This window comes from Providencia rettgeri (assembly GCF_001874625.1).
Taxonomy (GTDB): domain Bacteria; phylum Pseudomonadota; class Gammaproteobacteria; order Enterobacterales; family Enterobacteriaceae; genus Providencia; species Providencia huashanensis.
Genome location: NZ_CP017671.1, coordinates 634,386 through 749,728, shown reverse-complemented (window position 1 = coordinate 749,728; position 115,343 = coordinate 634,386). Strand labels below are relative to the sequence as shown.

Here is a 115,343-nt window from a genome sequence, read left to right as displayed (position 1 = left end):
CAAAATAAACTAAAAAACTAAAGTTCCCTTTATAAATCAAAAGGTAAATAAATTGGCTCAATACGTTTATAGTATGTATCGGGTTGGAAAAATTGTTCCACCGAAACGTCATATTTTAAAAAATATCTCTCTGAGCTTCTTTCCGGGGGCTAAGATCGGTGTTTTAGGTCTAAACGGGGCGGGTAAATCAACATTACTGCGTATCATGGCAGGTATTGATACCGATATCGAGGGTGAAGCGCGTCCTCAACCAGGTCTAAAAATTGGTTACCTACCACAAGAACCAAAACTCAACCTTGAACACACAGTGCGTGAAGCCGTTGAAGAGGCCGTTGGTGAGGTTAAACGTGCATTGACCCGCTTAGATGAAGTCTATGCGGCTTATGCAGAAGAAGGCGCGGATTTTGATAAACTGGCCAAAGAACAAGGCGAGTTAGAAGCCATTATTTCTGCGCAAGATGGCCACAACCTTGATAACCAACTAGAACGTGCTGCTGATGCATTACGTCTTCCCCCTTGGGATGCAAAAATAGAGAATCTATCTGGGGGGGAGCGCCGCCGAGTGGCGATTTGCCGCCTGCTGCTAGAAAAACCAGATATGCTGTTACTCGATGAGCCAACCAACCACTTAGACGCAGAGTCTGTGGCGTGGTTAGAGCGCTTCTTACACGACTATGAAGGTACCGTCGTAGCTATCACGCATGACCGTTACTTCCTTGATAACGTAGCAGGTTGGATCCTTGAGCTTGACCGTGGTGAGGGCATTCCTTGGGAAGGTAACTATTCTTCTTGGCTTGAACAAAAAGATGCTCGTTTAGCCCAAGAGGCCTCAACTGAAGCGGCTCGCCGTAAGTCTATCGAGAAAGAGCTTGAGTGGATACGTCAAAACCCTAAAGGCCGTCAATCGAAAGGGAAAGCGCGTCTGGCGCGTTTTGAAGAACTTAATAACGTTGAATATCAAAAACGTAACGAGACCAGTGAGCTATTTATTCCACCAGGTCCACGTTTAGGTGATAAGGTTATTGATGTTGAAAACCTAAGCAAATCATATGGCGACCGCGTTCTGATTGATAACCTGAGCTTCTCCATTCCTAAAGGGGCAATTGTTGGGATTATCGGGCCGAACGGTGCGGGTAAATCAACACTATTTCGGATGATTTCAGGGCAAGAACAGCCTGATTCTGGCTCCATCACTGTTGGTGAAACCGTGAAGATTGCCTCTGTTGATCAGTTCCGTGATTCCATGGATGACAGCAAAACTGTTTGGGAAGAGATTTCTAACGGTCAGGACATCATGCGTATCGGTAACTTTGAAATTCCTAGCCGTGCTTATGTTGGCCGCTTTAACTTTAAAGGCATTGACCAAGGTAAGCGCGTCGGTGAGTTATCTGGTGGTGAACGTGGTCGTTTACACTTAGCTAAACTACTGCAAGTGGGCGGTAACGTCTTGCTACTCGATGAACCAACCAACGACCTCGACGTAGAAACTTTACGTGCGTTGGAAAACGCCCTATTAGAGTTCCCGGGCTGTGCAATGGTTATTTCCCATGACCGTTGGTTCCTTGACCGTATTGCAACACATATCATTGATTATCAAGATGAAGGGAATATCAGCTTCTTCGAAGGTAACTTCTCTGAATATGAAGATTACAAGAAACGCACATTAGGTGCCGAAGCGCTGCAGCCACATCGTATGAAGTATAAGCGTATGACCAAATAATCCTTGTCATAATTTAGAATTATAGCGGTGTTGGCTGCTTTTGTGAGACCTAGTCACATACTGGTGTATGCTCCTAGGGACTCACTCTCTTGCCGCCTACCTATAATTCAAATTATTTAAGGGATCGATATCATATCGATAGAATCAAAACGGCATCATTCGATGCCGTTTTTTATTGGGTGACTTTATTTATAAGTCATCCAACATCAATAACTGCTGAACGAGGGTTACACATTCTAAGAAACGCGTATCGTAATCAGAGGACTCTACACGTACAAACTCAATATTATTTTTCTTAAGCATTTCAATGAGTAAGTTTTGGAAAGCTTTGCGGTCTTTATCGCTTCCTAAACTTCTTAAACCATCAGCCACCCACGGCGTGTTATTTTCCAGTACTATCACCAAATCAAATCGGTATTCATCGATCAGTGCCTGAACGAATGGATGCTCTTTGCCTTCATAGCGTAAACAGAAGGCTTGCGTTGTCACAAAGTCCGTATCAATAAACGCCACTTTATTGGCATATTTTACTGCAAAATCAATATATTGCGCATGACCCAAGGCGATTTTATCGTAATCTGAATATTGCAATGCCATTTCGTCACCACCTAAATGGCTAAAAACATAATCGCGCCCATACTCCCATGCACTACTGGTATTAAAAATGTTGGCTAATTTGTTAACTAAGGTAGATTTCCCACTTGATTCACCTCCTAAAATCGCCACCTTCCGGACAAAGAAAGGTTTAACTTCCGTTGGAATGTAATCCCAATAGCGAAACGGTGCCTGACGAATTTGGTTACCACTGATATTCATAAAGGTGCGCTCAGGGTCAACCAAAACAGTTTCAATACCTAAATATTTTTTGTAGCGAGGAGCATCGTTTGCCTCCCCTGAATAAATAAAACTAGGGTGGATATTGTGCTTTTTCAAAAAGCCTTTCATACCATCGCTCCACACTTCCCAGCCGTGTGGATAAGGCTCTATACCATTTTCATCAAATGAATGAATGTGAATGTTTTTTTGATATTTAAAGGTTTGCAGTAACCAACGCAGCCGGTCACTGACAGTTGGTTGTTGTGACATTGAACTATTAATAAACAGGTCTTTATCACGAGGTTCATCATGGCAAAGGATTACATGCAGTTCATCCACTTGGCTGCAAGCACGTTGGATCAAATAAATATGCCCTGTGTGTAATGGGTAAAATTTGCCAAACACCACGCCGATCGTTTTTTGCTTATTGGGATATTCAAGGCCTAAAAAACGATGAAGAGCCGCTATTTTTTGGGCACTTGGGCTCTTGATTTTATCGTTTATCAACTGGCTGAGGTAGCCTTTGGTCATATCTGTCGCATCAGCCACTTGCTGGAGAGTGTAACCCGCTCGTTTGATTGCGTTTTTAAGATAGTCAAATTCAGCCATTTATTTTCCTTTTTACTCTTAGTAATAAGCGTTATAGCTCATCTAAAATGCTGAGCGCATCCGCCAACTTTTTCACCCCGTAGACTTTCATGTCTGGCGGCGATTTTTTGGGCATATTAGCATGAGGCACAATCGCACGTTTAAAACCGTGTTTTGCCGCCTCAGAGATACGCTCTTGCCCGCTTGGAACCGGACGGATTTCCCCTGCTAGCCCAACTTCGCCAAACACCACAAGATCCCTAGGTAACGGCCGGTCTCGAAAACTTGAAACTAAAGAAAGCAATAACGCCAAATCAGCACTGGTCTCAGTCACTTTGACGCCACCCACCACATTCACAAAAACATCTTGGTCCGACATTTGTAAGCCACCATGACGGTGCAACACGGCCAGCAAAATTGCTAAGCGGTTTTGTTCAAGCCCGACAGCAACCCGACGTGGATTAGACATCATCGAATGGTCAACTAGGGCTTGGATCTCCACCAGCAATGGCCTCGTCCCTTCCCAGACCACCATAACGGAACTGCCAGAGGTCACTTCATCACCACGACTTAAGAAAATTGCCGATGGGTTATTGACCTCTTTAAGCCCTTGCTCCGTCATAGCAAATACCCCGAGTTCATTAACGGCACCAAAACGGTTTTTATGGCTACGTAACGTGCGAAAACGGTTATCGGCATCACCATCAAGCATGATAGAACAGTCAATACAGTGCTCAAGGACTTTTGGCCCCGCAAGTGAACCATCCTTTGTGACATGGCCTACCATAATAATCGCAACACCGCGGGTTTTCGCAAAGCGAGTCAGATACGCGGCTGTTTCACGAACTTGCGCCACACTGCCCGGTGATGATTGGATATCGGCCATATGCATCACTTGGATGGAGTCTATTACCATTAGTTTCGGCTGTTCTTGTTCCGCGGTTAAACAAATTTGTTCAATACTGGTTTCGGATAGCATATTGAGCGAATCTGTTGGTAAACCAAGTCGATGCGCACGCATCGCCACTTGTTGCAATGACTCTTCCCCAGTGACATAGAGGGTTTTCATTTCACGTGAAAGCAAGCACATGGTTTGTAGCAATAATGTACTTTTACCCGCCCCCGGGTTCCCGCCAATTAAAATGGCACTACCCGGCACAACGCCTCCGCCTAGCACCCTATCAAATTCTTTAAAACCTGTAGTAAAACGAGGAAGTTCTTCGAGGCTGATTTCAGATAATTTCTGAACCTTACTTACCCCAGCCGCATTCCCTGCATAGCCCGTTAAACGGTCATTACGTGATGAAGAGCTTGTTGAGGCCAGACGCACTTCTGTAATGGTATTCCATGCATGGCAAGCACTACACTGCCCTTGCCAACGTGGATAATCCGCCCCGCATTCATTACAGACAAACGCCCTTTTTACCCCTTTCGCCACAGCAAACTCCTCTTGATAATTAACTTAGTTTTAGATTATTGCTATCTCACAAACCATAAAATATCGATACCAATATTCAAAATAGTTCGGGTTGTGGCTAGGCGGCAAAAGAGGATGTCTTGGGGAGCATACAAAAGTATGTGACCCAAGCAGCCGAGTGCAGCCAACACCGCTACAGCACAAACCATAAAATATCGATACCAATATTCAAAATAGTTCGGGTTGTGGCTAGGCGGCAAAAGAGGATGTCTTGGGGAGCATACAAAAGTATGTGACCCAAGCAGCCGAGCGCAGCCAACACCGCCACAGCACGAAATATAACGAATATTTTTGATATTCAAAATGGGTTGTGTTGTAGCAAGGCGGCAAGTAAAGCTAAGCCCTAGGAGCATACATCAGTATGTGACTAGGGTTAGCGAGCGCGGCCAACACCGCTACAGCGCAAACCATAAAATATCGATATCAATATTCAAAATAGTTCGGGTTGTGGCTAGGCGGCAAAAGAGGATGTCTTGGGGAGCATACAAAAGTATGTGACCCAAGCAGCCGAGTGCAGCCAACACCGCCACAGCACGAAATATAACGAATATTTAGCGTTCCTCGTGCTTCAAGCCCCCGCTCAACACACACATCACCCCCATGAGATCCGCGTGACGAATAGCCACCTTCGCCCTTGCATACACCTTTGGTTTCGCATGATATGCAATACCCAGCCCTGCTTTACGGATCATCTTCAAGTCATTTGCCCCGTCGCCGATTGCCACTGTTTGTTCGATAGGTATTTCCAGTTTTTCAGCTAGTTTGACCAACGTTTGGGCTTTATATTTTGCATCGACTATTGGCCCTTTGACTTTACCAGTCAGTTTGCCATTTTTAACTTCGAGCTGGTTAGCAACTGCGGCTGCGAGTTTTAACCGCTGCTGCAAATCATTAGCAAAGAAAGTGAACCCACCAGAAGCTATCGCAATATGCCAATTCATGGCTTGAAGTTTACGCACCAAATTAGTCAACCCTGGCATCAAAGGCAATGTTTCCAATACTTGGTCAAGAATTGACGCATCTGCACCTTCTAGTAAGCTAACGCGTGCGCGCAAGCTTTCGGTAAAATCTAGCTCCCCTTGCATTGCACGCTCTGTCACCTCTGCGACTTGCTCACCAACACCGGCTAAACGAGCAATTTCATCAATACATTCAATTTGAATGGCAGTTGAGTCCATATCCATCAATAACAGACCTGGTGAACGCAAACGTGGAATTTGCCCTAGCGGCACCACATCTAATAAACATTCATCAGCGAGCTTTTTAATCCTAGGGGTAATACTCCCAGCGATTCTGACAACTTGGTAATCATCAATACGCCATGAGGACACAATCACAATCGCGATCCCTAATCGCTGTTGGAAATTACTGATCCTAGCTTTATCTAATCCACGGCCATATAGTAGCCACCCACTGTCACCTGCACGGTAATCCAGAGGCATCACTTCTTCACCACTCAAAGAAAGTGGCAAACCGGGCCATTTTTGGATCTCGTCGGGTAAATAACAATAGGTCAAACTCGTTGACATGAAAATTAGCTCCTGTAATCGATGTAATCTTTATTTTAATGATGAGTTGCGAGTAGCCGAACGAAGCCACTATACTTAACGCCAACGCCTTAGTTTTTGCGCCGATTAACTATGTATACTATTTAAATCTTATATACCGCTGCAATTTATACCTTAAATCACTCATTTTAGGTAGTGAAGTGCCGCTAACAATACGATAACCTGAAGTATGACGGATATACTGACAAAGAGCATCAACTAACCAAATGAAACAAACTTTTAGGCTACATAAAACAGTCATTATTGTTATCTGCATTGCGCTGGTAACCTTACTTATGCATGGTGTTTCATATTTGGGTAATAGCCAAAACCAAAACCGAATTGAACAGTTTAAACAATTGACCTACGTGCTCGCAGAACAAGTCGCTTTCAGCTTATCCGATTATATTGTTCCCGGCAGCAAAGATTTTAATTTAGACCGAATTAATGCCAATTTAAATAACATTGCAAAAGATAAGTATATTTTAGATGCCAGCATCTACACTGCCAATGGCGTTCTTGTGACACAAGTCGGCGAACCCGCCACCGTAAAAGAACGGCTAGCTATCGATGGCAATTCATCACTACAAAACTTTCAATATCAATTAGTTGTACCAATCCAAGGGGCAAAAGAGCCAAAGGGCTATTTGCGTTTAACTATCGATACCGAGTTACTTTCTGCTGAAATTCAGCAAGCAGATAACAGTACGAATGTATTAAGGATTTTTATTCTGTTCGCTTTATGTATCGGTTTTGTTTTAGCCAATACATTATTGCGTTTAAAGAAAAAGAAAGGCCACAAACAGCCGCCGCCATTAGTGGTAAATACTGAAGATAACCCTGAAGAAAACGAACCTGATGACCTTACTAGCAAAACAACAATAAAACCTAAACCAGCCCGTCTGAGACGAAAAAAAGAACCTAGGCCATACCGTCCAAAGCGGCCTGCCCCCAAAAGCAAGCCTCCTCAGGCCGATAAATAACTGTTAATTTTAAATCGAAGTAGTATCAAACACGATTGGTGCAACAAATTCGACTCGCCCATCCACCAACAGTGTTTCTGGTGGCATAGGGAAAGGTGCTGCACGTGAAATTGTGGCTAAGGCTTCTTTGTCCAATATTTTAGTTCCCGATGAATTAAATAAACTGGCAGTAATAACCTCACCTTTACTGTCCACAACCACTTTTACCTGAGAAACCCCAGTTGAACGGAAACGCAGGGCCGCACGTGGGTAACGTTTTGACTTTGCAATACGCTGATGGACTTCACTCTGCCAGCCTTGGTGACCGCTTAGTGCAGCAGAGGCATTACTGGAAAAATTTGCCCGACTACTCGCTTCACTCCCCGACGCGGGAGCAGAGGTTACTGTGGACTCTTGATCTGCAGTAGGAACCTCTTCAAGCACTTTTTTCTCTTGTACTGTTTTCTTTTTCGGTGGGCGCTTTTTCTCACTAACTTTGGTTAACGTCCCATTATCCACGATGGCAGTTTCTGGTAATTTTTCCGTTTTTTCAACTACCTCTGGCAAGACTTCTTCATGCGTTGTGACTTGCTGCTTTGGCGCATGGTTAACCTCAGGCTCAGCCTGCTGCTCTAGCTGGTATACCCCGAGTTGTAGTGAAATTGCAGGTGGCAATACCCCTGTTTTCGGGATTGAAGTAGTAAACCATCCGATGAAAATGACTGCCAGTGTTCCATGGAAAAGACAACTTAAAAACAAACCGCCCAGTGGACGGAAAATCGGGCGCTCGAACTTGCCCGTCATACTGCTCATATTCTGCCTCACGACTTTATTTTTTGTTAATTATAGGCATAATACAAACAAAAATGATATTCATTATTATTAGTAAAAACACAGACTGAAAAATAACCCATTGATTTAATTACAAAAGTAATCTGAGCAGATTATTAATCAGCACAATTCATCGGTCCCCACTCCTTGTTTGTGCATTTTATGATATTAACACCAGCAAAATGACTATTGATAAATCCCTTGCCCGCAAAATTAGCGGAGCATATCAGTCAACATATAGCCAGCTTGTGCGCTTTTTCCGCAATCGGCTAGATAACAGCAATGATGCTGATGATTTATCACAGGATGTGTTTACACTATGGCTTAATCGCAAAGAAAAAACACCAGTAAAAGAGAGCCGAGCTTACCTGTTTAAAATTGCTAATCATGTTTTAATTGATCACTGGCGACGCAACCAACGTCAAACGACATCAGAAACCCCCATTGATGAAGTCATACATGAATTCAATCTTGAACAAAGGCAAGCTGATCCCTGTGAAATTCTGGAACATCAGCAACGTATCCAGCTGTTAAGTGACGCTCTCGAAACATTACCCCCTCGCCGACGAGAAGCTTTTTTACTTTATCGTTTTGATGGGTTATCTCAAAGTGAGATTGCTGAGCGAATGGAAATTTCAATCAGTATGGTGGAAAAACATATTGCGGCAGCACTAGTTCATTGTAAAAAACACCTTGATAATCAGGGCAATAACCCGTAATGACACATAATTCTTTGCAAACATCAGATGATGCAAACCGTATTGATGAGGAAGCGGCGCTGTGGTTTACTCTCATGCACAGCCAACGCATCAGCGCACTTGAAACCGAGCAATTTAAGCAATGGCTCGCGGCTTCGTCTGAACATGCCAAAGCTTATGATGCGATTGCCGCTGTTTGGCGGGAGTTTGACATGCTCCCCCGCCCTGCCAGTGTCGAATTTACAGAGAAAAAACGCCCCTTTTTTCGCCTTTGGCGCCCTTTGGGGAATACCTTAGCGGCTTTTTTTATTGCTGCTGTTCTATTCTTACCCTACAGCCACCTGCCTTCAATGTTACTTAATAACATGACTTTAGTCGCTACAGACTCCCCTAAAGAAGTCACATTACCAGATGGCTCCCAGTTATTTCTTAACCGTAATACCCGTATTCATGTGGCCTACGAAACCCCAGTCCGTAATATTTTACTTGAAAAGGGAAACGTTTATTTTAAAGTAAAATCAAACCCTTACCGCCCATTCATTATCCAAGCGGATAAAAGACGCATTCAAGTCGTTGGCACTGAATTTGAAGTCAATAAAGTCGCACAGCAAGTTTCAGTGAATGTTAGCCAAGGCATTGTCAGCTTTGAAAATACTGACAATGGCCAGCCTATTTTTTTACTGGCGGGGGATAGCGCCGTTAGCCCTACGCCAAATAGCCAAATTACGCGCCAACATATTGACGCGTTAGAAGTTGCCCGCTGGCGTTTTGGTGAATTAGTATTTGTCGATAAACCGCTATCTGAGGTACTTGATGAATTAAGTGGCTATTCGTCAGCCCATGTCGAGCTTTCGCCAGCAAGTTTAGCCAAGAGTAAAATCTCTGGTCGTATTAATTTGCACCACCCTGAACAGTTCTTTCAAGCTCTCCCATCATTATTACCCGTACAAGTCGTGTATCAAGATAAAAATAACATATTGATTATTCAGAATAAAAAAAATAAATGAAAAATATTTTCATTTGCAGGTGAGGATAATTCTCATTTCACCCTCTTCTTAAGTAGTCATTCTTTTAATGACGCATTTTTCGCACGCTTTTTGTGCAGCTTAAGAATAAGGGATATCTATGTCAATTCAGTTTACTCAAAGCCGGTTAAGGCCGCTCGCTCTTGCTGTCGCGGTGAGTAGTGCCATTGTTTGTCAATCAGCTTCTGCGCAAGAACTTACCTTCTCTTTGCCAGAGCAACCCCTTGCTAAGTCTGTTGCTGAAATTAGCCGCCAAGGGCAAATCCAGTTGCTATATGATAAGAGCCAACTTAATGGCCTACGAGCACCTGCATTATCGGGCAACTACTCCGCACAAACCGCATTACAAAAAATACTTATCGGTAGCGGCTTAGAACTTGTCAATGAAAATGGTGTTTTTGTTATCCGCCAGCAGAATTTAAACCAAGGCACATTGGTTTTACCGGAAACCCAAGTGTCTGGTGTGATACAAAACCACCCTGCGACCGATGTTATGTCAGCACCGCAATATGTGACTTCTGAAGAAATTAGCCAAAAAAATACGGGCGATGGCAATATCACCGATTTAATGAAGACTAATCCAGCAGTGCAATTTGCCAACAATGACAGTAATTCAATGAACCAAGGGGAAATCAAACCTTCCCGTATCTCAATCCACGGCTCAAGCAGCTACCAAAACGCCTATCGCCTTGATGGAGTAAGCTTTAACAACGATTTTGACCCCGCGGACAATGGTCTTGGTGAAACCTCAACCCGTTTGAGCAGTAGCGACCAAGGGATCTACATCGATAGCCGTCTTATCGACAGTATGACGGTGTATGACAATAACATTCCTGTCGAATTTGGTGGATTTACGGGGGGAACGGTAGAAGTAAATAGCCGCCGCTGGCAAGGGGAAAATAGCGCTCACGCGTATTATCGCTTAACCCGCTCCGGTTGGAACAACCTTTTCCACGATTCCACTCAAGGTATTGATACATCAAAAAATGACACATCCAATCCTGCTCGTTTCCAAAATCGCTATGATAAAAGTGACTTTGGTGGCTGGTTTGAAGCGGGTGTAACCGATAATTCAGGTATCGTATTTTCTGCCTCTCGCCGTAGTTCTACTATTCCAATGACTGTCGTTGGTGGTGAAGCTTATGTGCTTGAAAATAACCAAATCGTACCTTTTGACGGTTTTTACGGTAAAAAAAACCAGCGCCGTATCTCTGATAACTACTTTTTAAAATATTCGATAGATTTATCAGAGAAGAGTTCATTAGATTTGTCTGCCAATTATGCTAATTACGATAGCCGCCTCTTTTCATCAACGATTGCCAATTCAGGATATGACTCAACCCATGATGGGCTTGGCTTCACAGCTGTGTACAAACAAAAATTTGACCTCGGCCAGCTTGAAGTTACCGCAAGTACACAAGACCTGAAAGATGATCGTAAAAATGATCAAAAATACTCTCTAACAATACGTGCATTCGATGACAACTGGAACATGGTTGAACAAAACAGTGGCGGTTTAGGAGACTTGGAATCAAAACAAAAAACTCACGGCTTAAAAACCGTGATGCGCTTTGATCCTAAAGAAGATGCTTTAGGTTTAATTCATACTTCCACTTTAGGGGCTGAGGCGAATTATACCAAAGGGACTTATGTCCGAGATCGTGATTATTTCCGTTATACCTATACCGGAGAGATTGGGCTAGACAACATGTACTCAGGGTACCTTAGCAACATAACGCGTTTCCGCCAAGGCTCATATTCTGCAGATTATACCAACTATGCCATTTTTCTTGATGACAGTATTCAATATGGCAAATTAACGCTACGTCCTGGAGTTCGTCTCGATCGTGATGATTTTGTAAACCGTACCAATATTGCTCCTCGTTTAAGTGGGATTTACGATGTCTTTGGGGATGGCAAAACCCAAATTATTGCGGGAGCTAACCGTTATTATGGCCGCTCAATGCTGACTTATGCGCTATATGGTGCACAGAATGACGGTATGCAAAACTGTATGGCATATAGCGAATCAATGGCTTGTTCTCTAAATCCAAACAAAAATGATTGGGATAACCAAAAAGATTATGAGGGGCTGGAATCATTAAAAACACCGTATAACGATGAACTTACTCTTGCATTACAACAAGATATTTTATCCACCACATGGCGTTTACAATATGTGCATCGTGAAGGTTATGATGAAGTCAGAAACCGTACCAAGTATGACAATCCCCGAGATCCAAATACACGCAGTATCCGTACTTTTGATAATGGCGGTCGCAGCCACCGTAACCCTTTCCGTTAATAATAGCCAACCTTGGGAATGGGCTGATGCGTCTCATGTTATGACAGCGTCTTTCACATGGCAGCAAACAGAAAGTAATACGCCAAAAGATGCGGGTTACAGCTCATATGACCCTAGCAATCGCGTTAACCTCGATAAAGTCTCTTACAACGGCAAAATTATCGATGCATCAAAATTACCGTCTACCAGTTTTAACTCACCAATTAAACTTAATCTAGAGATGACCAGTGTTTGGGATGACTACGACGTCACTTGGTACAACCGGCTGCAATGGTGGGGAGCTCGCTCTCAAGCCGTTCGCTATGACAATGCGTACGATTTTGACCCTGAATATGGTCAAGTTCGTAAATACACCAAACAACACTTCGCAAGTAAATACACATGGGATACTCGTCTAGGCTGGAAACCTGACTTCGCTTACGGTTTTGGCGTTTCAGTTGAAGTCAACAACGTATTGAATAATAGAAATATATCAGATCGCTTTACATACGATAACCGTGTCATTAAAGCCTATGATCCGGGTCGTCAATTCTGGTTACAAGTGAATTATGATTTTTAAGTCATAGCTGCAATGTGAGCAATTAACACAATATTAATCATTAAATTAAAACAACAAATGAATAAAACGTCATGAAGACACTGAAACAATTTTTCTATTTAGTTAAACCTTTTTGGGGGCAGCGTGCTGCCCTTTTGTGCTGGATACTCCTGTTTGCCTCACTTGGGCTCACACTGTCCTCAGTTTGGTTCAACGTCAAAATGAATATGTGGAATGGGGACTTTTATAACGCCCTACAAAAACTCGACGGCCAAGCGCTGTATGGTTTATTGCAATACTTCGTGATCTTAGTCAGTGGACTAATTTTTGTCGTCGTGATGGGTAACTACCTAAAGCAAATGTTAATTATCCGTTGGCGCAAAGGCATGACCGAGCAAGTACTTAGCCGTTGGTTGTCACCGAACAGTAAACACTACCTACTAAGACTAACATCCCAAGAGCCCGATAACCCAGACCAACGTATCGCCGAAGATATTCGTTTACTGATTGAATCAACATTAAATTTAGTGGTGACATTCCTCCACTCAATGTTAACGCTGATTTCATTTGCTGCGATTCTTTGGACATTGTCTGGCAGCCTATCGTTTAATTTTGCCGATAGCGACTGGACCCTACCCGGCTATATGTTCTGGGCATGTATTATTTATACCCTAATTGGTATCGCGCTTACTCAATGGATTGGTTTTCCACTACGCCGTTTACATATGGATAAACAACGCCGTGAAGCTGATTACCGTAGTGCATTAATTAATTGTCGCCAACATGGCGATGCCATCGCAGGGCAACGTGGTGAGACCCAAGATAGAAAAGAACTGATGGGGCGCTTTGGTGAAATTATTAGTAACTGGAACCGCCTGATCCGCTGCGAACGAAACTTATCTTTCTACACTGTTGGTTATCAACAAGTCACCGCTTTAGCACCTGTATTACTCGCTCTTCCTAAATTCCTTGCGGGTGAAATTATGTTGGGTGGCTTAATGCAGCTACGCCAAGCGTTTACCAGTGTTGCCACTTCACTCGGTTGGTTTATTTTTGCCTATAAAGAAATCGCAGCATGGCAGGCAACGGTCTCCCGTTTATATAATTTTGTTGTTTTATTGGAAAACGATAACAAGGCTATAGTGACTCTCGACGAAAAATCGCCACCACTGCAGGCTAAATTATCAGTTTCTACCGCAGACAACCGCTGCTTAATTAATTCTGTGAATATAACCGCCAAGCAAGGCGAATTAACCTTGATTAGTGGCCGTTCCGGTATTGGTAAATCGACTTTATTACGTACACTTAGCGGACATTGGCCATTTTTTAACGGTACCATTACCCGAACAGAGCAAGTTATGTGGGTTCCACAGCGCCTTTATCTGCCCATAAGTCGTTTGGATAACCTACTGGCTTACCCTAAAACGACATCTCAATTCAGTCAGCAAGATTTTCAATATGCGTTAACTTTAGTTGGCTTAGAAAAACTGCATCATCAACTAGCACTCGAAACCGATTGGAATAACCGTTTATCTGGTGGGGAACAACAGCGGATTATGTTTGCGCGTTTATTGCTCAACCGACCAAAACTACTTTTATTAGATGAAACAACCTCGGCCCTTGATGAGAACAGTGCTTTAGAGCTAATCGCCCTATTAAAAGCAGAGTTGCATGACAGTGCCATTGTCTTAGTAAGCCATCAAAGCTTTGTTGCTCAGTTTGCAGAACAACAACTGCATCTCACCGAACCTGTGAGTAAAGACCTTTTGAATACAGGAACACCTGAATATGCTTCATAAAATAGCCCTCACCATAATAGCCAGCCTAACGGTTATCGGTTGTGTATCCACCAACCCAACCTCAAACAACCGCTTACCAGTGCGCAATGACCTTCAGCACTATCAGCTTGAGAATGGACTGCAAGTTTACCTTCTACAACGTAATCAACCGGGCGTTGAGCTGCGTTTATTAGTCGGCAGTGGCTCATTACAAGAAAATGAACAGCAGCTTGGCCTTGCGCACTTTACTGAACATATGGCCTTTAAAGGCACCAAACACTTCCCGGGCACGACCGGTTTCAAGCAGCTTGAGCACCAAGGGTTAAAACTTGGTAGTCATGTTAATGCGATCACCAGTTTAAATTCCACGCTATATAAATTATCACTACCAGAAGCCTCGACAGCACAAGTTGCCATTGGCTTACAAGTAATGGCAGATTGGGCGTCAAATATGACATTTGACCAAGATGCTTTTGAAAAAGAACGTCCAGTGATTATCGAAGAATGGCGTTTACGCCAAGGAATGGGCTATCGCATCAACGATAGTTTAGAAAAATTACGTTACCACGGTAGCCGTTACGCTGAACGCAACCCCATAGGTTCATTAGATATCGTACGCAATGCCCCGATTGAGCAAGCGAAAAACTATTATCAAACATGGTATCAACCTCAACGAATGTCGCTATTAATTATTGGTGATTTTAATAGTTCATCAATACGCAATCAGGTTGATAATTTATTTGCACTCCCTAAACCCGAAAAAGTGGCAGAAGATAACCCACAATGGAAACAATTCGCCCATTCAACCAATATGTTAGTGCAAGGGGTGTTTGATAAAGAGCAAGGGGCGCGTTATGTGCAATTTGCGTTACAAAAGGATGTCAGCGCACCGCTAAATACGCGCTTAGGACAATCCGAAGATTTACTAGATAACCTCTGGTTAGCCATTTTAAATCAACGCTTTTCCGTCATAGTCGATAATGGCATCTTGCCCTCCATTAGTATCAATGAGCAAGGGTCGATGCTAGATAACCGACGCCTTCAACAGTTGATTATTATTCATCCAAAGGGTAACGATTACATCGGGGCAACCCAACTGTTATTCACTGAATTGCAGCGCTTAGCCACAGAGCCTGTAACTCCTGAAGAACTGGAAACGGCCAAACAAGCCATGCTGAAAAAATTCAGCCTGCAAGCGGCTTCAGAGCAACGTTATAGCAATGAATATATAGCAGGGCAACTGACAACGGCACTTGAATACGACATGCCAATGTGGAATAAACGCCAGCAGTTAGATAACAGCTACCAGTTGATAAAATCTGTCAAACCGCAGGACTTACAACAACATGTCGCTAAGTTCCTACAAACTGCCTCCCCGCGTTTAGCATTAATTGGCCCCGATACTGATGCCACGACAATGGACAAATCGGCATTTAATCAGCAATGGCTTAAAATACGCCAAAGCACACCAGGACCATTTACGTTGCGCTCCAAAGCGATTCAATTACAGCTACCTCAAGTTCCCAAAGGTGATATTGTTGAGCAATCTAAGCTGCCCGTTGAAAAAACAGAACATTGGACATTAAGCAATGGCATTCAGGTAATTGTTAAGGCAGATAAAAACCTGAAAGATGATATTCAGTTTAATTTGCAGCTTCCGGGAGGGCGTTCTTTAGAAACGGCTCAAACTTCGGGGTTAACTGATTGGGCGTTGAAGCTGCCAGAAAGCAGTGGCTACGGTAACTACAGTGCTCGTGATTTGGCTTTATTTGCTAAACAAAACCAAATTTCTCTGCGCCCTTATAGTGAATTACTGACTCACGGTTTTCGTGGTAAAGCGCCAGCTGATAACTTAGAAACCGCATTGCAATTGTTGCATTTAAAATTAACCGCACCGCAATTTAGCGGTGAGAAATTAGAACAACAAAAACAATCCTTAATATTGAACCTATCCAAAACCCCCGTAGAACGTACTTTCCTCGATAATATTAATCAAGAAAGCTATCACCACGGCGAACTATTAGTCATCAAACCACAAGGAAGCTGGCAACAATTTACGGCGCAACAGTTGCAAAAAACCAACCGCCAACTAGTGACCTCTACAGCAGATATGACGTTGGTTATCTCAGGGGCCATAAACAGTCGTGACCTCAAACCAATATTAGAAAAGTGGTTGGCATCTCTCCCTGCGAGCGACCAAAAACTAAAATCTCGTGACCAAGGCATCATGCCAAAAATGGCCAGTTTTAATAAAACTTATCCCATCAGTAGTAGTGATAAAAGCATGGTCAGCATTCAATTCGCCTCACCTGCGATGTGGTCACAGCAAGACCAACTTGCAATACAACTGATTGATACGATTGTTAGTCAGCGTTTACGTGGTGAGTTAAGAGAAAAAGCCAGTGGTATCTATGCGCTCGGTTTTTCACAAATGTTAGCGAAAAAACCACAGCCTTATTACCTTGCTCGCTTGAATTTCACCACCTCTCCAGAACGTGCTGAGGAAATGACGCAAATTGCCCAAAAAACGATTGGGCAAATTCGTCAAACCGGTGTGAGTGAAAAAGAATTAACCGAAGCGAAAAATATTTGGCTGACAGAAAATGCACAAGTCACTGATAGTTCAAGTTATTGGACCGAAGCTCTGGCACAGATTGCCGCTGATGATGGGCAATACCAGCGTTTAAACCAACAGCAAAGTATTATTCATCAACTCACGGTTAAGGATATTAATCGTTTATCTCGTCAATATTTAGGGCAGAATTCAAAAGTGTTTATGATGACGCCTTAATTTAGTCATTAAGGTTAGAAAGCCAACAATATATTGTTGGCTTTTTTATTCCGCACTATCATTATTGCTATTCAAAAACAAAAGATTTTTTTTACCTCTAAATAAGCTTTTTTTATTTTTTTATGAAAAAAAACAATTTACATTCAATAGTATTTAATAATCGCTCCCGTAAGCTTTTAGGTTTCATCTTGATATCATCGAATATACGGACAGGCTTGACTATTGCAGTCTCTATTTTTATATAATCACCAAGATTACTCTCAATTCTATTCAGCGTTGCCTGCGGTAAGATCTCAAATGCATATTCGTATAACTCATTTAGTTTCTTAATAAATACTTCTGGTTTCTCTTCTCTCTTCAAACTCAAAACATTCTCTCTAAAGTGAATAAATAGCTTATCGGGAACATCTTTTATTCTACTCATTTTAGAAATTATTTCAGTTAATTTATTATATAACTGATTAGCAACATCAATCGGTTCTGGTATTTTTATAGTTTCTTTTGGTAGCGGAGGAAGAGGTTTTAAATCAGTACATTCTGTATTTTTAGCTATCTCCATTGGTTCTTTTAAATAGCTAACAATGAATTCATTTGTAACATATTCTTTATCTATAAAAAGCTCATAAAAGTCATAAATTTTAATAACAACGTCATCCGAAGATTTCGTTTTTTTCATTTCTCTAATTGTTTCTTTAATGAGATCAATGCTTTTATTGTCTACTTTATTATTTTTCAATAAGCTATAGAAATTTTCTTCTATTTCATTTGGAATGGTAATCGCTTCCATCAATGGCGGCCATTTCGTCCTCTTAATGACTCTTATTCTATATTCATTTCTTTCAAGTCCAACTTGAGTTAGATTATTACCTTTCAATACACCGTGAAGAGGTGGCTCTGCATATTTAATATCATCAATATTATTTTTATTCTTTTCTCTTAGATTTATGGGCGATAATGTTGGAGTCTGTTTAATATTTTTAATTTGTTTAGTAACATATTTTTTAATTTTTTTCGGAGCACTCTTTATGTGAACTTTTTTCATTGTTAAACTAGTGAAAAAATTTTTTTTACTCATTGATTCAAGCATGATAATTCCTCTGAATAAATTACTGAACGCTATATAGCCAAAATCGTATATCTATTTATTATGTTGTGATATCAGATAGCGATTTTGTTTATTTTTAGTCACTCAATTTGTAATGCCTTTCATGACGTTGATGACTATCGATTGACAGATTATCGTTTTAATGTGATTAATATTCTTATAATAAATAACGATAAAGAGATTCTATATGAATAATGTAACCATCCGCAGAGCAACACTGGACGATGTCCCTGCAATCACCCAAATGCACGCTGACTATTCGGCATATGCCAACACATTGCAGCTTCCTTATCCAAGCGAAAAAATATGGGAAGCCCGGCTAGGCACGAGTGATCCGTTGGTAACACAATTTGTTGCCACTATTGATAAGGAAGTTGTAGGTTTGCTAGTCATTAGTCAGCCTAACCAAGTGCGCCGTCGCCATGTCGCCACTTTCGGTATTACCGTCAGTGAAGCTCACCAAGGCAAAGGTATTGGCTCACAACTGATGCAAGTGATGGTGGATTATTGCGATAACTGGTTGAATGTGCGCCGTATTGAGTTAGAAGTATTTGCGGCAAATGGCAGTGGTGTTGGGCTATATGAAAAGTTTGGCTTTGAACTCGAAGGCCGCATGAGAGACTATGCGTTTCGTGATGGGCAATATGTCGATGCCGTGATGATGAGTAGAATCAAAAAATAGCGATAAAAAATGCCACACAATAGGTGGCATTTTAGTGCATCATGAAAACATCTAACGACTATTTGTCGCCTAATAGCACTGAATCTAATGCAATTTCAATCATCTCATTGAACGTAGTTTGACGCTCTTCTGACGTGGTTTGTTCACCCGTTTTGATGTGGTCAGAAACGGTACAAATCGTTAATGCGCGCGCACCAAACTCAGCCGCCACACCATAGATACCCGCAGCTTCCATTTCAACCCCCAGAATGCCGTACTTTTCCATCACTTTAAACATATCAGGGTCTGGTGAATAGAACAGATCCGCAGAGAACAAATTACCAACGCGCACATTCACGTTTCTTGCTTTTGCTGCTTCAACCGCATTGTGGACTAAGTCATAGTCTGCAATCGCTGCAAAGTCATTTTCTTTAAAACGTTGGCGGTTAACACGCGAATCCGTACAAGCGCCCATACCTATTACAACATCACGCAGTTTTACATCATCCATCACTGCGCCACATGAGCCCACACGAATAATCACTTTTACACCGAAATCGGTGATCAGCTCTTTTGCATAGATAGAGCATGAAGGGATCCCCATGCCGTGACCCATAACAGAGATTTTGCGACCTTTATAAGTCCCTGTAAAACCTAACATGCCACGCACATTATTGACTTGGCGAACATCCTGAAGGAAAGTTTCAGCGATGTATTTTGCACGTAATGGGTCGCCTGGCATCAAAACGACATCAGCGAAATCACCCATTTCTGCATTAATATGTGGAGTTGCCATGATTATTTCCCTTTAAACGATTAAATATTGTTAAATTAATAAGGTGGTCTCCCACCTTATTATTAAAAAAGATGACAGCAAAGCCTTGCCCATTACCTTTAATTCCCCGCCATTACCCTAAATAATTTGAGTTGTAGCAAGGCGGCAAGTAAAACCATCCCTATGAGCATACACAAGTATGTGATTAGGGTGGTTTTGTGCAGCCAACAAACTACAGCTAAAAGTATGACGACAAAACTCGCCCATCGCCCTTTAATTGCTCGAAATTACCCTAAATAATTTGAGTTGTAGCAAGGCGGCAAACAAAATCATCCCTATGAGCATACACAAGTATGTGATTAGGGTGGTTTTGTGCAGCCAACAAACTACAGCTAAAAGTATGACGACAAAACTCGCCCATCGCCCTTTAATTGCTCGAAATTACCCTAAATAATTTGAGTTGTAGCAAGGCGGTAAGCTAAACCATCCCTATGAGCATACACAAGTATGTGATTAGGGTGGTTTTGTGCAGCCAACAAACTACAGCTAAAAGTATGACGACAAAACTCGCCCATCGCCCTTTAATTGCTCGAAATTACCCTAAATAATTTGAGTTGTAGCAAGGCGGTAAGCTAAACCATCCCTATGAGCATACACAAGTATGTGATTAGGGTGGTTTTGTGCAGCCAACAAACTACAGCTAAAAGCATGACGACAAAACTCGCCCATCGCCCTTTAATTGCTCGAAATTACCCTAAATAATTTGAGTTGTAGCAAGGCGGCAAACAAAACCATCCCTATGAGCATACACAAGTATGTGATTAGGGTGGTTTTGTACAGCCAACGAACTACAGCTAAAAGCATGACGACAAAACTCGCCCATCGCCCTTTAATTGCTCGAAATTACCCTAAATAATTTGAGTTGTAGCAAGGCGGCAAACAAAACCATCCCTATGAGCATACACAAGTATGTGATTAGGGTGTTTTTGTACAGCCAACGAACTACAGCTAAAAGCATGACGACAAAACTCGCCCATCGCCCTTTAATTGCTCGAAATTACCCTAAATAATTTGAGTTGTAGCAAGGCGGCAAGTAAAACCATCCCTATGAGCATACACAAGTATGTGATTAGGGTGGTTTTGTGCAGCCAACACCGCTACAGCTCAAAGTATGACGGGTAATGGGTATTAGAGCATTGGCTTACCATACTCCATCGGAGACAAATCAAAGTATTTTGCGACTGTTTGCCCTATGTCCGCGAACGTTTCACGGTGGCCTAATGAGCCTGGTTTAACTTTCGGGCCATAAATCAGCACTGGGATATGCTCACGTGTATGGTCAGTACCTGGCCAGGTTGGGTCACAACCATGGTCTGCGGTTAAAATCAGAATGTCGTCTTCTTTAACCAGTTTCATTAACTCAGGTAAACGACGGTCAAATAGTTCTAATGCAGCGGCGTAACCTGCTACATCACGGCGATGGCCATATGCGGAGTCAAAATCAACAAAGTTGGTGAATACAATAGTGTTATCACCCGCCAGCTTCATTTCTTCAACGGTCGCATCGAACAGTGCATCAATACCTGTTGCTTTGATTTTCTTAGTGATACCAACGTGCGCATAAATATCGGCAATTTTACCAATAGAAACGACTTCACCTTGTTTTTCATCAACTAATTTTTTTAATACTGTTGGAGCTGGTGGCTCAACTGCTAGGTCATGGCGGTTACCAGTACGTGTGAAGTTACCTGCTTTATCGCCAACGAATGGGCGAGCGATAACACGACCTATATTGTAACCACCTTTAGTTAGCTCTTCGCGAGCAATTTCGCACAGCTCATACAGTTTGTCTAAGCCATAGGTTTCTTCGTGACAAGCAATTTGGAATACAGAGTCTGCTGAAGTATAGAAAATCGGTTTCCCCGTTTTCATATGTTCTTCACCCAGTTGGTCAAGGATGACCGTACCTGATGAGTGGCAGTTACCCAAATAACCCGGTAAGTTGGCTTTTTTAACTAAGGTATCCAGCAATTCTTGTGGAAAACTATTTTCTTCATCAGAGAAATATCCCCAATCGAAAAGCACAGGCACACCTGCTATTTCCCAGTGACCTGATGGCGTATCTTTACCTGAAGAAATTTCGCTTGCATAACCGTATGCACCAATAATTTCTGCATTAGGATCTAACCCCGCAGGGAATGAACCGCTTGATTCTTCTCCTGCTTTACCTAAACCTAATTTAGTTAAGTTAGGTAAATGAAGAGGGCCTTTACGACCAATATCTGCTTCACCACGAGCACATGCATCTGCAATGTGGCCCAATGTGTTTGAACCTTCATCACCGAATTTATGCGCATCATGCGCTGCACCAATCCCAAAGGAATCTAAAACCATAATAAATGTGCGTTTCATATTTTTTCTCCCGCGGTACATTCAAGTCAACATACCACTAAAATCTCTGTTTATTACTCGCTGATTTGGCGATATACCATCGGTGTTTCTTGTGGAGCTTTATCTCCAATCACCATTGCATCCCGCACTTCTTTCGCAGCGTCTTCCCATGCTTTTTCACTGTTCGCATGGATAATAGCTAATGGCGTTTGTGTATCTACTTTAGAGCCTAACGCCGCGATATCACTCAAACCAACACTGTAGTCAATTGGGTCTGACGCTTTACGGCGTCCCCCACCTAACGTCACGACGGACATACCTAATGCACGGGTATCCATATGTGTGACAATACCGTCTTTTGGTGCATAGACCGCTTTGCTTAATACTGCGGTTGGTAGGTATTTATTGTAATTTTCAACAAAATCAACTGGCCCTTTTTGAGCCGCAACCATGCGCCCAAAGACTTCAGCAGCTTTGCCGTTATCCAATACCGCTTGTAACTTCTGGCGTGCTTCATCACGATTAGCCGCTAATGATCCAGACACTAACATTTCAACACACAGTGCCATAGTCACTTCATACAAACGTGGGTTACGGTATTCACCTGTTAAAAATTGTACGGCTTCACGCACTTCAACCGCATTACCTGCACTTGATGCCAATACTTCATTCATATCAGTCAATAACGCGGTTGTTTTGCAACCAGCGCCATTTGCGACCTTAACGATCGATTCTGCAAGTTGCTCGGATTTTTCATAAGTCGGCATAAATGCTCCGGAACCAACTTTGACGTCCATAACAAGAGCATCAAGGCCTTCCGCCAGCTTTTTACCTAAAATTGATGCGGTGATCAGCGGAATTGAATCAACTGTTGCCGTAATATCACGGGTGGCATAGAAGCGTTTATCTGCAGGTGCTAATGAGTTTGTTTGGCCAATAATGGCAACACCTACGTCTTTGATAATGTCACGAAAACGGGAATCATCAGGGAAAATATCGAAATTTGGAATTGCTTCGAGTTTATCTAATGTACCACCAGTATGACCTAAACCACGGCCTGAAATCATCGGAACATAACCACCACACGCTGCAACCATAGGGCCAAGCATCAGTGAAGTCACGTCGCCTACCCCACCAGTCGAATGTTTATCGACTAATGGGCCATTCAGGTTAAGTGATTTCCAATTAAGAACTGTCCCTGAGTCACGCATTGCCAATGTCAGAGCAACGCGTTCAGGCATCGTCATATCATTAAAATAGATAGTCATTGCTAATGCAGCAATTTGACCTTCTGATACTGAATTATCACGAACACCATTGATAAAGAAACGAATTTCTTCTTCACTTAGTGGTTTACCATCGCGTTTTTTACGAATAATTTCTTGTGCCAGAAACACGATATACTCCTTTAAAGTCGAATTTATCGGTTAACAATATTGCGAAAATTAATAATTGCTGCTTGATTTTTTAACGTCAAAACCTAGCGTATTTAATAAATTTGCTAATAAGCTTGATGCACCAAAACGGAAATGGCGGCTATCAGCCCAATCGTCACCTAAAATTCTTCCTGCTAATGCTAAGTAATCTGCTGCTTCTTCTGCAGTACGAACGCCACCAGCCGGTTTAAAACCAACCGTTTTGGCTACGCCCATATCGTGGATCACTTGCATCATGATTTCTGCACTTTCTAATGTCGCATTAACAGGCACTTTACCTGTTGATGTTTTAATAAAATCAGCGCCAGCTTTAATTGAAATTTCAGAAGCTTTGCGGATCAATGCTGCCTCTTTTAATTCACCGGTTTCAATAATCACTTTCAGCAACACATTTGCCGCAGCACAAGCCTCTTTACAGGCTTTCACTAAATCAAAACCAATTTTTTCATTCCCCGCGATCAGCGCTCGATATGGGAAAACCACGTCAACTTCATCTGCACCATAAGCAATCGCCGCTTTAGTTTCAGCTAATGCGATTTCGATGTCATCATTACCATGAGGGAAGTTCGTTACTGTCGCGATACGGACGTCTGGAGTACCTTGTTCACGTAATGTTTTACGTGCAATAGGGATAAAGCGAGGATAAATACAGATTGCAGCTGTATTACCTGCTGGGCTTTTCGCCTGATGGCATAATGCGATTACTTTTGCATCAGTATCGTCATCATTTAAAGTGGTTAAATCCATCAGGGTCAGCGCGCGTTGTGCGGCTGCTTTTAAATCAGTCATATAACTCTCCAACGTTGTTAATTCTTCAGAACGACACGTTCTTTGTTGGCGAGCGGGCTTGGTTCCTTAAAGATGCTAGTCGGATACTTTCCGAACTGAGCAGCTGAGATCCTTCTCACCGCATCATGCCCTAGAGTAACTTTACTCTGAGAACTAGCAGTTCCATAGCAGCTTACTAATGATAGTAGACCATGGAATAGCGTTATTTTATGTGCTACAAATCACATTAATCGACTGAATGTTACATTATTAAAATAATAAATGTGATAAAGATTGCAATTATACCTAATCTGACGGCCATTTTATTCTCTCAAATGGCTTTTCGATACATGCTTTATCATTAATTTACTACGTTAAGAGTAGTTGAAAATTTTCGATTGATATAAAAATTCACAAAAGAATATAACGCATCAAATTAAAAACGGAAGGACAAGAGCCCTTCCGTTATATTTGTTTAAGAGAGCCAGCTTTTGCCCCTCGAAACAACATCAAGCAACTGCCGCTGCACCTAAAGTCAGGAAGAAGCCTGCAATTGTTGCACTCATTAAGTTAGACAGTGTACCTGCCATAACCGCTTTCATGCCTAAGCGTGCGACATCACCGCGGCGACTTGGCGCCATTCCGCCCAACCCACCTAATAAGATAGCGACAGATGATAAGTTAGCAAACCCACACAGCGCAAAAGAAATAATCGCTTTTGTATGGTCAGATAACACTTGTTTACCCGCGGCTAAAACCTCAGCATCTGCCTTCATGTACTCACCAAAGTTCATGAATGCAACAAACTCATTCACAACAATTTTTTGGCCAATGAAAGACCCTGCGACTGTCGCTTCGCTCCATGGCACCCCAATGAGAAATGCAATCGGTGCGAACAACCAACCGAGTAATAGCTCCAGTGATAATTGAGGATAATCAAACCAGCCACCAATTCCACCTAAAATACCATTAATTAACGCGATCAACGCGATAAAAGCCAATAACATTGCACCCACGTTCAGCGCAAGTTGCATCCCTGATGAAGCCCCTGAAGCGGCTGCATCAATAATGTTGGCAGGGCGCTCGTCTTCAGCAACTAAATCCGTCGCATCAACTCTGTCTTTAACATCTTCTGTTTCTGGTACCATCAGCTTGGCAAATAATAGCCCACCCGGCGCTGCCATAAAGGATGCAGCTATCAGGTATTCCATTGGGACGCCCATTTGAGCATAACCCGCCAATACTGACCCTGCAACAGATGCCAAACCACCACACATGATGGCGAATAGCTCAGATGTTGTCATTGTTGCGATATATGGACGTACCACCAGTGGCGCTTCTGTTTGACCAACAAAGATATTCGCTGTGGCTGATAACGATTCTGTTCTGGAGGTTCCTAAGACTTTTTGCAGACCACCGCCTAATACCTTTATCACTAACTGCATGATGCCTAAGTAATATAGAACCGCAATCAGTGATGAGAAAAAGACGATGATAGGCAGCACGCGAAAAGCAAAAATAAAGCCGCCGCCACCAAATAATTCAAACATTTTATCGGAAACAAGGCCCCCAAAGATGAAACTCATCCCATCTTGACCATAACCAATAACTTTAGAAACAGCGTCAGACATTCCTTGGAGCACACTACGCCCCGCGGGAACATAAAGGACAAATGCGCCAATAACAAGTTGGATTAAAAATGCACCACCGACTGTGCGGAGTCGAATAGCCCGGCGATTGCTAGAAAATAGGACGGCTATCGCGATAAGCACCGCCATTCCTATAATACTCATAATGAGCTGCATGGAAGGATCCCTGTTCACTTGATTTTAAATTGATATATAAGGAAACGTGTACGTCACCTTGTCTCTTAGTTTGATGATTATACCTAGTCATCATGAATAACCCGCAATACTCATCACAAATACGTGGTGCAATAAACAATAAAAATTCAAATAATGTGACAAAAATCACAAACAAGACTCGGTTTAGTCTGGAAAGGCACTAAACATCTCATCAACCAAAGCAAAATATGAATGGAGCAAAATAGATAGGTAGCAAGCTTACATAAATATTATTTATCGTTTATTTGCGGTTTTACTCCGTTAGATTAAATAACGACAAACTATTGTTGTAAAGTTGTTGGGCAATTTCTGCGGGGGATTCGTGGCGAAGTTCACATAATGCACGAAAAACCCATTGAATACGTTCTGGCCGATTTGGCTCGCCTTGAAAACCTGACACTGGCATGTCCGGTGCATCCGTTTCTAGCAGTAACGAGGAAAGGGGTAAATTAGATATCACATTACGTGTTTTATTGGCTCTTTCATAAGTAATCGTCCCACCAACACCAATATAATAGCCAAGTTTAACAAAAGCTTGTGCTTGAGATAAGCTCCCTGCAAAGCCATGAATAACACCACAAGCAGGGACATCCATACGGCGCAATATCGCCGCTAGCTGATCGTGGCTTTTTCGTGAATGCAAAATAACAGGTAAATCGAATTGTTTTGCCAGCCTTAATTGTGCAGAAAGTATTTTTTGTTGATGCTCGAACTGTGGATTTTGCATGTAAAGGTCTAACCCTATCTCCCCTATCGCCACACAGTTTTTATCTTTTTTATTAAGGTAATCGACTAAAATATCAATGTGTTGATCTTGATACTGGCTTAAGTACAAAGGGTGAAAGCCCATCGCGGCATACAACGATGAGTGCTGCTGTGCTAGTTGCCACACGCGTGCAAAATTATCGACACTGACAGTTGGGATAATAATCTTACTCACCCCATTTTGCTTAGCAAGCGCTAAACTGTCAGTAAATGCATCACTGAAAGGTGGGAAATCAAAATGGCAATGGGTGTCAATAAACCGCAGATTATCCATCTAGCTTCTCACTAGCTTGCATCCCTTTTAGGGGCTGTGTAGCCATTGTAGGGACTAAATCTCGATGTTCTTCTGGCTCGATTTGTATATCAATCGGGTTTAATTCTATTTTTTGCTCTAAGGTACGGCTAAATCTACGCCTATTTTCAATAAACGCATCCCCAAGTGCCGCCATAAAATAGCGGCCGCATCGTCTACCCGTATGATAATCTTGGTTCAATGAAGAAACTTTACTTCCCAGCGCACTGCTCTTGAGTGGAACCGGTGGGTAAATTTCAAAGATCTGTACATCCTTAGGTGGATTTTCAATAAATTCCTGCGTCTTACGGTAGCTTTTAAGGTGAATTTTTAACATTGCAGCCATGCGCTGCAAGCCATTACTATCCCCCTCTAACCAGCGAGTCATTCTTTTCACCCATTCAGGCGTAAAATACATTTGTGATGGCACTGTACGGATCACAACAATCGTCTCAGCACCACGATGATAAGCCTCTTCAACTGGAACCGCCGCGCTGATCCCACCATCGAGGTACAAAGTCCCACCAAGCTCAACACCTGTTCGATAAAAACCAGGAATAGCGCTAGAAGCACGGATAATATCTAACCAAGAATCTGCTGTAGGTTGTAAGAACTCAGCCATAAAGTCATCGCTGCGGCTTGTCCCCATATAGAACTCGCGCCCTGATGCAAGTAATTCAAGCCCTGCTTGCATCCGCAATGGTAATTCTTTTGCCGTTGTTTCAACTAACCAGTCAAGGTCAATAAGGTGCCCCCCACGAATAAACCGTAGTGGGTTAAAGAAAGCAGAATTGGTGGTATAGCGAGTAATCACTCGTCGTGCATAACCTGCTTGGCCGCAGATATAAGCAGAAAGATTTTGTGCCCCAGCAGAGGTACCAATCATTAAGTCAAAAGGATTAAAATCGGAAATTAAAAACTCGTCCAGTACGCCCGCAGTAAAAATCCCTCGTTGCCCACCACCTTCACATATCAGTGCGGTTTTCCCCGAGTTAATGTTGTCTAAAAATGCGAGGGGCTCAATAGTGCCCAATGTCACTGCGACGTGTTTCCCCATACTACCCCTTAATCCGTTATTTCTTGTATTTTTGACTAAAGGCTCTCAAGCCACCTAAAAATAGAATGAGCCTTCTAACGAAAGCCCATTCTAACGGATCTGTATAATAAATATTCAGCAATTTGCGCTATTGATACATTTATTTACCAATCAGTTGGCAAGCACCAGACCATTTTGGACTGATTTCACCCCATTAACTTGTGATGCCACCAGTACAATTTTGTCAATTTGATCCGTCGAGGTGACAAAACCTGATAAATAAACCACTCCATTAACGGTTTTCACTGATACATTATTACTCGAAATACCTTTCGTACCGAGTAGTTTTCCTTTCACATCAGCGGTGATCGCAGAGTCATCAATATACTCACCCGTATTTTTTGCACCGCTCGAAATTGCATTTCCTGTATCTTTACCCGCCATTTCAACGGTTTTTGACGCGCTGTCCCACGTTTCTGAAGCTTGTTTTTTCAAAGCGCTATCTGATGATGAGCTACAAGCCGTGAGCGCCCAGCTCAACCCAATAACCCCCAAACAGCTTAATAGCGTTGCTTTTTTCATAAAAAACCTTCCTTTCACTGTGATGGACTAACTAATAATATAGCCTAAGTAAAAAAACGTTAAAAATAAAGAGAAAGAAGACAAAGACAGAATATTCTTGATGCAAATGCGATAAAAAACAGAAAAATAGGCTTTAAAAGAAGGTCGAAAGAAGATCCCCCGCTACAAAACTAGTAGCGGGAGAGAAAAAACGTATTAGTGTTCGCGTGTTTTACGGAACCTAACATCAGGGTAGCGTTCACTAGTGAGATTTAAGTTCACCATTGTTGGCGCAATATAAGATAGGTTATCACCGCCATCAAGTGCTAAATTTTGCTCATTTTTACGTTTAAATTCTTCGAATTTTTTCGCATCGTCACACTCAACCCAACGAGCTGTAGAAACGTTTACGGCTTCGTAAATAGCTTCTACGTTATACTCGCTTTTCAGGCGTGCCACTACCACATCAAACTGCAACACACCGACCGCGCCAACAATTAAGTCATTATTGGTTAACGGACGGAAAACTTGTACCGCACCTTCTTCCGAAAGTTGAACAAGGCCTTTTAACAGTTGCTTTTGTTTTAATGGGTCACGTAAACGAATACGGCGGAACAATTCAGGTGCAAAGTTAGGGATACCCGTAAACTTCAACTCTTCACCTTGTGTAAAGGTATCACCGATTTGGATAGTCCCATGATTATGTAAGCCGATAATATCCCCCGCATAAGCATTCTCAACTTGAGAGCGGTCACCAGCCATAAAGGTTAAGGCATCAGAAATTACCACATCCTTTTTAATACGCACTTGACGTAGTTTCATGCCTTTTTCATAAGTACCTGAAACAATACGCATAAATGCAACACGGTCACGGTGTTTCGGGTCCATATTAGCTTGGATTTTGAACACAAAGCCCGTAAATTTTTCTTCTGTTGCTTTCACTTCACGCAAATCTGTTTTACGCGCTTGTGGTTGTGGAGCCCATTCGACTAGCCCGTCTAACATATGGTCAACACCAAAGTTACCTAAAGCCGTACCAAAAAATACCGGGGTTAACTCACCTTGCAAAAATGCTTCATGGTCAAATTCATGGGATGCGCCTTGAACAAGCTCAAGTTCATCACGTAATTGGGCTGCCAGTTCGTCTCCCACAGCAGCATCCAATTCAGGGTTATTTAACCCTTTAATAATGCGAATTTCTTGAATTGTATGGCCTTGACCTGTTTGGTATAGGATGGTTTCATCACGCAGTAAGTGGTAAACACCTTTGAATAATTTACCGCAACCTATAGGCCATGTGATTGGGCAACAGGCAATTTTCAGCTCGTTTTCCACTTCATCCATTAATTCCATTGGGTCGCGAATATCACGGTCCAATTTATTCATGAATGTTAAGATTGGCGTATCACGTAAGCGAGTAACTTCCATCAGTTTACGTGTCCGGTCTTCAACCCCTTTACCTGAGTCAATAACCATCAAGCAGCAGTCAACCGCAGTCAACGTCCGGTAAGTGTCTTCCGAGAAATCTTCATGCCCTGGGGTATCAAGTAGGTTAACAAGGCAATCGTTATAAGGAAATTGCATGACAGAGGTAGTAATCGAAATACCACGCTGCTTTTCCATTTCCATCCAGTCGGATTTAGCGTGCTGGTTAGAACCCCGGCCTTTTACCGTACCAGCCCGTTGAATAGCATGCCCGAACAATAACACTTTTTCAGTGATTGTGGTTTTACCCGCATCGGGGTGGGATATGATAGCAAACGTTCTACGTGTGCTAACTTCATGGAGAAAGTTCTGATCTGTCATTTAACCGTTCTTTTCGTTTATATACAGATTTGTATAGGCATTCGAAGAGGCTTGATTTGGCTCTAAGCGCAGCAAATCCGTTTTGTTAATCAAAATTGGTGGATATTTTCGCAGATCTTGGGGGTATTAACAATCAAAGCATCGAGGTACACGTAAAACAGTACCTCGACCCTGTAGCAAATTAGCTAAATGATAACAATATAAACCACTGGTTAAAGCGCCACTAAGTGAGCAATTTCCTCTCCAAGTGCTTGTGTACTGGCATCCCCACCCATATCACGAGTTAAGTTCCGGCGCTGTTTAATCGCGGTTTCCACTGCGCTCATAATAGTATCGTGGATATCTTGGCAGCCTAAATGCTGCATCATCATGGCTGCGGCCCAAATAGTACCGATTGGGTTTGCAATATTTTGCCCTGCAATATCTGGCGCAGAGCCATGAACTGGCTCAAACATTGATGGAAATTCTTTTTCAGGGTTAATATTTGCAGATGGTGCAATCGCAATCGTGCCAGTACAAGCAGGCCCTAAATCAGACAAAATATCACCAAATAAGTTTGACCCAACAATCACATCATAAAACTCAGGCATTCGAACTAAGTTGGCAGCAAAAATATCGATATGGAATTGGTCGACTTTAATTTCTGGGTATTGTTTTGCCATTTCAGCTACCCGACTGTCCCAATAAGGCATTGAATGAAACAAACCATTCGATTTAGTCGCGGAACTTAAATGTTTTTTGTCGCGCGATTGTGCTAAGTCAAACGCATATTTTAAAATACGGTCGGTACCTTTACGGGTGAAGATACTTTGCTGCAACACCATTTCTTCATCAGTACCTTCATATTGAATACCACCAATAGCCGAATACTCACCCTCCACGTTTTCACGCACCACATAAAAATCAATATCTCCGGGGTTTTTATCCGCAAGTGGGCACTTGATGCCATCAAACAAACGTACGGGGCGAAGATTCACATACTGGTTAAATGCGCGACGAATTGGCAGTAATAACCCCCACAAAGAAATATGATCAGGCACCCCAGGGAAACCAACCGCCCCTAAAAAAATAGCATCAAATTTTTTCAATTGTTCTAAGCCATCTTCAGGCATCATACGCCCCGTACGATGGTAAGTTTCACATGACCAATCAAAATACGTAAAGTTAAGCTTTATATTATGTTTACTCGCTGCCGCTTCTAAAACTTTTATCCCCTCAGGGATCACTTCTGTACCGATGCCATCACCTGGGATTACTGCGATATTAAATTGTGACATAGTGAAAACCTCTGATAAATGAATTGGGTATGTTTGTTCTCCAGTTTATGGCTTGCTGTGATAAAGTATAGGCATGAAGTGTAATCCTTAGGTTTACAAACTATGAACAAGCTCCCAGCATTAGAGGATATCCGCGTTTTTGTGACTGTTGCGCGCCTAATGAGTTTTTCTCAAGCAGCTCAGCAACTGTTGGTTTCCCCTGCTTATATCTCTAAACGAATTAAATTGCTCGAAGAAAATTTAGGGCAAATATTATTTTTTAGGACTGCTCGTTCAATTAAACTCACCCATGAAGGGCAGATAATTTTACGCAGTAGTGAAGCGATGTTAGCAGAACTTGAACATATGCAAGAGCAGCTTAATGCATGTCGAGAAGAGATCCGTGGCTCGCTTCGCATTAGTTGTAGCACCGGGTTTGGTAGTACATACATTAACCCGTTCATCCTCACATTACGGGAAAGTTACCCTTTACTAGGGATTGACCTTACACTGACAGATAAATCCGTCGATATTATCAATGAAAATATTGATGTTGATATTTGTATCGGAGGCGCCATTTCCGAGCAATTCATTGCTAGACGTATCGCCCATAACCAGCGGGTTTTATGCGCATCACCAAGCTATTTGGCTAAATATGGCTACCCTAAATATCCGCAACAGCTTGAGCAAAAACACTTGTGCATTGCTATCAAGGAACGCAACCAAGCTCCAGCTGTTTGGAAACTTGAGCAGCAACAAGAAAGTATGACAGTCACACCGAACAGTAAGCTGACCGTCAATAATGGTGAAGTGGCCAAACAATGGTGTTTAAGTGGCGAAGGCATACTGCTGCGCTCCCTATGGAGCGTGCTTCCCGAATTGCAATCTGGTCAATTGATACGTGTTTTACCACAATGGCACCAAACAGCAGATGTTTATGCTGTTTATTCGAGAAGTATCCGAACTAGTGCTAATCTTAGAGTGTTTATTGAAAATTTAGAGCAATTCCTCACCAACAATTTACACCATGAACGCACTTAATTAAGTTTTATTAGCAAAAGGTGGATATGCATTGATGATAGAAGCAGAGACATTCAAAGAACGTTTATTAAAACTGCTAAAACAGAAAAAAATGAGCCAATTAAAAGCAGCTGAAGCCCTTGGTGTCTCAAGAACCGCGGTCAATAAATGGACAAAAGGTGGCATGATAGATGAAGATAACCTTGAAAAACTCGCCACACTATTGGATGTCGACAAAATTTGGTTGAAATACGGTGAATACACCAATAGCCTAATTACTGTCACCAATGCAGGGGTCATGCGTAATATAAATGAAGTCCACCTCCAAGAATCTGCGGATATCGTCACATGGGAATGGGACTTAATGAGCGGAGAGCTCAATTACTCTGATAACGTTGAAGCCGTTTATGGCATCAAAATCACCAGTAATGAAGATTTCTGGGCATTAATGGATCACCACTCTAAAGAAAAACTGGTTAATGGTTATTCCAAAATCATCCGCGAAGGTGGAGCCCATGAAATGGATTTCAAAATTAACTGGGAAGGTGAATACCGCTGGATAACATCTCGTGCCACAGGTGTTCGGGGTTCAAATGGAAAAGTAACTAAATTAGTCGGGATTAGCTTAGACAATACTGAACGTAAAAATAATGAATTACGCTTACGTAAAATCAAATGCTACTTTGATGTTTTACTTTCTCATTTCAATCATCTTGTTGTTTTCACAGACAAAGCGGGTGAAATTTTAGCCAGTAATTTAAACAGTCTCTCATCTGAAATAGACTACCTCGACCTACAACGCTTATTGTATCAATTAGTCATTAGTCATAAATCATGGCTAGATGAAGTACTCGATACTGGCCGAGGGCAGGTTGTTTTTCAAGATAAACAAATTACAGCTTATCAACATGTTAATGATGAACAGCAGATATTTTTAATGTTTGAGTTAAAAGATATCTGAGTGGTTAATCATTGCCCCATTGGGTAATCATGGGGCAACCCGGTTATAGGTCAAGCACTAGCCGCTTAGTTTTGGCGCGAGACACACACAGCATCATGGTTTTTTGCTGCGCTTTTTCATCATCATCAAGGTATAGGTCTCGGTGGTCTGCCTCCCCTTCTAATATTGCCGTTTCACAAGTACCACAGACTCCATTACGACATAAACATTCCACATTAATGCGCTTATCTGCTTCGATTGCCTGTAATATAGACATATCTTCACCAACAACTAAGCTAATCCCTGAACGCTGAAAATGCACTTCAAATGACTCACCTTCACTCGCGACTTCGCCAAAATTTTCAAAGTGAATCTGTGACTCGCCAAGATGTTTTTGACCTTCTTCAATCACATTATTAATTAATGATTCCGGACCACATACATAAACATGACTATGACTTGGTTGGCTTTTGATTAACTGCTCAACTGACATTCGCTGCCCTTGGCTGCTATCGTATACATGCAATCGGTCGCCAATACGCTCTTGTAAATGTTCGACAAAAGCCGCCGTTTTGCGGTCACGAAAACAGTAATGGAGTTCAAAATCCATATTGCCGTGCTCTAACTCATATAAATAAGAAAGAAATGGCGTAATACCGATCCCTCCAGCGATCAAAACATGCTTACACTTGTTGTTTTTCTCAAGCGAGAAAAAATTCTGGGCAGGGGATAAATATAAACTATCCCCTAAAGATAACTGCTCATGCATAAAAGCTGAGCCACCTTTTGAATTTTCATCACGCAGAACAGAAATGCAATAACTCCCACAGTGTTGCGGATCACTAATGAGTGAATACGCACGCTGTAAGCCAGCCTCTCCCCCCATATGAACGGTAACATGGCTTCCCGCACTAAAGGGCATAAAAGTACCGTCCTGTGCAACGAATTCGAACATTTTGATGTTTGGGCTAACCTGCTCTATTCGGCTAACATTTACCGCGATTTTTGCTTGGTTCATCACTGTTCTCCTTCCTTATTCAATATCGATACACAAGTACTTAATGCTTAAATAATCCTCAATGCCATAACGAGAGCCTTCTTTCCCTAAACCAGATTGTTTCACACCGCCGAATGGCGCAACCTCATTAGAAATCAAACCAGTATTGATGCCGACCATACCACTTTGCAGCTTTTCTGCGACACGATATACCCGATTCACATCCCGAGAGAAAAAGTACGCCGCTAGCCCATAAATAGTATTATTTGCCCGAGAAATTACTTCACTCTCATCATTAAAGCGGATCAATGTGGCAATAGGACCAAAAATTTCTTCATGAACAATGTCCATTGAATCATCAACATCTACCAATACTTTTGGATTAAAAAAGTTGGCTTGTTCTTTGATTTCATTACCTAATGTTAATAATTTAGCACCTTTCGCTAATGCATCTTGCAATAATGCATTCATTCCTTCTATTGCCTTAGATGTAATCATTGGCCCAATATCGGTACCCGCAGCAAGCCCATTTCCGACGGTTAATTTGGCCACTTCTGCGACAAACTTGGTTTTAAATTCGTCAAAAATAGCAGTATGAATATAGAAACGGTTAACACAAACACAGGTTTGCCCACCATTACGGAACTTGGCTTGAATAGCGGCAGTTACTGCTTTATCAATGTCTGCATCCTCAAAGACGATAAAAGGCGCATTACCACCGAGTTCTAACGACGTTTTCTTTATAGTCGATGCACACTGTTCTGATAATATTCGGCCTACTTGTGTCGAACCTGTAAACGAAAACTTACTGATAAGCTCATGTTTTGTCAGTCTTTCGCCTAAAATACGCGATTCCCCCGTCACAACATTAAAAACCCCTGCTGGAATACCCGCCTCATCGGCCAATTGAGCTAATGCAAGAGCCGTAAAAGGTGTTTCTGTCGCTGGTTTGATGATAATGCTACACCCTGCCGCAAGAGCCGGTGCCGCTTTACGGGTGATCATCGCAGCGGGGAAATTCCATGGTGTAATGGCACTACACACCCCGATAGGTTGCTTAATTGTCGAAATCCGGTTACTCCCAACAGTCTGAGGGATAGTCTCCCCATAAACACGTTTACCTTCCTCTGCAAACCATTCTATAAATGAAGCGGCGTAGCGAATTTCACCTTTAGCTTCATGTAATGGCTTACCCTGTTCTAAGGTCATTAAGCGACCGAGATCATCAACATTGGCTTCGATAAGCTCAAACCAACGTCGTAAAATGATAGAACGAGCCTTGGCGGTAAGCTGCTGCCAACCTTCCATCGCCATGTGAGCTTGCTCAATAGCCTCATCCACTTGTCTTGCCGACAAGCTGGGAATTTCTCCCAGCACAGATTGGTCAACAGGATTAGTCACAGGGATTTTCTGACCTGAATCAACCCATTGCCCATTGATATAACATGTCTGACGAAATAGCGCTGGGTTAGTTAACTTATGCATTTGTGACTTCTCCTCGTTCATTTATATTCAATAACGTAATTACTCGCTATGCGCACCAGCTAAAATCTTATGGAAATGAGCCACACCGTGTTCACTAATACCACTGCGTTGCCTATCTACCATAATTCTGCCTTGCCCACGGTAACCGCGAGATCTCAAGCCTTTTTGAACACTTTCAACGAGACGTAAATCTTCAGGACGAAAAACGGTACGATACCATTCGACTAAATTTTTCTGGTACTCCGTCAACTCTTCATTAAGGAAGTAAATATCATAATGCTGCAATGTTTCTCCGGCATTGACAGGGAACTCATAGATAACCGTCATAAAATCCCCTCCTGGCGGCATATTGAACATTGTGCTTGGCCAAATCCAAAAACCAAAGAAACGAGGATCTAATACAGATTCATCAAACTGATATGAAGACTCTGAAGGTTTAGCTTTACCGATTTGTACGGTCCAGTTATCCAATAATTGATGTTCATATACGCTAACATCCACTGAACTCGCGAAACTAACATGGTTAGTCGGGCAGTGATAACATTCAATATAATTATCAACGATAGTTTTCCAATTAGCTGGGGTACGGCTGACAAAACGTGCTGCCAATTTTAAATCACCAATCACAGCACAGGCTTCTTGCATTTTTTCTGCTAAACCAGGTAATTGCTGTTCAATTGGTTGAGGTTCTTCAGTTGTCATATTGACATAAATAAACCCTGCATGTTCAGTCACATGGAAAGAGCTTAATGACATGGCATCTGATTCAAAATTATTCACATTCTCACAATTGGTCGCATGTGCTAATTGACCATCCAGCTTGAATGCCCATGCATGATAAGGGCAAGTAATCACATTCTTAACTTTGCCACTTTCACCACTGATTAATTGGTGACCACGATGTGGACATACGTTATAAAAACCACGTAAAACATCATCACGACCACGAACGATCACGAGGCTTTCACCAATAAGTTCACGAGTGATATACGAGTTTTTTTCTTTTACTTCACTGATATGGGCAACACAAACCCATGAATTAGCAAATATTTTTTCTTTTTCATACTCAAAAATATCATCAGAAGTGTAATAACGTGCAGGGATCGTCCATGCGTTATCAATATCAAGGTGATCATTGATCGAAATGACTTTGGTTGCATTGCTCATAATTGCCCTCACTTTGTAAACTTATAGTTAACATATTTTTTATGAATGTTAATCCAGATCTCAATAATGATCAAACAAAATATTGACTAAAATTTATTCATTCATTATTTCATCAATAAAAACAATATAATATGCGATATATATTTACCGATTCTGTTAATGACAAGTTAATTATTTGTTGACTGCGCAATCTTTGCATGGCTATTCTCTGTAAACCAACAGTAGCTATTAACGAAAAACAACCTTACAAACACAATAGGAATTCCCTGCAAGCCAACTCTCATACAAAAAAAATAAGTGAGCAACCGGAGAAGAGGTATGATGAATCATAAGAAGTCTATATTTTACGTGTCGTTAGCCTTTAGTTTGGCGCTAATTAGTTTTGGCGCCTTTATCCCTGACAAACTGGAAGCATTTTCACACTCAGCTTTAAGTTTTATCTACAACAACCTAGGTTGGTTTATCTTAGGTTCCGTTTTTATCTTTTTTGCCTTTTGTATGTTCCTTGGTTTTTCTAAATTTGGGCACATTCGTCTAGGCGATGATGATGACAAGCCGGAATACAGCACCGTCACTTGGATTGCGATGCTATTTAGCGCATCAATTGGCATTAGCTTAATGTTTTGGGGGGTAGCGGAACCCGTCTCCTATTATATTAGTCCACCAATTGGCCAAGGCTCTACAGAGCAATCAGCCAAAGCGGCGATGCAATATGTCTACCTACACTGGGGGGTATCAGCTTGGGCTTGTTATGCACTCGTCGGCGTTGCATTAGGTTACTTTCAATTTAGAAAGAAACTCCCTGCATCAATGAGCTCAGTATTTTACCCATTACTTGGTGATCGTATTTACGGCTCGATTGGTAAATGGATCAACGTGTTAGTGATGCTTTCCATCGTTATCGGTATCGCAACATCACTCGGTTTTGGTACACTACAAGTTAACAGTGGAATGAACTATTTGTGGGGGTTACCAATTAGTATTTATGTACAAATTGGTTTAATTGCCATTATCACCGTCGTATATATCGCTTCCACTATTTCAGGGCTGCAGGGGGCAATTAAGCATCTATCCAACCTAAATATCGTACTTGCTATAGGGTTGATGGCATTTATCTTTATCTCTGGTCCAACACAAACGATTTTAAAAGTGTTATTCCAAGGCATTGGTGATTACGTACAAAACTTTGTCAGTATGTCTTTTCGCACCGAGCCGTACAACGATGGAACTTGGATTGCGAACTGGACACTCTTTTACTTCGGTTGGTGGATTGCATGGGCACCATTAGTCGGTAGCTTTGTAGCGCGTATCTCAAAAGGCAGAACGATTAAAGAATTTATGATTGGTGCCGTATTCATTCCTGTATTAAGTGCATTCGCTTGGTTCGCCGTGATGGGTGGGTCTGCAATCCATCTTATTCAAAACCTAGGACAAACAGCACTGGCTGACGCAGTAAAAACCGATGTTACTTCTGCGTTATTTAAATTTTTAGATTATTTTCCAGCCTCAACCTTTATTAGTATGATAGCTATTGTTCTGGTGTTGATTTTCTTTGTTACCTCAGCAAACTCAGCGGTTTTCGTACTCGGTATGGTAAGTGAAAATGGGAACCCAAACCCATCTCATGTGACGAAAACAATTTGGGGTGTGATCATTGCAGCGATTGCAATAGTACTCATCATGACTGGGGGGTTATCCGGCTTACAATCAGCCCTTGTTGCGATGGCCGTTCCATTATCTATCATGATGCTAATCATGTGTTATTCCACCTATAAAGGCCTGAACGAAGAAGTGAATGCACAAGCAGCAGCAAAAATACAACAGAAAGAAGATATTAAGCTGATGAATAAAACCATTCTTTCGGAAACAGAAAAATAAGAACCTAAATGACAAAACCCCAGCACGAGTCTCGTGCTGGGGTTTTTAATTCCACATTTAAAATGATAACCGTATTTATTCGTCATTCAATAATGTTAGAGCGAGGACAAGTGCATCCTCTCGGCCTTTTTTCGCCGGGTAATAATCTTTCCGTACTGTTACTTGATGAAAGCCAAGCTTATCATACAGATGTAATGCTGATGCATTCGATTCCCTAACCTCTAGCCACAAGGTTAAGATACCTTTTTTAACTAAATCACTGATCAGTTGCTCGAGTAATAAACGACCATACCCCTGCCCTTGATAGTCAGGATGGACAGCAATATTGAATAAAGTGGCTTCATCCAACACACACTGAGTTATTGCATACCCAACAACTTGATTATTAATAGAAATCTTAATGTTATGATACTTTTCCCCTTGATTCCCATAAAAAACACGCTCAGTCCATGGGAAGTCATGACTTAACTTCTCAATTAAGAAAGCAGTTGCGAGATCAGATTGCTTTAGTGTTGATATTTTCATCATATTGATAAATTTGTTTCCATAGTGCCTGTTTAGCGCTGTGACTTGACATCAGCTCAGACAAAACAGGTGAAATAAACGTGATTTTTGAACCTTCGGGGTGGGTTTCGCCACCTAATACCCAACAAGGCGTTATTATTGGTGTTGGGAGTAAACCTAACTGCTCTGAATTAACACAAACAACATCATCAGAGACAATATTCATTGATAGAAAAATATCTTTTAGCAGTTGGCTATTTAAATCGAGGTTCTCATCAGTAATAATAATAAGCTTAGTCGACGCTGGGATCCTTACACCACGTTCACCACGTAACACAGCTGGATTTCTCACCATCCATTGAGTGATCCCCATTTGTTCTAAAAGCCTGTCACGTCGTGTCATTTATTTTTCCAGTCGCAATTGTACAACCACATCTTATCAAAGGGGATTAATAGCGCCAACAGAGCAATGCTATTTCTCCCATTTCTGGTAATGTGTTATCGGTTATCTATTATTTTAGGAGATTGACAGAATATGTCATTACTGACACCTGCCAGCGAAGTTATACAGCGCCATCTCGAACACTTTACAGATCGTCATGTCATTTTGGCCGGTGACATTCAGGATGAACTTGCAGCAACCATAGAAGCAGCAAGCGTTCGTGTCATTACGAACCAGTATCACCACTGGCAACGTTTACAACCGTTAATGGGGGAAATGGCGTTATACTCTGCGACAACCCCAGCTGAATTTATTCAGCCCTGTAATACACTCATCTATTTTTGGCAAAAAAACAAGCAAGAAGCTTGTTTTCAGCTTGATGATCTTTGTACCCACCTCGCTACTGGTAGCCAAATATTTATCGTAGGGGAGAACCGTAGCGGGGTAAAAAGTGCCGAGTCTATAATGGAAGGCATCGCTAGCTTGCAAAAAATTGACTCTGCACGCCGCTGTGGTTTGTATTATGGCGAACTAGAGCAACCGACCCAGTTTGATATTTCTCGCTGGTGGCGTCATTATCAAATTGATAATGTTAGAATTAATGCATTACCAGGCGTATTTAGCCATATGGAACTCGATATCGGTAGTGATTTATTATTATCTACACTTACAGAGCCTATGAGCGGTGACCTATTAGACTTAGCTTGCGGTAATGGCGTATTGGCGGCCGTTATTGGTTCCCAAAACCCAGAAATAAAACTTACATTAAGTGATGTCAGTGCCTCTGCATTAGATTCCGCAGCTTCTACACTTGAAGCTAATCAGCTAACAGGCAAAGTGGTTGCAAGTGACGCTTATTCAGATATTCATGATAAGTTTGACTGGATTATTTCTAATCCACCTTTCCATGATGGGCTAAATACTAGCTACCGTGCAGTTGAAAATATGATTTACCAAGCACCTAAATTCCTGAAAAAGGGCGGGCGCTTGCGCATAGTCGCCAATGCTTTTTTACCTTACCCTGATTTACTGGATAAAGCATTCGGTAGCCATGAGGTGCTAGCTAAAACAGGGAAATTTAAAGTTTATCAAGCGATTAAGCGCTAACTGTATCAGTGAAATTAACACGCCGATAAATTCACCCAAACTAGAAGTGGTCAGTCATTATTGACTGGCTATTTTTTACCAAAAAACGGCGACCAAAAGCTACACCGAATTAGTGTAACCAGACAAGCTTAGTGAGTTGCGAGGGTGACGGAATTGCTAGACGCGCTAGCTTCAGGTGTTAGTATTCTATAGACGTATGGGGGGCAAATCCCCCCTTTCACACCACTGATGCAGTCAGTGTTTTTCACTTCAAATTGACTTGAAAGCACTTTCTACCGTGCGCTCACTTTCCCTCTATTATTTTTCCTAATGCATTCACTCATTATTTAACCAAATACTACCTTTGTAATACAAATGCAGCCAGAAAACACACGAGTGAAACAACGGCTGGGATAATCAATAAACGCCGAGAACCACGGTTAAACAACATACCTGCAGTCGCGATCATCATAATGATCATGGTGATTTTGAGGTTATCTAACCCCATATTGCTGAGTACATAGGTAATGCTCAGCAATATCACGGCGAAAACACCCCATAAACCAGCCCCTATGCGCCGTAAGCCAGTTGTTTTTGATATGCTAGTTGGCATAATGACCTCAACAATCTCAAATGATAATGATTATCAATCATATCTGATTTTGTGTGAATTTCAATATTTATTGTTCAATTTGACGACAAAATCAATAGCCAACAAACATATTCATTAACAAAACACTCTAATCAAACCAATATACAAAGTGAATATCTTCCGGCTCTAAAGCAAATAATTCTGGGTCAGGTTTTTCAATCAAAGTACAGCCAAGATATTGGTAGAAATGTACTGTATTTTCTGATGGTGTCGCCGATATATACAGCCCTTTAGCGTTTTTTTGAATGGCTAGGTCAACACACTGCTGAAATAGCAGCCCAGCCAAACCTTCACCACGATGTGGGTGACTAACATGTAAAAAAGACAACTGCAGCAAATTTTTTTGCTCACCACGCCATGTATTGTCTAAACTCGCAGCTGCAATCAGTTTCCCTTGTTCAAACACCCCTATAAAAATGGCCCCTTGGTCATAACTTTCCAACAAATGTGGAGTGTAAGCTTCAGGTTCACCTTCAGGCCAACCTTTCATATCAAAGCGCTGCTTTGATAGCACCAATTTCCCATCTTGATGTAAATATAGGTGCTCAATTAATTCGGTGCGATCAATAGACCAAACCGCTGGAATTTCATCTCGCTGTAGTTTCCGTACTTCTCTCATAAATTGGTTCTCATCATGCTGCGCTTATAAATAAGCTCTCGTTTTGATTATTAAAAAATAATAAATCAAGATAACCAATAAATAAATAAGTTCAAATATTTCATAAAGCTATTAAGGAATGGTTGAATAAAGGGGAGAGGAAAGAAGGCCGTTAAAAAAATTCTCCGCAACATCCTGTCGCGGAGAATTTATATTACAGGGTTGGTTTATTGCTTCAATCCCATTGCATCACGCATGGTAAAGAACAAATCGGTTTGGTCAGTCAGACCCATTACGTTTGCCGCATGTGGGCCATAGGCAGCTACACGTAACTGAGCGCCAGTGTGCTCCTGTGAGTCATCTTCTTCAGAGTTCCCGTAGTTAACCACCATCACAGAGCCATCTTTAGTAATCAACGCTTGAGTTAGCCCTGTTGATTTAGTGCCTTCCGGTATGATTTGGCTCGAATGTGAGTGATCCGCAGTCACGATAACCAAAGTATCACCATGTTGTTTAGCAAAATCTAAACCAACTTGAACGGCTTCATCGAGAGCCACGGTCTCACCAATTTGGCCACACGGATTTGCTTTGTGATCTTGTTTATCGATGGATGCGCTCTCAACTTGCAAGAAGAAACCATTCGGGTTGACTTCTAATAAATCAATCGCTTTTTTAGTCATTTGCGCTAACGTTGGCGCATTTGGATCTAATTTAGAATTAGGTTTGCATTCAAGTGGTGCATTATTGATGTTGCCATAATGAACGGCTTTAGGCCCTTCCCACGCGACTGCCATATTGCCATCATGGAATAAACCTAAAACAGGTTTATCTTGATTCGCAACAGTGACGTTGTTCAACGCATTTGCATCACGCACAATGTTGTAACCACGTTCAATAGCCTGTTGTTCTAACGTTTTACCTTTATAGTCCCCAGCTTTTGCTTCTTGTTTGAAGCTCTTCGCACCACCGCCAAGGGTCACATCTGCGCGAGTGATCAATAACTGCTCTGAAATCGAGCCACGCCCGCCATTTTCTAAGGCATTAGCCGCACATTTTTCTGATGTTTCTTCAGGTCCATAACATTTACGTGCACTGACATGGGCGAACTGCGCGGCTGGAGTTGCATCCTGAATTTCAGAGGTTGTCACGTTGCCCGTAGCTTTTCCATTACGTTTCGCAATTTCAATTAACGTTTCGTGGTCATTACCAAATACATCGATTCCCAATGCACCATTATATGTTTTCACACCCGATGACCATGCAGTTGCGGAAGCCGCCGAGTCAGTCACATAATCAGGTTTCTGCGTTTTTTTATCTAATGCATAGTGAGTATATTGCCCTGTGATAGGTAAGGCATCGATGCCTTTAAAAAAGCCAGCTGCACCTTCTGCATAGTTACGTGCGACGGTAATTTCAGAATCCCCCATACCATCACCGATAAATAAAATCACATTTTTGGCTTGACCATTGTGAAGCGCCGCTTTCATGATGTCAGTTTGTTCAGTCGCTAAACGACGTGCTCCGCCAAATTTAGTGATATCGCCTTGGGCCGCACGGTTTTCTGAAACCGCATCATTTTTATCTGCGGCATAAGCAGGGATTGTACTTCCTAAAATCAATGTACTTACTGTGACAGCTAAAAAAGACTTCATAAAATTACCAGTCATAACAGTTTCCTTGCCGATCAATAATGAAAAATGAATAAGTATGTTTTAAATAATGATAGGCATGCTAAAGGAGCTAGATGACAGTTGAATGACGCTTTTATGGCGAAATGAATACGGTTGTCATAAAAATGAAAAAGCAGCTCATTACAAGCTGCTTTAAGCACTAATCCGGTTATTGCTTACCACTGTGATGAGAGTTTCTTTGTGCCCTCATACAGTGTTTCACACCAAGAAATGTAATCATGGCCGCTGGGTAATTCTATTGCATCAACTTGGTAGCCTTTATGCTTTAATACGTCAAACAAGTGATAATGATTTTGAATAATTCCGCCCCAACTGCCTCTTTGTTCAAATAAACCCGCCTCAAGGAAAAATCGAATGGGTTGCTTCGGCATGGTTTCAATTTCCCGGATCAGCCATTCAGGGTCTTCCCCCTTTGGTGACCACCAATAAGACCCTGACATGCTTAACACATTGCCGAATACCTCCGGATGCTGTAAGGCATTCCAAGTTGCCCCAAGCCCTCCATAACTAGACCCCGCAATAATAGTGTGTTTAGCGTCCGCTTGGATTCCCTTTTTTACCAGTAACGGCATTAACTCATCCGCCAGCAATTGAGGGAAGTCATGATTAGGAGGCAGCTCTTCCCCACGACGTTCCGAACTTATGCTATCGACAAACACGATATCCATAGCTGGCAAATCACCGTTATTCATCCATTTATCAAAAAACTTCACCATTTGATAATTTTGTTGGTAAATCTGACCATCTAACAACACTAACAGCGCAGGGTGTTTCATCGGCATATTTGCGCGATATACCGTAATTTTTCGTTCATTATTCAAAACACGGCTAGAAAGTGTAAAAGTTTCCAAACTTCCTTGAACTTGCGAGTGCTTTATTAATGGGAAATTACATTGGCGTATTTGTGGCGCTAGTGACAATAAGGAGAAGCGGTTGTATTTATCTTCAGCTAAAGATGGAATAACGTTGGGGTTATACGGGTCAGCTTGTGCTGTCACTAATATTGCCTTACGCTGTGCGAAACCACCTTCAGGAACCATTGGGATATCAGGGGCAATTTTATATTGTGACAATGTCTTATCAGGGATAATAAAAGAGCGGTACCAAATATCAGTTCCCGCCAAATGCGCCATTCTTTCATGATTCCCCGATGGCGCTCCTAAAATATACGCATTGGATTTCGCCCCCCGCCATAAAAAAGTTGCTCGCTTTTGCGAACCAGCGAGATCCTCAATCAGTGGAGTTCCTTCTATCGCAACAGCTTGCCAGAAAGCGGCTGAGTCCCCATCGCTATAATACTCATCCAATAGGCTTTGCAACTTAGGGCTTACAGGCTCTCCCTCTTTTTTGATATCTAACGGCTGATAAGGTTTGACATCAAATTGCAGACGCCAAGGCTTCCCCGGCTCACCTTTCAAAGAAAGATAATAAACCCCATTTGTAGGGACTAAATAATCCGCAGAATGAGGCTCTTGCGCCGAACCATATTCTTGTAGAGTACGTATGGGCTGTTGCTTAGCGTCTAGTAATGTGACCTTGGAAACCCCCTCTCCACGTTGCTTGATAAAATTTTGCTGTGATGCTTCAAAAAATAAACAGCTATCCCCCTTACTGTTATGCACCCCTTCGGCAGTAGAAAGCTCCGCTAAACGAATACAGTCTGAAGAGGTTGCGATGGCTGCTGAAGAAAACAAAATACACCCTAAAAGTGGCAAAGATTTCACATCTCATTCCAATGAATCAATTGATAATAATAATTATTACTATCAAAGAACTTATTCAAACTCAACGGATAATCCGTTTTTTTTCCATCAGTTGGCTAATTAACTGTAATGCGCTCAATAAACGATGACGTTGCTTGCTCTCCAGCCTCAGATAACGTCGTGTTGCAGGAATACGACTGACCATCTCTGATGCAGTAAAAGGTTCAATCTCACAACGCCACTGACCATGATTAAGCTCTATTTGGCATCGGTTAAAATCCAACTCTTCTAATGTTTGCCGAATAATGGGATATTCATTCAACCAGCCAATAACCTTAGCCCCATCTATTTGTTTAGATACAAAATGGATATGTTTTTTCCTTACACTTCCTCGCGTTTTTACTTCAATTTTTGCATTAATATCCTGATGACAAATACCAGAAACGGCAAAACGGCTATATACAATAAAAGCAAGAAACAGCTTTCTTGGGCGTTCAGTGACTTCAATCGTTAATTCAGGTTGTAATTGAATAAGGAGCGCTCCCGGTGCCCGCCATTCACACGGATAAGGAAGCATATCTCGCTCAATACGATTAAGTGTTAGCCCAGTTTGATAGCCCACTGGTAAACGTTTTTTGGTTAATCTGCTGCCTAGCCGCTGCCATAGCGAATATTTAGGCGAGGTTGCGTAATGGCTCAAGTTGGCCTCCCTCAATTTCTTCATCTCGGAATGAGTTTGATAGGACTGACTCTACACTTAGCGGTTTGAATGGGTTAACTTTTTGCACAAAAACCGTCCAAATTAAGGCATAACCAGCAGTTAAACCTAACATTATTGCAAAAGGAATATATACATCAGACTTACTCATACCCGGTGGAGTGATATAAACAATGGCTAAAATAATGCCCACACTCGAAATAATCTGTGGCAGAGGGAAGAATGGTGAACGATAAGCGCGGTGTAAATCAGGGCGACGGATACGCAATAGCACCACGGAAATAGTTACCAATAAATAAGCAACTCCCCAAGAGCACACAGCGGCTAATACTAAAGGAATGATGCGGTCAAGATCGCCTTGGATAGCAAAGGCGTGTAAACAAGGGATCATCACAGCAACTAAAATACCAAATACTGGTGTTTTAAAGCGTGGGTGTAAGTAAGCAAAGATGCGAGGTAATGCACCATCAAGTGCCATCCCGTAAAGAATACGCGGTACTGCGGCCATTAAAGTATTGATTGTGGCTCCACCAGCAAGTAAAAGTGCCACACCAATCCAATATTTACCAAACTCACCCATCACTAATTCCGCAAATGCTGGAATAGCCATTGGTGTTTCCAATAAACGGGTTCCCGTTTGTGGGTCAACCACCACATTTTCCACTTGGTTCGCTAATGCGGCTCCAAATAGCACCATACACAGAGCGACACAGAACAACCCTGTTGTCATTGCCCGCGGAATAACTTTGGCTGAGTTTTTAATCTCAGGCGCCATTGGTGTCACTAACTCACACCCTACAAACATGAACATGGCCATTCCAATAAAACTCAGTACTAATGTTGGGTCTGTATTCAATGGCTGACCAAACCAACCATCCGTCTGTACATGAAATGGTAATAACAAGCCGCTTATGCTGAAGATCACTAATGTAGACCACATAGCAAACGTCAGCACAACTTCCACCTTACCAAAAGCTTCGATCCCAAAAGCGTTTAAAATACCAAAAGTAACAACAAGCCCAACACCAACCATCCACGAGGAATTACTGGTTTCTAAAACCGTATTTAAATGCTCAAAATTAACCAACGCCATAATTCCAGAAAGAATTGTTTCGGCCGTTCCAGCAAAGACATGCACTATTAAATAGGCAGAAAGCGCCCCAGTAATTGCCCAGAAGCGCCCCATTCCACAAGAAATATAATCATATACCGAACCTGATGTTGGTAGGATTGCAGCAGCTTCAGAAAATGTTGTTAGCTGAGCTTGCATCATAATAAAACTCAACAACACCGCTAAAGCAAAAGTATCACCGCCAATGCCGAATCCACTAATAACCGTTAAGATAACAGGACTAGCCATAATCAAACCGGCAGAACTTGCCAATGTTGTAGGAAAGCCAACTTTCCCATTCTCTAGATGTGACGACAATTTTGAGGATAAATTCATTTTTCTTCCCTCTCGCTCCATACACAGTCATGAATGTGAATTTTTTGTAAAAAAAATAGTGACTGAATTGCCACTATAAAAATAAGCACGAACGACTCGCTATCGTTCTAAAGGACGATACCCAGAGAGAGGGGGGAACCAAAAAACAGCGCAAAAAGTACCAACAACTGAATCAAAAAATAGATAATTAATTAGATATCAATGCATAACAAAAAAACGCTTTGTTAATATATTAATAATAAGTTCACTAAAGATACCCAAAAGCAATAGAGCATTATTGGATGGGTTTTAACGATTTTTAAATACTGCAAGCAACCTCACGTTATTAACATGTTTACTTTATGTTAATATCAATAAGGCGCATGATAATAATTCGATTGGCTACGGAAGGTAATATGATGAGCTCTTTATTGTTTAGCCCTCACCAACAAACATTGATTGATTGCTGCCTAAATACGATTGCTCATATTATTCCTATATCAGCATCCGTGTATTATCTGGTTAATGACCACTGGCAACCCGATAACTATATACTTTATGGGGTTCCCGCAAAAATGCACCAAGATTATCTTGCCTGTTTTTATCAGCTAGATCCTTTACACCCGAATAACTTTCGTAGCAGTGACTTACGCTTAGTGAGAATGGGGGCGGAGGCACGTCAGCAAAATCAGGCATTCTTCCATGACTTTATGCAACCAAATAATATGACGGATATGGCTGAAATCTTTATTCGGCGGAAAAATAAGATTATTGCTGGAATTTCAATCATGCGAGATAGCCCTTTTAGCCAACAAGAAATCATGCGGTTAAATGCAATTTTACCTGTTGCAGAGCTAATGACATTTGATGTGCTGCCTGATTCCTTAGTTTCTTATACTCCTAAAGAACAAGAAATTATCCACTTAGTACGAGAAGGTGCAAGCAACAAACGTATTGCATTATTATTAGGTGTATCTCTGTCTACGGTAAAAACGCATTTGCGGAATATTTTTACCAAAGCACAAGTCACCAACCGGACAGAACTTGTTTCATCAGGGTTCATTATTCGCCAAGAAAAGCATTTTTAGCCCTAACGGCCACCAGCCGCATCAATTATTGTCCCTGTGACATAGGATGAAGCATCACTCAGTAACCAAGTGATAATCTCCGCAATTTCCCTAGGCTCTCCACCTCTTTTCATCGGTAACTGTGCCGCAATGCGATCCACTCGACCTTCCTCACCACCATCCTTATGCATCTGTGTATAGATATAGCCAGGGCGTACTCCATTCACACGAATACCTAGCTCAGCCAGTTCTAATGACAACCCTTTCGTAATAGAGTCCACAGCACCTTTAGAAGCCGCATAATCAATATACTCCCCCGCAGCCCCTAACCGAGCCGCAGCTGAGGAAACATTAACAATGGCTTTATTTTGAAATTGATTAAAGAAACGGGCATGCTTAATGAATTCTCTGCAACAAATCAGTAGCCCAGTTACGTTAGTCGCCAGCACCTTATTAATACGTTCCGCTGACAACCCCTCAGTAGTCGATTGTTGAAATAAAACACCGGCATTATTGACTAAAAAATGAAGGTCACCGTACTGTTGCCTGATAGTGTCGAATAGCTTAACAACATCACTTTCATCACTAATATCACATTGAAATGCATCAGCCATACCACCCGAGGCTTGGATTTCCCTAACAAGATTTTCTGCGGACTGTTGGTCACTTTTATAATTGACCAACACATGCATGCCTAGGCTTGCTAACTGGATGGCGGTAGCACGGCCAATCCCCCTGCTCCCCCCTGTAATCAACACTTTTTGCATTAGGTTATCTACCAGTAATGATAATTAACCTATCTTAACCATAACTTGCACTCTATGCGCAATAAAAATACAAAAAACCCGGCTTAATCACCGGGAAATATTGATTAATTTCATGTTAGCTAAATACTAATAACGCACCATGACAGATTTTAACTCGGTGTAATACTCGATAAAGGCACTACCAAACTCACGCCCAACCCCTGATGACTTAATTCCACCAAAAGGCACTGCCGGGTCAAGGAAGGTATGCATATTCACCCAAACAGTCCCCGCTTCAATTTGTGAAATCATGCGCATCGCTTTACTTAGGTCATTAGTCCATAAGCTAGCCGCTAAACCAAATGGAGTACTATTCATTAACTCAATAAGTTCATCTTCATTGTCATAACTGAGGAATGTCCCTACAGGGCCAAATGTTTCTTCCTTCATCAACGCATCATCTGGGCTATTTGCACGAATAATGGTTGGTGACACAAAATAACCTGTACCAGCAATAGGCTGGCCGCCATAAATAATTTCATTACCCTCTTGGCGTGCTTTTTCAAATAAAGCGAGAATTTTTTCATAATGCGCTTTATTTGCGAGTGGCCCCATTTCTGTTGTTTCATCTAACGGCGCCCCCACTTTCATCACAGACAAGCGGGCTTTTAACTCAGTTAATACGGGTTCCATTAACTTAGATGGAATATAGAAACGCTCCGCGGCTGCACAAATTTGCCCCTGATTCAGATATCCAGCCTCAATGATGCCATTGACTATTTTTTCAACGGGTAAATCCGCTAAGAATGCAGCGCCATTTTTACCACCTAACTCAAGCGTAACACGGGTTAATTTTCCTTCCATTGCGGTACGCCCTACCGCTAGCCCCGTTGGTACAGAACCCGTAAATGTCACTTTGGAACATAGAGGATGATGGATCAGTGCAGGCCCAACTTCACGACCTCCACCATTAATGATGTTAATAACCCCGTCTGGGATACCTGCTTCTTTTGCTAGCTCAACTACCCTTAACATCGTTAAAGGGGTAAATTCACTCGGCTTTAACACAATGGTACAACCGCAAGTTAATGCAGCGGCTAATTTCCAAATAGAAATCATTATGGAAAAATTCCAAGGAATAATACCTGCTACTACCCCAACAGGCTCCCGCTGTGTAAATGCCGTGTATTTTTCACCATTAAATGAAGGCAATGAAACATTGAGAGTCTCACCACTGATTTTCGTTGCCCAACCAGCAAAATAACGTAAAAATTGTGCGGACGAACCCACTTCAAGAAAACGAGAAAGCTGAATTGTTTTCCCTGAACAAAGGGTTTCTAGCTGAGCCAGTTCTTCAAGATGTTTCTCAAATAAATCAGCAAGGCGGTTTAAGCAATTCCCTCTCTCCATCGGTGTTGTATTTGCCCAAGCCCCTTTGAATGCAGCATGAGCAGCTTCCATTGCTGCATCAACGTCTGCTAATGTGCCTTCTTTCACTTTCGCAATGACTTGCTCAGTGGCTGGATTAACGACATTAAAAAAAGTATCGCCCATGCCAGAAACCGGCAACCCGTTGATAAAATGGCCATGTTGACGTTTCAGAAATTCACTGACCTCTGGTAATAGGGTTAACTCACTCATCGTTATCACTCCACTTAATAGGAATTAATTAGGCATTGACACAAGCTAGGTAATGTTTGACAAAACGCGGGGCATCAATTTCCCACAAAACTTCTGTCCCTTTCGCTGCAAACCATGTATCACCCTTATGATATTCAACCGTTACACCCGTTTTCACATCGGTTAACTTGACTGAACCTTCGTGAACGGTCGCCATTTCATCAAATGGGTATACCATTTTGAACTTACCTTTTGTACAAGCGAAAATTCCACATGTCAGATTATCAGTGGGTTCGCCATGTATCATCGCAACACTCGCTTGAGGATCGCCCTCGACAACTACAGACCCTAAGTTTGTAACACTACCTACATTCAGTAATTCCGGCAGTGGTTTATTCAATAATAATGGACTAATCATGATTTTTACCTTTAATCAATTTTAATAAAATAGATGGACTGATAACGAACTAGCGCCGCCCCTGCCAATAACCCGATGTTTGATGCATAATTTTGGCAAGTGAAACAATGACATTACGCATGCTATCTTTACCAATAATGTTGGCATGAGGAATAGAGCTCATTAAGTCATAACGATGCGAACCTTCCACCATCCCCTCAGCAAGAACTTTACAGACAATTTGGCTAGGCGTGACACCGAAACCGGAATACCCTTGAGCATAAAACACATTTTTATGCTGTGGTAATGTACCAATTTGGGGAAATAAATTTGCACTACAGGCCATTGGCCCCCCCCAAGCAAGTTCGATTTTGACATCTTTGAGGTAAGGAAAGACTTTTAACATTAAATTCCGGTTCCATGCTTTAAGATCAGATGGAATGTACTCAAGGAAATGCGTCGAACTGCCAAATAATAAACGGTTTTCATTCGTCACACGGTAGTAATCAATTACAGGGCGAATGTCACTATATGCGCCTCGGATTGGGCTGATCTGTTCAATTAGCTCGTCCGGCAATTCTTCCGTCATTAATTGATATGCGTAAGTATTAATCGTTTTAGGGTAAATTGTTGGTTCAAGACCGTTTAAGAACGAATCGCAAGCCCATAACATTTTTTGGGCTTTAACCGTGCCCATCGCCGTTCTTACCGTGATGGTATTTCCATACTCAACATTTAATACTTGGCTATTTTCAAAAATTTTAGCGCCATAAATTTCACTTATTGCTTTTGCTTCACCCAATAGCAAATTCAATGAATGAACATGCCCACCCCCCATGTGTTTGATACCACAGGTATAAGCATCAGAACCGATAATCTGTTTCAGTTCTGTACCACTATAGAATTCAATTTCCTCATCGGGATCAACGGATTTAAAATCCTTTAGCCAACCACGTAAGGTTTTTTCTTGGCGCTTGTTGCTACCTAAATAAGCGTAACCGCGGCAGAAATCAGCATCGATATCATATTTAGCGATACGCTCACGCATGATCCCAGCCCCCATGTTACTGAGCTTAAAGATCGTTTCTAACCCTTCAGGGCCAACATATTTTTTAATTGCATCAATATCATGGCCAATACCTGCCATAACTTGGCCGCCATTACGCCCAGAACCACCATAGCCTAGGTGACGCCCCTCCAAGATAGCAATATTGGTAATACCTTTTTCACACAACTCGAGTGCCGTGTGGACCCCTGAAAAGCCACCACCAATAATGACAACATCCACATCAAGATCTTCTTTTAATGTAGGAAAGCGTAAGTCATATTTCTTAGTTGCAGCATAATAAGTTAGTGATTCTACTTGGTTATTCATAACGGATACCCTGTTTAGTATCTTTCGATAACCTGATTATCTTAACCTTGCATTAACAATTACATAGCCCTTTAGGGACATTCGAAACATAAAGTTAACATTTGTGACGTGAGTAGAATATTTATATAAAAATAAAATTTAGTAAAGTTTATTTTTTTAATTAAAATTCAATTAATTAGATAATTATTGCCATATTAATAATATAACAATTTATGAGTTGAAATACTTAAAAGTATTCTAATAAATATTAGATAAAACTAACACCATGATAAATAAACTAAATAATTCTAATATTTTGAGGTAAGGAAATTCACCCTACCTATTGAATTGGCCTATTCATAAATAAGTTAAATAATTCAGCTTGCGAATTAATATCTAATTTCTGGTAAATATTCTTACGATGATTTTTGACTGTCCCTAAACTGATAAAAAGTGACTGTGCAATCTGTGGGGAGCCTTTACCAGCAAGGATCAGTTCAACAACCTCACACTCTCTTGGGGTTAACCCAAACCGCGTTTGCATATCCGCATTTCGGTAATGATGAGAAACTGCATGAGGAGAGACTTCTTTATGAAGCCTAGCCATACTACGAATAATATCGCAAGCATCTTTAAGTGGGGCTTGTGTATGCTTTCCTGAGAAGAAAGGTCTATCTTCGTTACCAAAAAAGATCCCTAGTTGCCTACCTGTTGAGATTTCTAACAATAAACCTGCTTCATCACACCAACCCGTTTTACGATAGAAATTAAGATAATAATCAGTGTGATAAAAACCTTTAGGTGCCAATTCTTTTAGCGTGAGTACCGTCGAAGCGCCCCCTTTCTGGATTTCTTGATAGAATGGGTCCATTAAATAAGCACCTCGCTGATAGATCCTATTAACACTATCACTATTGCGACGTTCGACTTTAGATAGAAATCGAGGAGGCGCACCTTTCTCAAAAGAATATACAATCGCATTATCAAATGTGATGAATGAAGATAACCATGATAATAAATTAGGGTAAAACTGGTTAGTTGCAACAGAATCAATTACATCTGGCAATTTATTGAGATAATTATCCATGCTCCCTCCTAGTTTATTAACTTATTAATAAAGTGTATTTATACTCCAAGCTAAAGGATATAAGAAACACATAATCTTTATAAACTCAACATGATTGTTATTAATATGTTAATTATGTCACTATGATATTAGTAACATTAATGAATAGTTTCATTACATTAGTATTCATTAAAATGAAGCTTAAATCACAAAATAATAAATAAATCCTTATATTATGTTAATCAAAAGTAAATAACATAATAAAAGGAGCAAAAATGCAGAAATACAAAATTATTTTAGATTGTGATCCTGGACATGATGATGCTATGGCTATCTTTTTGGCGTTAGGTAACCCAAATATAGATTTACTCGCTGTCACGACTGTCGTTGGAAACCAAACTCTAGACAAAGTGACTCACAACGCACGCGCAATTATGGAATTCGTTGGTGCAAATAATATCCCTATAGCTGCTGGCTGCCCTCGTCCCTTAGTAAGGACAATACAAACTGCCCCTGAAGTTCATGGAAGCACAGGGCTTGATGGGACACACCTTCCAGAGCCAACACAGCCAATTGACCAACGCCATGCTGTCGATTTGATCATCGATACAATCAAATCTCATCCCCCTAAAACAATTACTCTCGTTCCTATTGGTGGATTAACAAATATTGCTTTAGCCGTCAGAAAAGCACCTGAAATTGTAGAGTTAGTAAAAGAAGTCGTTCTGATGGGGGGAGGCTACCATACCGGTAATCGCTCTGCTGTAGCTGAATTTAATATCATCATAGACCCTGAAGCCGCCCATATTGTATTTAATGAAAAATGGCCGATTACCATGGTTGGATTAGACCTCACCCACCAGGCTAGGCCAAATGATCTAATTATGGAACAAATTGCTCGTTTGAATACACCAATTAGCCAATTTGTTGTGGAATCCCTAAATTACTACACAACAGGTTATCGCCAACGTAATGGTTATAGCGACCATGCACCTGTCCATGACCTTTGTGCCGTCGCTTATGTTATTAACCCATCGATAATGGAAACAGTTAAAGCGCCAATTGATATCGAGTTACAAGGTACTTTAACTACAGGGATGACTGTCACTGATTTTCGTATGCCGGCCAAAGCCGAATGCCATACACAAGTTGCCACAAAGCTCGATAACCCAAAACTATGGGAAATGTTTATAAATTCCCTTAAGCAATTAGGTAAATAAATAATGAAAAGGTAGCCTCTGTCAGCTACCTTTTCAAAAGATTATGATTTAAGGATTTCTTTTAATTTGGTATAGCGCCTAATTAAACGCCACTTAAGTTTTACTGTCGTCGCATGTTCCCATACTACTTGCCAGTAACCTTTATCAAAAAACTGCTGCACCATCTCTTTTTGTGTTTCAGGTGACTTAATTGCCAGTAAGGCTTGGATCACCCCTAAGCCTTCCTTACCAACCTGCCATAAGCAAGCTGGTGCTTGTTTGACTTGCTCAGGATAGCGCCGATAAATATCTAGCAACATATCAATGATTTTCAAATAAGTGTTTATCTTACGAACTGAGCGTTCATCACCCGTCAATGAGTGAGAAACTGATTGGTTATGGATCAAATAACGATAATACTGTTCATTAATAAATTGCACACGTTTTGCTACTAACAAAACTTCAGTCGTCCAAGGAATATCTTGATGATGCAACTTAGGCTCAAAGAAAAAATTATGTTGGCGTAACATCTCTAAACGGTATAAGTTCAACCAAGTCACATGTAAAAACTTACGTGAGCTTAACCCTTTTTCAAGCCATTCAGGACCAGATATCACCCCCGTAGAGGGTACTTTGTTTGGTGGGAAAATAGCCTTCGGTGCGTCACCATTGGTATAAACATATGTCCCATTACAGGTTGCAACGTCTAGGTCTCCAGATAATGCGATTTCTAATAGACGTCCATACATTTTAGGGTTAATTTCATCGTCTATATCAGGAAATGTAATATATTTCCCCGTTGCTTCAGCCATTCCAGTATTACGAGCAACCGAAACACCTTGATTTTCCTGAGATAATACTTTGAAACAAGCAAACTTATCTGCATAAGCATTGATAACGCTTTCACTATCATCCTTAGAGCCATCATTAACAACAATAAGCTCCCAGTTCTCTAATTTTTGCGCTATTAAACTTTCAAAAAACTGAGGTAGAAATTTTTCACCATTATAAACGGCAACAACAATGCTCAAAACTGGCTGAGAAGACATGTATTAACCTTATACCAATCTACTTAAAATTATTTATAACCCAAAGTGGTTAAGTCAGACCGAAAGACCAACTATAAATGTGTTACTTCACTAAAATTAATTAGTTAGAAACACAAAAAACGCATTGGTTCCATTGTCATAAAAATTTAATAATTCAATGCGCGGCATTTTTAACTGTAATGGTATTATTAAATTTTATAGATTATGGTTAATACCAAGTGAACTAATTATCGCTAAACCAACCTAATAAACATTAACTACACCTTAAAAAAGAAAATAATGAGGATATTATTTTGGCTGGAAGCAGTTTACTCACATTACTTGATGATATTGCCGCAGTGTTAGACGATGTTTCCGTCATGACTAAAATGGCAGCTAAAAAAACATCTGGCGTTTTGGGTGATGACCTCGCTTTAAATGCTCAGCAAGTCACAGGAGTACGGGCTGATAGAGAACTTCCTGTTGTTTGGTCAGTTGCTAAAGGCTCGTTTATTAATAAATTGATACTTGTCCCTTTAGCACTACTAATTAGTGCCTTTTTACCTTGGGCTATTACACCATTACTTATGCTTGGTGGGGCTTACCTATGTTTTGAAGGTGCAGAGAAAATTGCACATAAGTTATTGCACCCCGAAACAAAAACAGCCGCTACTATGCAAAAACAATTATCTCCTGAAATGCTTAGCGAGTTTGAAAGTAAAAAAATCAAAGGTGCTATCCGTACTGACTTTGTACTATCTGCTGAAATCATTGCAATAACATTAGGGATTGTTTCTTCAACGACCTTTATGAATCAAGTTATTGTGCTTTCTATTATTGCGATTGTAATGACAATAGGTGTTTATGGGCTAGTCGCAGGTATTGTTAAATTAGATGACTTAGGGTTTTACTTGCAGAAGAAAGCATCTACAGCATTAAAAAAATGTGGCAATGCTTTAATTTATATCACACCATATCTAATGAAAACCTTATCTATTGTAGGCACAGCCGCAATGTTCATGGTTGGTGGTGGTATTTTGACACATGGTATTAGTTACATTTCAGAATGGATCGATGAAATTGCTTTTACCGCAATTTTGACCCCTATTATTGGCAGTACAATGCAGTTTGTCTTACCTACCATTATTAATTTATTTTTTGGTTTAATCGTAGGTTTACTTCTAGTTGCAATAATCAATTTATTCAAAAAACTTAAAAAAAGTTAACCTCAAAAATAAGATAGCACAGACGGTTGAGTGCTATCTTTCTCTCCATTGTTTACCATTGTTATTTTTTCGCTATAAATTTAATTACACATTGCGTTACAAACATAAGCAAACTGATCTAAATCAAAAGAAATTCATCTTTAATTTACGTTATAATACGTAGATGTGTATTTTAGAATATAACAAAAAAAATAGATTAACCATTAAATATCAATTAGTTGAAATTATCAGTATATATATTAAAGCTTAATTTTTTGCTTTAGCGCTCACACCACCGAAAAAATATACCACCAAAGTAGTATATTTAATATTATGCTCTTTATGAACAATACTAGGTGTTCAAGCTTTTTAATTTACTATGAGCTTTATTTTTGAGGAAGGAAAAATGCCGACTCTGTATCGTCGCTTTTCAATTATTAACCAAGTAATCGGCCTGATGCTACTTATTGCGATCTTGGGGATTATTGGAATGACGATTTCAAATCGTATGATTATTAGCGTCCAAGGCAATGCCCATGCAATAAATAAATCAGGCTCCTTAAGAATGCAAAGCTACAGGTTACTTTCCTTAGTACCATTAAATACTCAAAATCAACGTTATCTAGGCATATTAGAAAATGATTTAGTAAGCCCAGAACTAACACAAGTAGTAAAAGTCGAAAATTTAACCCCCCAATTTAATGAACTTCATAATTATTGGCTACATACACTGAAACCAGCGCTAATGGCTGCTGAGTCACCAAATGATGCAAGATACGAAGTAATATCATTCGTTAATAAGCTTGATGAACTAGTCCATAATATTGATGAAAAAACAGAAAGAAAAATTGCTTATGTCGCAATGACCCAGCTCGTTTTTATTAGCTTAGTTTTTTTGTTATTAATGGGAACAATGTGGCACCTAAGACGGAAAATTTATTACCCATGGGTAAAATTATTGTCAATGGTGACTGCTATTGGCCAAAAAGATTTTAGTCAGCGCTACCCTAAAAATCACCAACAAGATGAGTTAAACGCTTTGGGTGAAACACTTAACCAAATGTCCGATGAGTTGGCTCAAAGTTACCATCAATTAGAGGAAAGGGTTGCAGAAAAAACAGCGGACCTGATGACAAAAAATCGCGTTTTATCTTATTTATATCAATCAAACCAAATCTTACATTCTTCGGAGCCTCTGTATTCACGCTTACAAAAAGTGCTGATTGAGCTCAAAAATATTACCCTATTAAAAAATCTCAGCTTACGGTTATACGAAGAAAGTAATGATGCCTATTTTCATGAAATATGTTGTGATTCAATAGGGCTATCTGAATTAGATAATCATGTTACAAAACAACCCTCCCCGATAATAAAAAAAGCAATAACTATGCAGTGGGATTTGTCTGACAACATGCACCGATATGGTGTCATCATCGGTGAAATTGAAGATACAGAAGTCCTTTCAGATGAACAAAGCAATCTAGTTTCTGTATTGGCCAAGCAAATTTCAGGCATGTTAGCAATGGAGCATCAAATAGAGCAACAACAACAGCTATTGATAATGGATGAGCGCTCAGCCATTGCTCGTGAACTTCATGACTCTATAGCTCAATCATTATCCTGCTTAAAAATGCAAATTAGCTATTTGCAATTGCAACCTGAACCATTACCAGAAAGGCCTCAACAGTTGTTAACTGAAATGCGCAGTGAGATTAATACCGCGTATAGTCAGTTAAGAGAGTTATTAACCACCTTTAGGCTTAAATTAACTGAGCCTGGGCTCTTACCCTCTCTAGAGAGTACAATCAGCGAATTCAGTGAACGAATGGGCTATTCAATAGGATTGAATTATAACCTACCAGCGAAAAGTATTTCGCCACACCAATCAATCCATATTATACAAATAATCCGAGAAGCCCTTAGTAATATCCTAAAACATGCAAATGCTAAGCGGGCTGAAGTATCATTAAGTCAACATGCGGGTATCGCTAGCATTACTATTACTGATGATGGCACTGGAATCTCATCTAATGCTGATAAACTTAACCATTATGGGCTAATTATTATGAGGGAAAGGGCACTGAGTCTTAAGGGTGAGTGTTCTATTATTTCTAGAGAGCAAGGGGGAACTCAAGTTAAAGTGACTTTCCCTTTACCTGACGCTTAAAACACCGGAAAAATCATCTATGGAGAATACAAATATAATGAATGAAAAATCAACCATCCTACTTATTGATGATCATCCGATGCTAAGAAATGGGGTCAAACAACTGATTAGTTTAGAACCTTCATTACAAGTCATCGGAGAGGCAGGAGATGGGAAAACAGGTATCCAAATCGCAGCAGAACAAGACCCTGATTTAATTCTTCTCGATCTGAATATGCCGGGTATGAATGGCTTTGAAACTCTAGATGAGCTAAGAAAAAGGGAACTTTCTGGAAGAATTATCCTTTTTACCGTCTCTAACTATAGTGATGACCTAGTCAACGCGTTAAAAAGAGGGGCTGATGGTTATCTACTTAAAGATATGGAACCAGAAGAGCTTATTGTGGCTCTTAAAGAGGCTGCCAGTGGAAAATTAGTTGTCAGCCCAACGCTAGCTTCAGTACTTGCTGAATCATTAAGGGATAATACAACACAAGATGAAAACCATATTGCATCCTTAACACCAAGAGAAGCGGACATCTTAGAACTCATTTCACAAGGGTTGTCCAATAAAATGATAGCTCGCAAACTAGATATTGCAGAAAGTACAGTAAAAGTTCACGTTAAACATTTGCTTAAAAAATTAAACTTAAAATCTAGGGTTGAAGCTGCTGTTTGGGTATTACAACAAAAATAATCCTCACTACAGCCCTATCGCAGCTATATAAATAATAAAATAGCTGCGAGTTAAAAAAAATAAGACTAAGAATTAAACTAAAATAAGAGATAAATAGCTCTAATTTGCAAACTTTTATTTTTAGTTATAATAAACTATACGTATAGTTTTTAATGGAAATAATAAAAATGGAAGATCAGTTAATTTTAGTTAATGAAAATGATGAACCAATAGGTGTAATGCCTAAATTACTCGCACATCAACTCGGTCGCTTACATCGCGCCTTCTCTATTTTCATTTTTAATGACCAAAATGAATTGCTTATCCAGCAAAGAGCGCTTCATAAGTATCACTCTGCTGGCCAATGGGCTAATTCATGCTGTAGTCATCCAAAACCACATGAAGATACCCTACAAGCCGCACAACGACGACTTAATGAAGAATTAGGGTTCATCACGCCTTTAACTCATGTTGGTTCATTCACTTACCATGCTGAAGTGAGTGGAGGATTAATAGAACATGAATATGACCACCTATATGTTGGCCACTATAATAAAGTGATCTATCCCAATATTGAAGAAGTCGCATCCATCCGCTGGGTTAGTATTTCTAAACTTATTTATGAAATTAATCAACAACCGGAGATTTTTACTCCGTGGTTTAAAAAAATACTGACTAAATACCCATCATTAAATTTCAATTTAGCTTAATTAACTGCCCGATGATTATATTTCATAATTTAAGATATAATCATGTATCAGTGTTAATTCTTTTGAAAGTGATTTATCTTCACCATTTAAATCAATACATTCACTTATCATATGATAAATACTATCTGTTTTTGAAGATAATAAATAAGAGGGATCTTTCTCTTTTCTTAAATTAATTGCTTGTACCACACATAAAAACACAATCGAAATTAATTCATATCCATACATTAATTGATTTTTTAATTTTTCAGCAACAAACTGTGCATTCGTCGCAGTATCCTCAACACCACCTGCGACAGAGAAGTAATCTAATGAAGCTGGCATTGCTAGATATTTAATTCTCATTGCTAAAGTAACTGCGGGCTTTTCAATGGCACCAAGTGCATGAAATGCAGTTCTATTACCTAAAAACCGAGTTAGCTGTGTAAAATAAGGGTCATTAAGTTTTACTATCTGCTGTACACTTGCTAGTGCATTATGAGCAATCGCTAAACTTAATTTTTCGATAGATAAAACCCAAGGTAGTGTTTCAAAATTTCCACTTGGAAGCACTGCCTGATGACAATCATTTTCAGCCAAATTATTATTTACATGTTTAGTGAGCACGCATGGATTATCATTTGATCCATTTACTTGAATGAGGAGCTGTTCTTTAGCTTGTTCATAGCTTAAACGCAACTCTGCTAGCCGATATACCCCACAACGATAGCTTAGAGGGTCTTGTAAATGACGTTCATCGTCGTAACATTCCAACGAAGAACCAACTAATAGGCTTCTAAGTTTTTCTCCCATTGCAATAACTTCAGGGTATGCACAAGCATCCAAAACCTGCTGATTTAAAGGTGAGAGGTTACCATTTAAGGCTTGAAGATTTAAACAATACAATAACTCACTTATATTTATGTAATGTGCTGTTTTTAATAACGCAGCAGCTGCTATAGCAACAGAATAAGCGTTTGAACATAATAAAGAGAGTGAATCTTTTGCCCAAGGTTCTATGGGGGGAATGCCCGCAAGTTGAAGTGCCTTTGAAGAAGACATTGTTTTACCTTGGTAAATTACCTCTCCCTCACCTAATAATGTAAGCCCTATATGACTCAATATAGTAATATCCCCCTCACCAATAGAACCCATGCTTGGGATAAAAGGAATGATATCTCTGTTAAGTAATTCGACATAGCTATTAATTATTCTAGGTTGAATTCCACTATAACCATTAAGTAACATGTTAATGTGAATTCCCATGATCCCTCTAATTAAACAGCTATCTATTGGCTTACCTATACCCACAGAATGTGCACGTATTAGTTTTTTATTAAATATCGTTGATTTTTCAATTAGCTCTTCAGTAAACCTACCATTTAATTTTATATATTCCGTATCTTTATTTAAGCCAACACCTACTGTTAGACCATATATCCTTGCTCCTTTCTCGGCCTCTAATATTAATAGGTTATGGCTTTCTTCTAATTTTTCCACTACCATATAATCCACAGCAATATCTTCACCATTCATAATTAATTCTATATCATAAAGTTTTAAGTTTTTTCCATTCAGCAAAACCATATACCCTCTCTAAAAAAAGAAAAAATAAACAATTTACAACTGTCTTTTTACTTATTTATAGTAAAAACTAAAACTCATCATTTTTAAACTTTAACTATCAAACATTATTAATTAGGGAGGAATAATAATTATAATGGTATAGTTTTATTATGTTTAATAGCAAATTTTATTAAATATAGAGGACAATAAGTAATGCCAGACCATTCGTTTTAAATCAATCAATTTTATATTTTAATACATCGTAAAATATGATTCATGGGCATCTATATATTTGAATGATAAGGGATACAATAAAACTAGCGCAATAACAATTTAATAATAAAAGTTAATTTCTAAGTTGGTTATTATTTAGCTAAGCTTAAAAATTATCATAATTACAGTGATTAATTATTAAGCTAATTTTTGATTAGCTTACCGCTTTCTATTTTTTCTGTTTTCAATCATGAGAAGTAACGGGCTAAGTAAACAAAATGAGCACCTATTAGCCACTATCAATTTCGCCTAAGATACAAAAAAATTAATTACTGAGCTGACTACTAATTAGCCCATCATTTCGAACCATATCTGCCATTTATCTGTATTTTCTATATAGATGTCATTTTGACAAAGCCAGTAATAAGGGCTTATGCATGACCATAACCAATACGATGATAAGAAACCGAATAAAAAGCACGAGCACAATAAGCAAGGTGATCACACAAGTTAGTTGCTAAGTGAATTATTGACTATCAACAACAAGGTGTAGCATAAATACTGAGGGTGATTTTAGATGAGAAAAGGAACTACGATAAGGGTTAAAATGATAAAAAATGAAGTAGACGTACTCGTAAGTTACTGAGTGGATTATTGGTCCTCGATGACAATAAGTGCCATAAATACAAAGCACATTCACTAAGCTAATGATTAATCACGAGGAGTCACGAGCCGAGTCAACAAAGAGAACCTCCACTCGTGTCATCATCCCTTTCACCGAAGTGACTTAATTGCTGAAAACGAGATGGGCAGGAAAAGAATATCTCTGTACTAATGAGGGGTTAACCTAGTCCTCTGCTAATCAGACTGTTAATTTAGAAGCTAGACATTAGCAGTTAGCAGTTAGCAGTTAGCAGTTAGCAGTTAGCAGTTAGCAGTTAGCAGTTAGCAGTTAGAAGTTAGAAGTTAGAAGTTAGAAGTTAGAAGTTAGAAGTTAGAAGTTAGAAGTTAGAAGTTAGAAGTTAGCCTACAGGATAATAAAATATGCAGTGGTCTCAATGCCTCATTACCCTAGGCAGAGCCCTCACAATCAGAGTCGCCCTGAGACTGAACACCTCACTCTTCGCTCCACACTGCCACGCCTCATCACCTACCCCCCAAACGCAAAAAAGCCACCCAATGGGTGGCTTTCTCACTAATTTAATGTCTGGCAGTTCCCTACTCTCACATGGGGAGACCCCACACTACCATCGGCGCTACGGCGTTTCACTGCTGAGTTCGGCATGGGGTCAGGTGGGACCACCGCGCTATTGCCGCCAGACAAATTCGGTTTGTTCCCGTTTAGCGCATTTCGTCACTAAACCAGAACTGCAATCTTGAACAAGCTGCTGTGTCCCTCGCCTCTCGGCTTCTCACGCTCATTGAATCAACCTCATCTCTCAATCTCTAAAACACCTTCGGTGTTGTCAGGTTAAGCCTCACGGTTCATTAGTATTGGTTAGCTCAACATATCGCTATGCTTACACACCCAACCTATCAACGTCTTAGTCTTAAACGTTCCTTTAGGACCCTTAAAGGGTCAGGGAAGACTCATCTCAAGGCAAGTTTCCCGCTTAGATGCTTTCAGCGGTTATCTCTTCCGCACTTAGCTACCGGGCAATGCCATTGGCATGACAACCCGAACACCAGTGGTGCGTCCACTCCGGTCCTCTCGTACTAGGAGCAGCCCCTTTCAATCTTCCAACGCCCACGGCAGATAGGGACCGAACTGTCTCACGACGTTCTAAACCCAGCTCGCGTACCACTTTAAACGGCGAACAGCCGTACCCTTGGGACCTACTTCAGCCCCAGGATGTGATGAGCCGACATCGAGGTGCCAAACACCGCCGTCGATATGAACTCTTGGGCGGTATCAGCCTGTTATCCCCGGAGTACCTTTTATCCGTTGAGCGATGGCCCTTCCATTCAGAACCACCGGATCACTAAGACCTACTTTCGTACCTGCTCGAGCCGTCACTCTCGCAGTCAAGCTGGCTTATGCCTTTGCACTAACCGCATGATGTCCGACCATGCTTAGCCAACCTTCGTGCTCCTCCGTTACTCTTTGGGAGGAGACCGCCCCAGTCAAACTACCCACCAGACACTGTCCGCACCCCGGATAACGGGGCAACGTTAGAACATCAAACATTAAAGGGTGGTATTTCAAGGTTGGCTCCATGCAGACTGGCGTCCACACTTCAAAGCCTCCCACCTATCCTACACATCAAGGCTCAATGTTCAGTGTCAAGCTATAGTAAAGGTTCACGGGGTCTTTCCGTCTTGCCGCGGGTACACTGCATCTTCACAGCGAGTTCAATTTCACTGAGTCTCGGGTGGAGACAGCCTGGCCATCATTACGCCATTCGTGCAGGTCGGAACTTACCCGACAAGGAATTTCGCTACCTTAGGACCGTTATAGTTACGGCCGCCGTTTACTGGGGCTTCGATCAAGAGCTTCTCCTTACGGATAACCCCATCAATTAACCTTCCAGCACCGGGCAGGCGTCACACCGTATACGTCCACTTTCGTGTTTGCACAGTGCTGTGTTTTTAATAAACAGTTGCAGCCAGCTGGTATCTGCGACTGGCTTCAGCTCCATGGGTAAACCACTTCACCTAGCGCCAGCGTGCCTTCTCCCGAAGTTACGGCACCATTTTGCCTAGTTCCTTCACCCGAGTTCTCTCAAGCGCCTGAGTATTCTCTACCTGACCACCTGTGTCGGTTTGGGGTACGATTAGTGATAATCTAGAGCTTAGAGGCTTTTCCTGGAAGCGGGGCATGAGCTACTTCGCCACCGTAGTGACTCGTCATCAGACCTCAGCATATAGTGAACCGGATTTGCCTAATTCACCTGCCTACATCCTTAAACCGGGACAACCGTCGCCCGGCCAGCCTAGCCTTCTCCGTCCCCCCATCGCAATTATCACCAGTACGGGAATATTAACCCGTTTCCCATCGACTACGCATTTCTGCCTCGCCTTAGGGGTCGACTCACCCTGCCCCGATTAACGTTGGACAGGAACCCTTGGTCTTCCGGCGTGCGGGTTTTTCACCCGCATTATCGTTACTTATGTCAGCATTCGCACTTCTGATACCTCCAGCATACCTCACAGTACACCTTCACAGGCTTACAGAACGCTCCCCTACCCAACAATATTTACATATCGCTGCCGCAGCTTCGGTGCATAGTTTAGCCCCGTTACATCTTCCGCGCAGGCCGACTCGACCAGTGAGCTATTACGCTTTCTTTAAATGATGGCTGCTTCTAAGCCAACATCCTGGCTGTCTGAGCCTTCCCACTTCGTTTCCCACTTAACTATGACTTTGGGACCTTAGCTGGCGGTCTGGGTTGTTTCCCTCTTCACGACGAACGTTAGCACCCGCCGTGTGTCTCCCGTGATAACATTCTTCGGTATTCGTAGTTTGCATCGAGTTGGTAAGTCGGGATGACCCCCTAGTCGAAACAGTGCTCTACCCCCGAAGATGAGTTCACGAGGCGCTACCTAAATAGCTTTCGGGGAGAACCAGCTATCTCCCGGTTTGATTGGCCTTTCACCCCCAGCCACAAGTCATCCGCTAATTTTTCAACATTAGTCGGTTCGGTCCTCCAGTTAGTGTTACCCAACCTTCAACCTGCCCATGGCTAGATCACCGGGTTTCGGGTCTATACCCTGCAACTCATTCGCCCAGTTAAGACTCGGTTTCCCTACGGCTCCCCTATACGGTTAACCTTGCTACAGAATATAAGTCGCTGACCCATTATACAAAAGGTACGCAGTCACCCTGATAAATCAAGGCTCCCACTGCTTGTACGTACACGGTTTCAGGTTCTATTTCACTCCCCTCGCCGGGGTTCTTTTCGCCTTTCCCTCACGGTACTGGTTCACTATCGGTCAATCAGGAGTATTTAGCCTTGGAGGATGGTCCCCCCATATTCAGACAGGATAACACGTGTCCCGCCCTACTCGTCGAGTTCACAACACTAATATCTTCAGATACGGGGCTATCACCCTTTACTGCCGGACTTTCCAGACCGTTCTCCTGATACTAATGCTGATTAAGACTCTGGGCTGCTCCCCGTTCGCTCGCCGCTACTAGGGGAATCTCGGTTGATTTCTTTTCCTCGGGGTACTGAGATGTTTCAGTTCCCCCGGTTCGCTTCGTTTGACTATGTATTCATCAAACGATAGTGCAACGGATTGCACTGGGTTTCCCCATTCGGAAATCGTCGGGTATAACGGTTCATATCACCTTACCGACGCTTATCGCAGATTAGCACGTCCTTCATCGCCTCTGATTGCCTAGGCATCCACCGTGTACGCTTAGTCGCTTAACCTCACAACCCGAAGGTGTCTTCTTATCAGACGACACTTAACGTCATGGCTGTGCGTGGTGAACTTCTTCGTTGGGTAGTGCTCGCAATGCTCACGTACTATTGTACGCTGCGCTTGCTGCGCGCTAGCCGCCTTGAATTTCACACTGCTCGCTCATGCCACTCGTTTGTGTGTTTGAAAAACACTTCAAGTTGAGATTTTTGAGAGACTCTCACATTGTTTAAGCGATAAACAATGTGCGTTGTTTTCAATTTTCAGCTTGTTCCAGATTGTTAAAGAGCATAATTGTTAAACCAACTACAACGTAATTGGCTTAATCATTATTGGGGACATCGTCTTTCACTCGATATCGGCGCAATTGGCGTCCCCTAGGGGATTCGAACCCCTGTTACCGCCGTGAAAGGGCGGTGTCCTAGGCCTCTAGACGAAGGGGACACGAAAATTCAATTGCAAAACACCGTTTTGCTATTTTCGTGTAAGTCTTATCCTTTCGAATAAGTCTCCCACGTAAAGCCATTGCTCTACTTTCTATCAGACAATCTGTGTGAGCACTTCACAAAAACACTTCAATGGTAAGGAGGTGATCCAACCGCAGGTTCCCCTACGGTTACCTTGTTACGACTTCACCCCAGTCATGAATCACAAAGTGGTAAGCGCCCTCCCGAAGGTTAAGCTACCTACTTCTTTTGCAACCCACTCCCATGGTGTGACGGGCGGTGTGTACAAGGCCCGGGAACGTATTCACCGTAGCATTCTGATCTACGATTACTAGCGATTCCGACTTCATGGAGTCGAGTTGCAGACTCCAATCCGGACTACGACGTACTTTATGAGTTCCGCTTGCTCTCGCGAGGTCGCTTCTCTTTGTATACGCCATTGTAGCACGTGTGTAGCCCTACTCGTAAGGGCCATGATGACTTGACGTCATCCCCACCTTCCTCCGGTTTATCACCGGCAGTCTCCTTTGAGTTCCCGACCGAATCGCTGGCAACAAAGGATAAGGGTTGCGCTCGTTGCGGGACTTAACCCAACATTTCACAACACGAGCTGACGACAGCCATGCAGCACCTGTCTCAGAGTTCCCGAAGGCACCAAAGCATCTCTGCTAAGTTCTCTGGATGTCAAGAGTAGGTAAGGTTCTTCGCGTTGCATCGAATTAAACCACATGCTCCACCGCTTGTGCGGGCCCCCGTCAATTCATTTGAGTTTTAACCTTGCGGCCGTACTCCCCAGGCGGTCGATTTAACGCGTTAGCTCCGAAAGCCACTCCTCAAGGGAACAACCTTCAAATCGACATCGTTTACAGCGTGGACTACCAGGGTATCTAATCCTGTTTGCTCCCCACGCTTTCGCACCTGAGCGTCAGTCTTTGTCCAGGGGGCCGCCTTCGCCACCGGTATTCCTCCACATCTCTACGCATTTCACCGCTACACATGGAATTCTACCCCCCTCTACAAGACTCTAGCTGACCAGTCTTAGATGCCATTCCCAGGTTAAGCCCGGGGATTTCACATCTAACTTAATCAACCGCCTGCGTGCGCTTTACGCCCAGTAATTCCGATTAACGCTTGCACCCTCCGTATTACCGCGGCTGCTGGCACGGAGTTAGCCGGTGCTTCTTCTGTCGGTAACGTCAATCGTTGATGATATTAGCATCAACGCCTTCCTCCCGACTGAAAGTACTTTACAACCCTAGGGCCTTCTTCATACACGCGGCATGGCTGCATCAGGCTTGCGCCCATTGTGCAATATTCCCCACTGCTGCCTCCCGTAGGAGTCTGGGCCGTGTCTCAGTCCCAGTGTGGCTGATCATCCTCTCAGACCAGCTAGGGATCGTCGCCTAGGTGAGCCATTACCCCACCTACTAGCTAATCCCATATGGGTTCATCCGATAGCGCAAGGACCGAAGTTCCCCTGCTTTGCTCCTAAGAGATTATGCGGTATTAGCCACCGTTTCCAGTGGTTATCCCCCTCTATCGGGCAGATCCCCATACATTACTCACCCGTCCGCCGCTCGTCAGCGAGAAGCAACCTTCCCCTGTTACCGCTCGACTTGCATGTGTTAGGCCTGCCGCCAGCGTTCAATCTGAGCCATGATCAAACTCTTCAATTAAAAAGCTTGATGCTCAAAGAATGTTTACTGTCGCCTGATTTCCGAAGAAACCAGATTACCTATTAGTTCATATATATGAATTAACGTGTTAGTCACTCTTCAAGACTTAAAATCAAATATTTTTTTGATAGTGTCCTGTGAGTGCCCACACAGATTGTCTGATAAATTGTTAAAGAGCGTTGCGACATTTCTTTTGGAAATTCGACTCAGTTTTTATTAACTTAGGTCGTTGTCGCGAGGTGACGTATATTACGTTTTTTATTTAGAAAGTCAAGCGTTTATTTTCAACTTTTTCTTTCTCACCTCTGTTATCACAAGGCTTCGAGGTTTTCTTCGAGCCGGTTTATCGTGACAACGGATGCGCATTATAGGGAGCCCAGAAAATCTAGCAAGTGTTTTTTTAATATTTCTTTTCAAGCGCTGATTTATTAAACAAATCGTGCAAACCTGCTGCATTTTGTTGATAAAAAGACCTACAGTTTATCAAACTCACTAGCAAATTGGGTAACGTTCTCCCAATTAGTGTATTCAATTTCAGTATTTGGGTCAGTCGGACCATCTGTCATTTTCATTATTAGGCGGATCATAGTTCTATCGAACCATTTATAACGTGGATAAAAGAGGGCTCCAGCAAAAACAGACTTTAATGTTGGCTTCCAAGGGCAAGCTTCTAAAAACTTACGTGTGTATGCGTTTGTTTCTACTGTGTCTTTCCCTTCTTTTCTTGCTGTAAGATTTACAGCAAAGAAGGCTGTGTTCATTGAATTCAATTGGTTTTGGTGAGTAGTCGCAAAACGAAGTAGCTTTTTATTAAAATGACCATAACGAATCGATGCCCCCACCAATACTTTGTCATAAGCCGCCAAATTTAAGCTTTGCTCAGTGTTTAAATCACGAATATCACACTCTCGACCTAATGTCCGTAGCTGCTCAGCCATCTTTAAAATAATTTTTTTTGTTTGCCCATCCGTACTGGAATGTAAAAGTAAATAGCTCATCATCGTTCCTAGATTATTATCATTTCTATATTAGGTTGTACTCAATTACTCACGCCAGAAAGTCGGTGTCAGCAGTACCAATACAGTAAAGACCTCCAAACGCCCAAATAACATAGTCACAACTAATATCCATTTCCCAGTTGGATTCATAGAGGTAAAGTTGTCAGCAACTGTTCCTAGACCCGGGCCTAAGTTATTTAATGTGGTGGCTATAGCAGAGAAAGCAGAAAACTCATCAACGCCCGTTGCTATCAAAAGTAATAAGCTGACAATAAAAACCAAAGCATATGCGGAGAAAAACCCCCATACCGCTTCTATAATTCTTTCAGGGAGCGCTCTTTGGCCTAACTTGATCGTGTATACCGCATTTGGATGAACCAGACGTTTTAGTTCCCGAGAACCTTGCAAGAAGAGTAACAAAATGCGAATAACTTTTAGCCCGCCCCCAGTTGACCCTGCACACCCACCAACAAATGCCGCACATAATAAAAGCATCGGTAAAAAAAGTGGCCACCCCGAAAAGCTATCTGTTGTAAAACCAGCAGTTGTCGCCATTGATACAACTTGGAAAAATGCCTGATCGAGCGTTTGCCCAAAGCTACCATAAACTGAGTGATACATTAAAACTAAAGTACAGATCACGACTAGAACAAACTGGAAGCTAATAAACATTCTAAATTCAGGGTCACGCCAATAAATGCCAAGGCTACGCCCAGTTAATACAGCGAAGTGTAAACCAAAATTACAGCCAGAGATGAGCAGAAATACCCCAATGATGGTGTTAATCGCTGGGCTATTAAAATAACCTACACTTGCATCATGTGTAGAAAAACCACCAATAGCAATTGTTGAGAAACTATGGGATATAGCATCAAAAACATCCATACCAGCTACCCACAAAGCAACAGCACAAGCAATCGTTAGCAATACATAAATAAGCCATAACGTCTTTGCAGTTTCTGCAATACGTGGGCGCATTTTATTGTCTTTCAAAGGCCCCGGCATTTCCGCTCGATATAACTGCATCCCCCCAACACCCAGTAGAGGCAAGATTGCAACGGCGAGTACAATGATCCCCATACCGCCAAGCCATTGAAGCATTTGCCGATAGAATAATATTGCTTTAGGTAACGAGTCGAGCCCTGTTAGCGTTGTTGCGCCAGTAGTGGTTAACCCCGAAAATGATTCAAAAAAAGCATCAGTAACGGAAAGGTTTGGTCTCTCTGAAAAGATAAAAGGTAATGCCCCAACACTCCCCAGAACAGTCCAAAATAATACGACAATAAGAAAGCCTTCTTTTGCCTTAAGTTCATGACGGCTATTACGCGTAGGTAGCCATAAAAAAAGACCAATCAATAACGCAGTCACAAAAGTCTGGCTAAAGGCTCGCCCTGCGCCATCGCGATAAATTAGCGCCACAATACCTGGTATAACCATGGTAAATGAAAAAATGATGACTAGCAGCCCGACAATACGGGTTATTGCGCGAAAATGCATTCGGCAGATTCCTTGCTAAAGCTGTTTACTATTCCGATTCTGGCGTGAGCGACAAGGCACCACGACTTATATCGCGTAATTTATCATTGACTTCCTGCTGAAGGGTAGCAGGAATTGCAATTTGCAAAGAGACAGCTTCATTATAATCACTGTGTAAAACCACGCCATTCACCTGAATAAGTAGCTGCTCAATTGCATTAACCAATGAGTAATCACATACTAAATTAAACACTTTTTGTGGCACTTTAGTTTGTGTTGGTAAAATTTTCAGTGCTTGCTGTACACCATTACCATAAGCTTTAACTAACCCGCCAGTCCCCAGTTTTATCCCACCAAAATAACGCACAACGACACAAGTGACTTCCCCTAAGTTGCTTCCCAAAAGTTGTGCCATAATGGGTTTGCCAGCCGTTCCTGTTGGCTCGCCGTCATCAGAAAAACCTAATTGTTGCGAGTCATCAGGACGCCCAGCAACAAATGCCCAGCAATGATGCCGAGCATCTGGATATTGAGCTTTAACCGATTGGATATAATCTTTTGCCGCTTCAATACCCTCGGTATGTGCTAAGTACGTAATAAAACGACTTTTTTTAATTTCTTCAGTAAACGAAATCGTTTCTGCTGGTATTAAATAAGGTTTCATTAACGTAAATGTAAGTCTCGAGTCATATTTTCAATTCGGTTAGCGTGGATCACTATATTGTCTTCAATACGAATACCGCCATAAGGTTTAAAGAACTCTATTTTATCCCAATTAAAATGCTGACTATATTCACCATTTCGCCACTCAGCGAGTAAAGATTCAATGAAATACAGACCTGGTTCAATTGTTAATACCATTTTAGGTTCTAATACACGAGTACAGCGCAAGAAAGGATACATTTTCGGAGCAGCAAGGTGAGCCCCGCTGTCGTCTTGCATAAAGCCAGCAGCATCATGCACTTGCAGCCCTAAAGGGTGCCCTAAGCCATGAGGTAAAAATGGTGTTGTTAACCCATTTTCGACCATCGATTCTTCGCTAATACCTTTTATAATATCGTGTTTAGCGAGGATTTTTGCGATCCTATGATGCATATCCACGTGATAATCGGTATAACGAACCCCAGCTTTAATTGTATCAATTAATGAAAGCTGTTCGCTATTTACATCCGCCACTAATTCAGCAAATTCATCCTTGCCTTTTGCGGCATAAGTCCTAGTAATATCAGCTGCATAGCCATTGTACTCTGCACCAGCGTCTATCAGAAAACTACGTAATTCATTAGGAACTGTTTGCTGCAACTTGGTGTAATGCAGTACGGCTGCATTTTCATTTAGAGCAACAATATTACCATATGGCACATTGGTATCTCGATGGCCAGTAGACTGTAAATAACTGATATTAATATCAAATTCACTCATTCCTGCACGGAATGCTTCAAGTGCTGCAAGGTGCCCATTCACCGCCATTTTTTGTGCTTCACGCATACAGTAAAGCTCATAGTCTGTTTTATATGAACGATGGAAATGGTAATAGTCTAAAACCGGTTTTGGGTTGATATTATGCAAAGAGATGCCTAATGACTCCGCTCTTGCTGTTGCAGAGCCGATATAGGCAATATTGTCTTTTTGGATATTCGCCAGAAACCCTTTGATATCGTCCGCATTCTTTAGGTGGATTAAGTCAATGTCTTTAGTCCAGAAACCATCTGGTAATGGCTCAACGCTATGCCAATAATCAACTGGCGAATAAAACCATAATTTAGGCTTATTTACGCCATCAATGAGTAACCAAGAATGTGGGACATCAGTAACAGGTACCCAAGACTTAAAATGAGGATTAACTTTAAAAGGGTAATCACTATCATCAAGAAAGATGCGTAGGGGTTCACCTGAATGAATCAATATGGCATCTAATTTGCTGCGCTGTAAGACTTGCTGAGTTCTGTATTGTAACGTTTTAATATGTTCAGCGTAGAGTGCAGTCAATTTTTCCATTTCTTTCAACCTTTCAGCATTAATTAGAAAATTCAAGCTTACCACGTTCTGAAATTAACGGATATGCACTCTATTGCAAACCTAACTTAATATATTGATAAATAATGATAATATCATTTTAATTCATTATTATTTCGCTTAATTGCTGTGACCCGCATTCCATTTTTGTCATTAACCATTTGCAATTAATTAACATTCTGGTCACACTCATTTCATCTGGTCATACCAGATACCATTACCATGTAAAGGAGAGCAGAATGCTTTATCAAAGTGAAACAATCTATATTCAATGGTTGAAAAAAGGGATTGCAGAACTGGTTTTTAACTCACCAGGGCCGATTAATAAAATGGATACCCACACCGTTGCTTCACTTGATGAAGCCGTGACTGTTCTAGAGCAGCAAACCGATCTGCAAGGTGTTATTTTCCGTTCTGATAAACCAGCGTTTATTGTTGGAGCTGATATTAAAGAGTTTTTATCTCTATTTGAGGCATCAAAAGAAACGCTAAGTAATTGGTTACAATATGCCAATACCATTTTTAACCGCATTGAAGATTTGCCAGTTCCTACTATCTGCGCTATCAATGGCTATGCTTTAGGTGGTGGCTGTGAGTGCGTTTTATCCACTGATTTTCGTATCGCATCACCCGACGCTCGAATTGGGCTTCCTGAAACAAAACTTGGTATTATGCCTGGATTCGGTGGTTCCGTACGTCTGCCTCGTCTAATCGGTTTAGATAGTGCCTTAGAAATTATTACCGCAGGTAAAGATATCAATGCCGCTCAAGCATTAAAATTTGGTCTTATCGACGCTGTTGTTGATACCCAACTCTTACCTCAATCTGCACTGACTATCATTGAATCAGCTATTGCAGGTGCACTAAATTGGCAGAAAAAACGCCAACCAAAACTAGAGCCATTACAATTAAGCCCTATTGAACAAACAATGAGTTTCAATGTGGCAAAAGGAATGGTGTATCAGGCTGCTGGGAAACATTACCCTGCGCCAATGGCTGCTGTAAATACAATTGAAAAAGCAGCAAACTGTGCACGAGATGAAGCATTAAAACATGAAACCGCAGCTTTTGTACCTCTCGCCCATAGTGATGTTGCTCGCGCATTAGTCAGTATTTTTCTGAATGATCAACATGTTAAATCTAATAGCAAAAAACTCTCACAGCATGTTAGTACTCCAACGCATGCCGCAGTGCTTGGTGCTGGGATTATGGGTGGAGGCATTGCCTATCAGTCCGCCAGTAGGGGCGTGCCAGTTTTAATGAAGGATATCAATGAGAAATCATTAGAGTTAGGGATTGAGGAAGCACAAAAGCTGTTAAACAAGCAATTTGAAAGAGGGAAAATCACCGCTGCACAAATGGCAACCACATTAGCTGCTATACACCCTTCATTATCCTATTCAGGTATTGAAAGCAGCCAAATCGTCGTTGAAGCTGTTGTTGAAAACCCCAAAATTAAAGCCGCTGTGCTCACTGAGGTAGAATCCCTTATTGCCCCTGATACCTTATTAGCATCAAACACCTCTACCATTCCAATTTCGACACTTGCAAGCTCACTAAAACGCCCAGAAAATTTCTGTGGAATGCATTTCTTCAACCCAGTACACCGTATGCCATTAGTTGAAATTATCAGAGGGAAACAAACATCTGAAGATACTATCGCCAAAGTTGTTGCCTATGCGAATAAAATGGGGAAAACCCCTATTGTCGTTAATGATTGCCCTGGTTTCTTTGTTAACCGAGTCCTTTTCCCTTATTTCGCAGGTTTTAATTTACTTTTGCAAGATGGGGCTGATTTTAGAGAAATAGATAAAATCATGGAGAAAGAATTTGGTTGGCCTATGGGCCCTGCTTATCTTCTCGATGTTGTCGGTATTGATACTGCTTTCCATGCTGAACAAGTCATGGCCGAAGGTTTCCCTGAGCGTATGAGTAAAACAGGCAAAAATGCCATAAGTGTGATGTTTGAACAGCAGCGTTTTGGTCAAAAAAATGGCAAGGGCTTTTATCTATATGAAAAAGATAAAAAAGGTAAGCCGAAAAAAGTTAATGACCCTCATACAGATGAACTACTCGCTTCTATTTGCTCAACAAAACGTTCTTTTACCAAAGAAGAAATTATTGCTCGAATGATGATCCCAATGGTCAATGAAGTTGTCCGTTGTTTAGAAGAAGGCATTATTCAGAGCCCATCAGATGCAGATATTGCTCTCGTGTATGGTCTAGGGTTCCCACCATTTAGAGGTGGCGCATTCTGCTACTTAGATACTTTGGGTAGCCAGTCTTATTTCAAAACAGCAGAATCTTTAGAGCATTTAAGCCCTCTTTATCAGGCACCTAAAGGTTTAAAAGAAAAAGCAGTTACTAATGCTAGATATTACCCACAACCACCTGTTGTGGCCGTTGATGTCAAAAAAGTTGCGAGGGGTTAATTTTATGGAAAATGTCGTCATTATTGATGGAATACGTACACCAATGGGCCGTTCAAAAGGTGGGGTATTTCGCCATGTCAGGGCTGAAGACCTATCTGCGCACCTTATGAATGCTATTTTTGAACGCAATCCAAATGCAAGTAAAAAACAGTTAGATGACATCATATGGGGTTGTGTCCAACAAACCTTAGAACAAGGGTTTAATATTGCCAAGAATGCGGCATTGCTCACGGATATACCTCACACTGTTCCAGCTGTGACTGTTAATCGCCTTTGTGGTTCATCAATGCAAGCAATACATGATGCTAGCCGACTCATCATGACAGGCGATGCAAACTCAGTATTAATTGGTGGCGTCGAGCATATGGGGCATGTCCCCATGACTCATGGTATAGATTTCAACTCTAAACTGACGTTACGAGTTGCCAAAGCCGCAGGCGCAATGGGCCTTACCGCTGAAATGCTAGCAAAAATGTACAAAATTAGCCGTGAAGAACAAGATGCATTTGCCTTGAGATCTCACCAACTTGCTGCTTTAGCAACAGAAAATGGGAAATTTAGTAATGAAATTGTCCCTATTAGCGGGCATGACGCTAATGGTAATCTTATTTCTGTAAATTATGATGAGGTCATCCGCTTTGATGCTAGCCTTCAGGGCCTAGCTGCTCTAAGACCAGCATTTGACCCGGTCAGTGGTACAGTCACGGCAGGGAACTCATCAGCCCTATCTGATGGGGCATCCGCAATGCTGCTAACGAGTGAAAGCTATGCTAGCCAGCAAGGGATTAAGCCACGAGCTAGAGTACGAGCAATGGCAGTAGTTGGCTGTGATCCATCAATAATGGGTTATGGGCCAGTACCAGCAAGCGAACTTGCATTAAAACGCGCAGGGTTGTCTTTAAATGATATTGATATTATTGAACTAAATGAAGCTTTTGCAGCTCAATCAATAGCCTGCATGAAAGGTTTAAAATTATCAGAGAATCAATTAGACGAAAAAGTAAATCTTAGTGGAGGTGCTATCGCCCTCGGTCATCCATTAGGGTGCTCAGGTGCAAGGATCACCACCGCTTTACTTAATCAATTAGAGCTTAAAGATAAACAGTTTGGTTTAGCAACTATGTGTATCGGATTTGGTCAAGGTATCGCCACTATTATTGAACGTGTTTAGCCGTAATTTTCACAAACATTGCATTTTGTCGATGTTCCCGCCTAGTCAGGGGCGGGTTTTTTTTGCCTTTTTCTAACCAAATAGCCTCTCATAGTTTAGGTTATCAATAGGCGGCAAGTGAATAAGACCCTAGGGGCATACATAAGTATGTGACTAGGACGAATGAGCGAAGCTAGCCCCCCTACAATTTGAAACTAACCTGATTTCATGCAGATACCAGACGAGTTTAACCCTCATAGTTCAGATTGTAGGTAGGCGGCAAGTGATGAGACCCTAGGGGCATACATAAGTATGTGACTAGGACGAATGAGCAAAGCCAACACCCCTACAATTTGAAACTAACCTGATTTCATGCAGATACCAGACGAGTTTAACCCTCATAGTTCAGATTGTAGGTAGGCGGCAAGTGATGAGACCCTAGGGGCATACATAAGTATGTGACTAGGACGAATGAGCGAAGCTAGCCCCCCTACAATTTGAAACTAACCTGATTTCATGCAGATACCAGACGAGTTTAACCCTCATAGTTCAGATTGTAGGTAGGCGGCAAGTGATGAGACCCTAGGAGCATACATAGTATGTGACTAGGACGAATGAGCGAAGCTAGCCCCCCTACAATTTGAAACTAACCTGATTTCATGCAGATACCAGACGAGTTTAACCCTCATAGTTCAGATTGTAGGTAGGCGGCAAGTGATGAGACCCTAGGGGCATACATAAGTATGTGACTAGGACGAATGAGCAAAGCTAGCCCCCCTACAATTTGAAACTAACCTGATTTCATGCAGATACCAGACGAGTTTAACCCTCATAGTTCAGATTGTAGGTAGGCGGCAAGTGAATAAGACCCTAGGAGCATACATAAGTATGTGACTAGGGCGAATGAGCGAAGCCAGCCCCCCTACAATTTGAAACTAACCTGATTTCATGCAGATACCAGACGAGTTTAACCCTCATAGTTCAGATTGTAGGTAGGCGGCAAGTGATGAGACCCTAGGAGCATACATAAGTATGTGACTAGGGCGAATGAGCGAAGCCAACACCCCTACAATTTGAACTAGGACGGGTTAAATGAATTCGTAAGCGTCACCGAACAACTGCTCGGCCCTAGCATTGCGTTCATTACAGAAACGATCCCTAGCAATTTTCGCCATTTCAAAACGCCCTGCAATATAGATATCATGATTGGATAAATCACCGAAATCTTCTAACACTGCGCTGAGAACAGTGCCTGTTCTACCACGCCATAATTCATCAGGTTGCTCTACAACAGGGGTGATTTTCAAATTAGGGTAGCTTTCACTCAGTGCTTGTAATTCACCAAGGTCATACAGGTGCTCCAACTGACGCCCTCCCCAATAGAAAGTAATGTCACGATTAGGATTTTCAGCTAATGCAGCAAGCAGTACTGAGTGGGTATAAGAGAACCCTGTCCCCCTGCAATTAAAATCATGCCATTGCTGCTGTTTTCGCGAAACCAAGCTTTACCGTGAGGAATATCAATATCGATGCGTTTTTGTTCTAAAATCCTGTCCATAACAGCCATAGCATACAGGTTGATTTCAGAAGCTCCGATATGTAATTCAATCGTTTCTTTATTTTTTGGGGTAGAAGCCATTGAAAATGGTCGTTTGTCTCTTTCGTCCATTACGACCATTAAATATTGACCTGCTTTAAAATGAAAAGGACCATCTGGCAACAATATAACCCGATAAACCGTATCCGTAATCGATTCGACAGATGTAACTTTACAGCTTAGAGTTGCCATGGTTCCCCTCTTATTTTTCAAAAATATTTAATTGTTCCCAAATGTCATCAATACGGGATTTTACGTTATCTGTCATAACAATAGGACGTCCCCATTCGCGATCCGTTTCACCTGGCCACTTATTGGTTGCATCAAGCCCCATTTTTGAACCTAACCCTGATACAGGTGAAGCAAAATCTAAGTAGTCTATCGGCGTATTTTCCATCATAACGGTATCACGGGCAGGGTCCATTCGGGTTGTAATTGCCCAGATAACATCTTTCCAATCACGCGCATTAATATCATCATCACAAACAATAACAAATTTAGTGTACATGAATTGGCGCAGGTATGACCAGACTCCCATCATTACTCTTTTTGCATGCCCCGCATATTGTTTTTTCATTGTTACGACAGCAAGCCGGTATGAACAACCTTCAGGTGGAAGGTAAAAATCGACAATTTCTGGAAATTGCTTTTGTAGGATAGGTACTAAAACTTCATTTAAGGCTTCACCAAGTACCGCTGGTTCATCAGGTGGCCGCCCTGTATAAGTTGAATGATAAATTGCATCGCGGCGCTGAGTCACATGAGTAATAGTAAACACAGGGAAGTTATCTATCTCATTATAATAACCTGTGTGGTCACCATAAGGCCCTTCAGGTGCCATTTCACCCGGTTCAATATAGCCCTCAAGAATAATTTCGGCACCCGCCGGAACTTCGAGGTCATTAGATATACATTTTACGACCTCTGATTTATTACCACGTAATAAGCCTGCAAATGCATATTCTGATAACGTGTCAGGCACAGGGGTTACCGCCCCTAAAATTGTTGCCGGGTCAGCCCCCAATGCTACGGCTACCGGAAATTTTTCACCTGGATGAGCTTGGCACCATTCTTGAAAATCAAGAGCACCACCGCGATGAGACAACCAACGCATGATAACTTTGTTTTTACCAAGTACTTGCTGGCGATAAATACCTAAGTTTTGCCTTTCTTTATATGGCCCTTTGGTGACAGTTAGCCCCCATGTTATTAACGGTGCCGCATCTTCTGGCCAACAATGCATAACGGGTATTTTGGTGATGTCTACGTCATCACCGGCCCAAATTTGTTCCTGACAAGGCGCTGAACTTAAGCGCTTTGCTGGCATATTCAATACTTGTTTGAATTTTGGTAGCTTATCAAAAAGGTCACGAAAACCTTTCGGAGGATCAGGCTCTTTTAAAAATGCGAGCAATTTACCTACATCATGTAAGGCTTTGATATCTTCTTGCCCCATCCCCATAGCAACGCGTTTTGTCGTCCCAAACAAGTTGCATAGGACAGGCATGTTATAACCTTTGGGATTTTCAAATAATAGGGCCGGTCCCCCTGCTCTTAGTGTACGATCTGCAATTTCAGTCATTTCCAAGTAGGGATCGACTTCCATTGTAATACGTTTTAGTTCGCCCTGCTTTTCAAGCTGCGCGATGAAATCTCTAAGGTCACGATATTTCATTATCTTCTTTTACTGTTACAGAGGGAGTCCCATTATAAGACGTCCGGCCAAGGTTACAAGTTACTGCCTAAAACACTTAATAATCAATCTTTTTCTGGTCAAGTATACCATTTTACTGGCAATCAAAAGGGACTAATTTTTCTAATAATAATGTATCAAACTGCTCTGAGAATGTTTTGTTGTGCTGAAATAGTTTAAAACCTTGATCTTTTCCACTGAAATAATGAAGTTCATTACCTTTGATCTGCATCCCACTCCCTTCTCGCAGAGCAACAACAACCTCATGAGGATTAATTACACAAAATTCTTGCAACCTTTCATCACGCGTTTCGCCCATGTGCCCAGAAATATGAGCATCAATATAATGGGGGTTGATTTGTAAAGGGAATAACCCTAGAGAAGGCATAATTACAGCATTACTTACGGGCATATCATTAGTAGTACGAATACTTGGAGTCGCAACGTTACACCCCGCACTCCAACCTATGTAAGGGACTCCTCGTTCTTTAACAGCGCGCTGAATAGCAACAACCAAGCCATTTTCATGTAAACACTTGTTGAGCCACCAAGTGTTGCCACCACTCACTAAGATACACTCAGCTTGTTCAATCGCTTCTACTGGGCTCGCAAAATGCTCAATGGAAGTAACGTTTATCCCTAAAGCTTCCGATAGTTGCTCTGCTCTTTCATCATGTGAGCCACGAAGGATCGCATAAGGAACTAAAACAGCTGACTTTACATTTTTACGTGTAATCATTTCTTTGATACGAGGTAGAGCATAGCTTAGCCATACAGGGTTACCTGGCAGCTTACCATTACTCAACAAAAAGATATCCATCATGTCTCCTACTGATTTGCTTTTTATATTACAGTTACCTAAAGTCCATATTCGATTAATATAAGCTTCAGAATACCAATAATATTGTGCTACTACTCAATAGTCACACTGTTATGTCGTAATTTGTTATCATAAACATAATTTTGTCATGCGAGATTCGAAAAATGGAAAAGTGGTATCTGCTTTATTGCAAACGAGGGCAAATTGAGCGTGCTATTGAGCATCTAAATAGGCAGAGTGTTATCTGTATGACGCCCATGACAGAAATGGAAAAAGTGGTCAGAGGAAAAAGAACTAAGGTGCAAGAAGCTTTATTCCCTAATTACTTGTTCGTAAAGTTTGATCACAACGAAATTCATACTACGACTATCCAATCAACTCGTGGGGTCAGCCATTTTATTCGGTTTGGCCAATTACCCGCTGAAGTCCCTGATGAAATCATTAAGTTATTACAACAAAACCCTATTAGTCATTCCATAGCCCCTGATATGCCAAAACATGGAGATCAAGTCACAATTACCGAGGGGGTTTTTGCGGGGGTTCAAGCTATCTTTGATGAGCCAAATGGAGAATATCGTTCAATTCTTCTACTGAATATATTGAACAAAAGTGTCCCTAAAATTGTTGATAATACTCAATTTAAAAAATCAACTGACTAAAAATCGTGCCCATAAAAAACCCTTCAACAATGAAGGGTTCTCTATGGGCTGTCATTAAGCCTAATATGACCTAAAACCTACTTACGACTCTTCTTCCTCAGTACCTTCTTCTTGTCGACCTCGACCTTTGCCGACATAAAAGTTAGACAGTAATACCCCCAACTCGAATAGCAAATACATTGGGACTGCTAGTAAAGTCTGAGAAAGGACATCTGGTGGGGTTAAAAACATCCCTACAACAAATGCCCCAACCAAAATATATGGACGTTTACGTTTTAATGATTCAGGTGTAGTTACCCCAGTCCAACACAGTAAAATAATTGCAATTGGTACCTCAAATGCAGCACCAAAAGCCATAAATAATGTCATGACAAAACTAAGATATTTACTGATGTCCGGAATAAAGTTAACGCTGTCTGGTGTTGTTTTTACAAAAAAGCCAAAAGCTAATGGGAAAACAACAAAGTAAGCAAATGCCATCCCTAAATAAAACAAAAAGCTACTTGAAACAAGCAAAGGCAACATGAGTTTGCGTTCATGCTTGTATAAGGCCGGCGCTATAAATGCCCAAATTTGATAGAGAATAACTGGTATCGATACAAAAACCGAAACCATCATCGTCAGTTTAATAGGGGTAAAGAAGGTTGACGCCACATCCGTCGCACTCATTTGAGAGCCCACTGGCAACTTATCAATCAAAGGGGCTGCTACCAGCCGGTAAATATCATTTGAAAAATAAGCGAGCGCAGCAAAAACGATCAAAACTGTAATTAAACAGTTCATTAGCCGTTTACGGAGTTCAATGAGGTGGCTAATAAGTGGTTGTGTATCATTTACAGCCATGTGTTATTTTTCACTTTCAGTTTGATTAGAGTTCTTTACTTTAGCATCGAGCGGCTCAGCCGTTTTCACTGTTGTAGGAGCTTCAGGTGTTTTATCCTCAACAACCGCTGCCATCTTAGCTGCATGCTCAGGGTCAGGATCTGATTCTTGGGCCTCTGGGGCCTTGTTTTCAGCATCCTTAACAGCACTATCATAACTGTCAGTGATCTCTTTTGCTTTATTTAACTCTGTTTCGATATCGCTGGTTGTTGCTTGATAGCCGCTTTTCAATGACTGTGCTGCTGTACGCAGCTCTTCCATGGACTGCTTAAGTTCCGGGGAAAGCGCTTCTAAGTTAGCTTTCTCTTCTACTTTCTTCAGAGTGTCTTGCAGCTCTTGTAATTTCAGCTCTTGTGATAACTCATTTTGTACATTCGCTGCCATTGAACGCATAGCACGTATCCACCCAGCGACAGTTCTCACTGCCACTGGTAAGCGCTCAGGACCTAAGACTACAAGACCAATAACTGTAACAAGCAACAGCTCACTAAAACCTATGTCAAACACGGTTTAACCCTGCTCTTTGTTTTTGCTCTCAACTGGGCTTTCTTTTTTTTCAGAAGCCTGTTGTTCAGTAATGTTCTTAGTCGCAAAGTCGGCATCTTGCTTATCTTGCTCAACTTTTGCCTTTTCATCATCACTCATCGCTTTCTTGAAACCTTTAAGTGATTCACCTAAATCAGAACCTAATGAACGTAATTTTTTGGTGCCGAAAATTAAAATAATAAGCAAAGCAATGATGATTAGTTGCCAAGGACTACCGAAAGCAGCCATTGCAATAGTTGATTCCATTGTTAATACCTCTATAGTTTTGGGATCAATTGTTGTTATATCTATTATATACAACCAACACTAAATACGGAAATGTTCACAGCCTTATAAACTTGTCGCAAAACAAAGTTTACTTAATTATCGCCCGCTTTACACCAACCAATTACCCAAGATAGGGCACCCGCCGCCATAAATACGACCGCAAGCCGTGTAAAATCAGAAATAAAAAATAAGCTACCACACAAAATAAAAGTCGCCCCCACACCTAGAAGATAATGGGATTTACGCTGTTTATTGCGCTGACTTTTCAACTGTTGTGTTAACTGGTCTATATTCGATTGTAAAAACTTATGTTGTCGCAATGCGCCATATATTAAATCAGGAATTTCAGGCATCTTTTCTGCCCAGTAAGGCGCTTTTTCTTTCAATGCCTGAGTAATGGCGGGTAGCCCCACTTGGCTGTGAACCCAATCTTCTAAGAATGGTTTTGCCGTTTTCCACAAGTCAAGCTGAGGGTATAACTGACGCCCAAGCCCTTCCACATACAGTAATGTTTTCTGTAATAATACCAACTGTGGTTGTACTTCCATATTGAAACGACGTGCAGTATTAAACAAGTTTAATAAAACATGCCCAAATGAAATTTCGGCCAATGGTTTTTCAAAAATAGGTTCACAAACTGTACGAATAGCAAACTCAAAATCTTCCACATTTGTATCAAGAGGCACCCATCCTGAATCAACATGTAGTTCAGCAACCTTGCGGTAGTCACGGTTGAAAAAGGCAATAAAGTTTTCTGCAAGATACCGTTTGTCTTCTTTATTTAGTGAACCCACTATCCCGCAATCGATACCAATGTACAGGGGGTCTTCAGGGTGCTCATAGCTAACAAAGATATTTCCGGGATGCATATCTGCATGGAAGAAACTGTCTCGAAAAACTTGGGTGAAAAAAACCTTTACCCCCCGCTCTGCTAGCAGCTTCATATTTGTACCCTGAGCTTTTAGCGCTGTAATATCTGATACGGGGATGCCATAAATACGTTCCATGACCATAACGTTTTCACGGCAATAGTCTGGGTAAACTTCGGGAATGTAAAGCATGGAGCTATTTTCAAAATTACGGCGTAGCTGGATCGCATTGGCCGATTCACGTAGTAGGTTTAGCTCATCAATTAACGTTTTTTCATATTCACGCACTACTTCTTTGGGCCGTAAACGCCTACCATCAGGTAGTAAAGGAACCCAGTTAGCAATACGGTACATCAACTTAATATCGGCTTTAATGATAGGCAGAATATCAGGGCGAATTACCTTGATAACAACATCTTTGCCATTTTCTTTTAGCGTCGCAGTGTGAACCTGAGCAATTGAAGCTGAAGCTAAGGCTTGCTCATCAAAGTCATCAAACCACTGTTCTAGCGGCCCACCAAGAGAATCCTCAATGTAACCTCGGGCTAATTTCCCATCAAAACTAGCGACTTTATCTTGTAGCAATGAAAGTTGGTCTGCGATTGCTGGCGGGAAAAGGTCACGACGGGTTGATAACATTTGCCCAAACTTGATCCATACGGGCCCTAGCTCTTGTAATGCAAGACGAAGCCTTTCGCCTAATGGCCTATCTTTGTGCTGATTTCTAATCCAAAAAAAACCTAAACGCCCAATTCTTAGCGGTAACGTAAGCTTAATTTTGGGGATTAACTCATCTAGTCCATAAGAGAGAAAAACCCGAATAATGAAGTAAAGTCGTTTTATTTCACCGGGTGTCATTCTTCTCCTCCAACAGACTTAACCTTTGTTCGAGCGTATTAATTGAATGTTCTACTTCCTCAACTTTGTCATTAAAATGAGCAAGTTCGAGTTGGCTAGGTGCCATTTTCCATTCTTCAATTAATGCGTCTTTCACATACGTTTTTTGCCTTTTAACTAAGTGAGATGCGAAGCAAACGCCTTTATTCAAGAGTTTACTAAGCCCTTCAGCAGCGACATCACCAATATAAGGTGAAAGATAATGTGCCGGGTTCCAAATTGCTAAATCGAGCAATGAGGACCAATGCTGAACAATCTGCATATCCCCTTCAATCACGATGTCACCACGATTGATTAGCTGAGATAACTGCTGTTTATCTTTCAATTTAATTAAAGTAAATAATGATGTTTTAATTGTACAGTCTGCGGGTTCAACCCATTCGCTTAATACATCAACATGATTTTCAGCAAAAATAAGTGTTAGCGTTTTATTGAGTTCTTTAAGCTCAATAGCCATCACTTTACCTGCTAAACGTACCCTAGCAGGCTGTAATACTTTTTCTTTGAACAACATATGGTTAAGTGAGGTTTCCATCAATGCTGTTATCAAAGAGTACAAAACTGTATTTTGATTTTCGGTATGTGTTGATGGTGCTTCCATCTTAGAATTTAAACCCTTTATGCAATGCAACAATCCCACCAGTCATATTGGTATAAGAGACTTGCTCAAACCCGGCGTTTTCCATCATCCCTTTAAGTGTTTCTTGGTTAGGGTGCATACGAATGGATTCCGCTAAATAACGGTAGCTTTCTGGGTCGTTCACAATTGCCTGACCAATACGAGGCAATATGTGAAATGAATACGCATCATACGCTTTATTCAATGGCTCAATAATAGGCTTTGAAAATTCTAATACTAATAGACGCCCACCCGGTTTTAGAACACGAAACATCGAACGCAGTGCTTTGTCTTTATCCGTAACGTTACGCAAACCAAAAGAGATAGTAATGCAATCGAAGTGGTCATCTGGAAATGGAAGTTCTTCAGCATTAGCTTGAACATAATTTACATTACCAACAATGCCAAGATCACGTAATTTTTCGCGCCCCATCTTCAACATTGAGTCATTGATATCAGCAAGTATGACTTCACCTTTTTCGCCCACAAGACGCGAAAACTTAGCGGTTAAGTCACCTGTTCCACCAGCAAGGTCAAGTACACGCTGATTACGGCGGACACCACTTGCTTCAATAGTAAAACGTTTCCAGATACGATGAATACCAAATGACATTAAGTCATTCATTAAGTCATACTTTGATGCTACAGAGTGAAAAACATTCGCTACTAGACCGGCTTTATCTTCTTTGCCGACAGTACGGAAACCAAAATCAATGGTTTCTTTAGTTGGTTCAGTCATTTCTCTTATGCCTGCTGATAGTTCAAACTTTTGTTAGAAGTGTAACAGTCTTTGAGGTAAAACCCTATCAGAAGTCTAAGATTCCGCACAATTAGATGCCTCTGAGCGCTCAATAAGTTGAGGCGCGATAGGTTGTTTAATTTCTACCCCTAGCTCTTTAAAACTTTCCGCCTGACTAATTAAATTACCTCGCCCTTGTGCAAGACGTTTCATTGCCGACAGGTAAGTATTATTCGCTTTATCAAGACTGGAGCCTAAAACCTGCATATCATCCACAAACAAGCGTAGTTTGTCATACATTTTTGCAGCTCTTTCTGCAATTTCTTGGGCATTTTGCCCTTGTCGCTCATAGCGCCAAATATTATTGATAGTTCGCACAGCCACTAATAACGTGGACGGGCAAACCAACATGATATTCTGTTTTATTCCTTCATCAAGTAGCTCAGGAGCTTCCTTTAAAGCAAGCAAATACGCAGGTTCAATAGGAATAAACATTAGAACATAGTCTAAAGAGCGTATTCCGGGTAACTGATGGTAATCCTTTCGGCTCAACATACGCATATGGTTGCGTATGGATGCAACATGATTTTTTAGCGCTTGTTGTTGTTCGTGCGGGTCTTCGCTATTGAAATAATGTTCATAGGAAACCAATGACATTTTTGCATCAACAACCACATCTTTACCTTCAGGAAGATGAATAATAACATCGGGTTGATAGCGAGTATTATAACCTGTATTGACACTGACTTGGGTTTCAAACTCGCTTCCCTCCCGCAGACCGGAAACCTCAAGAATGCGAGTGAGGATAGTTTCCCCCCAATTACCTTGGATTTTATTATCCCCTTTAAGTGCCCGGGTTAAGTTAACAGCTTCTTTGGTCATCTGATTGTTAAGCTGCTGCAACTGCCTTATTTCATACGCTAAGGTATGCCTTTCTTTCGCTTCTTCACCAAAACTTTGTTGAACTTGTTGGCGAAAACCTTCTAGTTGTTCACGAAAAGGCGATAACATTGCCAATAAACTTTTTTGTTGCTGTTCCGACGCCCTACGTTCATTTTGTTCAAAAATACGGTTTGCTAAATTTTCAAACTGCGCAGTCAATCGTTGTTCACTGTTTTGTAAAATACGTTGTTTTTCTTCATTTGCGAGCTGATTTTGTTCAAAACGGGTAATGACTTCACGAAGTTCGGCTTCTTGTTCCCGATTGATATCCCGTTGTGTGCGCAATTCTTGGTCAAGCCTGTCGTACTCTGCTTTCCATTGAGCAAGATGAATACTTTTTTCGTCACTTGCCGCCAATTGCCGATTGATTTGTTGTAGCTCTTGATCTTTGTGAGCTATTTTTTGAGCAATAGAAAACCACGTTGCTAAGCCACCCACTAAAATGCCACTCAACACACCAATAACTGCATATAAAAGAGAGGTATCCACGATTACACCCTTACTTTACAAAACCCAGTGTAAGGTAATTGGATACTGTATAAGTGTCCAGAGGTAATTACATATACTGAGAAAATTTTGCGAAGCATTTCGCAAGCTTTGCTTAGCCTACCCAACTTGCAAACCACTTCAGACCGAGTGCACCCGGTGCCAAGATGCCAAATGCCCAGATCATCGCAGAAGCAATATTTGCCAGTTGAAAATGACGCTGTGGCATCGCGCAAATCCCTGCCACAAGGGGAACAACCGCACGTAGAGGGCCAAAAAATCGCCCAAAGAAAATCCCCCATACCCCCCAGCGGTCAAAAAAACGATGCCCTTTATCTATCATTTGCGGGTTACGGGAAATCGGCCACATTTTGCGAACATTCTCTTTATAATGAAAACCAAACCAATAAGAAAGCCAATCCCCAAAAAATGCCCCTAAAGCGGCAGCAAGCCATATTGGCCAAAATGTAATATTACTTTCACCGATTAAAGCGCCTAACCCTAATAAAATGACTGTTGCAGGTAAAAGTAGCGATAAAAATGCTAATGACTCACCAAACGCGAGAAAGAAAATAATAGGAAGAGCCCATATTTCATTTTCACGAGTAAAGTCGGTTACAAGGGTAACGATTTCATTAAGCGTCAAAGCAATCCCCTATCATCATTGATTTACTTTATTACAGTAACGAAAATGTGATAAATCAAGGTTAAACGAAGCAAAAAATCCTTATCAATTAACCGAGTTATGGAATTTATAAGGCGCAATTTCCACAACTCGTCGTCACTTAAGATAGATCAATCAAGAAAATGACTTTGCAGTGCTTCCCGCTGGCCAGCCCCCAATCCAAAATCTTTCTCTAGCCATTTATCAACATTACCATAGTGACTTTCAATACTCTTTAAGGCAGTCATTAGAAAGTCTTCGCGCACGGAATAAACATACTCAAACTTTTTAACGATGTTTTCATTCATCGTTTTTGCATGCTCTGCTAAAAGATGTTTGCGATAAGGTGCTAGTGTTTCGTTGGTCAATAAATAATCTTCCATAACGGTTTCCAAATCGGCCCCGAGCGCAAAGAGGACTAATGCTGAACCAACGCCGGTACGGTCTTTCCCGACAGCACAATGTTGGACTATTCCACCTTTCTCTGGTTGTTGCAGTAAGTTCACCAGTTGATGATAAGCTGGGTTATTCAACGGTAATAATTCATACAGACGGAACATAAAAGCTTGTGGGTCAAATTGTTCTAATATTTCTGGGGTCAGTTTATCTAAGTTAGCCGAAACCTCCTTAGCTAAAGGATTCGCTGGCGCATGAATATAATGAGCCCCTTCCCAGATCACATCAGGCTTATCTAAAATTTCAGCTTCATCACGGTAATCAATAATTTGAAAAATATTTTGTGAATGTAAAACGGATTCATCTTCTTGAGTTAAGCGGTCTAATGACCCCGAACGAAATAGCATACCAGGTTTAATTTTGCTGCCATTAGGAAGTTTTTTCCCGCCAAGATCGCGGAAGTTAATCCCCCCTTTAAGAGGGAGTACTGAAGGGTGAAGATAAGGTGTTGTCGACATAATAATTCCTTTTAGCCCCACAGCTTTTATTCAGATTACAAAAATAAATGCATCCTGAATAATTTGAGGGCACATAATATTGATAATTGTTTTTATGACAATAACAGATCTACGAAATAAGGGGGATCAGATTATTCACTGTAAATTGTTAGCAATTACTAAATTTATAGGAAAAATATAAATGAGGGAATACAGGAAGAAAGTGCGGAGACTAAGCTCGCCTACTTTACATCCACAACCGAGTGAAATTTCAGTAAGCGAGCCAGTAAATTATTGACTATAGCAGACGACGAGCAGCCTCAACGACAATGCTTAGTACGTTACCTTCCGTTTTTTTCAGTAACGCTTCGTTTGGAATTTCTTGCTGGGTCCGGTTAACAATAACGCCTGCAACCATACCTGCACGTAAGCCTTTGCTACTGGAACACATAGTGAGCAATGTCGCCGATTCCATTTCATAGTTCATTACCCCCATGTCCTGCCACTCTTTCATTGAACCTCTGAAATGGCGCATAACACGGCCGGTATAAGTATCGTAACGCTCTTGGCCTGGGTAGAAGGTATCTGAAGAAGCCGTCACCCCAACATGTACTGTCGCACCCGCATCTTTTGCCGCAGCGTAAAGAGCATTAGTACAATTAAAATCTGCAACTGCTGGATATTCTAATGGCGCAAAGTGTTGGCTAGCACCGTCTAAGCGTACTGCACCTGTTGTGACTAACACATCACCAACATTAATATCTTCTTGGATTGCGCCTGTTGTACCAATACGTAAGAAAGTACGAATGCCTAGCTGAGCGAGTTCTTCAACCGCAATAGATGTTGACGGGCCGCCAATACCTGTTGAGCACACAATAACCGCTTTTCCATCGAGCTCACCACGCCAAGAGGTATATTCACGCAATGATGCAAGGTGTACAGGGTTATCCATCAGACGTGCAATTTTTTCAACACGGTTAGGGTCCCCAGGAACAATCGCTACAGTTGCACCCTGTAAGTCACTTTTCTTTAAACCTAAGTGGAAAACGTCAGACATTTCAAACTCCTTTACACAATGGCATCATTAAATCAGTCATCACTGATTAATCGTAACTAGTAATATAGCGAGAAAACCATTAACTTTTAGTGATAAGTGTCACTTTTAATGAAAACAATAAAAACTTGATTTCATTATTTAGTGATATTCATCACAAATTAACATTTGCGCTATGTCTATTTAAAATCCGTTGATACCAGTATAGATGAAAGTTTGTCATAACCACAAAAAGCGCCCCTAATAGCTGGGCGCTTTGATTATTTGGCAGAACTAAAAATAATAACGCTATGTTAGAGAACTACATCAAGGATAAGGACACCAACTAAACCTATACCCCACGCAATAGTGGTAGGGATAGACCAAACAATAATTTGTTGTTTAACGTCCTTTATTCCCATCATTCTGTTCACAACCCAATATAGGCTGTCGTTGAAATAACCGAAGAACAGAGACCCCATTGTTGCCGCTTGCGCCGCAACTAATAAGTTAATATCGGGTATTTGGCTAATGATCGGCGCAGAAATAGATGCTGCTGTGATCATTGCAACTGTACCAGAGCCTTGGATCAAACGAACCAATGTCGCGATAATAAACGGAATTAATACAGGTGTAATAGGCAAGTTAGCAACATGCTCAGCAAGAATGTTCCCTGTTCCGCTATCACGTAACACCGCACCTAATGCACCACCAGCACCAGTAACTAATAGGATGATCCCCGCCGATTGCAAGCCTTCTTCCATACGGTCAATGACTTCTTCTTTAGTTGCTTTTGGCATTAATGTGTATACAGAGATCAATACACTTATTGATAAAGCAATAATCGGCGCACCTAAGAATTCAAAAGTCTGGAAATACCAATTGCCTTCCATACCTTGGAATGGTGCTGTTTTCAAAATCAAGCCATTAATTGCATTAATAAAGATCAGCAAAATTGGCGTGATAATCGGTAATAATGATAAAAATAAGCTTGGTAATGGTTTATTTGCTTTTTCTTCCATGTAACGGGCATGAACTTCTTTTAAATCTTCGCTGCCCGTTTCATCTGGCATAAACTCAGGATATTTAGTGCCTAACCATTTTGCGTAAAAAACAATACCAATAACACAGGGGAGAGCAAGGCTCATCCCAGCAAGGATCATCGCCCCGACATCAACACCGAAAATACCTGCAACGCCTAAAGGACCTGGTGTTGGCGGAACAGTATGGTGTGTAACAACGAGCCCACCAGCAAGTGCAACTCCTAATGTTAAGATGCTGCGCTTACCGTTTTTTGCCAGTGCTTTTGCCAATGGATATAAGATGACGAAAGCAGAATCAACAAAGATAGGGATACTGACAATATAACCAGTAATTGCCAATGCCCACTCTTCGCGTTTTTTACCTAACCATTTGATAAAGCTATAGGCTATCTGTTCAGCGGCACCGGAAACTTCCAATACCCTTCCCATCATTACCCCGAGTCCGATAACAATACCAATGCTACCGAGTGTTGACCCAAAGCCTTTCGTAATTACTGTCACTGTCTCTGCTGCTGTCAATCCACCAGAAATACCTGCGATTGCAGCAGCAATTAGCATCGCTAACAGCGCATGAACACGCGTTCGTAATACTAAAAATATCAGGACAAATATGGCCACCGCGAGGCCAATAACAGGAATATAGGACATAGTTTATCTCCTACTTGGATGCGCCATGGTGAGTGATAAACGAGCGTATCGCATCACTGAAAGAGCCATCTGCACGGAAGCCAAGTTCCAAAGCACGGCTGATATCAAATTTACCCGGCCAGCTAGCCACAATACGATTAATAGCTTCATCTGGTTCAAATCGGATAAGATCAACAGCGTCTTGCCCTGCAACTTCACGCAGTGCATCAATCATGCCTTGTACAGTAACGGTGATCCCCGGCAGATTGACTGTGCGCGATTTACCAAATTTTTCTGCTGGAATACTGACAGCATGGATAAAATTATTGATAACTGTTTCAGGGCTGGATAACCATAAAGCGAGATCAGGAGAGACAGGGCAAACACTTTCAATCCCATTTAATGGCTCACGAATAATGCCACTCGCGAATGAAGAAGCGGCTTTATTTGGCACACCTGGACGGATACTAATGGTTGGTAAACGCATAACACGCCCATCCACATAACCTTTACGTGAATAATCATTGACCATCAGCTCGCACATGGCTTTTTGGGCGCCATAAGAAGATTGAGGATTAACCACACATAAATCAGTGATCACCTCAGGTAATTCTCCACCGAACACTGCTAGCGAACTGGTGAACATAAATTTGATTGCTGGGTTTTTGGCACGTGCAACTTCCAATAATTGGCGAGTTGCTTCGAAGTTAACCTTCATACCCAAGTCAAAATCACTTTCAGCGTGGCTACTGACGATAGCTGCTAGGTGGAAAACCACATCAGTTTGCGCATCAATCAGTTTATCGGCCGCACCTGGCTGTGTTAAATCTAACGCAACACAACTGACTCGTGCATCCTCAATGGGTGCTGTAGGGCACTGAATATCGGCTAAAACAAGGTGGTCAAAATTTAAGCCCTGAGTATTTTTAAGCAAAGCAGCGGCTAGCTGCTGGCCCAGAAAGCCTGCGCCACCAGTAATAATAACTTTCATTGTAATTCTCCTTGCTATAGCCTTTTAACTGGCTATGCAGTTCTAGGTAAGATTATTTATGTTTTATGTCTTGATTAAATGAAGTTTTATGTTTTGTTCTGTTATCCGTTGCACGACATCCGTTGGCAGTTGGTCATCGCAAATAATGTCGTGCAATTGATTCAATGGACAAACACGGAACATGCCATATTTGCCGAACTTACTACTATCTGAAACCAGCACGCAACGGCGAGCAACATCAAGTAGAGTCTGTTTTATCTGAACTTTTTCTTCATGTGGGGTCGAAACCCCATGCTGTATATCCCATGAACTCGTACTGATAAACGCAATGTCCACATTTAACGTTTGCAGCATCATTGCCGCGGTATTGCCTACGCAAGAATGGTTACGTTTATCGACCTGCCCCCCGGTGTGATACAGGTTTAACTGTGACTTATTCATCAGATACTGCATGATAGAAAAATCATTAGTGACAATAGTTAAATTAAAACGCTCACCGAGTACTCGTGCAATTTCAAAGGTCGTCGTCCCTGCATCGAGATACACAACTTGCCCATCTTCAACTAATGAGCTAGCAAACTGCCCAATTTCACGTTTATGACGGTGATGCAACCGTGCTTTTTCACTCCAAGGGAGCTCTTGGCGTAGTGCATCATTTAATTTAACGCCACCACTAACACTGGTTACTTTCCCTTTTTCTTCCAACATACGGATATCACGTCGTACTGTCATATGCGAAACATTCATTAGCTCAACTAAATCACTAATTGAAACAGTTTGGTGCTCATGCACATAACGATAAATAAAATCACGACGCTCAGAAGGAAGCATAGGTTTTCCTCATTATGAATTTGCTTGTTTTAACCAGCCTAACCCATCTTCGGTACGGCCAGCAGGGTGATATTCACATCCTAACCAACCTTCGTAACCCATTTCATCTAATTTTTTAAAAATCCATGGATAATTAACTTCACCACTATCCGGTTCATGGCGATATGGCACTGACGCTATTTGAATATGACTAAACTTGCCCCATAAACGCTCAATCGTTTTCAATAAATCACCCTCCATAATTTGGCAGTGATATAAATCTAACTGGATAAAGACATTTTCACGGTTAATTTCAGGTAATAGCGCTTCGGCTTGCTTTTGAGTCGTTAAAAAATACCCCGGCATATCACGAGTATTAATCGGCTCGATCAGTACACGAATACCGTGTTCTGCCATAACATCCGCAGCATGTTGAATGTTTTTGATAAAACACGCTTTTTGCTGCTCAAGTGTGAAGTTTTCATCCACTTTACCCGCCATTGCATGCACTTGCTTGCAGCCCAACGCTTTCGCGTATTTCAATGCAGTTTGTACGCCTTCAGCAAACTCAGCCTCACGACCCGGAATAGAAGCCATACCGCGCTCTCCCGCTCCCCAGTCACCTGCTGGCATATTAAATAAAGCCTGAGTTAAATTGTATTTTTTGAGTTCACCGGCAATCGCATTAGCATCTTCTTCGTAAGGGAAAAGATACTCAACACCTTTGAACCCTGCGTTCGCTGCACTTGCAAAACGTTGCATAAAAGGCACTTCGTTAAACATCATGCTTAAATTTGCCGCAAATTTAGCCATTTCTGTTTCCTTACTTTTGTGGATAACGACTTTCGAGCTGCTCAACTTGCTCTTGCGTTAATGTTGTAAAGCCGTGTGGGCGTAAGGTGATGTACAGACGAGCAGTATCTTCTAATTCTTCAGTATTAAAGAATGCTTGTCTTAATGTTTTCCCTCCCACTACGGGGCCATGATTCGATAACAATACCGCGTTATGGGTCGGTGCCAATTTGGCAATTTCCTCACCAATACGGTCATCCCCCGGAGGTAGGTACTCAATTAATGGTAATTTACCTACTCGCATCACGTAATAAGGGGTGATTGGCGGTAAGCAGTTTTTAGTATCCAACCCCGGCAAGCAAGATAATGCGGTCAACCAAGGGGAATGAAGATGGACAACCGCTTGGCAATCAGGGCGTTGTAAATACATCGCCATATGCATAGACACTTCTTTCGTTGGTTTATCACCGTCTATCCAGTTACCTTCGGCATCTAATTTGCTCAATCTGTTTGGGTCTAAATCACCAAAGCTTGAATTTGTGGGTGTTACAATAATGCACCCATCAGGTAACCGAGCACTAATATTTCCTGCACCACCGCTGCTATATCCACGGTTAAACATTGACTTAGCCCAATCGACTAGTTCTTGGCGCAGCGCCTTTTCATCACTCATTAAACATCTCCTGTGCAAACTGGAAGAAATTTTCTTGGCCGAAATTACCTGATTTCAGCGCTAACCAGCTACCGCTTGCTAAATCTTGTACCCATGGAACACCAGGGGCGATTGGTGAACCAATACTTAATTGTTCTGTACCTAGGCTTTGAACTACTTTCCCTGAGGTTTCACCACCAGCAATAATAAAGGTGTCATACCCTTGTGATTGAAGTAACTTCACAACCTCTCCAAACACATTTTCAACTGCTGCGCTGGACTCTGCTGCACCGTATTTTTCTTGCGTTTTTTTCAGTAATTCAGGTGGTTGAGTGGCATATAATAAAGGTGCTAACCCTCCACCTTGCTGTTCTTGTACCCAAGTAGCTAACAACTTTGCATACTCAGGGTTAGCTAAACATTCACCAACATCTAAGGCCTTTGCTGGGGCAACTTTTTGATAAGCCTGTACTTGCTTATTAGTCATAACCGAGCAACTACCTGATAAAATCACCGTTTTCCGAGTTGTTCCCGTTGGCTTTTCACCTCGAGCGCTGTTTTCACCCCATGCACATTGGCTATCAATGTTTGCTAATGCGGCGCCTAAACCGGACCCCCCGGTCAATAGAGGCATAGTCTTTACTGCCTGTGCGATAGGTAACAGATCATCCATCGTCAAGGTATCAACAATGGCATAGTTCACCCCTTGTTGGGCTAATTCAGTTAATTGTGACTTAACGGCTTCGCTACCTTGTTGGATGTCAGCAAGTTTGATTAAACCCGCCTTACCTTTTGACTGCTTTTCCATCACCCGTAATAAATTTGCATCAGTCATTGGCGTAACTGGATGGTGCTGCATACCGCTTTCATTGAGCAATTGACCATTAACAAACAAGTGGCCATGAACTACGGTTCGACCATTAACGGGCAGCGCAGGACAAACTAATGCGAGAGTCGTACCGAGTTGTTTCATCAATGCATCAGTGACTGGGCCGATATTTCCTTTTTCTGTCGAGTCAAATGTCGAGCAGTATTTAAAGAAAATTTGTTGGCACTGGGCTTTTTTCTTCAACCAATTGCATGCATTCACCGAGGCATTGACTGCTTCATCCACTGGACAAGAACGACTTTTCAAGCTAACAACAATTGCATCAACACCTTGTGGTATCACTGTGTTTTCATCAGGTTCATTCAATAATTGAACTACCTTCCAACCGTTTTGCACCATAAAACCTGCAATATCAGTTGCACCGGTAAAATCATCGGCGATCACACCTAACTTCACTGTCATGCTTTTTTCTCCGGTAAAGTAATACCTTTAAATGTTTTGATCACAGCACTATCATCTTGCTGCCCAAACCCCTCACTGCTAGCTGAAATAAACATTTGGTGAGCTGTGGCTGCCAGTGGTAATGGGAAATTTAGCGCCTTCCCCGTTTCCATTACTAACCCTAAATCTTTCACAAAAATATCGACGGAGGATTTCGGGGTATAATCACCGTCTAATACATGTTGCATACGGTTTTCAAACATCCATGAATTCCCAGCCGCATGAGTCACAATGTCGTACATTACCGCTAGGTCAATACCCGCTTTGGATGCTAAGGCCATGCTTTCCGCAGCAACCGCAATATGCACTCCAGCCAATAGCTGGTGGATCGTTTTTACTGTTGAACCTAAACCGACTTCGTCACCCACACGATATAGACGTTCAGAAATTGCTTCGAACACGTGTGATAGTTTTTCAAATAATACAGGTGCTCCTGATGCCATAACGGTTAACTTGCCATCCGCTGCTTTAATGGAGCCCCCTGAAATCGGCGCATCGACCAGAGGTAACTGGTATTCAGCAAGGCGTTGAGCAATGCTTTTGGTTTGCTCAGCCGCTAAGGTGCTGTGTAAAACAATGATGGTGCCTGGACGTAGCTGCTCCACGAGTGGTTTTTCACCCGAAAATAAAATAGCCTCAACCTGACGACCATTAACAACGACCAGTAATAAAGCATCAATGAGATGAGCAAATTCTGCTGCATCTTGCCCAACGCCTTTTGCCCCTGTGCGAAGAAGGCGTTGGCAAGCATCTTGGTTTAAATCAAATCCATAGGTAGAAATATTATTTTTTATTAAAGATTGGGCTATCCCCATTCCCATGGAACCAAGGCCAATAACGCCAATATTATTAACGAAATTTCCCATAATGACCCCTGATGTTGTTAATCTTCGTGACTGTTGTGAATTTTCACACAATAAAATTCACAAACACATGACTAACGTCACATTAAGAATAATATAAAAAATAAACAAAATAGACGTAACCACCTGAATAACAATAAATTAATGATTTAACATCACTACAAAGACATTCACAGGATAATGTGATAAAAAATGTGATGCTGGTTGTGTTTATTTGTCCCACTACAATATGCTGAAAAATATATTTTTAGGCTAAGTTGTCCTCAGTACGTTATTTTTATTGACCTTAAGGCTAAATCGACCAAAATAACCCGCTACTTTTTTAGTGTCATGTTCCATACTAGGGTTATATCTATAGCTGTTAAGCATTAGCTGACATATTGTGAGGAGTTAAAATGGGTTTATTTGAACAAGTAATGGGAATGGTTGCTGGCGATAAAATGCAACAATTTCAATCAGTCATCGATTGGCTTGAAAACCAAGGGGGCTTAAGCGGTGTTGTTGAAAAGTTTAACGAGCAAGGGTTAGGCGGTGTTATTGCATCTTGGATTAGTGAAGGTGAGAACTTGCCTATCGATAATAACCAGCTAATGCAAGTATTTGGCAATGTTAATATCCAAGAACTCGCTCAAAGTGTCGGCCTTGATGCACAGTCAACTTCAGATTTAGTGGCAAAATACCTTCCGCAACTCGTCGATAATGCGACACCAAATGGAGAAATTCCAGAAAACTTGGATCTTGCCTCCATTGGTATGAACCTTCTGAAATCAAAACTCTTTGGTTAAGCGTTAGCTGGTTGATAAACCTTATTTTAGGCTTATCAACCATTTTATGGACAGCAAAACGCTATTGCGTTTCTTTGTGAGAAAACTGTTTATCTAAAGGCTCACTGAACCAACGCCCATTAAGTACTTGCGTTATTATTTGCTGTTTCTCTTCTGGGGTTACCGTATTATCTTGCTCAATCAAAGCAACAACATCATCGTATTGATATGGTTTATTACTCATATAAATAATTGATTTTATTTTATTTGCATTAATAACAAGTAATGATTCCCCTGCTTGTTCATTTTCTGGTGACCAAGGCTTCCATTCAATTTGGCCTTTATTCGATGGTACACCATTCAATAAAAAATTAGCTAAGTAGCCATTAAATTTCTGTCTGACATCTTTCGTCCCCTCTAATTTAACCAATTCTTGAGTGAACGGGCTAAACTTTGTTTTATCCCACAGTGCCAAAAAAATACCATGGAAAGAACCTAATGGGGCAAGTTGGCTGCCCGTCACAACTTCATCACTGCCCAAACTAAATTCCACACCATAAATCGGTGCCTTGTAATGAGGGTACATCTTTTGGGCCGATTGATTCACATTAAACAGGCTATAAAACAAACTGCCATATTTATTCGCAAAATCATATTGATTCAAAAGGCGAGTATTCGTCGCTAATGAGCCATCTGCTATTGCCCCCGCAAAACGCTTATCACCTCGAGCAAATAAAGAAAACTCCCCCTGCCCAGTGACCATGATAATGGGGACTGAGTGATATTCGTTTGTTTCAAAACCATTTTTAGGTAGTACTACCCCATCCCGATAGAGGTGTGGAAACTGTGACATTCTAATGCCAGCATCGCCAAATAACGTCGCTAGGTCTGAGGCTGGGAGTTGATAAAGATACGCTTTAACATCTGGTGAGCCGCTTAAAAGCCACTCTTTCGCTAAACCTAGTGTTGGTTTTTTATTATCTCGAACCACTAACTTGGCTAATCGGTCAGCAAAAATTTGTTCTGCTTGGTTTTTATTTGCCGTTGTCATTCCTCCGCTAAATACAATCGCTTTATTGAATGAGTTCTCAAATATTGGGGAGATCAGCATTGCCATAACATCTCGTCCCCCCGCAGAGAAACCGGAGACGGTAATGTTATTTGGGTTTCCACCAAATGCAGCAATATTTTCTTTTACCCAATCCAGTGAAAGCTTAATGTCTAATAACGCGTAGTTTCCAGAGTCTTCTATCTTATCCCCTGTGTTAAGTGCTTGAAGAGGGTTAAAACCGAGTGCGCCAAGACGATAGTTGACGGTAACGATCACTGCATTTAGTTCCGTTGCAACCAACTGAGGGTTAAATTCGGCTGAAGTCCCTGTTTGGTTATTTCCACCATGTAGGTAAAACAAAACAGGGAGGTTTTTCTGATTATCGTCAGGCCTATAGATATTAAGATTCAAACAATCTTCAGTACCTATCGCCCCTGATTGGCTAGTTTGAATACAATTTTGAGCAGGCTTAGTTGCATCAAACGTTTCAGACCACTGGCTCACTGGTTCTGGTTTTTTCCAGCGCAACTCCCCTTGAGGAGCTTTACCATAAGGAATACCAGTCCATGTGACTAACGACTGTTGTGTGCTGCCTTGGACTTTTCCATTTGTTGTTTCAATAATATGGTCAATAGCATAAGCCGATGAACTCCAAACAGAAATTAATAAAAATACCGCTGTACTTGTTTGTAACAGTGATTTTTTCATTGGTATTTTAAACATATTGTTTTCCCTATCAATTTAGCAAAAAATCGCATTTACATTTAGTCTTATTACCAACAAAGAGTAACTGAAATATATAACCGCATTTTTAAATTATTAAAGTTAAATTTTGTGCTAATTTTATAAAAAAGGGCAGGTTCCCCCTGCCCTTTGTCACTTACTGACTTTATTTTTAGTGCTCACTTCTCAGTTGTTTTGCTGCTTGAACCATATTGGCTAAGGCTTGACGAGTCTCTGACCAACCGCGGGTTTTTAATCCGCAGTCAGGGTTAACCCATAAACGTTCAACAGGAACACGTTTTTCCGCTTTTCTCAGCAACGCGACAATCCATTCCACACTTGGCACATTTGGTGAGTGAATATCATACACCCCAGGCCCAATTTCATTTGGATAATGGAAAGTCTCAAATGCGTCTAGCAAGTCCATATCCGAACGTGATGTTTCAATGGTGATCACATCCGCATCCAATGCAGCAATAGAATCCATGATGTCATTAAACTCGCAATAACACATGTGGGTATGAATTTGAGTATTGTCTTGTGCAACTGCAGCACTGAGTTTGAATGCATCAACCGCCCATTTTAAGTAATCTGCCCACTCGTCTCTGCGCAGTGGTAAACCTTCTCGTAAGGCAGGCTCATCAATTTGAATAATGCCAATCCCCGCTTTTTGTAAATCATCAACCTCGTCACGTAATGCTAACGCAATCTGTTTCGCAATCGTTTCACGGCTAACATCTTCACGAGGGAAAGACCAACAGAGGATCGTCACAGGGCCTGTCAACATCCCCTTAACCGGTTTTTCTGTTAACGATTGAGCATACTTTGCCCATTCCACTGTAATCGCCTCTGGGCGGCTAATATCGCCAATAATGACAGGGGGTTTCACACAGCGCGAGCCATAGCTTTGCACCCAACCATTTTGGGTGAAAACATAGCCGTCAAAATGTTCACCAAAATATTCAACCATGTCATTACGTTCTGCTTCACCATGAACTAGCACGTCAATATCTAAAATTTCTTGTTCTTTAATCGCTTGTTTAATGTGCTCGCTAATATTGGTGCGGTAATAAGTTTTATCCACATTACCTTTTTTAAAATCTAAGCGTAATGTTCTAATTTCACTGGTTTGAGGGAAAGAGCCGATGGTTGTTGTTGGCCATAATGGCAGGTTAAAGCGCTCACGTTGACGCTGTGCACGCAGTGAATACGGGCTACTACGTTGTGTATCACCATCACGAATAGCCGCTAAACGTTGTGCTACCGCCGCGTTATTCACCCTAGTTGATGTTTTGCGAGCTCGGATTGGCGCACTATATGTTTCTAGTGTAGCAATATGATTTTCTGTTGGTTGATTTAGCGCTTTTGTCAGTAAAGCGAGTTCTTCACATTTTTGTATTGCAAAAGCAAACCAACTTTTCACTTCTGTATCTAAACGGGTTTCATCATTCAGGTCAATGGGGCTATGCAGTAATGAACATGAGGTGCCAACCCACAAATTACGCTGACCTAATAACGGTTTCACCCGTGAGAATTTTTCACCTAAATCGGCCTTCCATACGTTACGCCCATTGATAATACCGAGTGATAATACCCAATCTTCGGGTAGCGCTTTATGTAGCTCTTCAATATCATCAGCGCCTGCCACAACATCAACATGTAAGCCTTGAACAGGGAGGCTTTTAATTAAATCTAAATGGTGGCTAATACCATCAAAATAGGTGGTTAACAGCAATTTTGTGTTACCCGATAGCGCCTGATAAGCCTGTTGATACGCTTCTTGCCATTGCGCAGGTAAATCTAACACTAAAGCAGGTTCATCAATTTGTACCCACTCAATACCTTTTTCTGCGAGACGTGAAAGAATGTCCTGATAAACAGGCAATAATTCATTTAGCAATGATAAACGGTCAAAGGCTCCACCTTTAACTTTCCCTAACCATAGGTAAGTTATAGGACCAATAATCACAGGTTTTACTTTATGACCTAACGCTAATGCCTCATCCACTTCGTCAAATAATTGCGTCCATGATAATGCGAACTTTTGCCCTTTTTGAAATTCTGGCACGATATAGTGGTAGTTGGTGTTAAACCATTTAGTCATTTCCCCTGCTGGGGCTGGTGTTCCCGTTGGTGCACGACCACGAGCGACACGAAATAGTGTATCTAAGTCAATTGAACCATCTTCATTTTGGTGACGCGGAGGCACATTTCCTAATAGTAAGCTGGTTGTCAGTACTTGGTCATACCAAGCAAAATCACCAACAGGTAATAGCTCAACTCCCGCATTTTTTTGTTGTTCCCAATGGCGAACGCGTAATACGTGACCGACGTCTAATAGAGCAGCTTGGTCAATCTTGCCTGCCCAATAATCTTCTTGTGCACGTTTTAATTCTCTTTTTAGTCCAACACGTGGAAACCCAAGCGTATGATTTATAACAGACATATTGACCCCTTAAAATATTTAGCCGTCTAGATGTTTACACATCTATAATCAACAGGTACTGTATAAAGCACAAGCGCAAATTATTCATTATCACGGTGAAGGTTTTTCATGATCGAATTAAAACACTTAAAAACATTGCAAGCGCTCAGCCAATACGGTTCATTAGCTGCAACGGCGACCCACTTGCACCAGACACAGTCGGCCCTGTCTCACCAGTTTAGTGATTTAGAGCACAGACTAGGTTTTCGGCTATTTATTCGCAAAAGCCAACCATTACGTTTCACACCACAAGGCGAAGTTTTGCTGCAACTCGCACAGCAAGTCTTGCCATTAGTGAAAGATGCGATCCGCGTATGTAATGAACCTGGCGTTTGTGCATTACGTATTGCCATTGAGTGTCACAGCTGTATTCAGTGGTTAACCCCTGCTTTGCAACAATTTCGGCAAACTTGGCCACAAGTCAGCGTTGATTTTAAATCAGGTGTCACTTTCGACCCCCAGCCGGAGTTACTCTCAAGGGAATTAGATATCGTAATGACATCTGACATATTGGCAGAGCAAGGCCTACACTACACACCTATGTTTGACTATGAAGTGAAACTGATTGTCTCCAATGACCATCCGTTAGCCAAAAAGCCGTATATTGAGCCCCATGACTTGGCAGACGAAACCCTGCTCATCTACCCAGTACAACGGGATCGCTTTGATGTTTGGCGTCATTTTTTACAACCAGCTGGGGTCTCACCCAATGTAAAAAATGTAGATAACACATTAATTTTAATTCAAATGGTTGCAGCAAAAATGGGGATAGCAGCGCTCCCTCACTGGGCGGTTGATTCCTTTGAAAAACAAGGTCTGATTAAAACAAAAACACTGGGGAGTGGTTTATGGAGCCGACTGTACGCTGCTTGCCGTGAGGGGGAGCAGCGCCAGCCAGCCATTGAGGCTTTTACTGCGACCGCGACGGATCATGCTGTGGAGAACTTGTCTTATGTAAAGGGCGCGAAAGGATCCAACGCCTATGCACCCAAAGAGAAGCAATTATCAAGCTCGATCCTATGGTAAAGCTCAACCAATCAGGGTGCTGTTGCCAAATAGCAAAATTCACTAATAACCCTGCTGGAACCATCATGTTATTCATTATAGCAAGGGTTCCAGCATCAACTTTTGTGGCACCATAGTTCCACATAAAGTAGCCAATTCCTGACGCCACAATGCCAAGCCACAATAATACCCCCCATTGAAGCGTTGTCGTTGGCATCATTGATTTATTGCCAAATAACAACCAGCCAATCAGTGCAACTAGCGTAGCGCCCAGATAAAACCATGAAAATGCCTGATGTTGAGGAATAGGGTGTATTTCCATCAACCGCTTATAACCTACCTGCCCAATAGCAAAAAAGATATTTGCTAACTGCACGAAGAGTAAACCTAACCAAAAAGATTCACTTAAGTGATCATAACGTATGATAGCAGCACCAATTACAGCGAGTAGTGAGCTAAATAAGTAACCTTTACGGAGTGGTTGTCGTTCTAACAAATCATAAATCAACGTCACATATAACGGCGTTAATACCGTAAAAAGTAAAAACTCAGCTACCGTTAGGTATTGATAGGCATGGAATACAAAAAGATACATCACCCCAAGTTGGCAAGCACCTACCGCCATATACAGAGCAATCACCTTGAGGCTAAATTGACGCCAACGTAAGAAAGGTAAGAAAACTAACGAAGCAAGTGCAACACGCACCAATACCGAAAACCAACTGTCAACTTGGCCAGCAAGGTATTCGCCTATAAGACTAAAAGACGCTGCCCAAAGCAGCGTCGTAATAACAAGTAACCACATAATGCTGTATTTTGTCTCAAACTTAAGGGGTGTGAGTAGAATACTCGTTTTTTAGCCTTAATGCTCTTTTTCGATCAATACAGCTTCCAATAAATCCAAGTCAACTAGTAAAGATTGTAGCGTTTCGTTGCTGATTTTCTTCGTCGCACGTAAGTGATAGAGCTCACCGCGTTCCGCACGAAGCGCGGTTAAACGGAAACGACGCTCCAAGTCTTCAATCTGCAAGCTGTGTTCTATTTCATCCTGCCCAGCCGTTCGGCGCCTTAAATACCCCGTCACACGGGATGCCACCTCGCTAATATCTTCGGAATCTAGCTTTTCCTCGACATCCGCAGATAAACGCTCTTGCATTTTATTTAAGCTGACAATCGCGACTTCAGCCATTGCGGCTTTAGCCATACGAATTTCGTTAGCATCGGCATCCTTATCACCTACTTTAAAATTACGCAGTAATAAGGGTAAAGCGATAACCCCAGCAAAAATAGAGAATAAAATCACCCCCGCAGCAATAAAAATTAACTGATAACGAGCAGGGAATGGAGAGCCATCGGTTAAAAATAGAGGGATTGAAAGCACACCCGCTAAAGTAATTGCCCCACGAACCCCTGCGAAGGAAGCAAGCCAGAGTTCACGCACAGTATAATTGGCAAATTGCAGTGGTTTTTTCTTTAAGAACAACCGGCTAAACCTTTTCATTAGCCACAGCCAGCAGAAACGGAGTAACAATAAAGCAAAGTAAATCACGGCTACCGCTGCAAATAGCATCCACGTTTCTACACTAGGATCAAGTTCTGCTTGGATAACTGACGTTTCCCAGATACCCGGTAGCTGTAGCCCTAACATAATGAAAACTAAACCGTTAAAGACAAACTCAAGCATTGACCAAACGCTATCTGCACGTAACCTCATCGCTAATGGAGCGTTACGGATCACACCTGATTTTGTGATGGTCATCCCTGCTGCAACTGCCGCTAAAATACCTGAAAAACCAATATGCTCTGCGATCATATATGATGCGAATGGTAACAAGAGCATAAACACAATTTGTGTTGCTGGGTCGTCGCCACTCCAACGGCTCATAAGGCGCAATGATTTACTGTATAGCCAAGTAACGATAATCCCCGACAGTAAACCACCCACAGCGACTTTGAAGAACTCAATGGTGACACCTGAAGTGCTAAACACCATCGTGCCCATCGCAATTGCGACGGCAAATTTTAATGCAACCAGACCGGAAGCATCGTTCATCAGAGCTTCACCTTCAAGTACGCTCATCATCCGCTTAGGAATTCGCCCTTTCCCAACAATGGAAGATAACGCTACGGCATCTGTAGGTGACAATACCGCGGCAAGCGCAAAAGCGGCAATTAAAGGTATACCCGGCATTAACCAGTAAATTAAATAGCCAATGCCGATTACAGTCACTAACACCAAAACCAACACTAAAATAAAAATTTCTCGGCCATTTTGGAAAAATTCACGTGTTGGTGTCTTCCAACCATCAACAAACAGCAAAGGTGGGATCAGTAGAACCATAAATAGTTCAGGGTCAAAAGTGACATGCAAGCCAAATTGAGGCCATGCAAGTAATGCACCGATAGCAATTTGAATGAGGGGAAGCGGAATTCGAATAGGTAAAACTTTAACGGCAACTCCAGAAATAGAGACCGCTAAAATCAGAATCAAAATAGTAAAGAAAATTTCCATGTTGCCCTTACTGATTAACCAGACGACCAAAGTCTAAAATTTGCCTGCCGCCGCATAGTAAGAGATAGCACCGTCCAGACCATGATTGTTCAAATCGAGCCAGTAACGAGTGGAAACTATGGACTTCCACTTGGTTCACCGCCTTATATCTATTTTATCCTTAGCAATTATTTTTCGGGGAAAAAATTACCATTTTGCGATTAATCGATATAAAACGTTAAATAAGGCGATAAGATCGCCTTATTTAAATATTATGAACCTTAAATAGCTAATCCTGAGGCATAAAATACCACTAAAAGCACCGCAATAATCACAGTTCCCACATTCAGTTTACGCCATTCACCCGCACAAATACGGCCAATCACCAATGCGGCGAAACCAAGCATAATACCAGTCACAATATTACAAGTTAAAACAATAAACACCGCACACAGTAAACCTGACATTGAATCAACAAAGTCATCAAAATCAAGTTTAGAGACATTACTTAGCATCAACAGGCCCACATACATCAACGCAGGTGCTGTCGCATAAGCAGGCACTAAATAAGATAATGGTGATAAAAATAAAATTAAGAGGAAGAGTACCCCAACAACCACAGCCGTTAACCCTGTACGACCACCCGCTGCGGTTCCTGCTGCTGATTCAATATAGACTGCGGCAGGAGATGCACCGATCGCACCAGCAAAAATACTACTCACTGAGTCGGCAGTTAGCGCCTTACCACCATCAATAATTTGCCCATCTTTATCTAAAAGGTTAGCTTGCCCCGCAACAGCACGAATTGTCCCTGTTGCATCAAAAACAGCTGTCATCACCAACGCAAGCAAGCTTGGTAATACCATGGGTTGTAAAGCCCCCATAATATCCATACTAAATACTAGAGATAGCCCATCGTCACCCAATGATGGTAATTTAAAGAAACCTTGATATTGGACAGCGGGGTCAAAAATCAACCCAATAATTGAAATAGCGATAATCACCAGTAGAACGCCGCCCGGAACACGACGTTTTTCTAAACCAAAAATAACCGCTAGCCCAACGAGTGACATTAACACAGGGAAAGAGGTAAATTCCCCCAGAGCGACGGGTAAACCTGCATTTGGGTTTTTGATCACTAAACCAACACCATTTGCTGCGATTAGCAATAAAAACAAACCAATACCTATCCCTGTACCATGGGCAATCCCCATTGGCATATTACGTAAGATCCAGCTACGAATACCTGTAACAGAGATAATGGTGAATAAACACCCCATTAGAAAAACGGCGCCTAGTGCCACGGGTATACTAATTTTTTGCCCTAAAACTAAGCTAAATGCAGTAAAAGCTGTCAATGAAATCGCACAGCCGATGGCCATTGGCAAATTTGCCCATAGCCCCATCAGCAAAGAACCAAACCCCGCCACTAAACATGTTGCAATAAAAACAGCGGTTGGAGGGAAACCAGCCTGCCCCAGCATACCAGGCACAACGATGACAGAATAAACCATCGCTAAGAATGTAGTTAGCCCTGCAATGATTTCACGGCGAACTGAAGACCCGCGTGCTGTTATCTTAAAAAATGAATCCAATTTACAGTTGGATGACGCCTGTTGGCCTGACATGGTGTACCTCTGCTGTTAATAGTAAACGAATACTCTCAAATAGTGCTGACGCCTAACGCATACGTTGACGTAAACGATTACGTTTTCAAAAAATAAAACCAATTGAGAATAAATTCTCTATAAAAACAGTTACGCAATCGTTTGGCTTTGAAATTAGAATAAAACGTATTGTGAGGAGGGCAATTATCGTTCTAAAACGGGCTAATGATCAAGTGTTTTTAGCATATCCCCCTGATATTCCCCCTTTCGTATTCAACAAAGGCTTATCAGTTTTTTTGCTAAGTACTTCCTTAAGGATAAAAAATATCTATTCTCCTCTGAGCCTTAAACGGACTTTCTAAAATTCCCTTTATTTTCATCGTAGTTATTTTAAGTAAAAATAACTAATTACTTTTCATATAGCGTTTGTTTAAAGAGAGTGATTATTTTTCTTGGTATAATCACAGAATATTTTCTTACAAAACGAACAACTTAAAAAATATTTATTTATGGTAGAATAATTTTCATACAAACCATTAAACATGCTTTTTTACGTTGTTTTTATTGAGAAAATAAAACATACATGGAGTGAATATAATTCATATATATATACACTCAATTATTGTCAACCATAGTTATAATTCTGATTTATTTATAATAACGAACACAAAAAACATATTAAAATGTCAAATAAGAATACATCAATAATCACTTTACAACGGGGTGTTTTACTACTTTTTATTTGTTTCCTCGCAATGTATTTATTACCGGGAATATATAGCCATAGCCCTTGGAAGCAAGATGAAAATTATAGCTTTGGCATTATTCAAACCATGTATGAAACTAATGAATGGTTAGTCCCAACAAATGCGGGTGAACCATTCATGGAAAAACCTCCGCTTTATTATTGGGTTGCTACTATTACATCCCATTTATTTTCTGGTTTTATGCCCCTTTATGATGCAGCTCGTAGTGCAACTTTGCTGTTTTCAGCGCTCAATTTCGCTTTCTTTTTATGCTTAGCGCGCCGCTTTTTCCAAGCTAAAGACTTTACGGATACACGCATTTGGTTAGCTTTCGCACTCTATGCCTGTGCTCCGGGGGTTCTGCGCCACAGCCATGATATGTTCACAGATGTTGCTCTTATGGCTGGGGCAACTATCGGCCTTTATGGGTTACTCGGGCTAATACAGCAACAGAAACTGTTGATGTCTAGCCTTTGGTTATCCCTAGGGACGGTAATCACAATGCTCTCAAAAGGGGTTTTCATCCCCGGCGTTTTATGGATTTGCTTAATTTTATCCCCTATTTTTATTCGCCAATGTAGAACCAAGCAATTCTGGCTATTCAGTTTATCCGCAGGGTTAATCGCCCTTGTTGCTATTTTACCTTGGCCTATCCATTTATACTTGCAGCATCCTGACTTATTTATGGTGTGGTTTTGGGAAAACAATATTGGTCGCTTTTTCGGGTTTTCTGTCGAAAAATTAGGTGCAAAAGCCAATTTAACACGTATTCCAGCTGCCGTTTTATTGTTCGCCTTTCCTTCGGGTCTACTGGCTACAGCATATTTTTTAAGGCACCCTATCAAGCGGTTATTCAATCAAAACCAATATTTACTCACCCTATTTCCTTTATTAGGCATTGTTTTTTTGCAGCTTTCAGCTTCAGGTCGTGCCTTGTATTTGCTCCCATTTATTGCCCCAATGGCGATTTTAGCAACACAAACACTCTTAGCTGCTCCAGCGAAAATTTTACGTTATATTTCATATTTCGCGGCAATATTCTGGTCATTACTGATTCTATTTCTTTGGGTCTGTTACCTAATAGCATTAACAGGCCACCAGCAAGAATGGCTCAGCCCTTTTAGTCGCTGGCTACCGATGAGCTACCAGATGCCATTTTCCTCAGTGGCTTTTGTGAGTGGCTTAGTCATTACCTTAGTTTGGTTTTTACGTAATAAAATCATCGCTAACCCTATTTCACCTGCATTTCAGATGATGAAAAATTGGTTACTTGGGCTATGTTGCGTCTGGGGCGTGATTTTAACCTTATTTCTCGGATGGGTTGATTACACTAAAGGTTTTGAGGGGGTTTTTGTCGATTTAGATCAACACTTAGCAGGCCAATTTACTGCAACTGACTGTATGGCTTCAGATAATATTGGCGAATCAGAAGCACCCATGCTCTATTATTACACTGGTATCTTACACCAACGCCAAGATCGTTTTGAGCGCCCCGCACAATGCCGTTGGTTAATTGTACTATCAAAAGAAATTAAACCGGCCCCACAAGGTATGAAGTTATTTTGGCACAATCATAGGCCAGATGAAGATCGTGAAAACTTAGTGGTATATAAAGCTATTGAGTAATCGATAAGCGGTGTACTCCCTACCTGTAGTGCACCGCTAAATTAATTAATTTGTTAATTGTTCAATAGATTGAGCACTGTACTTCTCACGAGTAAACCATAAAAAGATAGCCGCAGATAAAATCAGTAACACTGGTAGGCCTGAAGGTGAAATAGATGTAGCAATGCCCCCTAACAGCGGCCCAGATAAATTACCGATCCCCCACAGCATAGCGGCGGCGGCATTCGCTACAATTAATTCATTCCCTTTAAAATACTGGCCTATCTGGACTAATGCGATGGTGTAAATTGCCCCTGCTGTTGCCCCTAAAACAAACAACAACCCCCAAATAAGATAAGGTTGGTCTATCAAAAAAGGGAGTAAAAAACTTGCACCTAATGTCACAACACCACAAATTCGATACAGTTTTTCTCTATTCATATGGTCAGCTAGCCAGCCAAACGGCAGTTGCATAATCGCATCACCGGCTAAAATTGCGCTAATCATTAATGCAGCAACAGCCTCTGTGTGGCCCATCCCCATCCCATAGATTGGAAACATAGATAGAATAGTGCCATCAAAAAAAGCAAAAAATAAAATCCCACCGCAAATACCTGGGGCAATTTTTACAAACTGAATAATAGAGAAATTAGACTTCGCGGCAGCCTCTGCGGAATGATCACCAACTTTTTGATCCATCAAAAGAAATAACGCCACCGAAATTAAATGGATCAATGTACAAATTAATAATGGTGATTTGTCTTCCACGCCATAATAAGCAATAAATGATGGCCCGAGTAATTGGCTCACTGTAAAGACAGTCGTATAAATCGCCAATATGCGGCCCCGCTTATTTTCTGGGGATAGTTCATTGATCCACGTTTCCCCTAAACAAATCATCACACCACTAGCCAAACCAGTAACGAGCCGCAAAGGAAATAATAACCACAGCGGTAAGGTACTGAGTAATGGCAATAAACTCACAGCAGAAATGATGGTTGCCAATAACATGGCCTTTCGCTTACCTGACCATAACACAATACGTTGGACTACAGGCGCGATTAAAAACATCCCTAACGCAGGTGCTGCGGAAATAATGCCAATATACAATTCATTGACACCATAATTATGTAACCTAAGCGCGACCATCGGTATACTTAACCCGATCACGATACCAATAACAGCAATACTCATGGTGATCGTAAAAATAGCGAAAAACGGGGAACGACGACAATTTTGCAAAAACTGATTATCAGAGCTCATTTTGAACTTAACTCGTTTCCTCTTCAAAAGAAACAGGTTTTAACTCCATGAATAAACAACTATTTAAAATAAAAAACCAATAAGCCACTAATGAAAACTATAGTTAGCTCATCAATTGTAGCATGACTAATATATTCCGCTATTTATCTCTACAAAAGCAGATTGTATTATTTATTTTAATGCCTTAGATGAACTAAAGAACAAAAAAATATCGATATAACAATGCGATTCCTGAGACTAAAATAACAATATTAATAATTTTCAAAAATGCTTCACGGGAAATTTTTAAGGTAATATGCCTACCCGCCCAAATACCGATTAACATTGCCGGGGAAAATGCCAAAGCAATCAATAAAATATCAATATTTAGATAAACACCCATAACCAAGAATATGATTACTCTGGTAAGAGTACTAAAGCCAATCAGTGTCATCTGGGTGATACGAAAACGTTGTTTATCTTCAATTCGGCTCGATAAATACATCGCATAGATAAACCCACCACTACCAAATAAGGCACTGAAAATACCGCCTATTAAACTGAATGGAACAACAAGTGCTTTGGAAAATGGTGTTTTCACTTTCTTGGAGAAGAAAGTGTTTAATACATAACCGATCACGAACAAACCCAGTAATAATACTAAAATATCCGGTCGCGTTTTTAATAAAATAGCGGCTCCAATTAAACTTCCTATTACCATTAGTGGAATTATCCATTTTATCTCTTGATAATCGGCTTTTTTCCCATCTCTAAATAAATTTAAAATGGCCGCAGTTAAATCAATTAGCGCTAATATTGGGACAATCATACTTAAGGGCAAATACATAGCCAGCACAGGAGTTGCGATAAGAGCTGAGCCAAACCCCGCCATACCAAAAACCAAATAAGCGAAAAGTAAAGTCACAAAACAAATCGCCATCTCTGGCGTTAATAACCCAAACGGCATACTGATTTAACTCCTAAAATTTTTGATACTCTCACTATAAATTTTTTAGGACAGATTAAATAGCCTTATTTTTTTGTGGGTAAATTTTAAAACTATATCAAAAAATAAAATAACCTCTTTAAATACAATATAAGATGGAGAATATGTGATTAGTTCTACTGAGTCATGTAGAATTAGCATAATGAATTGGAATTTAGGGAAAGCCATATTGTGGATAAAAAAATTAATATAAAAATTGGTCAAAAGATCCGTTTACTTAGGCAAGCTAGAAACCTTTCTTTGAATGAACTATCTCGCCTATCTGGGATCTCAAAAGCCGCATTATCCAAATTAGAATCCGGCGATTCAAACCCACGTATTGATACATTAGAATCGATTGCCATCGCGCTGCGTTTTCCGCTTAGCGATTTATTTACACGCCAACATGAAGCTTATCCCTACTTTGTCAAAGGGTCCTCGAGTGAAGAGGAATATTCACAGCAATTTAAATTCCGTATTAGTATGGGGAATATCTCCGAAATCTGGCAATTAACCATGAAAAGAGGGGCTATTATTAATAGCCCTGCGCATATGAGTGGAACCCATGAGCACATTATGGTGAATTCAGGTTCACTAATGTTGCGTTTGCATAACGATCAAAACATCATTCTAGAAGCAGGCGATTTTTATGCATTTAGCGGTGATTTTCCACATTCTTATTTATGCATAGAGGGAGAGTTACAAGCGACTGTAGTCATGACTTACTCCCATATCAGCGAAGGTGTTTAAACCGAGGCATGTTGTGCATCATAGCTAATGCGCAACGTCCCTTTTTTATATTTCATCGACTTAATTGAAAAATGCGTAATGCTATCCAATGAACCAACGTGCGTTCCTCCGCATGGCATTTCTTCAGTTTGGTCGATATAACTGATCCTCAGCTCGTCGTTTTGTTTTATTTCAACTTTCCGGCCACTGCTAATGCTTTGATTAACAATATCTTCAATATATTGACTATCCAGTTTTTCAAACGGCACAACCTCACCATCCATTATACAAAACTCGACTCGAGATTCATCAGGAAAATGATGCCCTTTTTGTGCAAGCCAGCCAAAACGCCGTAATTCCCAGTTTAACAAATGCCCTGCGGTATGCAGTGCGGCATATCGTTGACGTTTTTCTCCGTCAATGGCTGCAACAACGGTGCTCTCTAAATTTAAATTTATCCCATCAGGGAGATAAGCAACAATCAAACCGTTTAGGTGTTTCTTAATACGAACGGGCTCATTATTAACCCAAGCAGTATCAGCGGGTTGCCCACCACCTTGTGGATGGAAAATGTTATCTTGTAGTGCAACCCAGTGCCCTTCCTCGTCACTACCTTGTTTTAATAGAACTGTTTCTACTTCATATTGGTAAGTATTGGTGAGATAAATGTTGTTCTGCATAACTTTCGTACCTTTTATTATTCAATTTAGCAGAATGTATTCGCTTTTCATTCCCTAAACTATTTCTATAACCGCTTAAATTTATACCACCTTTGTTCGCTTTAGGAAACCCTTATTTATGATACTACGTTGAAAATTAATCATGATAAAAAAAGCCCACACGCATTGTGTAGGCTATTAAAAAGGATGCTGATAAGCATTACTGCAAATAATTCTGCATGGTTTCGAAGAGACGTAAATCGTCACTGAAACGAACTTCTCTCACATCTTCAAGCTTTTCAACTTGATTAATCATTTGTGATAGACGCTCGTCTTTTTGCACCAACAGCCATATCCGGCTTTCATCTTTATTTTTAATTGGCATACAAAGAATGCCATCAACGTTAAAAGCTCTGCGTGCGAATAAGCCACATATATGTGACATCACACCGGGATGGTTACGAACAATTAACTCTAAAGCTATTGGGTGATGTTCAAATGCCATAATTAAGCTCCAATCATATCAATGTTAGCTGCGCCTGGTGGAACCATTGGATAAACCTTCTGGTTAACATCAATTAAAACATGGATCAAACAAGGGCCTTTGGTATTCATCACCCTTTCCAGTGCCATTTCAGGATCTTCTTCATTATTTAAATCACACGTTTGTAAGCCAAAACCTGCCGCTATCTTAATAAAATCAGTTTGATAAGGATAAGCTGCCGCAAATATACGATTCTCAAAGAACAGATCCTGTTGTTGATGTACCATTCCCAACGCTTGGTTATTCATCAAAACAATTTTTATATTTAATTGGTGCTCGGCGGCTGTCGCCAGCTCTTGAATATTCATCATCAAGCTGCCATCACCCGAAAAACAAACAACCGTTTTGTCTGGCTCGGCTAATGCGGCTCCAATCGCCGCTGG

Annotated in this window: 90 protein-coding genes, 1 tRNA gene, 3 rRNA genes and 2 pseudogenes (1 of these 96 only partly in view); 25 read left to right on the top strand and 71 right to left on the bottom strand. The window is 41.3% G+C overall.

The genetic code is table 11. From position 1 onward, the window contains the following. Positions 1-52: 52 nt before the first annotated feature. Positions 53-1,720 carry an energy-dependent translational throttle protein EttA gene (ettA, locus tag RB151_RS03185; RefSeq protein ID WP_042847007.1) on the top strand — a complete coding sequence of 556 codons (1,668 nt, stop codon included), beginning with the start codon at positions 53-55 and terminating at the stop codon, positions 1,718-1,720. A gap of 189 nt (positions 1,721-1,909) precedes the next feature. Here the strand turns inward: ettA and nadR are convergent, their stop codons facing one another. The 3 genes from nadR to serB all read right to left on the bottom strand — a co-directional run bounded on the left by nadR (position 1,910) and on the right by serB (position 6,130). Next, positions 1,910-3,145 carry a multifunctional transcriptional regulator/nicotinamide-nucleotide adenylyltransferase/ribosylnicotinamide kinase NadR gene (gene nadR, locus RB151_RS03180; RefSeq protein WP_042847008.1) on the bottom strand — a complete coding sequence of 412 codons (1,236 nt, stop codon included), beginning with the start codon at positions 3,143-3,145 and terminating at the stop codon, positions 1,910-1,912. A 31-nt stretch (positions 3,146-3,176) separates the two neighbouring features. After that, on the bottom strand, positions 3,177-4,562 hold the full coding sequence (gene radA, locus RB151_RS03175) for a DNA repair protein RadA (RefSeq protein WP_042847009.1): 1,386 nt from the start codon (positions 4,560-4,562) through the stop codon (positions 3,177-3,179). A gap of 590 nt (positions 4,563-5,152) precedes the next feature. Next, complete coding sequence (gene serB, locus RB151_RS03170; protein WP_042847010.1) at positions 5,153-6,130, bottom strand: phosphoserine phosphatase; 978 nt, start codon at positions 6,128-6,130, stop codon at positions 5,153-5,155. Positions 6,131-6,375: 245 nt separating this feature from the next. On the opposite strand from serB, the gene RB151_RS03165 reads away from it, so the two are divergent. Further along, a complete protein-coding gene (locus RB151_RS03165) occupies positions 6,376-7,131 on the top strand; it encodes an AhpA/YtjB family protein (protein ID WP_042847011.1) in 756 nt (251 codons plus the stop codon). A 9-nt stretch (positions 7,132-7,140) separates the two neighbouring features. Here the strand turns inward: RB151_RS03165 and RB151_RS03160 are convergent, their stop codons facing one another. Further along, the gene (locus RB151_RS03160; RefSeq protein ID WP_042847012.1) at positions 7,141-7,923 is read right to left on the bottom strand and encodes an energy transducer TonB; all 783 of its coding nucleotides are present in this window, start codon (positions 7,921-7,923) and stop codon (positions 7,141-7,143) included. Positions 7,924-8,123: 200 nt separating this feature from the next. Between RB151_RS03160 and RB151_RS03155 the strand changes: the two genes are divergently transcribed. The 5 genes and pseudogenes from RB151_RS03155 to RB151_RS03135 all read left to right on the top strand — a co-directional run bounded on the left by RB151_RS03155 (position 8,124) and on the right by RB151_RS03135 (position 17,076). Then, complete coding sequence (locus RB151_RS03155) at positions 8,124-8,660, top strand: RNA polymerase sigma factor (RefSeq protein ID WP_071547696.1); 537 nt, start codon at positions 8,124-8,126, stop codon at positions 8,658-8,660. After that, positions 8,660-9,646 carry a FecR family protein gene (locus tag RB151_RS03150; protein ID WP_071547695.1) on the top strand — a complete coding sequence of 329 codons (987 nt, stop codon included), beginning with the start codon at positions 8,660-8,662 and terminating at the stop codon, positions 9,644-9,646. The genes RB151_RS03155 and RB151_RS03150 overlap by 1 nt, the downstream gene beginning before the upstream one ends. A 118-nt stretch (positions 9,647-9,764) precedes the next feature. Continuing rightward, positions 9,765-12,528: pseudogene (locus RB151_RS03145) on the top strand (secretin and TonB N-terminal domain-containing protein). A 71-nt stretch (positions 12,529-12,599) separates the two neighbouring features. Further along, positions 12,600-14,306, top strand: coding sequence for an ABC transporter ATP-binding protein/permease (locus RB151_RS03140; protein ID WP_042847016.1), 1,707 nt, complete (start codon positions 12,600-12,602; stop codon positions 14,304-14,306). Next, entirely contained in the window at positions 14,296-17,076 is a 2,781-nt protein-coding gene (locus RB151_RS03135) for a M16 family metallopeptidase (RefSeq protein ID WP_071547694.1), read from the top strand. The genes RB151_RS03140 and RB151_RS03135 overlap by 11 nt, the downstream gene beginning before the upstream one ends. Positions 17,077-17,188: 112 nt before the next feature. Here the strand turns inward: RB151_RS03135 and RB151_RS03130 are convergent, their stop codons facing one another. After that, the gene (locus tag RB151_RS03130) at positions 17,189-18,163 is read right to left on the bottom strand and encodes a hypothetical protein (RefSeq protein ID WP_071547693.1); all 975 of its coding nucleotides are present in this window, start codon (positions 18,161-18,163) and stop codon (positions 17,189-17,191) included. Between the two features lie 205 nt (positions 18,164-18,368). On the opposite strand from RB151_RS03130, the gene RB151_RS03125 reads away from it, so the two are divergent. Next, positions 18,369-18,863, top strand: a complete 495-nt coding sequence (locus tag RB151_RS03125; RefSeq protein ID WP_042849056.1) for a GNAT family N-acetyltransferase — start codon at positions 18,369-18,371, stop codon at positions 18,861-18,863. Positions 18,864-18,921: 58 nt separating this feature from the next. On the opposite strand, the gene deoD is transcribed toward RB151_RS03125, so the two are convergent. The 10 genes from deoD to RB151_RS03075 form a co-directional block, all read right to left on the bottom strand. After that, the gene (gene deoD / locus RB151_RS03120) at positions 18,922-19,638 is read right to left on the bottom strand and encodes a purine-nucleoside phosphorylase (protein ID WP_004914779.1); all 717 of its coding nucleotides are present in this window, start codon (positions 19,636-19,638) and stop codon (positions 18,922-18,924) included. Positions 19,639-20,805: 1,167 nt separating this feature from the next. Next, positions 20,806-22,029: a phosphopentomutase gene (gene deoB, locus RB151_RS03115; RefSeq protein WP_042849057.1), complete on the bottom strand. Its 1,224-nt coding sequence runs from the start codon at positions 22,027-22,029 to the stop codon at positions 20,806-20,808. A 53-nt stretch (positions 22,030-22,082) separates the two neighbouring features. Further along, positions 22,083-23,405 carry a thymidine phosphorylase gene (gene deoA / locus RB151_RS03110; protein WP_071547692.1) on the bottom strand — a complete coding sequence of 441 codons (1,323 nt, stop codon included), beginning with the start codon at positions 23,403-23,405 and terminating at the stop codon, positions 22,083-22,085. A 48-nt stretch (positions 23,406-23,453) separates the two neighbouring features. Continuing rightward, entirely contained in the window at positions 23,454-24,233 is a 780-nt protein-coding gene (gene deoC / locus RB151_RS03105) for a deoxyribose-phosphate aldolase (RefSeq protein ID WP_048608471.1), read from the bottom strand. 488 nt (positions 24,234-24,721) lie between these two features. Further along, positions 24,722-26,005, bottom strand: coding sequence for a NupC/NupG family nucleoside CNT transporter (locus tag RB151_RS03100; RefSeq protein WP_173424848.1), 1,284 nt, complete (start codon positions 26,003-26,005; stop codon positions 24,722-24,724). A gap of 304 nt (positions 26,006-26,309) precedes the next feature. Beyond that, positions 26,310-27,095: a TatD family hydrolase gene (locus RB151_RS03095; RefSeq protein WP_071547691.1), complete on the bottom strand. Its 786-nt coding sequence runs from the start codon at positions 27,093-27,095 to the stop codon at positions 26,310-26,312. After that, complete coding sequence (locus tag RB151_RS03090; protein WP_048608473.1) at positions 27,088-28,170, bottom strand: patatin-like phospholipase family protein; 1,083 nt, start codon at positions 28,168-28,170, stop codon at positions 27,088-27,090. The genes RB151_RS03095 and RB151_RS03090 overlap by 8 nt, the downstream gene beginning before the upstream one ends. A 150-nt stretch (positions 28,171-28,320) precedes the next feature. Continuing rightward, on the bottom strand, positions 28,321-28,731 hold the full coding sequence (locus RB151_RS03085; protein WP_042849062.1) for a BON domain-containing protein: 411 nt from the start codon (positions 28,729-28,731) through the stop codon (positions 28,321-28,323). Between the two features lie 195 nt (positions 28,732-28,926). Then, on the bottom strand, positions 28,927-30,516 hold the full coding sequence (prfC, locus tag RB151_RS03080; protein WP_042849063.1) for a peptide chain release factor 3: 1,590 nt from the start codon (positions 30,514-30,516) through the stop codon (positions 28,927-28,929). 212 nt (positions 30,517-30,728) lie between these two features. Further along, positions 30,729-31,793, bottom strand: a complete 1,065-nt coding sequence (locus RB151_RS03075; protein ID WP_042849064.1) for a tartrate dehydrogenase — start codon at positions 31,791-31,793, stop codon at positions 30,729-30,731. A 102-nt stretch (positions 31,794-31,895) separates the two neighbouring features. Here RB151_RS03075 and RB151_RS03070 point away from each other — a divergent pair, with 102 nt between their 5' ends. Both RB151_RS03070 and RB151_RS03065 read left to right on the top strand, forming a co-directional pair. Next, positions 31,896-32,813 carry a LysR substrate-binding domain-containing protein gene (locus tag RB151_RS03070; RefSeq protein WP_042849065.1) on the top strand — a complete coding sequence of 306 codons (918 nt, stop codon included), beginning with the start codon at positions 31,896-31,898 and terminating at the stop codon, positions 32,811-32,813. Between the two features lie 34 nt (positions 32,814-32,847). Beyond that, the gene (locus RB151_RS03065; RefSeq protein ID WP_042849066.1) at positions 32,848-33,753 is read left to right on the top strand and encodes a helix-turn-helix domain-containing protein; all 906 of its coding nucleotides are present in this window, start codon (positions 32,848-32,850) and stop codon (positions 33,751-33,753) included. Positions 33,754-33,796: 43 nt separating this feature from the next. On the opposite strand, the gene RB151_RS03060 is transcribed toward RB151_RS03065, so the two are convergent. From RB151_RS03060 to RB151_RS03050, 3 genes are read right to left on the bottom strand one after another with little or no spacing between them, the layout of a single operon-like run. Beyond that, on the bottom strand, positions 33,797-34,750 hold the full coding sequence (locus tag RB151_RS03060) for a PDR/VanB family oxidoreductase (protein ID WP_042849067.1): 954 nt from the start codon (positions 34,748-34,750) through the stop codon (positions 33,797-33,799). A gap of 15 nt (positions 34,751-34,765) precedes the next feature. Continuing rightward, positions 34,766-36,214: an NAD-dependent succinate-semialdehyde dehydrogenase gene (locus RB151_RS03055; RefSeq protein ID WP_071547690.1), complete on the bottom strand. Its 1,449-nt coding sequence runs from the start codon at positions 36,212-36,214 to the stop codon at positions 34,766-34,768. Positions 36,215-36,253: 39 nt separating this feature from the next. Next, on the bottom strand, positions 36,254-37,381 hold the full coding sequence (locus RB151_RS03050; protein ID WP_042849069.1) for an aromatic ring-hydroxylating oxygenase subunit alpha: 1,128 nt from the start codon (positions 37,379-37,381) through the stop codon (positions 36,254-36,256). A gap of 318 nt (positions 37,382-37,699) precedes the next feature. Here RB151_RS03050 and RB151_RS03045 point away from each other — a divergent pair, with 318 nt between their 5' ends. Then, positions 37,700-39,259: a BCCT family transporter gene (locus RB151_RS03045; RefSeq protein WP_197679467.1), complete on the top strand. Its 1,560-nt coding sequence runs from the start codon at positions 37,700-37,702 to the stop codon at positions 39,257-39,259. 75 nt (positions 39,260-39,334) lie between these two features. On the opposite strand, the gene rimI is transcribed toward RB151_RS03045, so the two are convergent. Further along, entirely contained in the window at positions 39,335-39,787 is a 453-nt protein-coding gene (rimI, locus tag RB151_RS03040) for a ribosomal protein S18-alanine N-acetyltransferase (RefSeq protein ID WP_042849070.1), read from the bottom strand. Continuing rightward, entirely contained in the window at positions 39,756-40,166 is a 411-nt protein-coding gene (locus tag RB151_RS03035) for a DNA polymerase III subunit psi (RefSeq protein ID WP_042849071.1), read from the bottom strand. Before RB151_RS03035 ends, rimI begins: the two co-directional genes overlap by 32 nt. 132 nt (positions 40,167-40,298) lie before the next feature. Here RB151_RS03035 and rsmC point away from each other — a divergent pair, with 132 nt between their 5' ends. Further along, the gene (gene rsmC, locus RB151_RS03030) at positions 40,299-41,312 is read left to right on the top strand and encodes a 16S rRNA (guanine(1207)-N(2))-methyltransferase RsmC (protein ID WP_071547689.1); all 1,014 of its coding nucleotides are present in this window, start codon (positions 40,299-40,301) and stop codon (positions 41,310-41,312) included. 337 nt (positions 41,313-41,649) lie between these two features. Here rsmC and RB151_RS03025 read toward each other — a convergent pair whose 3' ends face one another. The 6 genes from RB151_RS03025 to RB151_RS03000 form a co-directional block, all read right to left on the bottom strand. Beyond that, a complete protein-coding gene (locus tag RB151_RS03025; RefSeq protein WP_042849073.1) occupies positions 41,650-41,904 on the bottom strand; it encodes a DUF1435 family protein in 255 nt (84 codons plus the stop codon). 127 nt (positions 41,905-42,031) lie between these two features. Next, positions 42,032-42,562 (bottom strand): GNAT family N-acetyltransferase, encoded by a 531-nt coding sequence (locus tag RB151_RS03020; protein ID WP_042849074.1) that lies wholly within the window; start codon positions 42,560-42,562, stop codon positions 42,032-42,034. Positions 42,563-42,768: 206 nt separating this feature from the next. Continuing rightward, the gene (gene phoA, locus RB151_RS03015; RefSeq protein WP_042849075.1) at positions 42,769-44,208 is read right to left on the bottom strand and encodes an alkaline phosphatase; all 1,440 of its coding nucleotides are present in this window, start codon (positions 44,206-44,208) and stop codon (positions 42,769-42,771) included. Between the two features lie 179 nt (positions 44,209-44,387). Then, positions 44,388-45,956 carry an alpha/beta hydrolase-fold protein gene (locus tag RB151_RS03010; protein WP_042849076.1) on the bottom strand — a complete coding sequence of 523 codons (1,569 nt, stop codon included), beginning with the start codon at positions 45,954-45,956 and terminating at the stop codon, positions 44,388-44,390. 61 nt (positions 45,957-46,017) lie between these two features. Further along, positions 46,018-46,635 carry a DUF3156 family protein gene (locus tag RB151_RS03005; protein WP_042849077.1) on the bottom strand — a complete coding sequence of 206 codons (618 nt, stop codon included), beginning with the start codon at positions 46,633-46,635 and terminating at the stop codon, positions 46,018-46,020. Continuing rightward, a complete protein-coding gene (locus tag RB151_RS03000) occupies positions 46,610-48,100 on the bottom strand; it encodes an APC family permease (RefSeq protein WP_042849078.1) in 1,491 nt (496 codons plus the stop codon). The genes RB151_RS03005 and RB151_RS03000 overlap by 26 nt, the downstream gene beginning before the upstream one ends. A gap of 398 nt (positions 48,101-48,498) precedes the next feature. On the opposite strand from RB151_RS03000, the gene RB151_RS02995 reads away from it, so the two are divergent. After that, positions 48,499-49,167, top strand: coding sequence for a helix-turn-helix transcriptional regulator (locus RB151_RS02995; RefSeq protein WP_094301196.1), 669 nt, complete (start codon positions 48,499-48,501; stop codon positions 49,165-49,167). A gap of 2 nt (positions 49,168-49,169) precedes the next feature. On the opposite strand, the gene RB151_RS02990 is transcribed toward RB151_RS02995, so the two are convergent. The 5 genes from RB151_RS02990 to RB151_RS02970 all read right to left on the bottom strand — a co-directional run bounded on the left by RB151_RS02990 (position 49,170) and on the right by RB151_RS02970 (position 54,350). Continuing rightward, entirely contained in the window at positions 49,170-49,913 is a 744-nt protein-coding gene (locus RB151_RS02990; RefSeq protein WP_042849080.1) for an SDR family oxidoreductase, read from the bottom strand. 126 nt (positions 49,914-50,039) lie between these two features. Continuing rightward, positions 50,040-51,533: an aldehyde dehydrogenase family protein gene (locus tag RB151_RS02985; protein WP_048608604.1), complete on the bottom strand. Its 1,494-nt coding sequence runs from the start codon at positions 51,531-51,533 to the stop codon at positions 50,040-50,042. A gap of 28 nt (positions 51,534-51,561) precedes the next feature. Continuing rightward, positions 51,562-51,930, bottom strand: a complete 369-nt coding sequence (locus RB151_RS02980) for a cupin domain-containing protein (protein ID WP_042849082.1) — start codon at positions 51,928-51,930, stop codon at positions 51,562-51,564. A 49-nt stretch (positions 51,931-51,979) separates the two neighbouring features. After that, positions 51,980-53,284, bottom strand: a complete 1,305-nt coding sequence (locus tag RB151_RS02975) for an NAD(P)/FAD-dependent oxidoreductase (protein ID WP_042849083.1) — start codon at positions 53,282-53,284, stop codon at positions 51,980-51,982. Between the two features lie 319 nt (positions 53,285-53,603). Continuing rightward, complete coding sequence (locus RB151_RS02970; RefSeq protein WP_042849084.1) at positions 53,604-54,350, bottom strand: helix-turn-helix transcriptional regulator; 747 nt, start codon at positions 54,348-54,350, stop codon at positions 53,604-53,606. A 254-nt stretch (positions 54,351-54,604) separates the two neighbouring features. Here RB151_RS02970 and RB151_RS02965 point away from each other — a divergent pair, with 254 nt between their 5' ends. Beyond that, on the top strand, positions 54,605-55,549 hold the full coding sequence (locus RB151_RS02965) for a nucleoside hydrolase (RefSeq protein ID WP_042849085.1): 945 nt from the start codon (positions 54,605-54,607) through the stop codon (positions 55,547-55,549). 41 nt (positions 55,550-55,590) lie between these two features. On the opposite strand, the gene RB151_RS02960 is transcribed toward RB151_RS02965, so the two are convergent. Beyond that, positions 55,591-56,577, bottom strand: coding sequence for a glycosyltransferase (locus RB151_RS02960; RefSeq protein ID WP_071547688.1), 987 nt, complete (start codon positions 56,575-56,577; stop codon positions 55,591-55,593). 293 nt (positions 56,578-56,870) lie between these two features. On the opposite strand from RB151_RS02960, the gene RB151_RS02955 reads away from it, so the two are divergent. The 4 genes from RB151_RS02955 to idi all read left to right on the top strand — a co-directional run bounded on the left by RB151_RS02955 (position 56,871) and on the right by idi (position 61,293). Then, a complete protein-coding gene (locus tag RB151_RS02955; protein ID WP_042849088.1) occupies positions 56,871-57,782 on the top strand; it encodes a DUF808 domain-containing protein in 912 nt (303 codons plus the stop codon). A 385-nt stretch (positions 57,783-58,167) separates the two neighbouring features. Next, on the top strand, positions 58,168-59,928 hold the full coding sequence (gene narX, locus RB151_RS02950) for a nitrate/nitrite two-component system sensor histidine kinase NarX (protein ID WP_048608607.1): 1,761 nt from the start codon (positions 58,168-58,170) through the stop codon (positions 59,926-59,928). Between the two features lie 37 nt (positions 59,929-59,965). Further along, entirely contained in the window at positions 59,966-60,604 is a 639-nt protein-coding gene (narL, locus tag RB151_RS02945) for a two-component system response regulator NarL (protein ID WP_226619212.1), read from the top strand. Between the two features lie 167 nt (positions 60,605-60,771). Beyond that, positions 60,772-61,293, top strand: a complete 522-nt coding sequence (gene idi, locus RB151_RS02940; protein ID WP_071547687.1) for an isopentenyl-diphosphate Delta-isomerase — start codon at positions 60,772-60,774, stop codon at positions 61,291-61,293. A 15-nt stretch (positions 61,294-61,308) separates the two neighbouring features. On the opposite strand, the gene RB151_RS02935 is transcribed toward idi, so the two are convergent. From RB151_RS02935 to pepQ, 9 genes are all read right to left on the bottom strand, one after another. Next, positions 61,309-62,859, bottom strand: coding sequence for an aromatic amino acid ammonia-lyase (locus tag RB151_RS02935; RefSeq protein WP_071547686.1), 1,551 nt, complete (start codon positions 62,857-62,859; stop codon positions 61,309-61,311). Between the two features lie 1,397 nt (positions 62,860-64,256). Beyond that, positions 64,257-64,372, bottom strand: a 5S ribosomal RNA gene (gene rrf / locus RB151_RS02930). 146 nt (positions 64,373-64,518) lie between these two features. After that, positions 64,519-67,427 (bottom strand): 23S ribosomal RNA (locus RB151_RS02925). A 357-nt stretch (positions 67,428-67,784) separates the two neighbouring features. Next, a tRNA-Glu gene (locus RB151_RS02920) sits at positions 67,785-67,860 on the bottom strand. A gap of 138 nt (positions 67,861-67,998) precedes the next feature. Then, a 16S ribosomal RNA gene (locus tag RB151_RS02915) occupies positions 67,999-69,538 on the bottom strand. The 16S, 23S and 5S rRNA genes sit together here with 1 tRNA gene alongside, the layout of an rRNA operon. 473 nt (positions 69,539-70,011) lie before the next feature. Further along, positions 70,012-70,536 (bottom strand): menaquinone-dependent protoporphyrinogen IX dehydrogenase, encoded by a 525-nt coding sequence (hemG, locus tag RB151_RS02910; RefSeq protein WP_071547685.1) that lies wholly within the window; start codon positions 70,534-70,536, stop codon positions 70,012-70,014. Between the two features lie 45 nt (positions 70,537-70,581). Next, positions 70,582-72,033, bottom strand: coding sequence for a Trk system potassium transporter TrkH (trkH, locus tag RB151_RS02905; RefSeq protein WP_071547684.1), 1,452 nt, complete (start codon positions 72,031-72,033; stop codon positions 70,582-70,584). A 28-nt stretch (positions 72,034-72,061) separates the two neighbouring features. Beyond that, entirely contained in the window at positions 72,062-72,676 is a 615-nt protein-coding gene (locus RB151_RS02900) for an IMPACT family protein (RefSeq protein ID WP_042848815.1), read from the bottom strand. Continuing rightward, the gene (gene pepQ, locus RB151_RS02895) at positions 72,676-74,010 is read right to left on the bottom strand and encodes a Xaa-Pro dipeptidase (RefSeq protein WP_042848816.1); all 1,335 of its coding nucleotides are present in this window, start codon (positions 74,008-74,010) and stop codon (positions 72,676-72,678) included. Before pepQ ends, RB151_RS02900 begins: the two co-directional genes overlap by 1 nt. A gap of 257 nt (positions 74,011-74,267) precedes the next feature. Here pepQ and fadB point away from each other — a divergent pair, with 257 nt between their 5' ends. Further along, positions 74,268-76,460, top strand: a complete 2,193-nt coding sequence (gene fadB, locus RB151_RS02890; RefSeq protein ID WP_071547683.1) for a fatty acid oxidation complex subunit alpha FadB — start codon at positions 74,268-74,270, stop codon at positions 76,458-76,460. Between the two features lie 4 nt (positions 76,461-76,464). Next, positions 76,465-77,631: an acetyl-CoA C-acyltransferase FadA gene (fadA, locus tag RB151_RS02885; RefSeq protein ID WP_042848818.1), complete on the top strand. Its 1,167-nt coding sequence runs from the start codon at positions 76,465-76,467 to the stop codon at positions 77,629-77,631. Between the two features lie 1,067 nt (positions 77,632-78,698). Here fadA and fre read toward each other — a convergent pair. From fre to pepE, 3 genes and pseudogenes are all read right to left on the bottom strand, one after another. Then, positions 78,699-79,399: pseudogene (gene fre, locus RB151_RS02880) on the bottom strand (NAD(P)H-flavin reductase). 10 nt (positions 79,400-79,409) lie between these two features. Then, positions 79,410-80,882, bottom strand: a complete 1,473-nt coding sequence (gene ubiD, locus RB151_RS02875) for a 4-hydroxy-3-polyprenylbenzoate decarboxylase (protein WP_042848820.1) — start codon at positions 80,880-80,882, stop codon at positions 79,410-79,412. A 112-nt stretch (positions 80,883-80,994) separates the two neighbouring features. Further along, entirely contained in the window at positions 80,995-81,720 is a 726-nt protein-coding gene (gene pepE, locus RB151_RS02870; protein WP_042848821.1) for a dipeptidase PepE, read from the bottom strand. A gap of 164 nt (positions 81,721-81,884) precedes the next feature. Here pepE and rfaH point away from each other — a divergent pair, with 164 nt between their 5' ends. Further along, positions 81,885-82,379: a transcription/translation regulatory transformer protein RfaH gene (rfaH, locus tag RB151_RS02865; RefSeq protein WP_042848822.1), complete on the top strand. Its 495-nt coding sequence runs from the start codon at positions 81,885-81,887 to the stop codon at positions 82,377-82,379. 81 nt (positions 82,380-82,460) lie between these two features. Here the strand turns inward: rfaH and tatC are convergent, their stop codons facing one another. The 17 genes from tatC to ltnD form a co-directional block, all read right to left on the bottom strand. After that, entirely contained in the window at positions 82,461-83,222 is a 762-nt protein-coding gene (gene tatC / locus RB151_RS02860; protein ID WP_042848823.1) for a Sec-independent protein translocase subunit TatC, read from the bottom strand. A gap of 3 nt (positions 83,223-83,225) precedes the next feature. Continuing rightward, positions 83,226-83,768: a Sec-independent protein translocase protein TatB gene (tatB, locus tag RB151_RS02855; protein ID WP_042848824.1), complete on the bottom strand. Its 543-nt coding sequence runs from the start codon at positions 83,766-83,768 to the stop codon at positions 83,226-83,228. A 3-nt stretch (positions 83,769-83,771) separates the two neighbouring features. Continuing rightward, positions 83,772-84,053 (bottom strand): twin-arginine translocase TatA/TatE family subunit, encoded by a 282-nt coding sequence (gene tatA, locus RB151_RS02850; protein WP_042848826.1) that lies wholly within the window; start codon positions 84,051-84,053, stop codon positions 83,772-83,774. A 113-nt stretch (positions 84,054-84,166) separates the two neighbouring features. Beyond that, positions 84,167-85,801, bottom strand: a complete 1,635-nt coding sequence (ubiB, locus tag RB151_RS02845; protein WP_042848827.1) for a ubiquinone biosynthesis regulatory protein kinase UbiB — start codon at positions 85,799-85,801, stop codon at positions 84,167-84,169. Next, entirely contained in the window at positions 85,788-86,441 is a 654-nt protein-coding gene (locus tag RB151_RS02840; protein ID WP_042848828.1) for a ubiquinone biosynthesis accessory factor UbiJ, read from the bottom strand. The genes ubiB and RB151_RS02840 overlap by 14 nt, the downstream gene beginning before the upstream one ends. 1 nt (position 86,442) lies before the next feature. Continuing rightward, positions 86,443-87,198 carry a bifunctional demethylmenaquinone methyltransferase/2-methoxy-6-polyprenyl-1,4-benzoquinol methylase UbiE gene (ubiE, locus tag RB151_RS02835; RefSeq protein ID WP_042848829.1) on the bottom strand — a complete coding sequence of 252 codons (756 nt, stop codon included), beginning with the start codon at positions 87,196-87,198 and terminating at the stop codon, positions 86,443-86,445. 75 nt (positions 87,199-87,273) lie between these two features. Next, positions 87,274-88,629, bottom strand: a complete 1,356-nt coding sequence (gene rmuC, locus RB151_RS02830; RefSeq protein ID WP_048608629.1) for a DNA recombination protein RmuC — start codon at positions 88,627-88,629, stop codon at positions 87,274-87,276. Between the two features lie 112 nt (positions 88,630-88,741). Further along, positions 88,742-89,272, bottom strand: coding sequence for a DedA family protein (locus tag RB151_RS02825; protein WP_042848830.1), 531 nt, complete (start codon positions 89,270-89,272; stop codon positions 88,742-88,744). 149 nt (positions 89,273-89,421) lie between these two features. Continuing rightward, positions 89,422-90,204 carry a tyrosine-protein phosphatase gene (locus tag RB151_RS02820; protein WP_071547682.1) on the bottom strand — a complete coding sequence of 261 codons (783 nt, stop codon included), beginning with the start codon at positions 90,202-90,204 and terminating at the stop codon, positions 89,422-89,424. Positions 90,205-90,481: 277 nt separating this feature from the next. After that, entirely contained in the window at positions 90,482-91,240 is a 759-nt protein-coding gene (gene udp / locus RB151_RS02815; protein ID WP_042848832.1) for a uridine phosphorylase, read from the bottom strand. 290 nt (positions 91,241-91,530) lie between these two features. Continuing rightward, positions 91,531-92,907, bottom strand: coding sequence for a GntP family permease (locus tag RB151_RS02810; RefSeq protein ID WP_042848833.1), 1,377 nt, complete (start codon positions 92,905-92,907; stop codon positions 91,531-91,533). 10 nt (positions 92,908-92,917) lie between these two features. Then, entirely contained in the window at positions 92,918-93,877 is a 960-nt protein-coding gene (gene denD, locus RB151_RS02805; protein ID WP_042848834.1) for a D-erythronate dehydrogenase, read from the bottom strand. A 63-nt stretch (positions 93,878-93,940) separates the two neighbouring features. After that, positions 93,941-94,708, bottom strand: a complete 768-nt coding sequence (locus RB151_RS02800; protein ID WP_042848835.1) for a DeoR/GlpR family DNA-binding transcription regulator — start codon at positions 94,706-94,708, stop codon at positions 93,941-93,943. Positions 94,709-94,720: 12 nt separating this feature from the next. Further along, positions 94,721-95,500 carry a 2-oxo-tetronate isomerase gene (otnI, locus tag RB151_RS02795; RefSeq protein WP_042848836.1) on the bottom strand — a complete coding sequence of 260 codons (780 nt, stop codon included), beginning with the start codon at positions 95,498-95,500 and terminating at the stop codon, positions 94,721-94,723. 10 nt (positions 95,501-95,510) lie between these two features. After that, the gene (locus RB151_RS02790) at positions 95,511-96,152 is read right to left on the bottom strand and encodes an aldolase (protein WP_042848837.1); all 642 of its coding nucleotides are present in this window, start codon (positions 96,150-96,152) and stop codon (positions 95,511-95,513) included. Beyond that, positions 96,145-97,422 (bottom strand): 3-oxo-tetronate kinase, encoded by a 1,278-nt coding sequence (otnK, locus tag RB151_RS02785; RefSeq protein ID WP_042848838.1) that lies wholly within the window; start codon positions 97,420-97,422, stop codon positions 96,145-96,147. Before otnK ends, RB151_RS02790 begins: the two co-directional genes overlap by 8 nt. Then, positions 97,419-98,327: an L-threonate dehydrogenase gene (ltnD, locus tag RB151_RS02780; RefSeq protein ID WP_042848839.1), complete on the bottom strand. Its 909-nt coding sequence runs from the start codon at positions 98,325-98,327 to the stop codon at positions 97,419-97,421. The genes otnK and ltnD overlap by 4 nt, the downstream gene beginning before the upstream one ends. A 392-nt stretch (positions 98,328-98,719) precedes the next feature. On the opposite strand from ltnD, the gene RB151_RS02775 reads away from it, so the two are divergent. Then, the gene (locus RB151_RS02775; protein ID WP_048608635.1) at positions 98,720-99,109 is read left to right on the top strand and encodes a YidB family protein; all 390 of its coding nucleotides are present in this window, start codon (positions 98,720-98,722) and stop codon (positions 99,107-99,109) included. Between the two features lie 61 nt (positions 99,110-99,170). On the opposite strand, the gene RB151_RS02770 is transcribed toward RB151_RS02775, so the two are convergent. Beyond that, positions 99,171-100,862: a carboxylesterase family protein gene (locus tag RB151_RS02770; RefSeq protein WP_225833194.1), complete on the bottom strand. Its 1,692-nt coding sequence runs from the start codon at positions 100,860-100,862 to the stop codon at positions 99,171-99,173. A 172-nt stretch (positions 100,863-101,034) separates the two neighbouring features. Beyond that, positions 101,035-103,308: a 5-methyltetrahydropteroyltriglutamate--homocysteine S-methyltransferase gene (gene metE, locus RB151_RS02765; protein ID WP_042848841.1), complete on the bottom strand. Its 2,274-nt coding sequence runs from the start codon at positions 103,306-103,308 to the stop codon at positions 101,035-101,037. A 108-nt stretch (positions 103,309-103,416) separates the two neighbouring features. Between metE and metR the strand changes: the two genes are divergently transcribed. Further along, positions 103,417-104,373, top strand: coding sequence for an HTH-type transcriptional regulator MetR (gene metR / locus RB151_RS02760; protein ID WP_042848842.1), 957 nt, complete (start codon positions 103,417-103,419; stop codon positions 104,371-104,373). On the opposite strand, the gene RB151_RS02755 is transcribed toward metR, so the two are convergent. From RB151_RS02755 to RB151_RS02745, 3 genes are all read right to left on the bottom strand, one after another. After that, positions 104,258-105,157 carry a carboxylate/amino acid/amine transporter gene (locus RB151_RS02755; protein WP_071547681.1) on the bottom strand — a complete coding sequence of 300 codons (900 nt, stop codon included), beginning with the start codon at positions 105,155-105,157 and terminating at the stop codon, positions 104,258-104,260. The two genes, metR and RB151_RS02755, sit on opposite strands and share 116 nt — an antisense overlap. A 57-nt stretch (positions 105,158-105,214) precedes the next feature. Beyond that, complete coding sequence (locus tag RB151_RS02750) at positions 105,215-106,864, bottom strand: Na+/H+ antiporter (protein ID WP_048608641.1); 1,650 nt, start codon at positions 106,862-106,864, stop codon at positions 105,215-105,217. A gap of 260 nt (positions 106,865-107,124) precedes the next feature. Then, positions 107,125-108,471 (bottom strand): NCS2 family permease, encoded by a 1,347-nt coding sequence (locus tag RB151_RS02745; RefSeq protein WP_042848844.1) that lies wholly within the window; start codon positions 108,469-108,471, stop codon positions 107,125-107,127. A gap of 662 nt (positions 108,472-109,133) precedes the next feature. On the opposite strand from RB151_RS02745, the gene RB151_RS02740 reads away from it, so the two are divergent. Continuing rightward, entirely contained in the window at positions 109,134-110,822 is a 1,689-nt protein-coding gene (locus RB151_RS02740) for an ArnT family glycosyltransferase (protein ID WP_071547680.1), read from the top strand. 45 nt (positions 110,823-110,867) lie between these two features. Here the strand turns inward: RB151_RS02740 and RB151_RS02735 are convergent, their stop codons facing one another. Together RB151_RS02735 and RB151_RS02730 are read right to left on the bottom strand one after the other, a co-directional pair. Then, positions 110,868-112,064 carry an MFS transporter gene (locus tag RB151_RS02735; RefSeq protein WP_048608645.1) on the bottom strand — a complete coding sequence of 399 codons (1,197 nt, stop codon included), beginning with the start codon at positions 112,062-112,064 and terminating at the stop codon, positions 110,868-110,870. Between the two features lie 193 nt (positions 112,065-112,257). Continuing rightward, on the bottom strand, positions 112,258-113,010 hold the full coding sequence (locus tag RB151_RS02730) for a sulfite exporter TauE/SafE family protein (RefSeq protein ID WP_042848847.1): 753 nt from the start codon (positions 113,008-113,010) through the stop codon (positions 112,258-112,260). Between the two features lie 210 nt (positions 113,011-113,220). Between RB151_RS02730 and RB151_RS02725 the strand changes: the two genes are divergently transcribed. After that, positions 113,221-113,778, top strand: a complete 558-nt coding sequence (locus tag RB151_RS02725) for a helix-turn-helix domain-containing protein (RefSeq protein WP_042848848.1) — start codon at positions 113,221-113,223, stop codon at positions 113,776-113,778. Here the strand turns inward: RB151_RS02725 and RB151_RS02720 are convergent. The 3 genes from RB151_RS02720 to ilvB all read right to left on the bottom strand — a co-directional run. After that, positions 113,775-114,437, bottom strand: coding sequence for a hypothetical protein (locus RB151_RS02720; protein ID WP_071547679.1), 663 nt, complete (start codon positions 114,435-114,437; stop codon positions 113,775-113,777). The genes RB151_RS02725 and RB151_RS02720 overlap by 4 nt on opposite strands. A gap of 199 nt (positions 114,438-114,636) precedes the next feature. Further along, a complete protein-coding gene (ilvN, locus tag RB151_RS02715) occupies positions 114,637-114,921 on the bottom strand; it encodes an acetolactate synthase small subunit (protein ID WP_042848850.1) in 285 nt (94 codons plus the stop codon). A 2-nt stretch (positions 114,922-114,923) separates the two neighbouring features. Then, positions 114,924-115,343, bottom strand: partial view of an acetolactate synthase large subunit gene (ilvB, locus tag RB151_RS02710; RefSeq protein ID WP_042848851.1) — the end only. 1,278 nt of this gene lie beyond the right edge of the window; 420 of the gene's 1,698 nt are visible here — the last part of the coding sequence; the start codon falls outside the window, past its right edge; its stop codon occupies positions 114,924-114,926.

Bases quoted from the DNA above. Each gene is read 5' to 3' on its own strand.
- RB151_RS02995 (WP_094301196.1), top strand. From the start codon at position 48,499: ATGAGCTCTTTATTGTTTAGCCCTCACCAACAAACATTGATTGATTGC.
- narL (WP_226619212.1), top strand. From the start codon at position 59,966: ATGAATGAAAAATCAACCATCCTACTTATTGATGATCATCCGATGCTA.
- RB151_RS02775 (WP_048608635.1), top strand. From the start codon at position 98,720: ATGGGTTTATTTGAACAAGTAATGGGAATGGTTGCTGGCGATAAAATG.
- RB151_RS02770 (WP_225833194.1), bottom strand. From the start codon at position 100,862: ATGTTTAAAATACCAATGAAAAAATCACTGTTACAAACAAGTACAGCG.
- ubiB (WP_042848827.1), bottom strand. From the start codon at position 85,801: ATGACACCCGGTGAAATAAAACGACTTTACTTCATTATTCGGGTTTTT.
- RB151_RS03090 (WP_048608473.1), bottom strand. From the start codon at position 28,170: ATGGGGAAACACGTCGCAGTGACATTGGGCACTATTGAGCCCCTCGCA.
- RB151_RS02965 (WP_042849085.1), top strand. From the start codon at position 54,605: ATGCAGAAATACAAAATTATTTTAGATTGTGATCCTGGACATGATGAT.
- RB151_RS03155 (WP_071547696.1), top strand. From the start codon at position 8,124: ATGACTATTGATAAATCCCTTGCCCGCAAAATTAGCGGAGCATATCAG.
- metR (WP_042848842.1), top strand. From the start codon at position 103,417: ATGATCGAATTAAAACACTTAAAAACATTGCAAGCGCTCAGCCAATAC.
- RB151_RS02970 (WP_042849084.1), bottom strand. From the start codon at position 54,350: ATGGATAATTATCTCAATAAATTGCCAGATGTAATTGATTCTGTTGCA.
- tatA (WP_042848826.1), bottom strand. From the start codon at position 84,053: ATGGAATCAACTATTGCAATGGCTGCTTTCGGTAGTCCTTGGCAACTA.
- RB151_RS02790 (WP_042848837.1), bottom strand. From the start codon at position 96,152: ATGAGTGATGAAAAGGCGCTGCGCCAAGAACTAGTCGATTGGGCTAAG.
- RB151_RS03150 (WP_071547695.1), top strand. From the start codon at position 8,660: ATGACACATAATTCTTTGCAAACATCAGATGATGCAAACCGTATTGAT.
- RB151_RS03050 (WP_042849069.1), bottom strand. From the start codon at position 37,381: ATGAGCAATGCAACCAAAGTCATTTCGATCAATGATCACCTTGATATT.
- hemG (WP_071547685.1), bottom strand. From the start codon at position 70,536: ATGAGCTATTTACTTTTACATTCCAGTACGGATGGGCAAACAAAAAAA.
- RB151_RS02730 (WP_042848847.1), bottom strand. From the start codon at position 113,010: ATGCCGTTTGGGTTATTAACGCCAGAGATGGCGATTTGTTTTGTGACT.
- RB151_RS02985 (WP_048608604.1), bottom strand. From the start codon at position 51,533: ATGAGTGAGTTAACCCTATTACCAGAGGTCAGTGAATTTCTGAAACGT.
- RB151_RS03095 (WP_071547691.1), bottom strand. From the start codon at position 27,095: ATGGATAATCTGCGGTTTATTGACACCCATTGCCATTTTGATTTCCCA.
- RB151_RS02755 (WP_071547681.1), bottom strand. From the start codon at position 105,157: ATGTGGTTACTTGTTATTACGACGCTGCTTTGGGCAGCGTCTTTTAGT.
- RB151_RS02810 (WP_042848833.1), bottom strand. From the start codon at position 92,907: ATGTCCTATATTCCTGTTATTGGCCTCGCGGTGGCCATATTTGTCCTG.
- RB151_RS02820 (WP_071547682.1), bottom strand. From the start codon at position 90,204: ATGTCGACAACACCTTATCTTCACCCTTCAGTACTCCCTCTTAAAGGG.
- rfaH (WP_042848822.1), top strand. From the start codon at position 81,885: ATGGAAAAGTGGTATCTGCTTTATTGCAAACGAGGGCAAATTGAGCGT.
- rimI (WP_042849070.1), bottom strand. From the start codon at position 39,787: ATGATGAAAATATCAACACTAAAGCAATCTGATCTCGCAACTGCTTTC.
- ilvN (WP_042848850.1), bottom strand. From the start codon at position 114,921: ATGGCATTTGAACATCACCCAATAGCTTTAGAGTTAATTGTTCGTAAC.
- RB151_RS03075 (WP_042849064.1), bottom strand. From the start codon at position 31,793: ATGTCACAATTTAATATCGCAGTAATCCCAGGTGATGGCATCGGTACA.
- ltnD (WP_042848839.1), bottom strand. From the start codon at position 98,327: ATGGGAAATTTCGTTAATAATATTGGCGTTATTGGCCTTGGTTCCATG.
- RB151_RS02900 (WP_042848815.1), bottom strand. From the start codon at position 72,676: ATGAAACCTTATTTAATACCAGCAGAAACGATTTCGTTTACTGAAGAA.
- pepQ (WP_042848816.1), bottom strand. From the start codon at position 74,010: ATGGAAAAATTGACTGCACTCTACGCTGAACATATTAAAACGTTACAA.
- fadB (WP_071547683.1), top strand. From the start codon at position 74,268: ATGCTTTATCAAAGTGAAACAATCTATATTCAATGGTTGAAAAAAGGG.
- otnI (WP_042848836.1), bottom strand. From the start codon at position 95,500: ATGGCTAAATTTGCGGCAAATTTAAGCATGATGTTTAACGAAGTGCCT.
- RB151_RS03065 (WP_042849066.1), top strand. From the start codon at position 32,848: ATGATAGAAGCAGAGACATTCAAAGAACGTTTATTAAAACTGCTAAAA.
- RB151_RS03165 (WP_042847011.1), top strand. From the start codon at position 6,376: ATGAAACAAACTTTTAGGCTACATAAAACAGTCATTATTGTTATCTGC.
- RB151_RS02720 (WP_071547679.1), bottom strand. From the start codon at position 114,437: ATGCAGAACAACATTTATCTCACCAATACTTACCAATATGAAGTAGAA.
- prfC (WP_042849063.1), bottom strand. From the start codon at position 30,516: ATGACAGATCAGAACTTTCTCCATGAAGTTAGCACACGTAGAACGTTT.
- RB151_RS03020 (WP_042849074.1), bottom strand. From the start codon at position 42,562: ATGAGAGAAGTACGGAAACTACAGCGAGATGAAATTCCAGCGGTTTGG.
- RB151_RS03125 (WP_042849056.1), top strand. From the start codon at position 18,369: ATGAATAATGTAACCATCCGCAGAGCAACACTGGACGATGTCCCTGCA.
- idi (WP_071547687.1), top strand. From the start codon at position 60,772: ATGGAAGATCAGTTAATTTTAGTTAATGAAAATGATGAACCAATAGGT.
- RB151_RS03130 (WP_071547693.1), bottom strand. From the start codon at position 18,163: ATGCTTGAATCAATGAGTAAAAAAAATTTTTTCACTAGTTTAACAATG.
- RB151_RS03025 (WP_042849073.1), bottom strand. From the start codon at position 41,904: ATGCCAACTAGCATATCAAAAACAACTGGCTTACGGCGCATAGGGGCT.
- nadR (WP_042847008.1), bottom strand. From the start codon at position 3,145: ATGGCTGAATTTGACTATCTTAAAAACGCAATCAAACGAGCGGGTTAC.
- RB151_RS02840 (WP_042848828.1), bottom strand. From the start codon at position 86,441: ATGGAAGCACCATCAACACATACCGAAAATCAAAATACAGTTTTGTAC.
- denD (WP_042848834.1), bottom strand. From the start codon at position 93,877: ATGAAAGTTATTATTACTGGTGGCGCAGGCTTTCTGGGCCAGCAGCTA.
- RB151_RS02740 (WP_071547680.1), top strand. From the start codon at position 109,134: ATGTCAAATAAGAATACATCAATAATCACTTTACAACGGGGTGTTTTA.
- RB151_RS02960 (WP_071547688.1), bottom strand. From the start codon at position 56,577: ATGTCTTCTCAGCCAGTTTTGAGCATTGTTGTTGCCGTTTATAATGGT.
- RB151_RS03135 (WP_071547694.1), top strand. From the start codon at position 14,296: ATGCTTCATAAAATAGCCCTCACCATAATAGCCAGCCTAACGGTTATC.
- RB151_RS02735 (WP_048608645.1), bottom strand. From the start codon at position 112,064: ATGAGCTCTGATAATCAGTTTTTGCAAAATTGTCGTCGTTCCCCGTTT.
- RB151_RS03070 (WP_042849065.1), top strand. From the start codon at position 31,896: ATGAACAAGCTCCCAGCATTAGAGGATATCCGCGTTTTTGTGACTGTT.
- RB151_RS02745 (WP_042848844.1), bottom strand. From the start codon at position 108,471: ATGTCAGGCCAACAGGCGTCATCCAACTGTAAATTGGATTCATTTTTT.
- RB151_RS03055 (WP_071547690.1), bottom strand. From the start codon at position 36,214: ATGCATAAGTTAACTAACCCAGCGCTATTTCGTCAGACATGTTATATC.
- udp (WP_042848832.1), bottom strand. From the start codon at position 91,240: ATGTCTGACGTTTTCCACTTAGGTTTAAAGAAAAGTGACTTACAGGGT.
- RB151_RS02935 (WP_071547686.1), bottom strand. From the start codon at position 62,859: ATGGTTTTGCTGAATGGAAAAAACTTAAAACTTTATGATATAGAATTA.
- metE (WP_042848841.1), bottom strand. From the start codon at position 103,308: ATGTCTGTTATAAATCATACGCTTGGGTTTCCACGTGTTGGACTAAAA.
- RB151_RS03100 (WP_173424848.1), bottom strand. From the start codon at position 26,005: ATGAGTATTATAGGAATGGCGGTGCTTATCGCGATAGCCGTCCTATTT.
- rsmC (WP_071547689.1), top strand. From the start codon at position 40,299: ATGTCATTACTGACACCTGCCAGCGAAGTTATACAGCGCCATCTCGAA.
- RB151_RS03000 (WP_042849078.1), bottom strand. From the start codon at position 48,100: ATGAATTTATCCTCAAAATTGTCGTCACATCTAGAGAATGGGAAAGTT.
- tatC (WP_042848823.1), bottom strand. From the start codon at position 83,222: ATGGCTGTAAATGATACACAACCACTTATTAGCCACCTCATTGAACTC.
- ubiD (WP_042848820.1), bottom strand. From the start codon at position 80,882: ATGAAATATCGTGACCTTAGAGATTTCATCGCGCAGCTTGAAAAGCAG.
- RB151_RS02990 (WP_042849080.1), bottom strand. From the start codon at position 49,913: ATGCAAAAAGTGTTGATTACAGGGGGGAGCAGGGGGATTGGCCGTGCT.
- RB151_RS03060 (WP_042849067.1), bottom strand. From the start codon at position 34,750: ATGAACCAAGCAAAAATCGCGGTAAATGTTAGCCGAATAGAGCAGGTT.
- RB151_RS03140 (WP_042847016.1), top strand. From the start codon at position 12,600: ATGAAGACACTGAAACAATTTTTCTATTTAGTTAAACCTTTTTGGGGG.
- ubiE (WP_042848829.1), bottom strand. From the start codon at position 87,198: ATGACTGAACCAACTAAAGAAACCATTGATTTTGGTTTCCGTACTGTC.
- serB (WP_042847010.1), bottom strand. From the start codon at position 6,130: ATGTCAACGAGTTTGACCTATTGTTATTTACCCGACGAGATCCAAAAA.
- deoB (WP_042849057.1), bottom strand. From the start codon at position 22,029: ATGAAACGCACATTTATTATGGTTTTAGATTCCTTTGGGATTGGTGCA.
- RB151_RS02750 (WP_048608641.1), bottom strand. From the start codon at position 106,864: ATGGAAATTTTCTTTACTATTTTGATTCTGATTTTAGCGGTCTCTATT.
- pepE (WP_042848821.1), bottom strand. From the start codon at position 81,720: ATGGATATCTTTTTGTTGAGTAATGGTAAGCTGCCAGGTAACCCTGTA.
- RB151_RS02975 (WP_042849083.1), bottom strand. From the start codon at position 53,284: ATGAATAACCAAGTAGAATCACTAACTTATTATGCTGCAACTAAGAAA.
- narX (WP_048608607.1), top strand. From the start codon at position 58,168: ATGCCGACTCTGTATCGTCGCTTTTCAATTATTAACCAAGTAATCGGC.
- phoA (WP_042849075.1), bottom strand. From the start codon at position 44,208: ATGACTGGTAATTTTATGAAGTCTTTTTTAGCTGTCACAGTAAGTACA.
- otnK (WP_042848838.1), bottom strand. From the start codon at position 97,422: ATGACAGTGAAGTTAGGTGTGATCGCCGATGATTTTACCGGTGCAACT.
- RB151_RS02800 (WP_042848835.1), bottom strand. From the start codon at position 94,708: ATGCTTCCTTCTGAGCGTCGTGATTTTATTTATCGTTATGTGCATGAG.
- RB151_RS03045 (WP_197679467.1), top strand. From the start codon at position 37,700: ATGATGAATCATAAGAAGTCTATATTTTACGTGTCGTTAGCCTTTAGT.
- RB151_RS03035 (WP_042849071.1), bottom strand. From the start codon at position 40,166: ATGACACGACGTGACAGGCTTTTAGAACAAATGGGGATCACTCAATGG.
- deoD (WP_004914779.1), bottom strand. From the start codon at position 19,638: ATGGCAACTCCACATATTAATGCAGAAATGGGTGATTTCGCTGATGTC.
- trkH (WP_071547684.1), bottom strand. From the start codon at position 72,033: ATGCATTTTCGCGCAATAACCCGTATTGTCGGGCTGCTAGTCATCATT.
- RB151_RS02980 (WP_042849082.1), bottom strand. From the start codon at position 51,930: ATGATTAGTCCATTATTATTGAATAAACCACTGCCGGAATTACTGAAT.
- fadA (WP_042848818.1), top strand. From the start codon at position 76,465: ATGGAAAATGTCGTCATTATTGATGGAATACGTACACCAATGGGCCGT.
- deoC (WP_048608471.1), bottom strand. From the start codon at position 24,233: ATGACTGATTTAAAAGCAGCCGCACAACGCGCGCTGACCCTGATGGAT.
- RB151_RS03160 (WP_042847012.1), bottom strand. From the start codon at position 7,923: ATGAGCAGTATGACGGGCAAGTTCGAGCGCCCGATTTTCCGTCCACTG.
- RB151_RS03085 (WP_042849062.1), bottom strand. From the start codon at position 28,731: ATGAAAAAAGCAACGCTATTAAGCTGTTTGGGGGTTATTGGGTTGAGC.